The following is a 113,281-nucleotide window of genomic DNA, read 5'->3' as shown; positions in this document are numbered from 1 at the left end:
CAAGAAAGAAACGCACGAGTACGCCGTGATGATCGACACCTTCAAGCCGCTATACCTGACCGAGGAGGCGGTGGGCCTGATGGACAAAAGCTACCCGATGAGCTGGCTTGAGCATGGCCCGGACACCACCCGTGCCGCCGACATGTTTGACTAGTATTTCTTTACTCTCGATCATTTTACTTAATTTTGTACGCTGTGCAGGCATACAGGAAGGGCAGCCCGCAAGGCTGCTCTCCTTTTATAGACTTGCAGTGTATTATTTAATTAACAGAGAGCACTTTAAATTTTACCCTTTATGAAGAAAATGCTGCTGGCGGTACTTGTGCTGCTCACGTTTATAGGAACATCCTGCGACAAGGTAGACGATCTGCTCACCTTTTACATCGATCAGGAAGAGACCATCCGCATCGAGTCAAACTTTCCGATAGGCGCGATAACACCGCTGTCGCCTATACCTGTCAAGACGAACTCGACGGAGACGTTTAAGAACAACAAGACCCGCGCTGAGCTGGTAAAGGACGTGAGCCTGAATAAACTGACGCTTACGATCTCGGATCCGGCCGACGAAAACTTCGACTTTTTGCGCAGCATCGAGATCTACCTGAGCAACGACAAAGGAGAGGAGACGAAGATCGCCTACCTGAACGAGGTGCCCAAGGGCGTCAAAGCCATCGAGCTGAAATCGACCAACGCCAAGCTCGATAAGTACATTAAAGGAGAAACCTATACTGTAAAGACAAGTGCTGCCATTGCCAAACCCATCACACGCGACATAGCCATCAAGGCGGCCATGCGCTTTAAAGTGACCGCAGACCCCATTTAATCATGCAGACTATATCCATGAGAATTTCAGAAGGCAACAAACTGGAGAAGATCATCATTGTAGGCGACCGTGTGCTGATCAAACCGAAAAGCTCGCGGGAGCAGACCAAGAGCGGGCTGTACCTGCCGCCGGGCGTGCAGGAGAAAGAAAAAGTGCAGGAAGGCTACGTGATGAAAGTCGGCCCCGGTTATCCGATGCCCGCCGACTATGGCTTTGAGGACGAGGTGCTTGGCGACGAGGAGCAGGAACAGGTGCGTTACCTGCCGCTTCAGATAAAAGAGGGCGATCTGGCCATCTACCTGCAGCGCGATGCTATCGAGATCAACTACCTCGGCGAGAAGTACTTTATCGTACCGCAGTCGGCTGTGCTCATGCTGGTGCGCGAAGAGGACTTATAAGTCCTGATCCAGCCTTTGTGAAAGCGCCATACCTGACCCCCAGGTATGGCGCTTTTGTTTTGCATCCCTTGGTAGACAAAAATTGCCCGTTAGCCCCCTCATATCAGGCGTTTGCCGGTTTATTTTTAGGCAAAAGCAACCGTTGTAGACTCAGGGGCATCTATTCTATACCTTTGTTTGAATGCTCACCTTGATCGCTCTCTTATTATATGATGGATTGTCTACCTAAATCGGTTTTTGTGCGGATAGTTGTGTCGGTGCTTGTGGTGCTGGCGCAACAGCAGGTATGGGCGCAGGAAAAGAAAACCCCGGCCATAGCTATTCCAAAACAACTGCAGGCGCTTCGCATTACAGAGCCTGTAAAAATTGACGGTGCGCTGGACGAGGCGGTTTGGCAGCAAGCCGAAATAGCGACAGACTTTATACAGAACCGGCCCAACCCCGGCCCGAAAGAAGTGCATCCCACGCAGGTGCGCATCCTTTACGACGATGATGCCATCTATGTAGGGGCCATCATGCACGACGTGTCGCAGGACAGCATCTTCAAGGAGATGGGCAAGCGCGATGACCTGGGCAACACGGACTTTTTCGGCGTTTTCTTCGATACCTACAACGACCAGCTGAACGGTTTCGCTTTCTTCACGACCCCGGCCGGGGTGCAGCTTGACGCCCGCTACTCCTCCAACGGCGAGGACTTCAGCTGGAACGCCGTCTGGGAAAGCAATGCCACCCTACAGGGCAACACCTGGGTGGCCGAGATGCGCATACCTTACTCGGCGCTCCGCTTCAGCAACAACCCCGAGCAGCTGTGGGGGCTCAACTTCATGCGCAACCGGCAGTCGACACGCAAGGGCTACTTCTGGAACCACGTAGACCCGGCCATCAATGGCTTCGTGAACCAGTGGGGCAAGCTGACAGGTATAAAGAACGTGGAGGCGCCGCTGCGTTTGTCGCTGACGCCTTACGTGTCAGGGTATGCCGAGAAGTACCCGCATCAGAACGGCGACGGCACCACCTCCTACAAAGACAACTACAACTTCAGCGGCGGCATGGACATCAAGTACGGCATCAACGACGCCTTCACGCTCGATATGACGCTGATACCTGACTTCAGCCAGGTGCAGTCCGACAACCAGGTGCTCAACCTGTCGCCCTTCGAGGTGCAGTTCAACGAGAACAGGCCCTTCTTTATGGAGGGTACCGAGCTTTTCAACAAAGGGGACTTCCTCTACTCGCGGCGCATCGGCGGCAGGCCGATCAACTACCTGAATGCAAGCGAGGAGGAGAAAGCAGGCTTTACCGTCATCGAGAACCCGCGCGAGACGAAGATGCTGAACGGCACCAAGATATCGGGTCGCACGCAGTCGGGTTTAGGTATAGGCATCTTCAACGCGGTGGTGGGGCGGCAGTACGCCACTGTGGAGGACAGCGAGGGCAACCGGTTCCGGAAAGAGACGCAGCCGCTCACCAACTACAACATCGCCGTGTTCGACCAGTCGCTCAAGAACAACTCCTACGTGACGCTGGTCAACACCAACGTGATGCGACAGGGCAGCACCTACGACGCCAACCTGACCGGCCTGCTCTTCCGGCTGGCCACCAAGGGCAACAAATACGCTCTGGACGGCAAGGCGGCGCTCAGCCAGAAATACTATACTAGTGACACGCGGCTGGGGCACATGTACAGCCTGGGGGCGGGCAAGGTGAGCGGCAACTTCCAGTACAGCTTCACCCACTCCATGAAGTCCGACACGTACGATCCCAACGACATGGGCATCAACTTCATCCGAAACACCGTGGACGAGGACCTGAACCTGCGCTACAACTTCTACCAGCCTTTCTGGAAGCTGCTGAACATGAACACCCAGCTGGGGGCCACATACAGCCGTCGCTACAAGCCCGACGCTTTCCAGAACTTCGTCATCTATGGGCGGGTGAGTGGCACGTTCAAGAGCTTCCTGAGCATGGGCACCTTCTTTAACCTGGAGCCCGTGGTGACCTACGACTTTTTTGAGCCGCGCGTGGAAGGCCGCTACTATGCTTACCCGACCAACTCTAGCATCGGCGGTTGGGTCTCTTCGGATTACCGCAAAAAACTGGCCGTGGATGTAGAGCTTAACTACCGTACCTTCAATGAACACGAGCGCCGCAGCCTCGATGTATTTGTGGCGCCCCGCTACCGCGTCAACGACAAGCTTTCCTTTAGCTACAGCTACAGCCGCAACATCCGCCAGGACGACATGGGCTTTGCCCACCATGTTGCGGAGGGGGAGCGTGTTGGTATGGAAGAGCGGGTGATTTTCGGTTTGCGGGATGTGAACACGGTGACCAACGCGCTAACCGGTTCCTACATTTTCAACAACCGGATGTCGCTGTCCCTGCGGGCGCGCCACTATTGGTCCAAGGCGGAGTATAGCCGCTTTTTCCTGCTCGGCAATAAAGGGGAGTTGCTGACTGATACCTACCCGGATGGCGGCTATTTTGAAGACGGGGAGCAACCGAACCACAACATCAACTTCAACACTTTCAACATCGACATGGTGTACTCATGGTGGTTTGCGCCGGGCAGCGAAATCAGTATCGTCTGGAAGAACGCCATCCTCAACGACCAGAATGAGATCATACCCCGATACTACGACAACTTCACCCGCACCATCACGGGGCCTCAGACCAACAGTCTCTCAGTCAAGGTGCTGTATTTTATCGATTACCAGGTGCTGAAGAAGAAGTTCTCCAAATCGTAAGGTTGCAAACAGCAAAGAGAAGGCTCGGAGCTATTGTAGCTCCGGGCCTTCGTGATTATGAGGAGTAGTATTTCGAAAAACTGCCTTCCAGGAAGTTGACAATGCTGCCCTCGCTCGCGTCCCGCGAGTGTGAGGTATCCAGTGGCGTCCCGCCACTTGTGCCGACTGGCACACATGCAAGCGGCCAGAGTCTGCCAAATAGCGCGCACTCTCGTGACGCGAGCGAGGGCGGTGAGCTTACTTACTGGTATACCTGTGGTCTATTTAATTGGTCTGGACACCGGGCAGTTATACCTGGCATGTTATACCTGGCATTCCTATATCTTAGTTGATCGGTTGAGTCAGGTCGAAGTCAGCGTGGAAGCGGAGCTGGTTATCGCGCTTGAGGATGTAGCTAAATGTTTTGCCATCCGGGCTCAGTACGATGTTCCACTCGTTGGTAGAAGCGGCAGGTATAAGCTCGGCGGTGAAGGCATCAGCCGGGAAGCGCATGGTGCTGGCGTCGTCCGTGTCCAGGGCTATACCGCCGTACATGGTTACTTCGTCCGGGGTGCCGTCCTCGTGGCGGTGGTCATGCTTCAGCTGCAGGCCTTCTTCCATTTGAGTGATGACCCAGGTTCTGGATTTATCCTTGCCCACATGGAAGGGGATTCGGATAACTCCATCAGAGCATTCACGCACATGCATGGTCAGCTCTTTGCCAGCAAACGGGTCCTTGCCATCAGCCGGAAACACCGCCTTGCCCCGGAAGCTCTTACCGCACAGCTTGCTCAACTCATTGAAGAACGCCTGTTGGGTAGCCGTTACCGGCGAGGCCAACTGCTGCTGCTCAGGCACCTCCTCCAGTTCTTCTGTTTGTGGGGGAGTGTTGCTGGCCTGTGGCTGCTGCGCGCAGGAGGCGAACACAAAAGCCAAGCTCATGGCGAGTAGTAATTTCTTCATAGTCTCTGTTTTGTTTGGCTGAAGATAGGCAATACGGGCGGTTTGGCAAAATAAGGGAAACACAGCAGCGACAGGTATAGGAGGTGACTGTTGCTTTATACCTGTTCGCTATACCTGACGGATACAGAAACACTGCGCCACAAAAAAGCCCCGACATTATGGCCGGGGCTCTTCCTGCAGCTTGCAGCTCCTTAGCGCTGCAGCACCAGCTTCTGGGTATAGGCCTGGTTGCCGAACTTCACGCGGAGCAGGTATATGCCGGAGCTCCTGGCCGAAAGATCGATGTCCGCCTCATAGAAACCGTTGAAACCAGTCACTTGGCGGGTATAGATCAGGTTGCCCAGCATGTCCGTCACATTCAGGTGGAGGTCTTCCCGCTGCTCCGTCTCAAACTGCACCTTGAATATGCCGTTGCTCGGGTTGGGCGAAGCGACCAGTTCCTTCTTCAACGTGCGTCCATTTGCCTGATAGGCGAAGGTATAACTCTGCGATCGTGTGGAAACGCAACCTTGCCACTGTGCCTGTACGCCATAGTTGCCGCTTTCGGTTGGGGTGTAGGTTTGCCCGGTTGCGCCAGGTATAGGCTGGTCGTTCAGGTACCACTGGTTGCCATCCGCCACACTGGATTGCAGGCTCAGGCCCTGGCGTGTAATGAGCGGCGTCGGGATCGGAACGCCGTTCTCCACCGGCACCGCCACCCTTGGGCTAACGCAGCCGAGTGCCCGTACTTTCAGGTCATAAAAGTAATAGTAGAAGCTTTGCGGAGTTGCGCCAGACCCGCTAGCCGTGTTGCCGGCAATCGTGAATACATTGTTTACGCCAAAAGGATAGCCTGTAACGCCGGCATTGTTCCGGAAGATGGTAGCGCCATCCTTATGGTCATAACTGATCGCAATGTTGTAAGTGCCGGCCTCCGGTAACTCCAGACCCAGGTAATACACCGCACCCCGGTCGTTCGGGTCGTCTTCCTGCACGCCTGGGGCAGGAGTGGAGCGTGTCGCCTCCACGGTAAGTGTTCGGGACGATACTGGTAGCCCATTGCTGTTGTAGGCCGTGAAAGTGATCTTACCTGAGTTGCCAATATACAGACGAGCGCTTTCCAGCAGCATAGGTGCCTTTGTCTCTACAATTACATCCGGTGTGAATTGGTTATATCCACCTCCTGTCGCAAATTTCTTGGTCGCCGGCCCAACAGTGGTTGAGAAATCGTTGAGAGAGGCATAGATGGAGCCGTTAACACTGCTCGTTGCGATGCTGGTTGTATTGCCTGCTGCTATGGGTGTGCCGCCGCTTGCCGTATTGAACCAGAAAACGGTGCCGTCGCCTGTGCCGGTCAGGGTATAGCTAGCTTGACCGCCGCAGCGGGTAGCCACCACCTGCGGTGCGGTTGTGTTGCCTCCCACACCATACGTTTTGGTCAAGGTGTTATTTTCTGGTACGGCATCATTGGCAGTGCCTGCCGAAGCAATCAGTTCGTAAGTGGCCCCCGCTTCCGTCTGAAAGTCAGCTGTCAGCAGCAACTCGTCGGATTCAAAGGATTTTAAGGTTTTGGTATAAACAGCTGTCAGGGTAGCTACTTTGGCGCCACTCCGGTATACCTCCAGTGTAACAGGTATACCTTTTTGATCGCGTAGTCCGTTGTTACGCAACGTCACCAGGAACTGCTGGGTAATGCCCGCGCAAAGCGAAGCTCCAACCGGCGTTACATGCTGTAGTACGATGTCCGAAGAGGGTCTTGCTACCTGAACGATGTAGTCCTGCGTTTCGCCGCGGGTATAGGAGCCACAGGGGCTTATACGCGCCGGGTCCGATGTTTCGACCAGTACAATACGAAGTCGGGTGATGTGGCCGGGCTGTATAAACGAAGGCGCGGAGATGCTGGCATCGAACAGGCCAACCCCGTTTATGACAGCCGAAGCAGCTGCCTCTTCGCCTTCGTCTTCAAAACTGCCGTTGCCGTTCCAGTCCACGTATACCTTCGCCGCCTTGCTGGCATTGGCGCCACAAGTGCCCAACTCAAACGATACCACTTTGGTCTGGCCCGGTTCAAAGGTCAGCAGCATTTCGTCTTGCAGGCGGTAGGTGGCACAACCCTCAAAAGGTGTCGTGATGCCGTCGAATGTGATTTTGGTGATGCGTGAACCAGCCTCGGAAGTAGGCGCGCTCGCACAGTAGGCGGTGCCGCCCGCACCGCTCACCAACAGGGAATACTCCTGTGGCCCTTTCTGGAGCGTACGTTTATGCGATACGGTAATGGTGTAGGTCTCGCCAGGTGTAGGGTTCGGAATAAGCACCTGCTCTACGTTATCCACCACGTTGTCGCCGCGAGTGGCAGGCTGGTCGGGTGCATTCGGGTTCAGTATCCAGGGCATAATCGTTTTGCCGCGGTTCGTGATGCGCACATCCAGGTCATTGACCAGGCGGGGGCTGCGGTTGTTCAGGGCACTTGCCGTCGCGAGGACGGCTCCTTCCGGATCGGTCCAGGAAATGGTAGCCACCAGCGGCCCCGCACCGGATGCCACCACCTCAAAGGTATAGGTTTTGCCTTGCTCCAGACTGCGCTCCTGCATCAGGTGTGTGCCCTGGGTGTTGCTGATCATGGTCGCGGCGCGACTGGCGTTCAAAAGTCCCCAGCCATGCACATAGTCAGGGCCGGGGGCGTTGCCCGCCTCGTCAGCCGTGTGAATGGCCAGGCCCTTGAGCGTAGCGGCACGCATAAACTGCCCGTTGCGCAAATTGGCATAGTGCTCCTGTAGCAGCAACAGGGAACCCGAAATATTGGGGGCCGCCATGGAGGTGCCGCTCAACACTTTGTAAGAATTGTCGCTGGCGCTGGTCGTAGAGAGTACTTTCTCTCCGCCACCTACCAGGTCAGGCTTGATGCGGCCATCGTCGGTAGGGCCAAAGCTGCTAAAACCTGTAACCTTAACATCAGACGGTTGGTTGTAGCCACCCGGTATGTTGTTCACGGCGCCCACTGTCAGTATGTTTTTGGCGGAGCCGTACGTGGCGATGCCATCATAGCCGTCGTTGCTGCTGATGTTATTGGGGCGCTTTGCCACCAGCGTGAAGTTGCCGTTGGAGTTGCGCTGCATATAAGGCTTCCCCACCTCAGGCCCTGTTTCATTCCGGTTGTTGCCGCCTGATTTTACGATCAGGAAGTAAGGCGCATTGTAGGCAATGCGGTCCCAGCTGACAGAGGTTTCGTCGTAGTAGCCGAACTTGTAGTCTTCCGTCTCGCTCACCTGGGTGGCGCCCCACCATTCCCAGTACGGATCCTCGTCGGTGCCCTTGCGCTCGCTGTTGTAGCGCCAGCCGGCAATGGTGCCGTACGAGTGGTTCGAAACCAGCATATTGGCCTGCGCGGCTTCCGCCATCTCGGCAGCGTTGTTGTTGAAGTCGTAGGCGTGGAGCTTCTTCACCCCATGGGCCATTCCTTTGGCCATCCCGCTCAGTCCGCTGGCGATGAGCGTGCCGGCCACGTGGGTCGCATGGTCATTCAGCTTGGTGGCTTTGTCCTTCTGCTCTACCCGGCCACGCAGCTCCACATGCGATTCGCGTACCAGCCCGCCGTCCCAGATGCCCATTTTGTCGGTTACGCTGGCGCTTGCCCCGCTCAGGTTGAGACCCAGTTTGCCGCCTGCCCAAAGCTGGTCCGTGCCGGTGGTAATGGCCGACGCGTTGTTGTAGGTGATGTAGTAGACCGGCATGCCCAGCGCATCGAGGCGTTGCAGCGAAATATGCGTGCCGTCTTGGTAGGTCTTTTCGATTTCCCAGCCATTTTGTTTGGCAAGCGCGATGGCCTCCGCACGTTTTGCCCGGTAGTTTTTGTCCTCGGCTGCCGCAATGCGGCCCAGTTCCTTCACATTTGCGCGCACGGGCAACGAGGCATTCTGCTGCGCGAAGCTAACAGAAGTCGTCGCGAGTGCCGCAGCCATCAGCCAAAGGCTCAATCCTCTCATAAAGTAGTTTAGGTAGAAGTTTAGAACCACCAATATAACTAAAAGTGCCCGAACCCCAAACTGGTTCAGAATGAATGCGATAATTGGCTAAACATTGACCTGGAACGCAGTCTATACCTGATGTGGATGCAGGTCATTTACGAAAAAAGCGCCCTGCACTTTTAGTACAGGACGCTCTCAATTTCAGGTTACTTGTCTGATTATTTTCGGAGGTAGTTTGCGAAATCCTTGGCAAAATATGAGAGGATGATGTCGGCGCCGGCACGCTTGATGCTCAGCAAACTTTCCAGCATGGCCTTTTCGCCATCAATCCAGCCTTTGAGGCCGGCGGCTTTCACCATCGCGTACTCCCCGCTCACGTTGTAGGCGGCTATCGGCAGGTGCGAGTTGTCACGCAGCAGCTTGATGATGTCCAGGTAGGCCAGGGCGGGTTTTACCATGAGGTAATCGGCTCCTTCTTCAGTATCCAGGGCAGCTTCGATCAGGGCTTCGCGGCTGTTGGCTGGGTTCATCTGGTAGGTTTTTTTGTCGCCCATTTTCGGGGCGGAGTCCAGGGCGTCGCGGAATGGACCGTAGAAGGCACTCGCATACTTGGCGGTATAGCTCATGATGCCCACCTTGTGAAAGCCGTTCTCGTCGAGCACGCGGCGGATGTGCCCTACACGACCGTCCATCATATCCGAAGGGCCCACAATGTCGGCGCCGGCCTGTGCCTGCGTGAGCGCCATTTGGCCCAGTACCTCCAGCGTCTCGTCGTTCACGATCTCACCGTTTATCACAATGCCGTCGTGCCCGTCGGAGCTGTAAGGGTCCATCGCCACGTCGGTCATCAGCACCACGTCCGGGAAGTTTTTCTTGATCTCGCGGATGGCTCTCGGAAACAGACCGTCCGGGTTGGCGCTCTCCCTGGCGTACTTGTCTTTCAGGTTTTCGGGGATGCTCGGGAAAGGGGCGAAGGCTTTGATGCCCAGGTCCACGCAGGAGGCCACCTCGTCAAGCAGGGTGTCCACGGAGTAGCGGTTAATGCCGGGCATGGAGGCTACTTCCACCTTTTGGCTCTGGCCCTCGATGATAAAAAGCGGGAAAATGAAGTCGTTCAGCTCTAAGGCAGTTTCCTGCACCATGCTGCGGATGACTTCGTTATAGCGGTTTCGTCTTGGTCTTTTCGTGATCATAGTATAGCCCTTGCTCTAAAATGCTTCAACATAAGTATGTCGCAAAGGTACGGCTTATGCGGACCAAAGCGAAGTGATACTTCAGAAATTGGCAGGGGGCTATACCTGGATTGATTTGATGCTATACCTGTTTTGCGGAGGTTTCCTTACAGGTTGGCTTCGTTGTCAAAAGCATCGTCGTTAAACCCCTCCAGCAGCCTTTGGGCTTCTTCTTCGTCCTGTCCGGAGATGATCAGCTTCACCGGATTAAATCCGCCTGAGCTCACCTGCCACGGTGCAATGCTGCCCATGTGCTCGTTTTGCATGAACACGTAAATGCTGTGGTTCTCGAGCATGTTTTTGATAACGGCCGCGCGGTGGAAGTCGCCGGAAAAGATTACTACTGGTTTGGTTTGTTCAGATTGGGCCATGTTTTCAAAACTGTTGCTCTCTAAAGCTAGCGAATTTCAGGCAGATTTTTTTACCTGATAGGTATAAAAAAAGGCGAAGCCACTACAGCTTCGCCTTTCCTGTGTTTCAGGTATACCTTAGAAGTTCATGATCACTCTTTCAATGATATCACAGCACTCGTGCAGCTGCTCCTCGGTCATTACCAAAGGCGGAGCGAAACGAATGATGTCGCCGTGGGTTGGCTTTGCCAGCAGGCCGTTCTCCTTCAGCTCCACGCACACATCCCAGGCAGTGCGGCCATCAGCGGCCGGTTTGATCACGATGGCATTAAGCAAGCCCCGCCCTCTTACCAGTGTGACCACTTCCGGGCGCTTAGCTTTGATTTGGTTCATGCGGTCGCGGAAAACCTCTCCCAGCCTGTAGGCATTCTCCACCAGGTTTTCATCTTTGATTACCTCCAAAGCGGCAATGGCTACCGTGGCAGCCAACGGGTTGCCACCGAAGGTAGAACCGTGTTCGCCCGGCTGGATGCAGAGCATGATGTCATCATCGGCCAGCACGCAGGACACGGGCAGCACGCCACCCGACAGGGCCTTGCCCAGGATCAGGATGTCGGCTTTTACGTCGTCGTAGTAAGTAGCCAGCAGCTTGCCGGTGCGGGCTATACCTGTCTGGATCTCGTCGGCCATCAGCAGCACATTGTACTCCTTGCAAAGCGCGTGCGCCTTGGACAGGTAACCGTCATGCGGTACTACCACACCAGCCTCTCCTTGTATAGGCTCCACCAGGAAACCGCACACATTCGGGTTTTCTTTCAGGGCTGTTTCCAGTGCCTCCAGGTCATCATAAGGAATCACTTTGAAGCCCGGCATATACGGCCCGAAGCCTTTGGTGGAGTCCGGGTCGGTAGAGAAAGAGATGATACCTGTGGTGCGTCCGTGGAAGTTGCGCTCTACCACAATGATCTCGGCGTTGTGCGGGGCAATGCCCTTTTTGAGGTAACCCCACTTGCGGGCCAGTTTGATGGCAGTCTCCACGGCCTCGGCGCCCGAGTTCATGTAAAGCGCCTTATCGTAGCCAAACAGCTCGCAGATGTACTTCTCGGCTATACCCAGTTTGTCGTTGTAAAAAGCGCGGGAAGTGAGCGTAAGTTGCTTTGCCTGCTCGATCAGGGCGTTGATGATGTGCGGGTGGCAATGGCCCTGGTTCACGGCACTGTAGGCCGACAGGAAATCGTAATAGCGTTTGCCTTCCACATCCCACAGGTATACGCCCTCGCCTTTGTTCAGCACCACCGGCAGCGGGTGGTAGTTGTGGGCGCCGTATTTTTCTTCGGTTTCGATTGCCTGCTGGCTGGAAGTAATGGATAGCGTGCTCATAGTTTATGTGTTAAAAAGCGGTTGTCTGAAACTTAGGGGCAGAGCTGCGCCACAGGCTGCAACTCCGAACCTATATTTACAGGGATTCTGATGAATTGTTGTAAATATAGTGAAAACAGCCTGAATTATACCTTTACCCGGAAATCAGGACCAAGCGCCCACTGCCTGTCCCTTCAGGCACTGCCTGAACACGGCATAAAAGCCCTCCGGGTCATACTCAGCGTAAATGTTGGTCATGATGCCGAGCTGGTTGTCATCGGTCCGGAAGCCGTATACCTCCTCCTGGCCACTCTGCGCGGAGGGCAAAGGCACGACATGCCGCTCGAGCAACGTAAGCTGGGTAGGAGAGATGGCCTTGCTCAGTTCCGAGCAGTATACCTGCTGGTGCTGTATGCTGAAGGTGTTCACGAAGCCGCGGGCGCGCATGACGGACACAACCTCACTCAAATTGTTAAAACGTGACATAGGCTATATGATTTAGGTGTCGAATGCGCGGCAAGGAACAATATATTGTTTAACGAATATGGTGTGGAAGGGAGAGAGGAGAGGGCAAATATTTGGTGAACGTCCTGAATTTGACGATATTTGCCCTTTAAAAAGAAGTATAGCCGTGAGCGATCTGAAAGAAGGAGAGGATTTTTACTTTGAGCGGGGACTGATGGTGCTGACGGCCAAGTACCTGCTCAAGCGTGGCTATTGCTGCAAAAACGCCTGTCGCAACTGCCCCTATGGCTTCACCAAAAAGAGAAAAGAAGCCGAAGAGAAAGGCCCCGGCAAGGTATAGACGACACAATTAAAAGGCCTTTGTGGCTGTTTTAGAGCATGTTTAGTTAAAATTATCTGACATGCCTTTGACATTGTGTATCTTTTTATAGATATTTGCACCCCTATTGAAATAATTTAGAAGAAAATACAAGATGGCACGAGTTTGCGATTTAACCGGAAAGAGAGTACAAGTAGGAAATAACGTTTCTCACGCTAACAATAAGACAAAGCGTAAGTTCTATCCGAACCTTCAGAAGAAGCGTTTCTACATCCCTGAGGAAGATGCTTGGGTAACCCTTAAAGTTTCTACTTCAGCATTGAGAACAATCAACAAAAACGGTATTTCTGCCGTTCTGAAGAAAGCAGTAGAGCAAGGCTTCATTATGTACTAATGGCAGCCTTCCGGCTGTGTGCACTGTTATGCTGGCTGTCTTTTACGGCAGTAGCGCAACCGCATGCAGGCTCGGGAAAGCCATCTGATACTTTAGATAAAGAGTTTCACCGGCAACGGAGAGAGGTACTGCGGCAACAGCTGCCCCCTCGCTCCGTTGCCGTTCTTTTTGCCAGTCCCGTGCGCAACCGCGCCAATGATGTGGACTACTACTATCATCCTGATCCCGATTTCTATTACCTGACCGGGTATACCGAGCCGAACGCGGTGCTGCTGCTTTTCCAGAGTCCACAAAACGTGGGCGGCAAGCAAGTACAGGAGGTGCTGTTCGTGCAACCCAACGACGAAATGCAGGAACTCTGGAATGGTAGCAGGTTAGGGGTAAAGGGAGCGGAAAAAGAACTAGGCATCACCACGCTCGCGAACACCGACTTTGCCTCCTTCAAGCTTGATACTGCCAGTCTGCAACAGATCCTGATCAAAAGCCTGCCGCACGATGTGCGCGACGATGCTGCTGATGAAGCTGATTTGTACAGTTTGCTTAGCCAGTTCAAAACCAAGGTAAAATACCCGGCCAATTTCAGCGCGACCCGCAGCATGCTCTATGGCATTGTGCGGGAGCACGGACTGGGGCAGGCAGAAGGTGTCTCCGTTTACATTCAGGAGGCTATGCAGCGGGAGCCAGCGTTGAAAAACGATAAAGCACTTCAGGGCTATTTGCAGGCTAAAGACACGCGCGCCCGCACCAAAGCCGTGGCTGCTATACCTAACCAAAAACTCGATGCTTTCACGCTCGACCAAATGTTGGACGGTATGCGGGAAGTAAAAACCGAGGCGGAGATCAACCTGCTTCGCAAAGCGGCAGGTATGTCGGGCATTGGGCAGATCGAGGTGATGAAAGCCATGAAGCCGGGCATGTCCGAAATGGAGGTGCAGGGCATACACGAGTTTGTGTTCAAGAAATACGGCGCGCAGCACGTGGGCTACCCCAGCATCGTGGGGGCCGGCAACAATGGCTGTGTGCTCCACTATATCGCCAGCGCCAAGCCGGCCATACCTGGCCAGGAACTGGTGCTGATGGATGTAGGGGCGGAGTACCTGGGCTATACCGCCGACGTAACGCGTACCATACCGGCCAACGGCAGGTTCACGAAAGAGCAGCGGGCTATCTATGAACTGGTGCTGAAGGCACAGGAGGCGGGTTTCCAGCAATGCAAAGTGGGCAATGCTTTTAACGCGCCGCATCAGGCGGCCGAAGCCGTAATTGCCGAGGGGCTGGTAAAGTTGGGTGTTATCAAGAAAAGAGAAGAAGTGCAGCGCTATTTTCCGCACGGCACTTCGCATTATCTGGGCCTCGATGTGCACGACCGTGGCAGCTTCGGACCCTTTCAGGCCAACACGGTCATCACCGTGGAGCCGGGCATTTACATACCTGAGGGCAGCCCTTGTGATAAAAAGTGGTGGGGCATAGGTGTGCGCATCGAAGACGATATCCTGATCACCGAAAAGGGCTGGGAGAACCTGTCCAAACTGGCGCCCCGCACGGTAGCCGAAATAGAGAAGACCATGGCCCAGCCGAGTGCGCTGGACGACTTTAAGCTGCCCGTTTTAGAAAAATAACAGCTGCTGTTCTTTTTATATATTGCGTTCCTGATCAGGTAAACACTATGGATGCAAACTTTCAAGAATCAGCGCTTTACTGGGTTATTGGTGCCTTGCTCGTTATGCAGCTGTACATCGTGTGGGACATCTACCGAAAAGACTTTCGGAGCGAGTGGAACAGAACGCTCTTTCTGGCAATTGTAATGTTGATTCCTGTGGTAGGAATGCTGCTGTATGTACTTTTCTCCCACAGATTTCTGAAAGAATACGACGCGTAGACAGGTATAAAATGCAGCTGTAGGGGGCTTGAAAAAGCTTCTTTAGAAAAATTGATACTTTGTTTGTAATTAGAGATTTAAGCTTGTATATTTGCAGTCCTAAATAAAAATTTACTGTTGAGATGGCTAAAAAAGCAAAAGGTAATAGAATCCAGGTAATTATGGAGTGCACAGAGCATAAAGCGACTGGCATGCCTGGAACTTCAAGGTACATCACTACCAAAAACAGAAAGAATACGGCTGAGCGCTTAGAGCTTAAGAAGTATAACCCTGTGTTGAAAAAAGTAACTGTACATAAAGAAATTAAATAACCATGGCTAAGAAGGTAGTTGCAACCCTAAAAACCGCTACAGGTAAAGATTGGGCGAAAGTGATCAAAGCCGTTAAGTCTCCAAAAACTGGTGCTTACAGCTTTAAAGAAGAGATGGTGCCTGTTGACAAAGTGCAGGAGTTCATTAAGAAGTAATTAAGCCTACTCTACTTATACATAGATAGAATACATGAAGAAGTCCCTTTACCGGGACTTTTTTAGTATATTACCGTATCACACCGAGATAGTCTTCACCCTACAAAACACGCAGATGGGAATTTTTGACTTTTTCAGCAAAGAGCAGAAGAAAGAATCGCTCGATAAAGGCCTCGAGAAAACCAAAACCAGCTTTTTCGGGCAATTGAGCAAAGCAGTCGTTGGCAAATCCACGGTAGACGTGGAGGTGCTCGACGAACTGGAGGAGATTCTGGTGCATGCGGATGTTGGGGTAGAGACGACGGTGAAGATCATCGACCGCATTGAGAAGCGCGTGGCCCGCGACAAGTACGTGAGCACAGGCGAACTCGATAGAATCCTGCGGGAGGAGATTGCTGCCATGCTCGAAGAGAACCGTGCCGGCGACGGCGCCAACTTCGACCTGCCGGCAGGCATTAAGCCTTACGTGATTATGGTGGTAGGTGTGAACGGTGTGGGGAAGACCACGACCATCGGTAAACTGGCCTCGCAATTCCACAAGGCCGGCAAGAAAGTCGTGCTGGGTGCTGCCGATACCTTCCGTGCCGCTGCCGTGGACCAGCTCATCATCTGGGGTGAGCGCGTGGGCGTACCGGTGATATCGCATGGCATGAACACTGATCCGGCCTCTGTAGCCTATGATGCCGTAAAGAAAGGGGTGGAGATAGGAGCTGATGTCGTGATCATCGACACGGCCGGCCGACTGCACAACAAAGTGGGCCTGATGAACGAGCTCTCGAAGATCAAGCGCGTGATGCAGAAGATCACAGTAGACACCCCGCACGAGGTGTTGCTGGTGCTCGACGGCAGCACAGGCCAGAACGCCCTGCTTCAGGCGCGTGAGTTCACCAAAGCTACCGACGTGACGGCGCTGGCCATCACCAAGCTCGATGGCACAGCCAAAGGCGGTGTGGTGATCGGTATATCGGACGAGTTCAAGATTCCGGTGAAATACATCGGGGTGGGAGAGAAGATCGAAGACCTGCAGTTGTTCGACAAGAACCAGTTCGTGGAGTCGTTCTTCTCCCGCAAATAGATTGTTGCTGTTGCCTGTATGGGAAAATTGCTGCTGATAGGGCTGTCGCTGTTACTGACCGTTTGTAACGGGACCCAAGGTACGTCCGGGCAGGAAAGCGAAGCACAGGAAACGCAGCAGGAACTGAAAGCGCAAGCAGGCCAGCAGATGCAGATCAAACAAGGTATACGGGGGCAGATTCTCTGGGAAGCCGGCAACCAAATGCCATCCCCGGATGCCCCGCCCAGCCAACCACGCGGCGTGGAGCGCACGGTATACATCTACGAGCTGACCAACAGTTCGCAAACCACATCCCAGGACGGTGTTTTCCACACCGCCATCCAAACCAAACTCATCACACAGGTAAAAACAGACGCCAACGGCAACTTTGCGGTTAGTCTGGAGCCCGGCAGGTATAGCCTTTTCACAAAAGAGGAAGACGGCCTGTTCGCCAGCCTTTTCGACGGGGATATGAACATCTTTCCGGTGGAGGTGAAGGAGGGGGAAGTGACAACGGTGGAGTTTGTGGTCAATTACAGGGCTTCTTATTAGCTCTACATGACGGTTATCGGCCGTTTTGCAATATATTTGTAAAAGGATTATCCTTCAGAAAGCAGTCGTTTTGGTCGAAGAGATCAAACGATTTGCAACGCTACTTCTACTACAGCTAAAAACAACCTTACCTACAAAGATTTACTCTTAAATGAAGGGGCACTATGGTTGAAAGCGAAGATAGTATGATGAAGTTGGTGTACGAAGCGGCACCCAACATCCTAAGCGTAAAGTGGTCGGATGAGCTAAGCGTGGAGTCTGCTCAATTTTTCAAATCCATCGTTACACTGTTCGGCATCATACACGAGAAGCAGGTTGCCAACCTGATCGTGGCATCCGGCAGTCCGTCGGGAGGCGTGCTCACCGAAGACATCATCACCCACTTCATCCACAACATTCCCAACACTCCTCTGCGGCGCATCGCCATGCTGGAGTCCCCCGATTACCTCTGGGACTCAAACCTATACCAGGTGATTAAGTTGTTAATAGTCAGCCACCAGCTGCCAATTGCAGTCGAGGTGGTGAAAGACGAAGCAGCTGCCCGGAAATGGTTCACCCAAACGGCGAAAGCTGAAAAAGCGAAGCCGGGTAAGGTATAAGGTATGGCCAGAGATGGCTGAGCGGAGCACTTAAACAGGTATAGCACGGAAAGAACACACCGCCATACCGGAGGCTGTGCTTTTATTAACCAAACATGTTGTACTTTTGCAGTTCATTTGCCCGATCGAACTAATGCGCGGCCGCAATGGTTCTGAATGATCGGGAATTATCGCGCTAATACATAGATAAGTGAAAGTAAGAAGTTTAAAGAAAGACAAGGTAAACGTGATCACGCTGGGTTGTTCTAAGAACCTGGTGGATTCGGAAGTGCTGATGGGGCAGCTGCGTGCCAACGAGTTTGACGTGGCGCACGAGTCTGCAAACGATGATTCGAACATCATCATCGTGAACACCTGCGGCTTTATCGACAATGCCAAGCAGGAGTCTATTGACACCATTCTGCGCTACGCTGAAGCCAAAGAGGCGGGACAGATTGACAAACTATATGTAACCGGCTGTTTATCACAGCGCTACAAAGATTCCCTGGAAGCAGAGATTCCGCAGGTAGACGCCTACTTCGGCACGCTCGAAATGCCACAACTCCTCAAAAAGCTGGAGGCCGACTACAAGCACGAACTTATCGGGGAGCGACTCATCACCACGCCTTCGCACTTCGCTTATTTCAAAATAGCTGAGGGCTGCAACCGCCCCTGCTCTTTCTGTGCTATACCGCTGATGCGTGGCAAGCACGTGGACCGTCCGATAGAGGACCTGGTGAAAGAAGCCAAGCGACTGGCCAGCATGGGCACCAAAGAACTCATCCTGATTGCCCAGGACCTGACTTACTACGGTTTGCAGCACTACGGCGAGCGCAAGCTGGCTGATTTGCTCCGCAACCTGTCGGATGTGGAAGGTATAGACTGGATCCGGATGCAGTACGCCTACCCGTCGCAGTTTCCGATGGAGGTGTTCGACGTGATGAACGAGCGCGAGAACATCTGCAAGTACTTGGATATGCCGCTGCAGCACGTATCGGACAACATGCTCAAATCCATGCGCCGTGGCATCAGCAAGCGCCGCACCATCGAGCTGGTGGACCAGATCCGTCAGCGCGTGCCAGACATTGCGCTGCGCACCACCCTGATTGCCGGCCATCCGGGCGAGACCGACCAGGATTTCCAGGAGCTGTACGATTGGGTAGAAGAAACCCGCTTCGAACGCCTGGGCATTTTTACGTACTCGCACGAGGAAAGCACGCACTCCCATACCTTAGAGGACAATGTGCCGGACGAGGTGAAGCAGGAACGTGCCGACGCCATCATGGAATTGCAGCAAGGTATATCGGTAGAGCTGAACGAGGAGAAAATAGGCAAGACCTACAAAGTGCTGTTTGACCGCAAAGAGAGCGGCTACTTCGTGGGCCGTACCCAGTACGACTCGCCGGAGGTGGACAACGAGGTGCTCGTGCCAGCCGACAACCAGTACGTGCGCTTGGGAGACTTCGCCAACGTGAAGATCACCGACGCATCGGACTTCGACCTGTACGGGGAGGTAGTTCTTTAATGAAGAGTTGAGAGCTAAGGGTTAAAAGTTTAACTCCAGCATAATCCAATAGCAAAGGAAACTTTTTGGGCGCTTCGGCAAACAAGAGGTTTCCTTTTTTGATTCTAATCCGGAATTGCGTATCATAGTGATTCAAACCGAAGTATAGTACAAAACCCGGGCATTCGTATGCGAAAGCCTATCTCTCCCAAATGCGGCACATTAAATTACTTACGACAGATTCGCTCACACTGGAATACAATGCTGTGGAAGATTACATCGCCGCTACCTGGCACGGCACCTTCACCAGCGATGTCATTAAACAAGGCTACGAACGGATCCTGTTTTTTCTGCAGAAAGAGCACTGCCATAAGCTGCTCGACAACCACTTCGACGTGCAGGGCCTATGGGTAGAGCTGACTGATTGGGTCGCTTATGACTGGCATCCGCGGGCAGAGCAGGCGGGCCTGCAATACCACGCTGCCGTTTACTCGCAAGACTACTTCAGCCGGCTCTCCACCGACAGGGCCATAAGTCTTGTGCGCGACGGCATTGCCAAAGGGTTCGAAACGACTGAAAACGCAGAAGGCTGGCTTAACTCGCTGTAAGCTATTTCAACACATACTTGCTAAGTACCTTGTAGGCCTCATTCACATTATCCCCTTTGCGGAATTCCTGTTTGATAGTGGGTGTGGCCTCACCTGTCAGCCAAATCTTCAGCTCGGCGTCAAAGTCCATCATACCGGCACTCTCTTTCGAGAACATCTTGATGCTGGCGTACGGTACACTCTGGTATTCGATCTTGGAGCCCGTCAGACCCTGTTTGTTCACCACGATCAGCCGCTTGTTCGTGAACACGAGCATGTCGCGGATGAGTTTGAACGCCTTTTCAATCTGCTCGTCGTCGAGTAGGATCGGCTGAAACTCTTTGGTGAGTTTTTCGACAGGCACCGCAGAGGCATGGCCCATCAATCCGTTTAGTAATCCCATATGGTTTTGTCTTTGCTAAGTATACGGACTTTGCTTCTTTAGTTTTAATGCTCTCGACTTCGCTCGCGTCCCGCGAGTAGAGTGCTGAGTGGCGTCTCGCCAATTATGGCAGAGGCGCAAAGAATTGTGGAAGCGATAGTTTTAACAATTGCCTGCTACCAGAGTCCGCCGGATGGCTCACACCCGCGGGATGCGAGCGGGGGCATAGTATAGCCTGAGAGCGTAAACGCCGGTTTTGGCCAAGTAGGTATACGCACAAATTTCCGATTCCGTCCGCCTATACCTGTTTTCTGTCGTATCAGCTGTATATCAGGAATAAAAAAACGAACTTTGTGGCGCAACCCAGGCAAAGGCGCCTTGTGATACGCACAAGCGCAACGCCACAAAACAGAGCAGATGGAAGTAACCGATATGAAAATAACGAAGGTCACGTATGCCGCCACAGGCGCCTTCTCCCAGACAATAGCCGATTACCTGTCCCAAAGCGAAAAGCTGCAGGGGTTCTATCACCGCTTCCCAACGCTGGAGGCTTTCGGCGAACAGATCAAGGAGAAGCAATTCACGGAGGCCCAGCGCCATACCTTGTTTCAGGCTTTGCAGGAGCAATATAGCTCGGTGGCGGATATCCACCCCGCTGTGCAGCAAAACCTAGAGCTGTTGCAGCAGCCCAACACCTATACCGTTACCACCGGCCACCAGCTCAATATTTTCACGGGTCCGCTTTACTTTGTGTACAAGATCGTAACGGCCATCAATACCTGTCGTCACCTGAAGGAGCAGTATCCGGATTACAATTTTGTGCCCGTGTACTGGATGGCCACCGAAGACCACGACTTTGCGGAGATCAACCACTTCAACCTGTTCGGCAAGCGCTATACCTGGGAGTCGGAGCAGAAAGGTGCCGTGGGGCGCTTCTCTACATCCGGACTTGACAAAGTGCTGGAAGAACTGCCCGAAGCTTTCCCGGTTTTTGAAGAAGCCTACCGCAACAGCAAAACACTGGCCGACGCGACCCGCGCCATCACACATGCCCTGTTTGGGGAGTATGGCCTGGTGAGCATCGACGGTGACCACCCAGAACTCAAGAAGGCACTTATACCTGTTGTGGAGAAAGAGCTGACGGAGCAACTGTCTAACAAACTGGTAGAGGAAACCAATGCGCAACTGGAACAACTTGGGTATAGGCCGCAGGTGTTTTCACGCGAGATCAACCTGTTTTACCTGCAAGAAGGTATGCGTGAGCGCATCGTGCAGGAAGGCGACCGGTATAAGGTCCTTAACACCGACCTCAGCTTCACGCAGCAGGAAATCCTGCAGGAGGCGCAGCAGCACCCGGAGCGCTTTAGCCCGAACGTGATTTTGCGCCCGCTGTATGAAGAAATGGTGCTGCCGAACCTGGCCTACATTGGCGGTGGTGCCGAAGTAGCCTACTGGTTCCAGCTTTGTCAGGTGTTTAAGGCCCATCAGGTAACTTTCCCGATCATCATGCTGCGCAACTCCGCGCTGTACATCAGCAAGCCGAATGCCACCCGTCTGCACAAACTGGGCCTGCAGCCGCTCGATCTGTTTCAGGATTACCAGGAACTCAAAAAGAAGCTCTCGTCGCAGCTGCACGAAGCGGATATTGACTTAGCTGCGCAGCGGGAGGCCGTGGCACAGGCTTTTAAGCAGGTAGAGGAATTGGCGGCAGGTATAGATCCAACCCTGGTGAAAGCCGTAGCGGCCGAGCAGCAGAAAGCCCATAACACTCTGCAGATGCTTGAGAAGAAACTCTCCAAAGCCCGCGACAGCAAGCACGAGCAGACCTTTAAGCAACTCGAGAACCTGAAGGACAGACTCTTCCCGAACGGCAGCCTGCAGGAGCGCCAGGATAACCTGCTCTCGTACCAGACCAATCACCCGAACTTTATACCTGCGCTGGTAGAGGCCTTTGACCCACTGGAGTTTAAATTCACGATACTGGAGGAGGAATAATGCAAAAGGCTGAGCTGCGAAAGACCATGCTGCAACGTCGCCGGGCCCTGTCCGTCGACGAGGTGGCCGTGCGGAGCGAGCGCATCGCCGATTTGTTTTTCCAGCACTTCCCGCTTCAGGCAGGGCAGACGGTGCACGTGTTTCTGCCCATCATCAAAAACAACGAGGTGAACACCTGGGCCATCATTGAGCGGCTGCGGCTGGAATACCCCGCCGTGCAGGTAGTGGTGCCTGTGACCGATGCCGCCCAAAATGTGCTCACCCATCATCACTTAACAGAAGAGTCGGTGCTGGTGGAGAATGCCTGGGGTATACCGGAGCCGAAAGACGCGCAGATCGTGCATGCCAACAAGGTGGATCTTGTGCTGATTCCTTTGCTGGCTTTTGACAGGCAGGGCCATCGGGTAGGGTATGGCAAGGGTTTCTACGACCGTTTTCTGGCTGACTGCCGGCCTGATGTAGTGAAGGTAGGGCTGTCGTTGGAGCCGCCTGTGGAGCGCATTGCCGACCCCAACGTGTACGACGTGCCACTCGATTATGCCATTACCCCCGAAGGCGTCTGGCCCGAGGCTATACCTTAATCATCTTCTTCCTGCGCTTCTTCTTTGCCCTCTTCTATGGTTTCGGCGGCCTCCTCTGCCGTGTCCTCATCGGGCTGCGGCTCTTTTTGCTCATACTTGTTCGCAGGCGCAAAGCTTAAGGTGGCCATCATCGGGAAGTGATCGGAGTTGATGTCCGGCAGACGTTCCAGTTTCACCAGCTTGAAGTGGTCCGAGTGAAAGACATGATCCAGGGGCCATCGCAGTAACTTATAGTTGGCGTTGAATGTGTTGTAAAAACCACGGCCTATACGCGGGTCCGGCAGGCCGCTCACTTCCTGGAACAAGAGGGTGGTCTTCGACCAGGCCACATCGTTGAAATCCCCAGCCACAATCACGGGGTAGTCTGAGCGCTTCACTTCTTTACCAACCAGCACGATCTCCGCATCACGCTTTTTGGAGTCATCATCTTCTGTGGGAACGGGCGGCTTGGGATGAACGGCGTGCAGTTCCACCCATACGCCGTTTCGCAGTTGCACATAGGTTTTAATGGAAGGAATTTCTTTGTCGAGCAAATGTTGGATGCGTGTCTGGCGCAGGGGCAGCTTGCTGTACAGGTGCATGCCGTAGGTGTTCGACAGGGGGATGGTGACACGCTCCGGGAAGGCGTCGGTGGCAGGGCGCAGGGCTTCCTGCCAAATGCTATCCGTTTCCAGCGTGAGCAGCAGATCGGGGTTGCGTTCCTGTATCAGGTTGATAAGCAACTGATGCTCCACGTTGTTCTGATACACATTGGAAACCATAATGCTGAGCTGTCCGCCCGCGGGGGCATCGGCAGGCGCCTGCTTCACCTCTACAGGGGAGAGGAAGGTATAGGGATAAATATTCACGGCCTCGTACGCAAGAGAGACGACCAGCCCCATCAGTAAGATTCTGTCTAAGCCAAGGCGCCACAGGCGCATGCCCAGGAAAAAGAGCAGCGTCAGGGCGGCCATAACAAATATCTGGGCTCTGGGATAGTCAAAGATGCGGATATACCAGTCCTTAAAAGGCAGTAGCGGCACAAAGGTCGCTATGATGAGTATGGTAGCCACAGTTCTCAGCGCAATGACTGCAGCGTTTTTCATAGTTTTTCGGGGTGCGTTTGGCAGGGCTTGGTTTGGAGAGATGGTTTTTCTATATAGTTGGTTTGCAGTATTACGCAAGCTCCACGCAGATGTTAGGTGATTTAGCCGGACGAGACTGGGCTGTCAACAAAAAGCCCCGCTGCATACCTGCAACGGGGCTTTGAGAAGGGAACGCTAACAGCGTTTATTTCTTTTTGCCATTTAGCGCCTGGCGGAGTTGCGCAACTGGGCCAAATTCAGCCTGCTCAATTGTTTTGCCGCCGAGGTAAATTTTGCGCAGCTGCACTTCAACAGGTGCCATGGTGCGGGTCATATCCGAGCTCACCACCTTCGTGTAAAATTCACGGGCCTCTACCACTGCACCGCGCTCAAACTGATGTCTTGACTCGTTCTTGTTAACGGGCAGGCCAGGGATCACCTGGTAAGTCGTGCACACAACCTCGTACTTTGCCTTGAATGGGGTTACCAAAGGCTTCACTACTTTCTGTAATAATTTCTTCATTTTGCTTCCTGTTGATTTGCTTTCATTGCTCTAAGACAATGCAAAATAAGACTTAATTCCAGAAATAAAACAATTTTTGTAACAGCGCCTGAAAAAAAATAAGCTGAGGGAGACTGTAAGGTGCTGTTTTATACTTTGTTAAGATAAAACTATGCGATAGGGGTCTAAAAATAAGCGTCTTGGGATAAATCAAAGGTATGCAGCATGCCCGCTATACCCTGGTAGCATACTGTTCAGGCTACTATAACACAGCCTGCAACTTGCTGATATACTATTTGTTAGCCTGTTCGAGCGTGTCAGGTCTGACTTCCGTTTTTTGCAGCAGGCGCTCTATATCCGGTGTTATTTTCTCGGGTTTGGTTATCGGGGCGTAGCGTTTTACCGGCTTGCCGTTGGCGTCGATCAGAAATTTAGTGAAGTTCCATTTCACACGGCTGCCCAGCAATCCACCCAGTTCTGACTTCAGGTATTGAAACACCGGATGGGCATTGCTACCGTTTACGTCCACTTTCTCCATCATCGGAAAGCTCACGCCGTAATTGATCAGACAGCCCTGTTCTATTTCTTCCTTACCGCCCGGCTCCTGGTTGCCAAACTGGTTGCAGGGGAAGCCAAGAATTACCAGGCCTTCGTCTTTGTACTGCTTATACAGGTTTTCAAGACCTTCGTACTGAGGCGTGAAACCGCAGTGGCTGGCTGTGTTCACAACCAACACTACTTTCCCCTTAAAGTCTTCCATGTTCACTTCCTTGCCCTGCAAAGAAGTAGCCGATAGGTGATAGAATTCGCTGTTTTTGTGGGATGTGCTCATGTATTCGTTTGTAAGGTATATCCTATACCTCAACCGAAATTCTTTCAAAAGGTTTTACTCCACAGGTCGGAGGCCGCGCGTCATTTCACGCTTGCCCGGAGGGCCTGGCAGGGCTTCTACTTCGTAGCCGGCCGCTTTGAGGCTGCGCTTAAACGAACCCTTTGCACAGTAGGTAACCAGTACACCGCCGGGGCGGGTAGCCTGGAACAGCTTGGCAAACATCTCGTCAGACCACAGTTCGGGCTGCTTTTCGGGAGCGAAGGCATCGAAGTAGATCAGGTCGTAGTAAGCGCGCGGCGGTACGAACTCTTCGAGCGTTTCGTGTATTTTTTGCAGCGTAAAGTAAGGGATCACATCGACTGGCTCGTTCCAGGGGGCCTGGTGCAGGTTCAGAAACGCGTCGTGCAGCTCCGGGTTCAGAATTACTTTGTCGAACTGCAGTTGCTCCACCACCTTCATTTCCAGAGGAAACTTCTCCAGCGTATCGTATTGGATAAAGGCTTTTTGGGCCAGCGCAAAAGGGTAAGTGAGGATGGCGTTGAGGCCGGTGCCAAATCCCACTTCCAGTATCTTGATGTCCTTGCGAAGATTAAGCACATGCTCCAGGCCGTGCTTAATGAAGACATGCTGCGACTCCTGCAAAGCGCCATGCACCGAGTGGTAGTGCTCGTTCAGTTCGGGCACGTACAGGGTGTTGGAGCCGTCTTTGGTCTGCCTGATTTCGAGATGCATGATTATTTAATTAACTTACAAATGTAAGCAATGGTTGGAGAATAATGAGGAATGAATAGTTAAGAATGAATAATGATTAATGAGGAATGAATAATCGGGAATGACTATTGAGGAATGATGAACGTGCTACACCGCCCCGTGGCTTAACTTTCTAACTCTACCCATACGCAGCTTGATTCGGACCTTCTCGTCCGAATTTTGATATACTTAGGACTTCTGCATCCGCTTGTACGAAGTACACGGGGATGTGGACATCCCCAACAGCTTGCTTCGGGACATGGATGTCCCGAAGAGCATCTTGTTACTGTACGGGCAGGTCGCGACCTATCCAATCGTACATCACTAACCATTCAACAATTCAACCATCAACAATTTAACAATTCAAAAATGCCCCGCATCAAAGTAGCAATACCTGCACACGTGTCTTTCGAGGCCGCTATACCTGTCCGCATCACCGACCTCAACTACGGTGCCCACCTGGGCAACGACGCCCTGCTCTCCATTCTGCATGAGGCGCGCTTGCAACTGCTCAAACACTTTGGCTATACCGAGCTGGATCTGGGCGGCGCCAGCCTGATCATGGCCGACGTGGCCATCGAGTACAAGGGCGAAGGTTTCTACGGCGATGTGCTGACGCTGCGGCTGGCTTTCGACGATGTTCACAAGTATGGCTTCGATATTACCTACCACGTACTCAACCAAAATGGCAAGGAAGTAGCCCGCGCCAAAACCGGTATGCTGTGCTTTAATTACCAGGAAAGAAAATTAATGGCCCTGCCCGACGAAGTAAAAGCCCGGATTGAAACTAAAGCCTGAGTATTTTTGTAATTTTGTGGTATGAATTTGATTGCAGATATCCCCGTATTAACTAAAAAAGACATCCGGAAGCTGTCGCTCGACGACTTAAAGGCCTGGCTCGTGGAGCAGGGCGAGAAAGCGTTCCGTGCCAAGCAGGTCTATGAGTGGATCTGGAAGCACTCGGCGCAATCGTTTGAGGAGATGAACAACGTGAGCCTGGCCCTGCGCGAAAAGCTGGACCAGCACTTTGCCATTAATGCGGTAGTGGTGGCCACCAAGCAGATCAGCAACGACGGCACCATCAAATCTGCTTTCAAACTGCACGACAACAACATTGTGGAGGGTGTGCTCATACCGCACGAAGAGCGTAAGACTGCCTGCGTGAGTAGCCAGGTAGGTTGCTCGCTTACCTGCAAATTCTGCGCCACCGGTTACATGGACCGCGTGCGCAACCTCGATGCCGCTGAGATCTACGATCAAGTGGTGCGCATCAACGAGCAGAGTCTGCAGCAATACGGCCAGCCGCTTTCCAACATCGTGTACATGGGCATGGGCGAGCCGATGCTCAACTACGCCAACGTCATGAAGAGCATCGAGCGCATCACGGCGCACGACGGCCTGGGTATGGCCGCACGCCGCATTACGGTGAGCACGGCAGGCATAGCGAAGATGATCAAGAAGATGGCCGATGATGGTGTGAAAGCCAACTTGGCCCTGTCGCTGCACGCCGCCAATGACGAGAAGCGCAACCAGATCATGCCGATCAACGAGACCAACTCACTCGAGGCGCTGACGGATGCTTTGAAGCACTTCCATGAGGTGACGGGCCGCAAAGTGACCTACGAGTACATCGTGTTCCAGAACTTCAACGACACCCTGCAGGATGCCGAAGAGCTGTACCGTTTCTCTAAGGTGATCCCTTGCAAGATCAACCTGATCGAGTACAACCCGATCGAGAACGCTGACTTTAAAAACACCGACGAAGACCGCTGGCAGAACTTCATCTATTACCTCGCCGACCGTGGCGTGCAGGTGAATGTGCGCCGTAGCCGTGGCAAAGACATCGACGCTGCCTGCGGACAACTCGCCGTAAAGGAGAAACAGCCCGCTTAAGGTATACCTAACATAAATACAAAAGGCCCCTGCTATACCTGTAGCAGGGGCCTTTTGCTATACCTGGGTGTGCGATCAACTGGCTTTGTTGAACCTGCCTTCCGGCCTTGGTCTGCCGCTGGAGATGTCGTGTGGGTTGTCAGTGATTTCCTGCTCCCGGAACAGCACCGCATGTGCCTTGGGTCGTATTTCCTGGCCAAACTCAGCGGCATACTGCTGGGTGAACTCCGCCCCGAACAGCACGATGAGCGACGAGTAATAGATCCATACCAGAATCACGATGATGGAGCCGGCTGCCCCGTAAGCCGAACCCGGATCACTGGTACTGATAAACCAGCTGATCAGGAATTTGCCAATGGTGAACAGCAGTGCCGTGATCAAAGCGCCCACCCACACGTCTTTCCATTTGATATAAGCATCGGGCAGGTATTTGAAAATAAGTGAAAACAGGGCCGTGATGATGGCAACCGACAGAATAAAGTCCATGGCCTTGATGAGGAAGTACAGCACGTCAGGCGAGATAAACTGCAGGTAGTTGTCGAAGATGGTCCGGAGATAATCGCTCAGAATGGAGATAACCGCACTCAGCAGAAGCGACACCAGCATCAGCAGGGCGATGCTCAGCACGATGCCAAACGAGAACATGCGCACTTTCAGCATCTTCACAATGCCGTTTGTGGGCTTTGGTTTCACGTTCCACACCCTGTTCAGCGACTCCTGCAGCGTAGCAAAAAACGTAGTGGACGCAAAAATCAGCGTTCCTATACCTACCCAGAACGCGATACCACCTCCCTCGCTCAAAGCCGCATTCTGCACAATGGTCTCAATAGACTCAGCTGCGCTAGGGCCGATCGCCCCTGAAATCTGGCTGGAAAGCTCACCGGAAACGGCCTTTTCTCCAAAAAAGAACCCGGCCGCCTGTATGATGATGACCAGCAACGGAGGTATTGAGAAAATAGCGTTGAAGGCCAGTGCCGCCGCGAGCATCAGGGAGCCGTTGTCCAGAAACCCGTTGAAGGTATTCTTTGTGATGGGGAATATAATGCCGGTTATAGATTTCGTCATATCGCTTGTCTGTATCAGAATAGCTTTTTGATACGGCAGCGATAAATGTTAGGTTGGAAATGCTGGAGCTTATCGATGGTGGCCGTGAGGGTGCCGCGCGCATTCACGACAGCCTGTATACCTGCCGGGCTCAGGCAGATGTTCTCAAGCGCCAGCTCACTAATGGCCCCACGCAACAGCTGTGGATTTCACCTACACAGTATGCCTGTAATGGGTTGAAGCCCACCCGCCTGCGGCACCATGGCGGCATCCTGCGCGGGTATAAATCCGTACACGGGAGCGAACGTAAAGTATAGCCCGATGTCGCTACGAAACCCCCTCCAACCGCTGTTCCTTTTCCTGTGTCTGCTGTTGTCCGGCTGCGCCCAAAACCCCGGCGATAAAGCCAAAAATATAGCCCAGGGGGTGCTGGAAAACATGGGCGGGGAGAAAGGTTGGAAGGACACCCGCTACCTTGCCTGGACCTTCAACAACCAGTACCAGGTGTGGGACAAACACCAGAACCGCTTCCGTTGGGAGCAGGACAGCCTCGTCGCCATCATCAACACCGACACCAAGGAGGGCAACGTATACGTAGACGGCCAGGAGCTGCAGGACCCGGAGGAGAAACAGAAGCTGCTGGAGCGTGCCTACGCCCTCTGGATAAACAACTCATATTGGCTCGTGATGCCCTTTAAGCTACTGGACGAGGGCGTAACGCTCCAGTATGCGGGCGAAGAGCAAACACTGGAGGGTGCTCCGGCCGATGTGCTGGAGATGACCTTTGCCCAGGTGGGCCTCACGCCGCAGAACAAGTATAAACTATGGGTGGATAAGGAGCAGGGACTGATAACGCAGTGGGCCTTCTTCCGAAGCGCAGAGGATGCCGAGCCCTCCTTTACCCGGCGCTGGAGTGATTACAAAGACTACGGGAGTATAAAACTAGCCTCCGACCGCAGTAACGCCCAGGGTGAATTCAAGCTGACCGACATAGCCGCCCCGGCCGAGGTGTCGGATAGCGTGTTCAACAGCCCCACGCCAATCGAGAAACTTTAGCGCTTAGAACGCGAAACACAGGATCATTCTATACCGGTCCGGTATAGAAGAAACGGGGAGGGCTGCCATTTTTTGGCAGCCCTCCCCGTTTCTAAAAAGTCTGTGTCCGGAACTACAGCTTATCGATGGTGGCCGTCAGGGTGCCGCGCGCATTCACGACAGCCTGTATACCTGCCGGGCTCAGGTAAACGTTTTCAAGCGCCAATTCGCTCACGGCCCCGCGTAGCAACACGGACTCGTGCAGGCGGCCTTGCTGGTTCAGGGTATGCTGCAGCATGTTGCGCACCTCGGTCAGCTGGCTCTGCACGGGTATGTTCACCTGATTCTGAATCATGTCTTTAAACTTGTTTTTAGCGAGCCAGTTGGCGGTGCTCAACAGCATATCTTTGGTGTCGAGGTCATAGTCCACGTCGCGCAGTTTAATGGAGGCGGTTTGCGCATCGTAGTAGGGCGTGCCGCGCAGGTAGATTTTACCTACTAGCTTCTTGGTGAAGAGGCCCGCTTTGGTCTTGCCGTCCACGTCCAGCATCAGAATCAGCTGCTCACCGCTTGGCGTGATGGCCGCGTCTTTCACGGTGAGCTGGCTTTTGCCGTCGTCGAAGGTATAGGTTTGGTTGGCCACCTGCTGCTGCAGCAGGCTGCTGGCCTGGGTATAGGGCACGGTGGCGGTCAAGCCGATCTGGATGTCGTCGCTCAGGCGGCTGTCGATGATCAGGCGGGGCAGGGTCTGGTTTACCTGTGCCTTTGGCTTGCCGTCGGTGCTCACCTGTATAAAAGAGCTGATGCCCAGGCGGGTGTGCAAACTGCCGTTGTGGGCGTAGAGCGGGGCCATGCGCACTTCCTGCGGACTTACCGTAAGCCAGGCGTTGAGGTTGTTGTCCAGCTTAACTGGTTTCTGCAGCTGCACCCAGGTATCAGCCACGTACTGGCGCAGATTCAGGCGGTTTTGTATTTCCTTGTCCAGCTGGCGGGCGATCGTGTTCATCTGCTGCTTCATGGCAGGCTCTATAAAGCGGGCCAGCCCGATCTTTAACGGACCCAGGGTGATATAAGGCTTGGTGTTGCCCCACTCAAAACTGCTGCTCGTAATGGTATTCACTTTATAATCGTCGGTCAGGCCGAAGCGGCTTTCCGTTTGCACGACCATGTCAAAAGAGGTGGCTTCGGTTTTGCTGAACGAAGGGCAGGATTTGCAAGGCCCCCACTGCCAGCGCCCTTTGGCGTATACCTGCAACGGTATGCTGAAGTAGAGCTTGTCCTTTTCGGCCCGGATGGTCATGCGCCCCTTTTTGAGCACGGTCACCATCAGGTCGTCATCGGCCAGGTTATCGTCTTTGTAAAGCGTGCCTTGTACTTCCTGGTTCAGCTTGTCTTCGATAGCAGACAACGGTATGGAAACAGGTATGCTGATAGAGGAGAGCTTCGGTTGGTACACGGGGGCATGCGCCACGGTGGCCGGCGGGGCGGTGGTGTCCAGGCAGGCAGTACTGGAGCAGGCCTGAAAAACAAGCAGGCTGCTGAGTACAATCAAAATAAAAACGAACTGTAGGGTAGTGAGTCTGAACACGCGGTATAGCCTTCTAAATAATGGCACAATTTACGGCTTTTGCGCTTTCGCTATACCTGTGCCAGGTATAGTAAATCAGGATTCCTGGCCAGCAGGTTGCAGGAGCCGGGTCAGCATAGCGCGAATACCTTCTTCGGTGTCAACAATACCGCACTCCTGAATTGTTCCTTTCAGGTAGGAAGCAAAAAATGGCGTACCCGTTAGTTTGACTTCCTGACTGGATACGGGGTTCTCGCTGGCACTCATGCGCGCGAAGGTGATGTTGTTGTATTGAGGTTCCGTGGAGAACTTCCGAAAAGATGGGGAGAGCTTTTTGCAAACCGGGCAGGCCGGGTCGGTGAACTTGACGATCACCCTTTCTTTTTCAAATATCAGCTGGCGCAGCTTGTTGTCATTTATATCAGTTACAGTCATGATCTCGTGTTTTGTAGTCGCGTACCTGCTGCGGTTCTGCGACGGGACTTCTGTAACTTGTAGACGTTTTGTGCAAAATATAGGTTAACTGCTGAATAAGAAAACAGCCGCCAACAAGATGCTGGCGGCTGATTATACAAGTGTAGCTAATCTTTAACCTTTATTTAAAATACAAATCCAAGGCGGATTCCTCCGGTGGAAAATGGGGAGAAGCGAATAGAATGATAGCCCTCCCTTTCATCATTGAAATCGGAGTGGCGTTTATGTATCACTTTTACATCGCTGTGTTTTTGATATTGGATGCCGGCTCCTACTTCGAAGCCCACATAGAAACGCGGTGCGAAGTAGTAATCAACCCCGGCAAGTCCATTCAGGCCGATATTAAAGTTAGAGCGGCCCTCATATCCATTTGAGTTTGTGCTTCCTTCTATTATGTAATCTGCGCTTTCAGCCCGAGAAGAGCGAAAGCCGATCGGTAACTCAGCTCCTATGTAAGGCGATAGCCTGTTCGTTCCCGCAAAGTGCTTTTCTATACCTGGCGCTATGCTGATGCTAAAAGTCGAGCCACTACTCTCTTCACCTTGTTTGCTAAAGTCATAATTTAGGCTGGTACCTAATCGCAGGGCCTTGTTTTCGGCCGTAAACTTGCGGACACGTAACTGACCACCGTTTAGAAATATACCATGTTCCAGGTTGACAGCCACTTCAGTGGTAATGTCGCCAACATTAGGTTTGTAAGTTTTGTTCTCAGACTGAGCGTCCTCTACAATCTGCGCCTGCGCGGTGAAAGCTGCGGCCAGGCAGCAGGAAAGGGCGAGTAGTTTTAGTTTCATAAGTATAATTTGGTTGAGTATATATAGTGAAAATCAAATACTGTGCCATGATGGATTATCTGAGGTATAAGCATGCGAAAGAAATGTCCTTTGGAGATGTGAATTACCTTAAGTGATTAGTTATTACCATGTTGTGTGGAAATAAAAAAGCGGGTGATGCTTTCGCACCACCCGCTTCCGGTTTTATACTTTGTAGAGTTAAGGCCTCAGGAGACGATCAGCTCATGTGTTCTACCCTATAAGTCGGCAGTCTTATTATCAAAAGAATTTAGATGCCTATACCTAGGCCAGCGTCTGCTCTTCCTTCATCTTTTTCAGGTTCAGGAGCATGTCTTCTGTCATGGCATCCAGGTCGTATGCCGGCTTCCAGCCCCAGTGCTGCTGTGCGGTGCTGTCGTCGATGCTCTGCGGCCACGAGTCGGCGATCTGCTGACGGTAGTCAGGCTTGTAAGTGATCTTGAAGTCAGGTATAAACTTTTGGATGGATTCAGTGATTTCCTTCGGCGAGAAGCTCATCGCGCTCAGGTTATAGGAGTCACGAATCTTCACTTGCTCAGCCGGGGCGTGCATCAGGTCCAGTGTCGCTTTCAGGGCATCCGGCATGTACATCATCGGCAGGTACGTGTTCTCGCTCAGGAAGCACTCGTATGTTTCGCCTTCCAAAGCCTTGTGGTAAATGTCCACGGCGTAATCAGTGGTGCCGCCGCCTGGCAATGCCTTGTAACCGATCAGGCCCGGGTAGCGGAGGCTGCGCACATCGAGGCCATACTTCTGGAAGTAGTACTCGCACCAGCGCTCGCCGGCCTGCTTGCTGATGCCATACACTGTGTTCGGGTCCATGATAGTATGCTGGGGCGTGTGCTGGCGCGGGGTGTTCGGGCCGAAAACGGCAATGGAGCTAGGCCAGTATACCTTCTGCACCTTATGCTCCAGCGACAGGTCCAGCACATTGAAGAGGCCTTCCATGTTCAGTTTCCAGGCGAACTTGGGGTTGCGCTCACCTGTGGCCGACAGCACGGCGGCCAGGTGATAGATCTGCTTGAATTTATATTTGGAGGCCAGCTCGGCCAGTATGTTTGTGTCCAGCACATCCACTTTCTCAAATGGGCCTGAGTCACGGAGGTCAGCCTGCTTGGGAGCCGCAATATCGGCTGCCACTACATTAGACCCGCCATACATGTTGCGGAGCTCCAGGGTGAGTTCGGAGCCAAGTTGTCCGCAGGCGCCAATCACCAATACCGTGTCACTTGTGTTTGCCATAGTCTTAAAATTATTTGCACAAAGTAACCGATTTCAGGGCAATCCTGAAAGTATAAGCGCAAGAATCCCAGCGGTTCTGAAATAGAAAACGCCTGCCAAAGGCAAGCGCTTCAAGCTCACTAATTTAATCTTAACCTGATATTTTCACCACAGTCCAAAGGTATAGCGGCGAACCGGGTACTGAAATAGCAAAGGACAGATTTAACGATTAAGTAACGCAATGGTAAATTAGAAATAATACCATCCTGTTTCAGGAGTGCGATTTTCTTATATTTGTTGAGCAAAAGGCCGATTCAGGTAGCACAGCGGGCCAATTGAACGAATATAAACATGATTCAGACCTGTTTCCGTACCTTTGCAGGTATAGCACACGGTCAGCGCACTATGACGTTTGAAGAGTACCTCATAAAGAAGCGGATAAACAGGGGAGCCTTTGCGGCAGAAGACCCGGCCCGGTACCAGGCCTGGGAAAGCATGTATGCGCAAATGCACCCCAACAGCTTTTATGTGGCCGTGAAAATGGTGCTCAACAACGTGCGGCTCCGCTACCACCTGCGCGAAGAGGACGTACCAAGGCCAGCCACTACAGCCGCTCCACGGCCAGCTGCCCAGCGTGCGACCCCTGCCAGTAGCACTGAAACAGTAACTCCAACGGTTTTAACAGAGGCTCCGGTCGCTATACCTGTTACCCCGGATGTTCCACAGGAAACAACTGAGGAAAAGCCGGTTACACCTGCTGCAGCGTCTAAACCAAAACCTGTGGTGCGCCGACCAGCTGCCCTGAAGCCACCCGTGGAAGGAGAGGAAACCACAGCAGTTAAACCAGCCGAAGAAGCCGCCAAGCCTGCCGCACCACGCGCCAGACCGGTGATCAAGCGCCCGGCCGCCCTTGCAAAACCAGAAGATCAGACAGCCAGCCAAGAGCAGGATACTAAAGCTATACCTGAGCAGAGCGTTTCTTCGGAAGCATCAGCTGAAACGACTAAGCCAGCCCGTCCGCGGCCTGTGATCAGGCGACCTGCCGCATTGCACACTCCACCGCAAGGTGAGGAGCAACCTGCGACGGAACAGCCAGCCGAAGGTATAACACCAGCAAGCGAAGCAGTTGCAGAAGCCCCCAAGCCAGCTAGGCCAAGACCGGTGATCAAAAGGCCAACCGCTTTGCAGAAGCCTGTGGAAGAGGAGCAATCCATTCCAAGTACTGAAGATAAGTCAGCTGGAGCAGAAACAGCGCCAACAGGTATAGACAACTCAACGCAATCAGCTACCGAAGACGCACCAAAACCGCCCAGGCCACGGCCTGTCATGAAGCGCCCGGCTGCTTTGTCCAAACCAGCTGCAGCGGAAGCGAAGCCGGAAGAGGTGAGATCTGCTGAGGAGGAACTTGCTATACCTGATTCGACTGCAGACGTATCACCAGAAGGGAAACTGCCAGCAAATGTCTCCCCTGCGGAAACGTCACTAACAGCACAGACTACTGAAACGGAGCAGGCAGGAGAGAAGCCAATTGAAAATACACCGGAAGCCGGATCAGATGCGACGTCACCAGCCAGGCCGCCAAGACCGCGCCCGATTATCAAGCGCCCGACACCGCCAGCAGCACCAGCGCCAGAGGCAGAGCCGAAGGCGGAAGAGCAGCAGACGAGTATACCAGCAGTAGACAGTCTCGGGGAAGCAACGACTGGAGAACCACCTATACCTGAGCACCAGGTGGAAAAGCCGAAACCACCACGGCCGCGACCCATCATCCGTCGACCGCCGCCTAAAACAGAAGAATAACCGGAGGCAGGTGCTATACCTGTCCGAACAAAATAAAACAAGTAACAGCCTAACGAAGATAACCCATGTACGAAACCTTAAAACCAGATTTGGAAAAACAGCTTGCCGAGATCAAGGAAGCTGGTTTGTATAAGCAGGAGCGTATCATTACCACGCCGCAGGGCGCTGACATTGATACGACGCAGATGGAGCACGTGCTCAACTTCTGCGCCAACAACTACCTGGGCCTGTCGGCTCACCCGAAAGTGATCGAAGCGGCCAAAAACGCCATCGACACGCACGGCTACGGCATGAGCTCGGTGCGCTTTATCTGCGGCACGCAGGATATCCACAAAGAACTGGAGCGCAAGCTGTCTGAGTTTCTGGGCACGGAAGACACGATTCTGTACGCGGCGGCCTTCGATGCGAACGGTGGCGTGTTCGAACCGCTTTTCGATGCGGAGTCGGCTATCATCTCAGATGCTCTGAACCACGCTTCCATCATCGACGGCATCCGTCTGTGCAAAGCGCAGCGCTTCCGCTACGAGCACAACAACATGGAAGACCTGGAAGCCAAGCTGCAGGAAGCCATGGATGCCGGCACCAAGCACCGCATCATCGTAACCGACGGCGCCTTCTCCATGGACGGCACCGTAGCGCAGCTCGACAAGATCGCAGAGCTGGCTGACAAGTATCAGGCCCTAATCTTGGTGGACGATTCGCACGCGACCGGATTTATGGGCAAGACGGGCCGTGGGGTGCATGAGTACCACAACGTGATGGACAAAATAGACATCATCACAGGCACGCTGGGCAAAGCCCTGGGCGGCGCCATGGGTGGTTTCACGTCCGGTAAAAAAGAGATCATCGACATGCTGCGCCAGCGCTCGCGCCCCTACCTGTTCTCCAACTCACTGGCTCCGTCTATTGTGGGCGCCTCCATTGCCGTGCTCGACATGCTAAGCTCTACCACCGAGCTGCGCGACAAGCTGGAGTGGAACACGCAGTACTTCCGTGAGCAAATCACAGCGGCTGGTTTCGACATCAAGCCGGGCGACCACCCGATTGTGCCGGTGATGTTGTATGATGCGCCGCTGGCGCAGGAGTTCGCGGCCCGCATGCTCGACAAAGGCATCTACGTGATTGGTTTCTACTACCCGGTGGTACCAAAAGGACAGGCCCGCATCCGGGTGCAGCTGTCTGCCGTGCACGACCGCGTACACATCGACAAGTGCATTGCCGCCTTCACGGAGGTTGGCCGCGAGCTTGGTGTGATCAAGTAAGATTGCAACAATATCAAGGTATAGAAACAGCCGCTTCCTTTGGGGGAGTGGCTGTTTTTTTTATATCTTGTCAGAAATGGTATTTACCTATACCTGCTATACCTATGAACAATGTCAAAATAAAGGCTGGACAGTTGTTGCTCGGCACCGTGCTGGCCTGGTTGGTGATCTCGTTTCTGGCCTATGCCACAGCCGACATGCGGGGTGAGGTAAATCTGACGGGTACGTTGCTGCAAATTACCTTTTACTTCTCCATTCTGCTTTCTGCGGAGGCTTACCTTAGTATGATGCTTAACCCGCAGTGGGTGCGCGTGAACCTGGGTATGATACTCCTGCTTTGCGCCCCGGCCTTGGCCTACCTGGCGTGGTTTGTCAGTCAGCTTTTGTTTGGGTAAAACTTTTCAATCTCAAGCCTACTCTATGCTCTTCTGCTTTATCCAAAACGATCCCTTTTTCAGCTCCATCGTGCTGCTGGTGGTGGCCCACTACATCCTGGTCGTGCTTTCGCTGCTACACCTGATCTTCAAAACAGACTATACCCTGACGGAGCGCTTGCTCTGGATGGTAGTGCTATGGGTCGTGCCGGTATTTGGGTTGCTGGCGTATTGGGTGTTTTGGAGCAGGAGAAATAAGGTATAAACGCAAAAAAGCCTCCGCTTAGCGGAGGCCCTTTCCATAGTTAGTTCTAAGTATTGTCTTAAATGCGCTGAGGCTATTCTTCTTTAGATGCGTCTTTGCCTTGTTCGTCAAGGGTGATCGTGCCAGACTGACCTTCTTTGTTGGTCAGGTTGATCTCGTAAACAACTTTCGCGTCGGCAGCACCTTCAGCTGGCTTCACTTTGTAGATGTCGCCTACAGTCCACTCTTTGTAAGTTTCATGATCCAACACTGCCTTTACAGGGGCTGGAAGCTGATCTTTGGTAACTTTCTCTTTATTGTCGTTCTGAGTTTGCGTCTGGGCTTGCTCAGCAGCCTGTGTAGCTTGTGCGTTGGCATCGATTGATGTAAATCCAAGAAGGGCGATGGCGGCTGCTAAAAAAGTTGCTTTTTTCATGTTATGCTTGTTTAGTTCTGATTAACATTTGATTTCGCATTACCCCATTGGCATAACCGTGCCATAACTTGGTTTTTCATTTAAGTTATTGACGGATAGTATTTTATGAAATTACCAAGCTTTGCTCAAACTGTGGAAGCGGATAGATAGGTGGGGAACAACTTCCACACAGTGTGGTCTGAGCCCTCAGTGAGGTGTTAATAAAAGGCAGCTATAGCCCACAAGAGGTAGGGGTTATCGTAAATAAAAAAGCCAGTCCCGAGAGGCTGGCTTTTTTTATTAGCTTATGGTTTATACTTCACACTGCGGTTACCGACTTCTCGGTAGGAGCCGGAGCAGCGGCTGGTTTTTGGTCTGTATCGAAGAGGAACTGGTTGAGCTTGACGCGCAGGTCGGCAGAGGAGAGGTTGCGGTATACCTCGGCGTTGCGCACCAGCGCGATCTGGCCCGTCTCTTCCGATACCACCAGCACCACACTGTCGGTTACTTCGCTGAGGCCGATGGCGGCGCGGTGGCGCAGACCCATCGAAGCAGGTATGTCGTTGTTCTCTGTTACGGGCAGAATGCAGCGGGCTGCTTTAATGCGATTGCCCGAAATGATCACGGCACCGTCGTGCAGCGGACTCGTCTTGTTGAAGATCGACATCAGCAATCGCTTCGAGATCACGGCATCGATCAGGTCACCGGACTCGGCATAGTATTTCAGTTCCGAACTCTTGGCAAACACGATCAGCGCACCCGTATTCTTGGCAGCCAGCGACTTGGAGGCTTCAATAAAGGGGGTGAGGCTGAGTTTTTCCACCTGGTCGCGGCGCCACGGGAAGCCTCGGAACAGGCGGTCGTTGTTGAAGGCGGTGGTTTTGCCGATGAGCAGAAGGAAACGCCGGATTTCGGGCTGGAACACGATGATGGCAGCGAGAACACCCACTCCCATAAACTGGCCAAGGATGATGCTGAGCAGCTCCATGCCAGCCGCCCTTACCACCAGGTATAGCAGGTATACGGAGAGCAGCCCCAGGAAAATCTTGAGGGCCACGCTACCGGTCAGGAGCTTGTAGAGCTGGTAGAGCAATACTGTTACGAGCAGGATGTCAAGCACATCCAGCAACTCAATCTCCAGGAAGCCTACTGTAAATAAAGGGATCAATGCGCTACTTTCGTGTATAGTTGGATAGTCTGTTTAGTTTCTTTTACGTCGTGCACCCGCAAAATGTCGGCGCCTTTTGTTAACGCGATGGTGTTGAGTACTATTGTGCCGGCCAGCGCCTCTGATTGGTTGATGCCGAGGTACTTGTAGGTCATGGACTTGCGGGATACTCCCACTAGTAACGGCAGCTCCAGTATGCGAAGTTCCTCAAGGCGGCGCATTAGCTCAAAGTTCTGATCCACGGTCTTGGCAAAACCGAAGCCTGGGTCCAGGATGATGTCGTTCACACCCAGGTTCTTCAGCTGCGCTACCTTCGCCTGTAGCTCGTCTATCACTTCCAGCACCAGGTCTTTGTAGTCCGTCAGGCTGTTCATGGTTTGCGGTGTGCCGCGCATGTGCATGAGGATGTACGGTACCTGCAGTCGCGCCACGGTTTCGAACATGGCCTCGTCGAGGTTGCCGCCCGCAATGTCGTTGATGATGGAAGCGCCCGCCTGTATACTTGCCTCGGCCACTTTGGCCCGGAAGGTGTCCACGGAAATAATGGCCTCCGGAAAGCGCTGCATGATGGCCTCCACGGCAGGTATAACCCGGTCCAACTCTTCGGCTACGGATACCTCCGCGGCTCCCGGTCGGGAAGAGTAACCCCCCAGGTCGAGAATGTCAGCACCGTCGCGCAGCATGCTTTCGGCGCGGTGCAACACGTCATCGAGGGAGTTAAGGCGGCTGCCTGCATAAAAGGAGTCGGGCGTGACGTTGAGGATGCCCATCACGAGTGGCGTGTCCAGCGAAAGGATTTTTCCGCGGCAGTTAAGTGTGCTTTTCCTTCGAAAAAACTTATCTTTCGATTCCAATGTTGGCGTATCTGTCAATCGTTTAAAATTAAAGCTAAAAAGTTGATTAGTCAAACACTCCAGGAATATAATCAGGTAGTAAACCGCTGCAAAGACACCTTCGTCAAGAAGACCAAAGATTACGGCACTGCCTGGCGCGTGCTGCGCCTGCCGTCCATCACCGACCAGATCTTTATCAAGGCACAGCGCATCCGCTCTATTCAGGAGAAAGGCAGGCAAATGGTAGAGGACGACATCCGCGACGAGTTTGTGGGCATCATCAACTACTGCGTGATCGCCCTGATGCAGCTCGGCCTGCAGGAGAGCGACGAACTGACGCTTTCGGCAGAGGAGGTGGAGCGCATGTATACCCAGCACATCGAGGAGAACATCAAGCTGCTCAACGCCAAGAACCACGACTACGGCGAGGCCTGGCGCGACATGCGCGTGAGCTCCATCACTGACATTATTCTGATGAAGCTCTACCGCACCAAGCAGATCGAAGACAACGAAGGCCAGACCCTGATCTCGGAAGGCGTGGAAGCCAACTACCGCGACATGATCAACTACGCTGTGTTCGCGCTGATCAAGCAGGGCTTTGCGGAGACAGCCAAGTAAGGTATAAGCCAGATACAAATGTGTCATCTCGACCTTTGGGAGAGATCTGATAGAGCATAAGCCAGGAAGGCTTCAGATTTCTCACTAGCGTTCGAAATGACAATACGCTGAAAAAAAGAAATTAGGGAGTGTGGGTGATTCAGTTTATCTGATTTCCTAAACTCCCAACTCTTAAAATCTCAAACTCAAAATGCGATACATCACCAAATTTTTCTGGCTCTTTGTGGGCGTGCTGTTCATCTTCTCGGGCCTGATCAAGATCAACGACCCGGTGGGGACAGCCATCAAACTGGAGGAGTATTTTGAAGTGTTCTCCCACGACATTTCGCCAGTGTTTTTGTCGCTGGTGCCGGCGGCTCTGTTTCTGTCCATTTTCCTGAGTGCGGCGGAGATTGTGCTGGGCGTGGCGCTCCTTATCCGCTGGAAGCTTAAAGAAGTGCTGTGGCTGCTGCTGGCTATGATCGTGTTCTTTACCTTCCTCACCTTTTACTCGGCCTATTTCAACAAAGTGACGGACTGCGGCTGTTTCGGCGATGCCATCAAGCTCACGCCCTGGGAGTCGTTTACAAAAGATATCGTGCTGCTGGTGATGATCGTCTGGCTGCTTATTAACCGTAAATACCTGCAGCCACTGGTGCAGCCTAAAGTGGGCGCGATTGTGACAGCCCTCACTGCCTTGATCTCGGTGGGCATCGGTTGGTATGCCTACGAGCACCTGCCTTATGTCGATTTCCGTGCCTATAAAATAGGCAACAACATCCCGTCCCTGATGAAGCCTTCGGCACCGTTGCGCTACAAGTACGTGATGGTGAAAGACGGCCAGGAGGAGGAGTTTGAGGACTACCCGATGGACGAAGCCTATACCTTCAAGGAGATGGTGGCGGTGAATCCGGAGGACGGACCGAAGATCACCGACTTTAACGTGTGGAACGATGAGGGCGACTTCACGCAGGAAATACTGAGCGGCAACAAACTGCTGGTGATCGTGCACAGCGTAGAGAAAGCTAACCGCAGCCACATCGATCAGATAAGCAAACTGGTGCAGGAAGCCGAACAGCAAGGTATAACGCCGGTGATCATCACCTCGTCGGGCCGCCAGGAGTTTGAGGCTTTCCGCCACGAGGTAGGTTTGGCCGCTCCCTACTACTTCGGCGACGGCACGGTGCTCAAGACCATGATGCGCTCTAACCCCGGCACCATGTTGCTGCATGACGGTACTGTAAAAGGCATGTGGCACCACAACGACACGCCCGGAGTTTCGGAGTTGGTGAGTTTGCTGTAAGAGAAACGCTATACCTTGGCTTTGAAAGCACAGCACATTTTCCTGATCGGCATGATGGGGGCCGGCAAGACCACCCTGGGCAGGCAGCTGGCCGGGCGGCTCGACTATACCTTCGTAGACCTCGACGAGTACATCGAGCAACGGGAAGGCAGCAGCATTGCGCAGCTCTTTGAGACAGGAGGGCAGGAGCTGTTCCGGCAAAAGGAACGGCAGGCACTGGAGGCGGTGGTGCGTGAATTCGAACTGGTTGTTGTCGCCACGGGCGGCGGCACCCCCTGCTTCTTCGACAACATGGATTTTATCAACCAGCACGGCACAAGCATTTTTCTGGATGTGCCGGCTGAGGAACTTGCCCAGCGGTTACTTTTAACAGATTTAAGCCAGCGGCCCCTGCTGGCTCAGAAAAATGAAGCCGGGCTAAAGGATTTCATAGTCAAAACATTAGCTGAACGCATCGCCTACTATCAGCGGGCCAGGTATACGCTATCGGGAAAAAGGTATAACATTGAACGGTTAGAATCGTTAGTTAAACCATAACAAAAACTCCGCGTTACCGCTCGTGCATTGCAGCGGTAAATACATACGGTATACCTAATATTTAACTAATATTGCAGTTAAAATCCGTTTTTAGCAAAACCTGACTATGAAACCCAATCACAAAGGACAAGCGCAGATATTCCAGAACCCTGTGCTGGAAAGACTGACCCGTACGCACATTGCACTGCCTATTTCCATCTTTATCATCATTGCCATCGGGCTGATCTACTATGGGATCACCTACAGTTTCATCAATGTGCTGGAAGCGATCAGCTTCTTTCTGCTGGGCTGGCTTATCTTCTCGCTGATCGAGTACTGCGCGCACCGTTTTGTGTTCCACATGGACACGGACACGCCGATGAAGGAACGCATCCAGTATACCTTCCACGGAAACCACCATGAGTACCCGAAAGACAAGGAGCGCCTGGCCATGCCACCGATCGTGAGTTTGTTCATCGCTTCGTTCTTCTTCTTTGTGTTCAAGCTGGTCTTCGGGCAGTTTGTGTTTGGCGTAGTGGCCGGTATGCTGTTTGGTTACGCGCTATACCTGTTTGTGCACTACGCGGTGCACGCCTATGCGCCGCCCAAGAATTTCCTGAAGCAACTCTGGATCCACCACAGCATCCATCATTACAAAGACCCTAATGTGGCTTATGGCGTATCGTCGCCGCTCTGGGACTACATCCTGGGCACCATGCCGAAGCGCGCAAACGCAAAGTAGTTTGCCATATGAAAATCAAAAAGGGAGCCTACTGGCTCCCTTTTCTTTTGTTAGGTATTAAGCTTATCGTCTGAATCTGCTAAACAGCCAGCCCACCAGGGCTACGATCAGGACGATGATGATGAGGGCGGTCCACATACCTGCCTCGAAGATGTCTCCTATCACTTCGCAGCTGCTCAGCGTAACCGCCATCAGCACGAATAGTACGGATAAGTATGCTCTTATATTTTTCATGTTCTTAGTTAGTTTAAGTTATAGCCCAGCGCTACCCGCTCTTTCAAAGCGTGTTGCCTTGCTTAATATGACGAAATTGTCATATATATATCAGATACTTACTTTTTTGAGAAAAGGTTGGCTTTAACGCCGTGGCAAGCTGCAGTGGAATGGCTGACTGAAAGGGTATAAAACAAAAAAGCCACTCAATTGAGTGGCTTTTCGCTCTCCCTCCTGGGCTCGAACCAGGGACCCTCTGATTAACAGTCAGATGCTCTAACCGACTGAGCTAAGGAAGAGTGTTTCGGTTATTTCGCAGGCAGTGCTGCCGTTGAATTATGATGCAATATTAAGGCTCTTTTTGAGATTATGCAAGTCCTGTCCAAAAAAAATCTTCTTCAGGAGCGTAAATTTCTGGGAATCAATCTGAAAATTTAATTGAAAATAGAGAGCAGGGAGCCATTTAGCGCAGTTCGGTACTGACGAAGGCCGTACACTGCAGGACCCGTCATTACGCCACCCTGAAAATTGAACTGCGAGCCGCAGCAGGTGTCCACAATAAACAGATTAGACTGGTCTGCCTCGACCTGGCCGCAGGGTGCGCTGGCAGTGGGGTCGTAGGGGCAGGCGCGCTCGAAAGCCAGGTATAGGTTGGCGTTCTGCCGAATCACAATGATGCCTTTGTAACCGGAGTTCAGGTATACGTAGCCACCATCCTGGCGCAGGCGCGTGTACAATTGGCTGTTTACGTTGATCTGCTCACTCACGGGCACGTTGGGTATACCGGGGCCCTGGTTGTCGCTGCCGCAGGAGGCCAGCAGCACCAGTACCAGCAGGCAGAGGAGCTTACTGATAGTCGAAGAAGCCTTTGCCAGACTTGCGGCCGTGGTGGCCGGCATCCACTTTCTGCTGCTGTATGCGGCTCGGTCTGAATTTCGGGTCATAATGGAAAGCCTCAAACATGGAGGAGGTAACAGAGTAATTGGTGTCTACGCCGATGAGGTCCATCAGTTCGAAGGGCCCCATCTTAAAGCCGCTGGCCTGCATGAGGCGGTCAATGCCTTTGGCGTCAGCCACGCCTTCTTCCAGCAGCTTCAATCCCTCTACATAGAAATGGCGCGCCACCCGGTTCACGATAAAGCCCGGTGCATCTTTGGCCATCACTGGTTTCTTGTCTAGCTTTAGCGCCAGCTGCCGGATGGTTTCGGCTACTTCCGGCGAGGTGGCTGCTCCGGAGATCACCTCTACCAGCTTCATGATATGGGCCGGGTTGAAGAAGTGCATGCCCACCACCCGCTCCGGGTGCGGTATACCTGCCGCAATCCGGGTGATCGGTATAGAAGAGGTATTGGAAGCGAAAATAGTATCCGGTGTATTGACCGCGTCCAGGTCCTTGAAAATGCTTTGCTTTACTTCCAGGCGCTCCACCACGGCTTCTATGATAACGTCGCAGCTCAGCTGCAGCGTATCGCCGGTATAGGTAAGATTTGCCAGCGCCGCCTGTTTCTCAGCCTCGGTCAGCTTGCCACGCTCTATACCCTTGTCGAGGTTACTGATGGTAGTGGCTTCGGCTTTTTTGAGCACCTGCGCATTGATGTCGAACAGGATGGTGGTATACCCGGCCTGCGCACAGATCTGCGCTATACCTTGCCCCATTGTGCCTGCACCTACGATACCGATCGTTTTAATAGCCTCGAAGTTCATAGTTAGTGATTGAGTGGTTGAGTGAATGAGTGATTTTGTGAATAAGTGGTTGATTGAGTTGAAGAGTAAGTGAATGTGTGATCTTCTATTTTTGATTAGATAAAGTACGCTTAATTTACTGGCACATGCTGAAATCAACCATCACTCATTCACTCAACCACTCAATCGCTAAATCAAAATTTAAATCACCCCCCTGAACTGCCGCAGGAAGCGTACGTCGTTCTCGGTGAAGAGGCGCAGGTCGCGGATCTGGTAGCGGAGCATGGTGATGCGCTCGATGCCCATACCGAAAGCGAAGCCTGAGTACACGGTGGAGTCGATGTTGCAGTTGTCCAGTACGTTGGGGTCGACCATACCGGCGCCGCCAATCTCTACCCAACCCGACTGCTTGCAGATGTTGCAGCCCTCGCCTTTGCAGATGAGGCACGAAATGTCGATCTCGGCGCTCGGCTCCGTGAAAGGGAAGAACGACGGACGGAAACGCACTTTGGTGTCCTGCCCGAACATCTCCTTGGCAAAGTAATAGACTGTCTCTTTCAGGTCTTTGAAGCTCACACCTTTGTTCACGTAGAGGCCTTCCACTTGCTGGAACACCATGTGCGCACGGGCTGAGATGGCCTCGTTGCGGTACACGCGGCCCGGCATAATGCTGCGCAGCGGCGGCTGGTTGTTTTCCATCAGGCGCACCTGCACGTTGGAGGTATGGGTACGGAGCAATTTATCACGGTCTTCGCTGAGGAAGAAGGTGTCCTGCATTTCGCGGGCCGGGTGGTTCTCCGGGAAGTTCAGGGCCGTGAAGTTGTGCCAGTCGTCCTCGATCTCGGGTCCGTCGGCCACGTTGAAACCAATGCGCTCGAAAATGCGCACGATCTCGGCGCGCACCAGCGAAAGCGGATGGCGGGTACCGAGTGTGTTAGGTATAGGAGGTAGCGTAAAGTCAAATGCGTTTTCAGCCTCAGAGCCTGCCGAAGCATTGGTCAGCTGCTCCTGTGCCTCGTCGAAGCGGGCCTGCGCGCGGTTTTTGAGCTGGTTCAGCTCCTGGCCCACCTGGCGGCGCTGTTCCGGCGCCACTGATTTCAGGTCATCGAAAAGGGTGGCGATGGCGCCTTTGCGACCCATGTAGGCAATGCGGAATTGCTCCAACTCGGCAGCGCCCCCAAGCTGCGCGGCCTCTATCTCTTGTGCTACTCTCTGTATATTCTCAACCATAGTATGCAAAGATAATAATTTGCGAAATGCGAACGCCAAAATAAGGCGGTTTGCTATACCTTGCCAATCGGTAAACAAATGCTATCTTGGTTTACCGACGCCAACCGGCCGTTCACCGACTTCTGTCCAAGGGTAGCCTAATAGCCATTGAGTTGATTTTCGGCATCTTATACCTTTGGAACAGATCTTAAAACTAACACGAAATAAAACCATGAAAAATCAAGATTACAATACGAAGGGCGGTTCCGGTAAGATGGCCGGTATTTTCCTGCTGATGGTGGGCGTGCTGCTGCTCACTGCCAAAATGGGCATTTTCTTTCTGCCCGGCTGGGTGTTCTCCTGGCCAATGTTCCTGATCGCGCTGGGCGTTTACCTGGGCTTCAAGCACTCCTTCCAGAAACTAGGCTGGCTGGTGCTGATCATCATTGGCGGCGTCTTCCTGGTCGACAGGCACTTCTTCCTCGATATCAACCTGAAACTTTACTTCTGGCCCATCCTAATCATTGGGTTAGGATTGTGGCTGATCCTCAAGCCTAAGAAGCGCAATCCCTGGGAAAATCAGGTTGGCGCCGGCACAAACCCTAGACCGGAGGACACGCCCGGTTATTACACCGACCCGGTGAACGGTGCTTACCCGGGCGCCTATACCGATTACACGGGTGAAGAAGCTTATACCTCAGGGGCCTATACCGGAACAACTGACCAGGCAGCGTACGGACCCGAAGATCACATTGACAGCGCGGCCATACTCGGAGGCATAAAAAAAAACATCGTCTCTAAGAACTTCAAGGGAGGCGAAGTGGTGAGTGTGTTCGGGGGTACGGAGCTGAACCTGATGCAGGCTGACATACAGCACCCGATCGTGCTGGAGGCCACCCAGATCTTCGGCGGCACCACCCTGATCGTCCCACCGCACTGGCACGTGAAATCCGACGAGATGGTAGCCATACTGGGAGGTATAGACGACAAGCGCCCGGCCATGCCGCAGGGCTACGACCCCAATAAGGTGCTGATCCTGAAAGGCACCACGCTCTTTGGCGGTCTAAGCATCAAAAGCTACTAATGGAAGGGGTGGCGTCACAGGTGCGTTTGGTGCTCCTATACCTGGGCTGGGCTTTGCTCTGGTCCTTGGTGCAGGTACTGGTGCTCTGGTCGGCGGGCTTTGGGTGGCGCATCATCGTAACGGATGCCCTGCTTACCAATCTGTTGCTGGCCATTGGGGGCTTTGCGATGGGGACGGGCCTGCGTTTCTACCAGCCCGGCCTACGACAGGCCGGTTACTTGCTGGGCTGGAGCCTTGGGCTGGCAGGTATAAGCGCCACTGTCTTTTACTGGAGCACCCATACCTTGTTCGAAGGGAACGCGCTATACCTGCACTTCGTGGACGGCACCCTGGCTGTTCGGGTGGCTTTTAACTGGTTGATGCTCCTGCTGATGCTCCTCCTGACCTGGCTCTGGTTCTATACCCGCGAGCTGCAGGAGGCCGAGAAGCGCAAAGCCGCCACCGAGAAACTGGCCCGTGAAGCCGAACTCTACAACCTGCGGCAGCAACTGCAGCCGCACTTTCTGTTCAACAGCCTGAATTCGATCAGTGCCCTGGCGGTGAGCCGGCCGGAACAGGCGCGCACCATGGTGCAGCAGCTTTCGGATTTTCTGCGCGGCACCCTGCGCAAGGACAACAACCAACAAGTGCCTTTGGCCGAGGAGCTGAAGCAACTGCAGCTATACCTGGATATTGAGAAAGTGCGCTTCGGGCACCGGCTGCAGGTGGAGGTGGAGGCTACGGAGGAAAGCCAGAACATGAAGCTGCCCGCTTTGCTTTTGCAACCCGTCGTGGAAAATGCCATCAAATTCGGGCTCTACGACACCATAGGCGAAACGGCCATCAAGGTGAAGGCCACTGCTGCCGACGGCTACCTGACCATCACGACCCAAAACCCCTACGACCCCGCCACGAGCCAGCCCCGCAAAGGCACCGGCTTCGGCCTCGATTCGATACAGCGCAGGCTATACCTGCTTTATGCCCGGCAGGATTTATTGCGCACCTCACAGCAAGACCATCAGTTCACCACCACCATCAAGATCCCCCAGCACTATGAAAAAATGCCTGATAATAGATGACGAGCCGCTGGCCCGCAGCATTGTGGCCGAGTACCTGCAGGCCTATCCCGAACTGGAAGTGGTGCAGGAGTGTTGCGATGGCTTCGAGGGCGTGAAAGCCATCATGCAGCACCAGCCCGACCTCATCTTCCTCGACATCCAGATGCCCAAGATCAACGGCTTCGAGATGCTGGAACTGGTGGAGCAGGCGCCCGGCGTTATCTTCACCACCGCCTTCGATGAATACGCCATCAAAGCCTTTGAGACCAACGCCGTGGACTATTTGCTCAAGCCCTTCAGCAAAGAGCGCTTCGATGCGGCCTTGCGCAAGTGGCTGCAGAGCCAGGCGGTAGCACAGGCTATACCTGCAACCGAGGCACTGGAGGAAGCTGCCGGCAAACAACCCGAAGAGCAGCACCGCATTGTGGTGCGGGCCGGCAACAACATCCGGATCATACCTGTGGGAGAGGTGCTATACCTGGAGGCCTACGACGATTATGTAAAGGTCCATACCCGCGAGGGCGTGTTCCTGAAAAAGAAGACCATGGGCTTTTACGAAAAGGCCTTGAACCCATCGCAGTTTGTGCGCGTGCACCGCTCTTATATCATGGCCCTGTCGCAGCTCACCCGCATTGAGCCCTTTGAAAAGGATAGCCATGTGGCCTTGCTACGCAACGGCGAGCGCATCCCCTTGAGCAAAAGTGGCTATACCCGGTTGCGCGCTGTATTGGGGATATAGGTATACCCTATCACGTCTACACTTGTATTTATCTGATTTCTGATATGCTTTTAGCTGTTCAGAGTCAGAATTCCATTGTCTGAATCAGCTTTTGCACCGTTCGTCTAAATTGTTTTTCCCCTTCATAAAAACCGCACAATTTTGCCTTGCCAAAGGCAGATTCCCTCTCACCCTGCGAGAAAAAACATTTGCCAAATAATTCTGTTAATCCCATGCGGAAACTTTGGTGATAAAAAACGTTTCCGTAGTTTTGCCCGAAATTATGAAAACAGAGACCTCCGTACAACCCTCGGTAAAAGATAAGATTGCAGCAGAGGCATTTAAGCTTTTCTGTCGGCGTGGCATCAAGGGCACTTCAGTCGATGATCTCGCGCAGCACCTTTCTATGTCGAAGAAGACCATCTACAAGTGGTTCAGCAACAAAGACGAGATTGTGCTTTGGGCCATCAACTCATACCTGACCTCGGTGGACAAGGACTGTGAGCGATGCAGACAAGAGGCGCCCAATGCCATCGAGGAGCTTTTCTGTGTTATGAAGACCACCCGCCAGGTTTTTGCCAGCATTCACCCCGGCATTTTTTACGACCTGCAGAAGTACCATGCCAATGCCTGGCAAAAATGGCAGGAGTACAAGAACCACGACTTCCTGAACCAGATAAAGGGGAATCTGGAGCGCGGAATTTCGGAAGGCCTGTTCCGCCGGGACCTGGACGTAGAGGTGATCGCCCGCCTCCGCCTTGCCCAAATCGAAGTACCTTTTGACGATGCCCTGTTCCCGCGCTTCCAGTTTGAGTTGCTGCATGTGCAGACGGCCAGCCTCGAGCACTTTATGCTCGGCATCGCCACGCTCAAAGGACATAAGATGATCAACGACTACATGCAAATCACTGAAGAAGATTAACCGAACATACCTCTCTGACTATGAAAAAACACAGCAGCCTCTTCCTGATATTGTTAGTCTTCCTAAGTCCGCCCGGGGTGCTGGCGCAAGGGTCGCCACAGGCCTTTAGCCTGCAACAAAGCATAGACTATGCCTTGCAGCACCGCGTGAATCTGAAGATAAACCGCAATGAGGAAGAGATCGGCAAGGCGAAGGTCGGCGAGATCCGGGCCATGGGTTTGCCGCAGATTAACGCCGGGGCAGAGGTCGGCAATAACTTTATCCAGCAAAAAACACTGTTTGATCCAAGCAGTTTTGGCACTGCCTCTCAGTTAGACCCTTTTGTGATCACGCCGGAGCAACTCGCCTCCGGGCAGCCCATCGTGCTCAGCCCCACTTATTCCCAACCGGAGCCGCAGCCGTCTGGCGGGCTCCAGGCCATTTCCTTTGTGCAGCCCTACAACGGCGGGCTCACCATCACGGGCAGTCAGTTGCTGTTCGACGGCTCCTACCTGATCGGGCTCAAAGCCGCGAAGACCTATACCGAGCTTTCGAGGAAGGCGACGACGCAAAGCGAAATAGACGTGGCCGAGCAGGTATCCAAGGCTTATTACAGCGTGCTGGTGAACCGGGAGCGCATGGAGCTCCTGCTGCAGAACCTGGTGCGCCTGGACACGCTGCTGAAGCAGACACAGGTGATGTTTGACAATGGCGTGGCCGAAAAGCTGGATGTAGACCGCCTGCGCGTGTCTTTCAACAACCTGAATGTGGAGAAACAGAAGACAGAGCGCCTGCTCATCCTGAGCGAAAACCTGCTGAAGTTTCAGATGGGGATGAGCCAGAACGAGCAGCTGGTGCTGACCGACAAGCTGAGCGAGGTGGAAGTGGAAACGGGGAAAGGCAACCGCAGCAACTTCGACTACAGCAACCGCATCGAATACTCACTGCTGGAGACGCAGCGCGACCTGGCCCTGCTGGACCTGCGCAACAAACGCTCCGGCTACCTGCCCAAGCTATACCTGAACGGGCGTTACGGCTACATCGGGGTGGGCAGAACCTTCTCCGACATCATGAACATACGGGCCGGGCGAGACAATACCACGGACAGAAATTACTTTGACTTCGGGTATGTAGGCCTTCAGCTGCAGGTGCCGATTTTTGACGGCCTGCTCAAGCACTACCAGATACAGCAGTCCAAGCTGACGCTCGAAAACGCCAAACTTGGTTTTGAGAGCCTGGAGCAAGGTATAGACCTGGAACTGGAGCAGGCCTCCACCGACCTGACCAACTCGCTCGACGTGCTGACCTCGCAGCGCGAGAACCTGGAACTGGCCGAAGAGATCGCCCGCGTGTCCAAGATCAAGTTTCAGGAGGGCGTGGGCTCTAACCTGGAAGTAGTGACCGCCGAGACCGACCTGCGCCAGGCACAGACCAATTACTACGCCGCCATGTACGACGCGCTCATCGCGAAAGTGAACCTCGACAAAGCCACCGGCACCCTTCTGACAAAATAAACCACCCCAAAAAGATATACGCTCGACTTACTATGAAAAAGATATTCGGAGTTTCATCACTGGCCCTGTTCCTGAGCCTGGCCGCCTGCAACCAGGGCAACGACAAAGAGGCGCAACTGGCCGGGCTGAAGCAGCAGCAAACCGAGTTGCAGGAGCAGATTGCGCAGCTGGAGGCAGAACTGAAGGCAGAGGGCAAAGGAGGGCCGGTTGAGAAGAAAACGGTGCCGGTAACCGTGGCACAGGTACAGCAGGATACCTTCCGCCACTACCTGGAAGTGCAGGGCCGTGTGGATTTCGACCAGAACGTGCTGGTGAGTGCCAAGGTGCCGGGTGTGCTGACAAGCATGCGGGTGAAGCGTGGCGATAAAGTAACCAAGGGCCAAACCATGGCAACCATAGACGCGCAGGTGCTCGAGCAGAACCTCGCCGAGGTGCGCACCCGGCTGGAACTGGCCAACGCGGCCTACGAGCGTCAGAAAAACCTCTGGGACCAGCAGATCGGCACTGAAATGCAGTTTCTGACAGCCAAAAACAACAAAGAGGCCCTGGAGCGCAGCCTGGCCACCCTGCAGCAGCAGCGCGACCAATTCAACGTGAAAGCCCCCGTGAGCGGTGTGGTGGACAACGTGATCCCGAATGCCGGAGAGGCTGTGGCGCCAGGTATGGGCATTATCCGGGTAGTCAATACCACAGGCTCCAAGATCGTGGCAGAGGTGTCGGAAGCTTACCTGACCAAAATCAAGAAAGGTGACGAGGCGCTGGTGCGCTTCCCGGACCTGAACCAGGAAATAACAGCCACCGTGGATGTGGTGAGCAGCTTTATCAACCCCAGCAGCCGCACTTTTACCATCGAGCTGCGACCAAAGAATGTGGACGTGGAGTTGCGCCCGAACCTGGTGGCGGTGGTGCGCATACAGGATTACCGCAAAGAAGACGCCATTACCATACCTGTCAACTTGGTGCAGCGCGACGAAAAATCGCAGTACGTGTACGTGGCCCAGAAGCAGGGCGCGCGCTACGTGGCTACCCGCAAAGAAGTGGAGACGGGTGTGAACTACCAGGGGCGGGTGGAGGTGCTGAAAGGACTGACAGCGCAGGACTATATCATCACAGCAGGGTACCAGAGCCTGAACGAGGGGCAGCCGGTTGTTTTCAACCAGGAGAGTATCGCGCAGCATTAATCTTTTAAGCCGGAGACCATGAAATATTTCAAGCCGACCAATTGGGCCATTGATAATAGAACGAGCATCTACATCATTACCCTGATCATCGCGGTATGGGGTATCTTCTCGTACATCACGCTTCAGAAAGAGAACTTCCCCGACATCGTGATTCCGACGGTGTTTGTGGGCACGGTATACCCGGGCACCTCGCCGTCCGATATCGAGAACCTGGTGACCCGCCCCATCGAAAAGCAGCTGAAATCCATTTCAGGGGTAAAGGAAGTAACTTCCAATTCTGTTCAGAACTTCTCCATGATCACGGTGGAGTTTAATACCGATGTGGATGTGGTAGAGGCAAAGCAGTTGGTGAAGGACGCTGTGGACAAGGCCCGCACCGACCTGCCCACCGACCTCGACCAGGACCCGGACGTGCAGGAGGTGAACTTCTCCGAGTTTCCGATCATGTACCTCAACGTGTCAGGCAACTATAGCCTCGACCAACTGAAAAAGTACGCAGAAGACCTGCAGGACCGCATCGAGGGGCAACCGGAGATCACCCGTGTGGACATGGTGGGCGCGCTCGACAAGGAAGTGCAGGTAAATGTGGACCTCTACAAAATGCAGGTGGCGCAGGTAACCTTTGCCGACATCAACCGGGCCATTGCTTCTGAGAACGTTACGGTATCGGGGGGTAACATTTCGGTAGGCGAGATGAAGCGCTCGGTGCGGGTGGTCGGCCAGTACACCGACCCCAACAGGATCGGCGACATTGTGGTGAAGTCGCTGACGGGCGCCAACATACAGCTGAAAGAGATTGCCGAGGTGAAAGAGGGTTTTGAAGAGCAGGAGAGCTTTGCCCGTCTAGACAATTCACCCGTTATCACGCTCAACGTGATCAAGCGAAGCGGTGAGAACCTGATCGAGGCTTCTGACAACATCCACGCCCTGGTGGAGGAGATGCAGGCGAGCGTACTGCCCGCCGACCTCAAAGTCACCATCACCGGCGACCAGTCCACCATGACGCGCCATACCTTGAACGACCTGATCAACACGATCATCATCGGCTTCGTGCTGGTGACCCTGGTCCTGATGTTCTTCATGGGCACGACCAACGCTATTTTTGTGGGGCTGTCGGTGCCGATCTCCATGTTCATCGCCTTTATGCTGATGCCGGTGCTGGGCTTCTCGCTCAACATGATCGTGCTGTTCTCGTTCCTGCTGGCCCTGGGTATTGTGGTGGACGATGCCATTGTGGTGATTGAGAACACGCATCGCATCCTGCACCAGTCCAACCTGGGGGTGGTGCAAGCAGCGAAGCTGGCGGCTGGTGAGGTGTTCGTGCCGGTGCTGGCCGGTACGCTTACCACTGTGGCACCGTTTCTGCCGCTGGCCTTCTGGCCCGGTGTTGTAGGCAAGTTCATGTTCTTTCTGCCCATCACGCTCATTGTCACGCTGATGGCCTCTTTGCTGGTGGCCTTTATCATCAACCCGGTATTTGCGGTTTCTTTCATGAAGAAAGAGCACGGGCAGGAGACTGACAGCGCCCCACGTGCCCGCCGTAACTTCTGGTTGCTGATAGGCGGTACCACGCTGGTGGCTGTGGTAGGCTACCTGGCCGGCTGGTATGGTACGGCCAACCTGCTCATGCTGGTGGTGGTGCTGGTGCTCCTCAACCGCTTTGTGTTCCGCCGCCTGATCAACGGTTTCCAGAACACGACGCTGCCGCGTTTCATGGGGGGCTACGAGCGCCTCCTGCGCTGGACATTGGTTGGCTTTAGGCCTGTGTTTGTGTTTGCGGGAATAATTTTGTTGCTGATTTTTTCGGTGGTTATCACCGTCCTGTTTCCGCCTAAAGTTGAATTCTTCCCTAGTTCCGACCCGAACTTCGTCTATACCTACATCAGCATGCCGGTGGGCACCGATCAGCTTGTGACTGACTCGGTTACGCGTGAGGTAGAGAAGCGCATTTATGGCGTTATCGGTAAGGAAAACACGGATGTGGAATCGGTTATTTCCAATGTGGCCATCGGTGCCGGCGACCAGAACGACCGCAGCGTGACCGCACAATCTCACCTGGGGAAGGTTACCGTAGCCTTTGTTGAGTATCAATACCGGACCGGAGGGCGCAGCTCGCAGGCGTACATGAACGAAATACGCGAGGCGGTGCGCGGTATACCGGGCGCCAACATCACGGTAGACAAGGAGCAGAACGGTCCGCCGGTGGGCAAGCCGGTTAGCATCGAGATAGCCGGCGAGGACTTTGAGGGGCTGGTGGCTTTGTCGAAGCAGGTGCAAACCTACATCGAGCAGCAGCAGATCGGAGGTATAGAGGAACTTCGCAGTGACCTGGAGGACAGCAAGCCGGAGATCATCATCAACATCGACCGGGAGCGCGCCAACCGCGAGGGCATCAGCACCGGGCAGATAGGGATGGAACTGCGCACGGCCATCTTCGGCGAGGAGGCCTCCAAGTTCAAACTGGACGAAGAGGAGTACCCCATACAGGTGCGCTACGCAGAGCCCTACCGCAAGAACATTGACGCGCTGCTGGACATGCGCATCACCTACCGCGACATGAACAGCGGGCTGGTACGCCAGATTCCGCTCTCGTCGCTGGCCAGCATCGAGTACGGTACTTCCTACGGAGGTATCAAGCGCAAGGACCTGAAACGGGTGGTGACGCTGGAGTCGAATGTGCTGGATGGGTATAACGCCAACGAGGTGGTGCAGAGTATCGGAAGCGCGCTGCAGAATTTCCAGACGCCCGATGGCTTTGAGATCAGTATGGGCGGGGAGCAGGAAGATCAGCAGGAGTCAGCCAACTTCCTGATGATGGCGCTCTTGGCCGCCTTCCTGATCATCTTCTTGGTGCTGGTGACGCAGTTTAACTCTGTCTCGAAGCCGTTCATCATTCTGTCGGAGGTGCTCTTCAGCATCATCGGCGTGCTGCTGGGCTTCTCCATCTTTGGCATGGATGTATCGGTCGTAATGACAGGTGTGGGCATTGTGGCACTGGCCGGTATCGTGGTGAAAAACGGTATCCTGATTGTGGAATTTACGGACTTGCTGATAGAAGAGGGCCGCGACCTGAAAGAAGCGATTGTGGAAGCAGGCAAGACGCGTCTGAACCCGGTGTTGTTAACGGCGACGGCGACTATACTAGGCCTGATACCCTTGGCGTTAGGTATAAACCTGAACTTCTTTACCCTGTTCACAGAGTTCAAAGCGAACTTGTTTATGGGGGGCGACAGTGCTGCTTTCTGGGGTCCGTTGGCCTGGACGATCATTTTTGGCCTGGGATTTGCCACCATCATCACACTGCTTATTGTGCCGGTCATGTACCTGCTCAACGAGCGGCTGAAAGCGAAAATAAAAGGAAATAAAAAGCCCGCAGGCGGCGTGAAAATCATGCCTCAGGATGAAACCGGGGTGCCTGTAAATGGAAAAGTAGTTAGAGAATACACCGTATAATATATGATTGCAACAACAGACAAGACTATTGAGCGCGAGGTAATCCGTATCATTAGCAAAACCAAGGAAATCAGGCCAGCCCGTTTGCAGGCAAATGCCCGTCTGGAAAAGGATTTTGGCTTTGATGTGGTGGATGTAGTGGATATCATCCTGGAGTTGGAGAAAAATTTCCAGATCACTATTCCGGACGAAGTCCCGATCAACACGGTGGGCGACTTTGTGGACTTTGTGTCATCTCATGCGATGCAGAAAGCCAGCTGATCGAATTTGTAAGGTTCTAAACAGAAGCGGCCGGGATGCAAATCCCGGCCGCTTTTTATTTGGTGAAACAACAGCACGAAACGGAACGAGGGCTCCTGTGCGACTGCTGTTATGCGTATGTTTTCAAAAAGTAAGGTATAGTAAGCGTTCTGTCAATATACAATTGGTTTAGTAAATGGAAATACGGTAAGCCTTCAGCTTTTGGTCGAGTACCTTTGAGTTAGGGCAAACCTTGTCGAGCAGCGACCAGAAGCCAGAACCGTGATTCTTCTCGATAGTGTGCGCCAGCTCGTGCAGGATTACGTAGTCGCAGAGCGAGTCGGGCAGGCGCATCAGGTGCAGGTTCAGGTTGATGTTATTGGTGTGTGAGCAGCTCCCCCAGCGCGACTTGGCGTTTTTGATGAACACGTTCTGATAGTCGAAGCCAAACTTGTCGGCGAAGAACTTCACGCGCTCCGGCAGATACGCCTTGGCCTCCTTGCGGTAAGCCTCCTCAATCGACTTGCGGATGAACTTCTGCACATCGTTGTCGCGTACGTCTTTGTAGGCCGGGTAAAACACGTTGATGTAACCGTTCTCTATCACACAGCGCATGGTATACTGGGCATGCGTGAGCAGGCGCAGGGTATGGTTGCGGGTCTTGAAGTCGGTGTTGCCATCGTACATGGTCACGCGGGCCTCCTGCTGCTTCATGCGGGCCTGGTGCTCCTTTATCCAATCGCTTTTGGTATAAATAAGCTGTTCGGCTTTCTCAAAGCTGATATGTGGCGGCACCGCCACGCGTATGCCTTTAATAGGGCGCACACTGATGCTAAGGCGCTTGGCCTTGTCGCTTCGTTCGATCAGAACCTTCCCGATTCCGTCGATGTGAAGATTAACGGATGTTAGTCGTAGAAATGATGAAGACACCTTGGCTAAAAGTTAAAAATACACAATCATCAGTCCAAATATAGAAAATAAATTCCTTAGGAAACTAATAGCCAGATGGCTTTTTTCTAAAATTTTTCAGATTTCAGTATTTGAATAGTACTATATTGTGCAGTCGGAATGTATTTTTTTAAGCTATGTTACGCAGCTACCAGGCTCGCACAAACCCCCTCGCGGGGCGGTAAAAGGGTATAAAAAAAGCTGCCTCTAAAGGCAGCTTTTTTTATAATTATGCTGTAGATCGGGTCTAGCGGATGTTGCCGCCGTCCGGAATATCGTCGTGCGGGTCTTTCGGTACGCGGCTGCTGTCGGTTGTAGAGGCGCGCACGATGGGTTCGTGGTGACCCTGGTTTTCGGAGTCATGCCCCTGCGAGGCATGCGCCGTGCCTTCGTTCCGAACTTCAGTCGTGCCGGCAGGCTGGTCGCTGTACTTAGGTGTGCCAAAGGAGCTGTCGGCATGGTGCGGCTCCATGTAGTGCACCGCCTTCTGTTGCGCCTGGCGTTCAGTGTCCCAGTCCTTGAAGCGGTCCAGTTCAGACTTGATGCTGGCCATGAACCAGGCCAGCAGGGCGGCATCGTCCAGCAGGCCGATCACCGGTATAAAGTCCGGAATCAGGTCCAGCGGCATCAGGAAGTACAGGATTACGGCTATACCTCCAACCACTGTCGTGTTCGGTATACCTTTGTACTCCCCGTTCACGGCTGACCTGATCATGTGCGAAAGCACCTGGAAGCTCTCCCACACTTCGGAGGCGATCGTGCCGAGGCTTTTCTTGGCGGTGGCTTTCTTAAACGCGTCGTTCAGGAGCTTCACCACCTGCGATGGATGCTCCAGATACTTCTCGGCCTTTTTGAGTATGTTTTTAAAGAGCGGGCTTTGGGAGATGGTGCTTCCGTCCGGGCGCTGTTGTTGCTGGTTTTGCGTATTCTGCTCTGTCATAAAGGTGTCTGTGATTTTGTATGGCCCTTGTCGAGGGGTTATGCGAATCGGGCGCAAGTTGCTCAACTCCTAACAAGCTTCCTATACCTTGCCGCAAGTAATTTTGTTGTATCCTGTAAACGAAAAAAGGGATGCTTTATGCTGCAGCCCTTTCTCAAAATCCGTCAGGAAGGTATGGGTTTAGTCCACACGGCCCGCTGCGTAGTAATAGTTGCGGTAGAAGGGCTCCTTCAGCGAGCTGACCATCACCCCGCCGCTGGTGGCAGAGTGCACAAACTTGTTGTCTTTGAGGTAGATGCCCACATGGAAGATTGGCTGTCTAGGTCCGCGGCGGAAGAACACCAGGTCGCCGGTGCGCACGCTGTCTTTGCGGATGCGGGTCACGTCGTCGAACATGGAGCGGGAACTTCGGCTCAGGTCGATGCCGTATACGTCGCTGTAGATGCGGGTCACGAAGCCGGAGCAGTCGGTGCCTCTTTTAGAGCTGCTGCCGTAGCTGTAGGGCGTGCCCAGCCAGCTGGAAACAGTTTTGAGCAAATCTTTGTCCTCGCTGTAGTCGAGCTTAAGGCCCAGTTTGCGGGAGTAGCGCTTGTAAAATGAGGAATCAATGGGCTCGCTCAGGTCCAGCGGCACCGAGAGCTCCAGGGCTCTGGCGATGTCCTCCCCGGTCTGCACCGGGTATAGCAGGAGGGCGGTGGCTTCCTGCTCGGCTGGCGTCGACTCGGGCTTCTTTACATCGTAGAAGAAAGAAAGAGCGATGGAGATAAGAGCCAGTACGCTCAGTATGATCGTTTTTGTCATAGGGTTTAGCATGTTTCGCACTGCCGTGGCAGCGAACTTTGTCACCTTATGGTTGTAGCATGGTATAGGTCTTGCGTTGCGCGCTATACCTTACAACCTGTCCGACAGATAGAATAACTTACGAACGAAGTGACAAAAATAGCTACAATTTTCTAAACTGACAATATAGCAAATGGCTGATGCTCACGCGAAACAGGTATAGGATACACCCTGCAGAACAGCACTTTCACCCGATAGAGCGACGTGTGGCACAACCAATAAAGACCATCATCCAGGTATAACATTACAAAAATGAAGTACAAAATTGTTGAAAACTCCCTCTTCGCGCGCATTGCCCGCCTGGTGCTCAAAAGCAGCAATGTGGCCATGGTGTTGGGCAAAACCATACACCTGAGCGGCGTGAAACGTGATGGCTTTTTGAAGGACAGCGGCTGGGTGGCGCACGAGCTTTGCCATGTCCGGCAGTTTCAGGAACATGGCTACCTGCGCTTCCTGTGGCTATACCTGCGCGAGTCGATGCGGGTGGGGTACTGGAACAACAAGTACGAGGTCGAAGCCCGCATTGCCGGCCTGAAAGGAGCGCGCGATGTTCTGATCGCTGAAAAAGCAGACAGCTCGATCAATCCGACCGAGCTGCCTATACCTGCTGATGTGAAAAAAGAAAGCTGAAATAGGGATCAGGTATCACGTAGCACGACTTTTGGGGTTGCCAAAAGACTTTCTGTAGACAGGTGTCGCAGCTTCGACAAAAATCCCTTATTAAATAGTCCTTTTCAGATACTCTCTGAAGGTATCCTGATACGCGTGTCGTGATACGTGATACGAATCCAGCCTACGCTTCGCGCCACTTAATGGTGCAGCCGATTGCCTTGGTGTTGGGCTGGCTCACGGCTTTACCGGCTACCAGTTCGTTGAGGGCGGCTTCGGCGTATTTCTTCTGTACCTTCCCCGGCTCACGCGAGTTATCGTCTATGGTGCCGATATAAGCTACTTTGAACGTGCCGTCCTTTTGCTTTTGCACCACATAGAGGTGCGGCGTGCGCGTGGCACCGTAGGCCTTGGTGATTTCCTGTGTTTCGTCGTGCACATACGGGAACGGGAATTTCTTCTCTTTGGCGCGCACCTGCATGTGTTTGTAAGAGTCCTTTGGCGATTCCTTCACATCGTTGGGGTTGATGGCGATAACAGGATAGCCTTTCGGCGCATACTTGTTGTGCAGGTCGATGATACGGTCTTCGTACGCGACGGAGTAGGGGCAGGTGTTGCAGGTAAAGGTCACAATAAAGCCCTTGGCATCTTTGTAGTTGGCCATCGAGATCATCTTGCCATCCACATTCTTCAACTTAAAGTCGCGGGCCGTGTCGCCAACCTGGTAGCCGGCGTTGTTGGAGGCAGGTATAGCTGCCATCAGCACGCCCACCAACAGCAGGCAGGCCATGTAAAGGAACGGTAGTCGGTTATTCTTCATAGTGATGGATTATGGTTTATACTTGGTGATCAGTTCCTGCAGTTCCTTTTCAGAGATTTCGCGCTCGATGAACTCGTATTGCCCGCGCTTGTTGTTAAAAAACATGGTGGCAGGTATAGCACCCGACCACTTGGGCTCGATGCGGTCAATCCACGTGTTGCCGTCGGGCTCGTCGAGCAGGTATAGCCGCGACTGCAGCTTGCGCTTCTGCACAAAAGGCAGCACCCGCTTCTCCTTGTCTTGCACGGCATCCATGCTCACCAGAATCACCCGCACGGGCTGGTCTTTGTATTGGGCGTGAGCGGCCTCAAAATAAGGCATTTCCTTGATGCAGGGCTTGCACCACGTGGCCCAGAAGTTCACCACATACAGCGTGTCGTGCGGTGCCTGGCGCAGTTCCTGCAACTGGTCGAATTTGATGGTGGTGACGGTCTGCGCCTGCGTTGCCACGCTGGTCAGCAAGGCAATGGTTAACAGTAAGATAAGTTGCTTCAGGTATACGGTCATGGCTCTATAACGAAACGGGGAACAGCCCTATTGCTGCGAATGCTTTCTAACAATTTGCCCTCCAAACCGTTTTGAATAAGCAATACGCATGTTAAACTATAAAAACCAACTTAGAATGGCTAATAATCTGAAAGGAAAAAAGATAGCGATAGTAGTAACTGATGGATTTGAGCAGGTGGAACTGACCGAGCCGAAAAAAGCCCTGGAAGAGGCCGGCGCTGAAACTCACCTCATTGCCTTGAAAGAAGGCGAAGTGAAAGGCTGGAACTACACGGATTGGGGCGACAAATTCAAAGTCGACAAAACCATCGACCAAGTGAACGCCGACGATTACAATGCCCTGCTGCTGCCCGGCGGCGTGATGAGCCCCGACAAGCTGCGCGCCAACGAGAAGGTGGTGCGTTTTGTGAGCAGCTTCATGGAAAGCGGCAAGCCCGTCGCCGCCATCTGCCACGGCCCCTGGACGCTGATCGAGACGGGTAAGCTACAGGGCAAGAAAATGACCAGCTACCATACCTTGAAGACCGACCTGAAAAACGCCGGTGCCGAGTGGGTGAACCAGGAAGTGGTAGTGGACAATGGTCTGATCACGAGTCGCAAACCCGACGATATACCTGCCTTCAGCAAAAGGATTGTGGAGGAATTTGCCGAAGGCCGCCACGAGCCGCGTTAGGCAAGTACTTAAGAAAACAAAAACCGCCGCGCCGTACCTCAACAGGTATAGCGCGGCGGTTTTTTATGGGTTATACCTTAGCCCTGTATGAGGGGAAGCAGCTGTTCGGCATGGCCCTCCAGCAGCACTACCAACGTAACATCCAGCGCCAGCAGAAACAGCGCCTGCAGCGTGATGGCTTGGCCATAGCCCAGGTATTGCTCCGCCTTTGGCGAACTCAGGGATTTTTCCTTCATGTAGGCCGCCAGCATCAGAAAAGCCAGGTCCAGGCCAATGCTCAGGTATAGGAGCTTCAGGTTCCAGGAGTGGAAGGCCACCGTTTCAGGCAAAGTGCGCCCGCCCGCGTCCGCTGACAGGATGTAATACAGCGCACCGCCCGCTATGATCATGTTTACGATGTTCCAGTAGATGTTCATCTGGAAAAAGTAACGCTTGTTGCGCGACGACTTGGTGAGTTTGATGCTACTGATCAGGATATTTATCAATGCCCAGACCCCCAGTGCCAGCATCCCGAACTTCAGCGTCTCTGCCTGTTTTAAGTTAATTGCCGCTGCGGCGCTGCCCTGGGCACTGGCCGTGAGGCAAAGTAGCAAAAGAGGCAACAGGCAAAGGTATTTTCTCATCATATGCGCACAAATGGTTTGTGTAGGAACGTACTGCGGGTGAGTTTAGCATAAGCGGGCCGGAATAAATGCAGGAACAGTACAATTGCTGTAACGCAACTATACCCCTAAGTGTTTGCTGGCTAGCTTATTGGCGGTAGGCCACTATGTCCAGTCCAATATTGACGGCCGGGTAAATTGTCCTGTTCCCCAGCGACTTATCGGACCCGTAGGTGAGCTTCCAGTGCGTGCGGTCGATGTTGAAGTTGGCCTGGGCGCGCAGCACCGAGTCTTCCAGTTGAATGCGGGCAGGGAAGCTGATGCTCTTGGTGATATCCTTTATGGTGAGGTTGCCTGTCACTTTGTAGTTGGGGTTTTGGATGCGCATCCGTTTTGTTTTGCCGTCGGGGGCGGGCGTTTCCTGTCGCTCCGTACTGTCAAAGGGGGCGATGGTGGTGATCACAAAGGAGGCGTGGGGGTGCTCCTCCACGGCGAAAAATTCGGCGGAGCGCAGGTGGTTTGTCAGCTTCACGTTCCCTGCTCCGTCAATCGACCTGTCATCCGATCGCGCATTCGCCATGTCGAAGACCGCCTTTCCACCACGTGGCTCGCCGTTGTGCAACGTGACCGAGCCCTCCCTGATGGGTATAAGGCCATTGTGGCGGCCTGTCACTTTCGCGCCTATCCATATCACCGTACTCATGGCTGTGTCGATCTGAAACACCTGGTCAGGATTGACCGGAGCCAGAAAGTGCACGGCTGCGCCTATCTCTGCTTCGTCCGTTTTAACAGTGGTGTCGCAGGCCGTTCCGGCAATAGCCAGCAGGGCCCAAAGCAGGGTATAGAGCGGTTGCAGTCTGTGCGTGTTCATAAGTATAGGCGCTGTGCCTGGCAACACAGGGGTGATTTTTTCGCATGATCCCAGTATTATAAAATACGGCATGTAAAGCCAAAGGTCTGAAACAGAACGCTCTATACCTGCGCTTAAAACAAAACAGGGACCTGCTGCCAGGTCCCTGAATCGGGGATGTCGGAGGAGGCGAACTCCTTAAAAGCCGACGCCCAGGTATACCTGGAAAACACCGTGCTTTAGATCCTGGCTGATCTTCTTCCCCTCGTTATTTTCTTTGCGAAGGTCCTCCAGCCCCAGATTATACCTGGCACCCAGCCTGAAAATGCTCAGACGCGCCTCGGCTCCGGCCGCCAGGCCGTAGGCGAAGGTGTTCAACGGCTCTATGCTCACTTCCGTATCATCTTCCTTGGCTGACATCAGCACGCCTACCTGCGGGCCGAGGTGCACACTCACAGTCTCAGTGATGTTAAACACGGCCAGAATCGGCACTTCCAGGTAGTCGAAGCGGAAAGTGGAGTCGTTGCGCTCAATGCCTTTGCGGGAGTAAAGCGCTTCTGGTTGTATAGAGAACGTATTGCCCAGCGAAAACTGGGTATACACACCGGCATGGAATGTGGTGAGGCCTTTGAAATTGCCTAGCACATCTGCGTCGCTGCCGCGGAGGGTGGCAAAGTTCACCCCGCCTTTAATGCCGAAGCCCGCATTCCTGCCGATATCGCTAAACAGGTTATGATTCTGCTGCCCTGTCGAGGGGCCGTACTCCGTCTGCGCAAAGGCGCTGGCTGAGATCAGAAAAGCAATGAAGAGTAGTATGGGGTGTTTCATGGTGTTGGCTGGTTGGTTTTTTTGAATTCGACGGAAGGCCTGGTGAAGGCGAGTCTTCATATACGAATTACTATATATCGTTTTTGAAAAGTAAAAGTTGCATTCGCCAGGTATACAGGCTCACAGGTATAGCTTTGGGCTTGCTGAAGTTTAAGCGGGATTACGCCTTTATTGGACTGCTCCAAGTATAGGCGCTACAGAAAGAGCTACTCCATACGGGGTGTTGAGATTAAAATTTACCTGAAATTAACATGGAGTTAACATGAAATAGTGGATAATTCACGCTAATCAACATAGTTATCCACATTTTTCCACATTCTGAATGGGCATTTGTGGGCAATTATATAGGGTTTCATGAATTTATGCACCGGTGTGCATAGGGTGCTTTACATAATGTTGTGCGCACATAATTGCACTGAAAATCAGGTATAAGCAAGGTGCAAGCCGTTGATATAGAAGTTCGGATGCAGCCTGTAGAAGGCAGGTATAGGAACTTGCTCAAAAGGAAAATGGGGTGGTGGATAAACCAGACACGGGGTATAAATGTTAATTTTACGCTATGTTGAAAATTGCCTGGTCCGAGATATTCGCCCATTCCCTGCCCGAAGGCCATCGCTTTCCGATGGCCAAGTACGACTTGTTGCCCGAGCAGTTGCTATACGAAGGCACTATCACCCAAGACAACCTGTTTGCCCCCGAGCCGCTCCAGGAACAGTACATCCTCGACACCCACGACGCCGCATACTGGCAGCGCCTGCGCAACCTGGAGCTGAGTCCGTCGGAGATCCGCAAAACAGGCTTTCCGCTATCAGAGCAATTGGTGCAGCGGGAGGTGGTGATCATGAACGGCACGCTGCAGGCATCCCTGTTCGCGCTGGAGTTCGGCATCGGGATGAACGTAGCCGGCGGTACGCACCATGCTTTCACGGACAGGGGAGAGGGCTTCTGCCTGCTCAACGACATTGCCATTGCGGCTAACCACCTGCTCAGGTATAGGGGCATCAAAAAAGTGCTGGTAGTGGACCTGGACGTGCACCAGGGCAACGGCACGGCGCAGATTTTCCGGAACGAGCCCCGGGTATTCACCTTTAGCATGCATGGCGGGCATAACTACCCTTTCCACAAAGAGCGGTCGGATCTGGACGTGCCGCTGGCGGAGGGCACAGATGATAAAACGTACCTGAAATTATTAGGAGAGCACCTACCGCGGCTGCTGGATGAGCAGGAGCCCGATTTTGTGTTTTTTCAGTCGGGGGTGGATGTGCTGGCCACGGACAAACTGGGGAAGCTGGGCATGAGCATAGCCGGCTGCAAGGAGCGCGACCGCTTGGTGCTGGAGGCCTGCGCACGCCACCGTATACCTGTCACGGTGAGTATGGGCGGGGGCTACTCCAAACAGATCGCACACATTGTTGAGGCGCATGCCAACACCTTCCGGCTGGCGCAGCAGCTCTTTTTCTAAGCCTACGGTCTGGACTTTAGCTTGTCGTCTTCGCTCTTGCCTTTCGCGCCAGGAAGCAGCAGCTTGAGCAGGATGTAAACGATCGGGGCCAAGACAAGTACCAGAATCGCAAACAGGGCAATCTTGAGCACCTTTATAAAAATAGAGACAACGAGTGCTGAGATAATGATGGAGACGATAAAGAGGATCCAGAAATTAAGCTTGCTTTTGTTCATGTTTAAAGGGTTAAGTGAGCGATTCAGCCATACCTGTCGCGGGCGTGCCGCAGCACCAGGTATACAGCCGGTAGCAGGGTAGCCATCAGGGCCAGTGCCAGCCATACGTTCGTCACCAACTCGCGGGACCAGGCGAAATAAAACGCCGCGGCAGCCAGCAGTACCGAGAGCAGGTAAGGCACGTTGATCCGTCGCATCATAAGGGAGTAGGTTGGTATACCCAGTTAAGGTACTAATTGTTAGGCTTTTTTCAAAAGCAGCTGCCACCGGAATGCCCACATCCAGCGCAGGCTATACCTGTCTATACCTGCCTGTTGTACCAATCGGCCCAGTTCTTCCCGCCGGAAAGCCCGCCATACCGAAAGGGGCGCATCATGCCTGACCAGGTGCGAACCTGAAAAGACCTTTGTGAGCCACTTGATGGAGTGATACGCCAGCCAGTGCCGGTGCAGGTCGTTGACGATAACGGCTATACCTGCCTGCCGGTGCAGTTGCCGGAACATACTCACAAGTTGCTCGTCGGTGAAGTGATGACAGAAGAGGCTGCAAACGATGATGTCATACCGCTGCCGCTGAAAACTTTCCGAAAACACATCGTGTTGCTCCAGCACTATTTCAGGGAAACCGCCGCAGCGCTGCCGGGCGTAGCGCACCATAAAGTCGTTGGCGTCTATACCTGTGAGCTGCATAGGAATGTTTTTGCGGCGGGCCCACTTGGCAATGTGGCGCAGTGTGTCGCCTCCTCCGCAGCCGATGTCGGCCAGGCGCAAAGGGCGTCCTGTATACCCATCCAACAGCTGCTCCAGGGCGTCGAGCACTACTTTATACCCACCGAGCCAGGTGTTGATCACTTCCAGTTCCTCAAGGTTGTGCCGCAGCTCCTCACCCGACAGGCTGAGGTCGTCCATCAGTTCGGCTTGGTTAGACCGTTGCTTCAGCATAGTGCACCTTCAGTAACATCGATTCCAATGTCAGGCCGGGGCCAAAGGCAAAGCTCAGCACCGGCTCGTCTTTTTCCTGCGTGGTCAGGCTCGCCATCAGCTCCTTTAGCACAAACAGCACCGTCGCCGACGACATGTTGCCGAACTCGTGCAGCACCCGGTAGGCAAAGCGGTTGTCGTTGCGTGTCATGCCCAGTTCCTCCTCAATTACCTCCAGGATGCGGCGCCCGCCGGGGTGTATGGCAAACAGCTTGATTTCCGACACGGTGGTACGGAGCCCCTGCAACAAGCGCTCGGTGAGTTGCTTGATACCGTTTTTGATCAGGTCGGGCACGTAGGAGGAGAGGGTCATCTCAAAGCCGGTATTGCCAATGTGCCAGGCCATTTCGCGCTTGCCAGCCGGCGCCAGGTCGCAGTGGAAGGACTGCAGCTCGAGGCTCACTTCCGGGCAGGGTTGCCCCTGCATGAGCACCGCCGCCGCGCCATCGCCAAACAGCGCATTCGACACCAGATGGTCCTGCTCCGGGTTCTTCTGGAAATGGATGGTGCAGATTTCGGTGCACACCAGCATTACTTTGGCGCCCGGGTCGGCTTTGCAGATGGCGTCGGCCAGTTTGATGGCGTTGAAAGCCGCGTAGCAGCCCATGAAGTTTACAGCCGTGCGCTGCACACAGGAGTTCAGTTCGAGTCGCTCTACCAGTTCAATATCGAGACCAGGCGCATACATGCCGGTGCAGCTCACGGTGATCAGGTGGGTCAGGCTCTGCAGGGAGGTATTGCTCACCTGGTCCAGGCAATTGCGCACCGCCTGCTCCGACAGGTCAAGGGCATGCGTGCGGTATACCTTCATGCGCTGCTGCACGGTGGGGAAAGGCTCCAGGTCGGGGGTGTTGGGGAAGAAGGTATAGTCGCCGTTCTGGCGGACAAAGTCTTCGAGCACGCTGTAGCGCTGCCCTATACCTGACACACGGTAAAGTGCCTTGAGTTTGCGGCTTCCCTGTTCATCGAGCTGGTGGGCCGCGGCCATAAAGTCGGCCACCTGCATCTGCGGCATTTTGTTGGGGGGATTAGCCGTGCCGATACCGCATATATAGCTTTTCATAAGCTGGTGTCCGTTCTAAGAATTTGTTTCAGAGCAATAGGGGTGCTATACCTGCGTCGTGCCTGTCAGTCATAAGCATAGCAGCAACAGGCAAGCGATCATTATGTTTGTGCTTTTCCCTTCAGAAAATGCAGCCACAGGTTTGGATAAGTACGAAAGCGGCCGTTTTAAGATGTACAGGATTAGAAAGGCCGCCCGTGGGTTTGGCGCATGATCAGGCGCACAGCTGCCGGCAGGTAACGCAGTGTGCCCACTGCCACCTCCGAGAGCAAAGGATTGCCAAACAGTCGCTGCACCGCACGGCCCAGCTGCAGGCGGCGCTGAAACTGCTTTTCCCAGGCCAGGGTATAGCCTCTTTCCAGGGCCTGGCGGTTGCGGCCGTTTTCGAAGTAATGTACCACCTGCTCTGCCGCCAGCTTGCCCGCGTGGATGGCCATGGCCATGCCGTTGCCGCAGAGCGGGGTAATCATGCCGGCCGCGTCGCCGCACATCAGCATATGGTTTTCCACGCAGGTTTTAGTGGCGAAGGAGATTTCATTGATGACCTCCGGTTGCTCATACAGAAACTCGGCCTCAGCAAAGATGCGGTGCAGGTGCGGGTTCTGCTGCAAAACAGCCTGCTCCATGGCAGGTATAGACCCATGCCGGCGCAGGTTCTCGCGCGTGGTGAGGTAGCAGAAGCAGTAGCGCCCGTCCTCAACGGCCGATATGCCGGCATAGCCATCCTGAAAATTGTGAAGTGCGATGAGGTCAGCAGGCATGTCGAGGCGCAGGTGGTACTTGACGCCAATGTAAGGGGAACGTTTTGCAAAGAATGAGCGACTGAGTTGCCGGTCGAGGGTGCTGCGCTTGCCATACGCGCCCAACGCCACCTCAGCAGCAAGCGTGTCGCCGTCTGATAATTTAAGGGTGAACAGGTTGTCTGCAAACTGCACATCCTGCACCGCCGTCTGTAGCCGTACCTGCACTCCTTTCGCCAGGGCCACCTGGTACAGAAAGTGATCGAAGGTATAGCGGCTCACACCGAACCCGCCCAGGTCGAGCGGCGAATCCAGCACAACGCCCTTGGGCGAAGTGAGCCTGAAGCGGGAGATCGGGGCAGGTCGAAGTGCCGCCGGGTCGGCTCCGATAGCGCGCAGATAAGGCAGCACTTCGTTCGAGACATACTCGCCGCATACCTTATGCAAAGGGTAGGATTTTTTTTCGATCAGCGTCACAGAAAGTCCTTGGTTGGCCAGCGCGATAGCACTGGTCAGTCCGGCAAGCCCCCCTCCGATAACGGCTATCTGCATAATTGACAGGCAATATGTTTTAAGTCCAAAAAAACTTTCTGTTATTTGGTGAAAGCATCTGATTTGGTGCGTAAAATGCAAGAACAAATTATTGCTCCGAACGTTAACAATATGGAACAACTTTTGTATATACTCAGAAGGACAAAATCTTAATTTTCAATATGAAGCAAATTATACTTACTTTCTTTTTCTCTATGGCAGTTTTACTGGCAGATGCCCAGGTACGTGACCCCGTTCCCGTGCAAACTGACACACAGAATAAGAGCCTGGAGCAACAGGAAAAAGAGGTTGCTATTTATCCTAACCCCAACAACGGAGTTTTTACGATTTCGTTTGCCCAGCTTAACACCCAGCAGGTGGAGTTGCGCATTTTGAATGTGATTGGAAACGAAGTGTATCAGGAAGTGATCAGCCGCCCCGACATTCATACGACCAAGACCGTAGACCTGACCCGGCTTGCCAAGGGGCTGTACTATGTTAAGATTGAGGCTGATGGCTACAGTTCCGTCAGACGGGTTGTAGTTAAATAAGGAAACCTATATAAAACAAGAAAGGCCGCTCTTCACACAGAGCGGCCTTTCTTGTTTTATGCCTAAGCGGATTATTCCGGCAGGATGGCTTTGGATACGAAACCGGTATAAGCGGCGGTGTCGCGGTGCACGCGGGCTTTCACAAACATAACATCGGAGGTGTCGAGCACCTGAATGACCTGCGTGGTGTCGAAGTGGAGCAGGCTGGCCGCCTGAAAGCTGGCTGTTCTGTATACCTCCCCGCCCATCAGGGGCCTGGTCGCATACAGCACATCTACAGGGAGCTCCCCGGTCTCGCTGGCTACGGTAGCTTCCGAACCGTCCACCTCCATGCTCCTCTGTTCGCTATTGCAGGCAGTAAGGCTGGCAAAGATAGCCAGCATGCATACAGTTAAAGTTGTTTTCATGGTGTAAAAGAGTGGCTTCAGCTCCAAGATAACGAATAAAATATAAAATCTAAAATATAGTGACTTTGCGAAGTAACTCTGACTCTTACTATTAAGACGAGCAAGTGGGGTTTAGTTCCCTGATCACGCCGAAAAACAACTCTTAAAATGGTGGCCCTGAGCAGAATCGAACTGCTATCTAAAGTTTAGGAAACTCCTATTCTATCCATTGAACTACAGGGCCTTATGTATTTTATGCCTGGCTGGTTTTTTCAGCCCACTTTTACCTCTGTCTGTAAAAATGTTGTACACTGTGTGTTACACGCCTTCCACGGTTACAGCCTGGCATCACTTAAGGTCAGTTGCTGATTGTGCAAAGATAACTTTTATGGTTACATCATAAAAGGCGTATTGCGTTTAAATAAAGTATGATATACACATGTGAGAAACCACCTGCCGTTAACAGTAGTCTTCACTGAGGAGATTTACTTAAATTAGCGCCGTTCTTTATACTCTTTTCATTGCAGAAGGTATAAAGGCAGATAATTCATTTCTCTCACTACCCGACATCCCAATGGAAATTGTCATTCTAATACTCCTGACCCTGCTGAACGGCTTCTTCGCCCTGTCAGAGCTATCCATTATCTCCGTTAACAGAAACAGGATTATGAACAAAGCAAAGCAGGGAAGCAAAAATGCGGAAACCGTTTTGCAGCTGCTTGAATCGCCGGAGAATTTTCTGTCAGCCATACAGGTCGGTATCACGCTTATCGGCATCGTGTCCGGTGCGTACGGTGGGGCCGCCCTGTCCGATGATGTCAGGCAGTGGCTGGGAGGTATAGATTTTCTGGCACCCTACGCCGATACGCTTTCCATCGTGCTGGTGATAGGACTTATCACTTACTTCACCATCGTGATCGGGGAGCTGATACCCAAAACCGTTGCGCTTGGCAATGCCGACAACATCGCCCTTTTTGTAGCGCCCATCATCAAGGTGTTCACCATTGTTACCCAGCCACTGGTTAAGCTGCTCTCAGGGTCCACTAACCTGGTCATTAAAGTGCTCGGCATTAAGGAGCCTTCGGAAGAGAAGATGTCGGAAGAGGAACTCCGGCAGATCATCAAGACGGCGGGCAAGCAGGGCATTCTGGCGAAGGAGGAAATCCAGCTGCACCAGAACATTTTCACTTACTCGGAGCAGCGCGCCAAGAACCTGCGCACGCACCGCATGGATGTGGAGTACATCGACATCAATCAGCCCATCGAAGCCATCAGGGATATGATTCAGCACAGCGCGCACTCTAAATTTCCGGTGGGCGATGGCAGCTTCGATAAGATCATCGGGATACTGACGGCAAAGCGCTTCTATGAGTATCTGGCGGAGAATAATGGGGAGCCGCTGCAAAGTGTCCTGCAGCCGCCCATTTACATCCCCGAAACAATGATGGTAAGCGTGGTGCTGAACATTTTCAAAAAGCAGAAGCAATACTTGGGCATTGTAGTGGACGAATACGGCTCGAGCGAGGGGATCATCACGCTGCACGACATACTTGAAGCCATTGTGGGAGACATTCCGGACGTGGACGAGCACGATGAACCAGATGTTGTGAAAAGAGATGATGGGTCACTTCTGGTGAACGGCTCTATGGAAATCTATGACCTAAACCGGGAACTGAGGCGGGAAGTAATACCCAAAGATGCCGACAACTACGTAACGCTGGCCGGGTTCATTTCCTATGAGCTGGACAAGCTCCCTGTCACGGGCGACAAGTTTCAGATCAGCGGCTATGAATTTGAGATAGTGGACATGGACGGCTTCAGGGTGGACAAGGTTATCTTAAAACCCATTGAAAGCGCAGAAACATCTTAGCCAAAATCGGCAAACTACCCTAATCTTTAAAAAAAGAGAGCCTGGCAACTGTTGCCGGGCTCTCTTTCTGTTTTACACTATTCGGTCTGGTATCGTGCTTCGCTAACCTGCACAGGCTTTAGCTTATACCTACCATTTACCTGTTGGTCTGCTCCTGCGGGGCTTGCTCCTGTGCGGCTGGTTCTTGTGGGGTTTGTTCCTGCGTGGTCGGTTCCAGCATAGGTTCGTCGTACAGGGCAATGGAGATGCCGAAGGCGATCACGGTCAATATGAGCCCTACCATAAAAATAGAGTAGGAAACGCGCAGGATCTTATACTTGCGGCTCAGCACCTCACCCAGGTAATAGATGTCGGTGATCATGTTCGTGTAAAGCGATTGTTTGTCGCGCATGATCTCGTGCATACCGTTCTGAAAATCCTCCAGCGGTATATTGGTGAAGTTTCCGAAGAAGAGCAGGTTTACCTTTTTGCTGTTGATCTGTTTCCGGTTAAAAGTGAAACTTGTCACCTCCGGCTGCGCCGAAATAATGGCGAAGATCACCGAGCCAAGCGTGGTGAGCAGCAACGTGCCCACTGGTATGAGCAGCGAACGGTGCTGGGCAAACTCAGCCCCTGTGATGGAGGTCTTGGTGCTCAGGTAAGTAATGATCACGGACATGATGATGGCGTTGAGGCTGATCATCATGTTGGCCTTGTTATCGGCGATGGCGCTCAGGTTGAGGTGCGTGCGGTAGGTGTTGCGGAACATGGTTTCGATGCCGCGCTTGGGCTGGGCCAGTGTCTCGCGCTGCTCCTTTTCCTCCTTCTTCAGCTTCTTCGACTCCTTCTGCAACTGGTTGCGCTGCTCCTGTATGTTCAGGCCGAGCTGCTCGGCATATTTGTGCTGGGCCTTGGCGGTGTAGAAGGTGGTGGAGAGCAGGAACTCCATCTGAAACTGCGCCCACTCCTGATCCGTGAAAAACTTGTCTTTGAAGATCTCCCACTCCACACGCAGCAGCTCGGCTGTGGCAAAAAAGGTTTCTTTGCCGATGTTGGCCATGTCTGCATCCACGATCACCTCCTGCAGCAGGGACTGGGGTTTAATGCCGTGCCTGGTGGCCATGATGCAATCGGTTACACGGGCAATGCGCTCGGGCGGGTAGTTCTTCTCCTCTAGCCAGGAAGTGGCGTAGCCTACGCTTTCTTCCTCATGTCCGTCATAGGCTTTGATATAACCCGTGTCATGAAACCAGGCGGCCAGCTCCAAGTCCTGCAGTTCCTCCGGGCTCAAACCGTACAGTTCGCCCAGTTGCCGGGTTTCGTTGGCAGTCTCGAAGGTGTGTTTGTAATTGTGGTAGACAAGCTTCTTGGACAGCTGCTCCTTAAAAAGCCTGAAAACGTACTCACTGGCTTGCTTGACGATATCTTGTTCTTCCATAACGGTGTCTGCCGCCATTGTCAGGGAGCTCTGCAAGTAGTGCACAGTTGTGAGCGGCGGTTGTAGGTATGCTATTATTCTTTTGCCGTTACGGTGAATACCGCTTTTTGTTGAAAGGGCCGGCCACAACGCACACTATGCCCTATATAGTAAAGCAAAAACTTAATGCAGCTGCCCTACGTTACTTATCTCAGCCCTGCCGTAGCCCCAATGCTAATTCAGGCGCTGCTACCAACCATGCACTACCAAACCCAACCATCGCTTTTACGGCAGCAACCTTATCGCCAGACGATGTGCTGTGGCCGGCACACTTGCTTTTGCTAGACAGGACACCCCGTACACACCGAATTTTATGAAAAACCGTCTTCACCTTATACCCCTTATCCTGCGCCCCCTGGCTGTAGGCCTTTTCTTAGTGCTCTTGCAAGCCTGTGCTACCCAAAAACCTTACTACAGCCGCGATGTGCTCAACTGGCAGCAAACCGAGCCCAAAGCTGGCAACAAGCTAAACTACACCGTTTTCCTCATCGGCGATGTGGGCGCGCCTGACCTGAAGCAGCAGGAGCCTTCGCTTAAGCTCATGAAAAAGCAGATGAGCGAAGCCGGCGCACAAAGCACGACCATCTTTCTGGGTGACAACGTGTACCACAACGGTCTGCCCGAGCCCGGGCGCTACGACCGGGAAGTGTCGGAGCAGCGCCTCAACGCCCAGCTCGATGTGCTGCGGGGCTACCAGGGCGAAAAATACATGATTCCGGGCAACCACGACTGGAACCACAGCGGCCGCGGCGGGCTCGAGTTTGTGGTGCGCCAGCAGAACTATGTGAACGAGTACCTCACCGAAGAGGGCATTGTGGTAGGCGGTGACTTCTATGTGCCGGGCGATGGCTGCCCGGGTCCTTATGAAGTGAAGATCAGCGATGACCTTGTGCTGATTGCTCTGGACTCTGAATGGTGGCTGCACCCCTGGGAGCGCCCTTACGGAGCGGGCAGCAACTGCTGGGCATCCACAGAGGCCGACTTCCTGGTGAAGCTGGAAGACATTATAGAAAAGCACCAGGGCTCCAACATCGTGGTGGTAGCGCACCATCCTTTGTTCACGCGCGGTAACCATGGCGGATTCTTCACGCTGAAAGACCACGTTTTCCCGCTCACCATGCTACGCGACTGGATCTACCTGCCGTTGCCCGTCATCGGGTCCATTTACCCGTTTGCCCGCAAGTACGGTGGCATCCTGCAGGACATTCCGCACCCGCGCTACAACGCTTACATCGAGGGGCTACTCAACATCTTTGATAAGTATGATAACATCGTGTACGCTGCCGGGCACGAACACTCGCTGCAGCATTTCAAGCATAACAAGCTGGCCCACATTGTCAGCGGATCAGGCTGTAAGATACAGCACGTGAAGGGTGGCGGTAATGCCATGTATACCCACCAGGTGAAGGGCTTTGCCAAGTTGATGTATTATGAGAACGGGGAAGCCTGGGTGGAATACTGGAAGCCGGAAGGCGACGGTTCAGAGGGCACCATGACCTTCCGGACGCCGCTCTACGCCAAAGAGCCGCGCCGCAAGCGGTCCACGATTGTGGACGAAACCAACTATGCCGACAGCACCATAGTAGTGGCTGCCAACGATAGCTATACTGCCAGGGGGCTGCGCCGCACCATGCTGGGCGACCACTACCGCCGCGAGTGGGCCACGCCGGTGGAGGTGCCACTGCTGGACATGCGCAACGAGCTGGGCGGGCTCACGCCCTACCAGAAAGGGGGTGGCAAGCAAACGGCTTCGCTGAAAGTACGTAACCCCGACGCCCGTGAGTACACCCTGCGCACCGTCGACAAAGATCCGACCATGGCACTGCCGGAGTACCTGCGCCAGACCGCTGCCAAAGCCTTGCTGCAGGACCAGATCTCGGCCCAGCACCCCTACGGCGCGCTGGCTATACCTAGGCTGGCAGATGGCGCCGGCGTATTCCATACTAACCCGAAACTCGTGTTCATCCCGCAGACGCCTTACCTGCGCCAGTACATGGATGAGTTCAGCAACACACTGGCTTTTCTGGAAGAGGATGCCGACGAGAACCACGAGGATGTAAAGAGCCTAGGCTTTGCCGAGAACCTGGTGGGCACCGACAAGGTGCTGAAGGAACTGCGGCAGGACAACGACAACCAAGTGAACCAGCAAGAGTTTGTGCGCGCCCGCCTGTTCGATATGCTGGTGGGCGACTGGGACCGCCATGAGGGGCAGTGGCGCTGGAAAGAGGAGAAGACCGACAGCGGCAAGGTATACATTCCGGTGCCCGAGGACCGCGACCAGGTGTTCTTCAAAGCCGACGGAATTATACCCTGGCTGGCCACCCGGAAGTGGGGCGTGCGCAACGTCCAGAACTTCGGCCACGACTTCGACGACATTGTGGGGCTCAACCTGAGCGCGCTGACCATCGACCGCACCTTCACCTCGGCCATCACCCGGCAGGACTGGATCCGCATTGCCAAAGAGATACAGGCCGGCGTAACGGATCAGGTGATCGAGGAGGCCATCAACCAGTGGCCGGAAGAGGTGCGGGCTATCTCGGGCGAGGATATCAAAGCCAAACTGCGCTCACGCCGCGACAAGCTGCCGCAAGCGGCCGAAGCCTACTACGAGCACCTCGCCAAGATGGTGGATGTGGCCGGCAGCGATAAGCACGAGCACTTTGTGGTAAACCGATTGAATGATGAAGAAACTCATCTGACGGTATACAAGATCAACAAAGAAGGTGAGCTGCGCGACACACTTTACAAGCGCACCTTCTATACCCCTGAAACCAACGAGCTGCGCCTGTACGGGCAACGCGGCAAAGACATATTTGAAGTGAAGGGAGATGTGAACGATGGGATCGTGGTGCGTATTATCGGGGGCAACGACGAGGATGTGATCACCGACAACTCGCGTGTGGCCGGCATTAAACGGCACACGATCGTGTATGATACAGAAGAAGGCAATGTGTTCAGCTTCGGGCCTGAGACAAAAGTCCGTACCAGCATCAGTCCGGATGTGAATTTCTATGACCGGGACAATTACAAGCTGCCATACCTGGGGCCTCGGCTGTCGCTGGAGTACAACGTGGACGATGGCTTGTTTATAGGAGCAGGTATACTGGCCCGCACGCACAAGTTCCGCAAGTCGCCTTATGCTTCGGAGCACCTGCTGGAGGGCAATTACGCCTTTTACACAAACTCATTTAATGTGCGCTATACCGGCGATGTGCGGCAGGTGTTCGGCAACTGGAACATCGGTGTGAATGCAGCCATACAGGGACCGCAGTACCAGCGCAACTTCTACGGCTACGGCAACGACACCCGCCAGCAGGACAGCGAGGACGACTCCTTTTACCGCGTTCGGTTTAAGCGCGTGAACGTGGGCGCAACGCTCAACAACAACCTGGCCCCTTTCTTCAAAGTAGGTATAGGTCCTACTTACGATCGCTTCCGGGTGGTGAACTCCGAGCACGACACCTACCTAGTGAACGAGGCGCTAAGCGGTCGGATGGAGCCGGGCACCTACGACGTGGAGCAGGGCCGTTTCGAATCGCAGCACTATGTGGGCGTGATGGCATTTGCCGATATGGATGTGCTGGGAGAGGGCAACCAGAAGAACCCGCGCATCGGCATGCGCCTGCACAACCGCATGAGCTACAACAAGCAGACTGATGGGGAAAAATTAAGCTACACCAACATAAGCTCTGAGTTTGCCTTCTACCTGACCCCGAATTTTCCGTTTCAGCTCACCTGGGCGGGTCGTCTGGGGGCAGCGCATAACTTCGGCGACTTCCGCTTCTACCAGGCCAACACCCTGGGCGGCATGGACAATATGCGCGGCTACCGTCGCACCCGCTTTGCCGGCCGCAGCGCAATCTATGCCAACGCCGAAGCCCGCCTGTCGCTCCTGGACTTTAACCTATACCTGACGCCGGGCAGGCTCGGGGTGCTGGGCTTGTATGATGTGGGCCGCGTGTACCAGGACGGCGAACGCGATGCTGCCTTTTTCCGAAGCCTGCATACAGGTATAGGCGGTGGTGTGTGGGCCGACATCATGCAGAAGAACGTCATCGTGCTGACTTACGCCAAAGGCGATGTGGAACGGCTGTGGACATTAAGCTTCGGCTTTTTATTCTAAAAAAATCTTATGACGTATAGCAAAAAGTGCCTCAGTTATGGCACTTTTTGCATTTACCGCCATGTAATTAGCCACGAACTATGAAATTAACCCTACCTAAACTACTCCTTTTACCTTTGCTCCTGATAGGAGAACACGCACTGGCCCAGGAAACCGAACAGGACCTGTCCGATGTGCAAAAACAAACCAAAGAATACGCCAGCCCCGGCGTAAGGGGCATGGGCAAAAGCCGGGGCATTGTGATCGGCTATGAGCGCCTCCCGCAGTTCGACATCGAATCGGAGTCGGACAACCCGGAGATAGGCAACGGACGGGCGCGGGTACGGCGGCACAACAAGTTCTTTGTACGGGCACTGGCGCCTGTCATGAACAAGCCCAATACCAAGCTGATTCTGGGGATAGACCACAAGTTTGAGGAATTCAACTTTGAGAGCGTATCGCCTGCCTCTTACAGCCTGTACCGCAACCTGGAAGACAAAAACCTGAAGAGTCTGGGCCTGCAACTGGCTTTCCTGCATTCGTTTGACGAGGTGCGTTTTATATTGGTGCGCGCAAAGGGTGAGCTCAACGGTGACTATACCCGCGACAATGTCAACGTATCGGATTACCTGAAAACCACGGTAGACGTGGGCTATGGCTGGAAGCGCAGCCCTGACTTTGCCTGGGGCGTCGGTTTCCAGCTGGGCTATACCTTCGGGCGGCAGCGCCTCTACCCGGGCATCATCTACAACCGCACCTTCAACGACCGCTGGGGTGTGGAGTCCATCTTCCCGGCTAACCTGCGGGTGCGCTACAACGTGTCTGAAAAAACGCTCCTCTATACCGGCTACCGCATCGAAGGAGCCAGCTACAACCTCTACGCCAGCGAACCGCCGCTCTCGCAGTTCAACGACATCGAGCTGCGGCGCACCGACATCAAAGGCCTGTTGCGACTGGAGCAGGAGATATACGATTTTCTGTGGTTTGCCGTGGAAGGCGGGTTCCGGCAGTATTACCGCCACCGTGCTTTCGATGATGTAGGCTCACGCGACGAGCTGATCAAAAACACGCTGAAAGGAGCGGGCTACATAGGGATAGAGCTTTACGCGGTGCCACCCCGCAAGCTGCTCGAGCGTGCCCAGAACCGCTAAGAGACGAAGACATAGAAACAACAACGCCCGACTTGCAGGTATAGCGAGTCGGGCTTTGCTTTTATATCAGGTACAGTTACTTCGATTTCCGGGTCGGTTCCATTCCTTCGGGTATGAGCTTGCGCAAATACTCGTACGTGGCGTACTGCGACCGGATGTGGGTGGGGCTTACCTGCTCCACATAGCTGTTGTCGATGTCGCGGGCTTTGGTGTCGTCGGCGAGCTGCAGGTCAATGATTGTGCGCAACTGCTCCACCAGGTCTTTCTGCAGGATCGGGAAAGCCACTTCTACGCGTCGGCTCAGGTTGCGCGTCATCCAGTCGGCGGAGGCCACGAAGTACTCTTCCTTGCCGTCGTTGTGGAAGATGTATACCCGCGCATGCTCCAGGTAGCGATCCACGATGCTGCGTACCCGGATGTTTTCGCTGAGCCCCTCTACGCCCGGCACCAGGCAGCAGATGCCACGCACCAGCAGCTCGATCTTCACACCGGCCTGGCTGGCGGCGTACAGCTTCTTGATCATGCGCTCGTCCTGCAGGGCGTTCATCTTGAGGATCATGGACGCAGGCTTGCCTTTGCTGGCATTTTTTATTTCCCGGTTGATCAGGTCCACAAAACGGTCGCGCATGTTGATCGGGGCCATCAGCAACTTCTTGAATTTCTTGTCGAGCTGGCGATCGATGAAGAAGTTAAATACCTGCTCCACGTCCTGCGTGATGGTTTGGTTGGAGGTGAACAGGGCATGGTCGGCGTAAATTTTGGAAGTGTCTTCGTTGTAGTTGCCCGTGCTCAGGTAGGCGTAATTTACCAACTGGCCTTCTTCGTTGCGGGTGATCAGGCCCAGCTTGGTGTGCACTTTGAGGTCAGGAAGGCCCAGGATGACGTTGGCGCCGGCTTTCTGCAGTTTGCCAGCCCAAAAGATGTTCGATTCCTCGTCAAAACGGGCTTTGAGCTCCACCACCACGGTTACCAGTTTACCGCTCTTAGCCGCCTTCACCAGCGATTTGGCAATGGCCGAGTCCTCGGCTACGCGGTAGAGGGTGGCGCTCATGGCAGTCACCTTAGGGTCGTTGGCGGCCTCCTCAAAAAGGCGCAGCACGTAATCGAAGGACTGATAAGGGTAGTGCACCAGGTAGTCCTGCTTTTTCATGGCCTCAATCAGGCTCCCTTCCTTCTCTAAAAGCGGGTGCACCAAAGTAGGCTGCGGCGAGTACTTCAGGTCCGGCAGGTCAAAGTCGGGGAAGCCGAAGAAGTCGCGGAAGTTGTGGTACTTGCTGCCCTCCACCAGTTCATCTTCCGATATGCCGGTATGCGCCATGATGGCCTCCAGCATGGGTCTGGGCGTAACGGGGTCATAGAGTAGGCGGGCCGGATAGCCGGTTTCGCGTTTCTTCAGACTTTTCTGGATCTTCGCCATGAGACTTCCTGATACCTCCTCTTCTATATCCAGCTCAGCGTCGCGCGACACTTTCACGGCATGCGCCTCGAAGCGGCTATAATTCGGGTATAGGGCAGGCAGGCAGCAGCGGATCACATCGTCGAGGAACATCACGTAGCGCTGCTCATCCACCGTAGGCAGTTTTACAAAGCGCCCGCCGTGCTTCTTGGTGGGTATCTCGAGCATGGAGAAGCGCTCCGGCTTCAGGTCTTTCTCTTTTGGGTCGAAGAGTTGCACGCCCAGGTATACGGTCTGGTCTTTCAGGAAAAAGTGCGTCTCGGTGTCGTCCAGCAAAAGCGGCAGGATGTGGGGCTGTATGTGCTCGGCAAAGTATGTCTGCACCCACTTCTGCTGCCCTTTGTTCAGATCGTTTTCGGTAAGCAGGTGGATGTTCTGCTGGCGAAGATCAGCCAGGATGCCTCCCCTGAAAACTTCGCCGAACTCTTCCTGCTGGCGTTTCACCTCCTGCATCACCTGCTCAAAAGTATCGGCCGGGTCTTCGGACAGCTTGTCGCGGGTCTTCTTTTTGAGTTTGATGAGGCGCTTGAGTGTGGCCACGCGCACTTTGAAGTACTCGTCGAGGTTCGACGAGAAGATGGCCATGAACTTGATGCGTTCCAGTAGCGGCACAGTGCGGTCTTTCGCCTCCTGCAGAACGCGGTAGTTAAAGGCAAGCCAGCTAAGCTCACGGTTGATCAGCGGCGTGATGGTTGGTTTTTTATCTTCGGTATTAGTTTCCATGGTTTGGTTTGTTGCCCGGTGCGGGGCAATGGTGTAAAGGTATAGGCAGGGCGACCAGGTGTAGGGTTGTAGTGGCCACGCCGCTGTGCTGTGTTATTTGCTATTATTGGGCACTTCGTAAAACAAAAGCCCGGCATTGCTGCGGTTGATGTCGTACCAGCTTTCGCAGTCGAACCGAAGCGCGATTACCCCGGCTGTAGGCATGCTGGAGAGATGCTTGGGCGACAGCATGTTGGCAAACTCCGAGATGGCATCATTGTGGCCCACCATCATCATGCTGTCCACGTTAGCGGGTGCCTCGCGGACTATCTCCAGCAGTTCTGCCGCGCTGGCGCCATAAATACGGTCATCTATTGCAATGTCATCGGCATCGTAGTCGAGTTCGCGGGCCACCAGCGTGGCTGTAGTGATTGCCCGCACCGCAGGGCTTGACAGGATGAGCTGGATTTTGGCATTGTTGGCCACCAGTTCCTGCCCCATGAGCGGGGCATCCGTACGGCCGCGTTTGTTAAGAGGTCGGTCATGGTCGCTCAGCTCCTCGAACTTCCAGCTGGACTTGGCATGACGCATGATATATAAGGTTTTCATAAGGTGATTCTCTTTCAGAAAGGCATAACAGCACACCTGGTACATAGTGCGTCTGCTATACATGGTGTTTACTGAAAGCAGGAGAAAATAGTTGTGACGGGGGAGGGGAGTGGGTTAGTTGGATGCACCAGCGCTAATGGGGCGAGCATCCGCGCTCGTGACGGCTATGATGGGGCCTCTGGCCCATGTATAGGTATAACTGGCGGTATGGCTATACCTATACCTGCCGTAGCTACTGACTAGCTACACCTTAAACTAATTGGTTTCATAGCTTCGCCTGTGCGGCGGGCACTTACTTTTTGTCTTGACACAAAAAGTAGGCAAAAAAGTCAAGATTCCCCAAACTCGCTGAACGCTCGAACAGTGGAGCGCCGAAAAGTGCACCTGGCTTGAGGGATCTGTTGCATAGCTTCCGGGGCAAGTTAGTCTTGCTATACCTGCCCGTGGTCTATACCTACCAGTGGTCTTTTGCTACAACGCTTATACATGTTGAGTGGCAATAGCAGAAAGTCCCCCTTTGAAGGGGGCAGGGGGATGTTAATCGTGCTCGAGAATCCTGAAAATCTTTAAATTTGGGGTAGGGGCCTTATATAAAGATTCAGACAACCACTCCTGCGTAGCAGCCAAGATGCCCGCAGGTCTGATAGACACTGCGAGGGCTGGCCGTTGCTGCTATCACAAAAAAGGAACAGCCTTTACCAGACTGTTCCCTTTTCCAATGTTTCCAGGTATAACCTACACGTTGTTCGGATACCGCTCGTAGTGGATTTCCGCTACACGGCGCTGCAGTTCGGCACGCAGCTCGTCGATGTTGATGCGGTTGGTTGCTGAAATAAACAGGGCTGGGGCGTGTACCTTGGCCATGTAAGTGGCTTTAAGGTCTTCGATGGAAGGGCGCACTTGGTGGCCCTCTTCATCATTTCCGCCTTCTTCTTTTAGTTCCTGTTCCCGTTGCTCCAGGTATTGGTCTATCTTGTTGAACACCAGTAACACAGGTTTGTCAGCGGAGTTGATGTCGAGCAGGGTGTTGTTTACCACCGCTATCTGGTCCTCAAACGAAGGGTGCGACACGTCTACCACGTGCACCAGCAGGTCGGCTTCACGGATCTCGTCGAGCGTGGACTTAAAGGCCTCGATCAACTTGGTAGGCAGCTTGCGGATGAACCCTACCGTGTCGGAGAGCAGAAACGGAATGTTGTCAAACACTACCTTGCGCACCGTGGCGTCTACAGTCGCGAATAGTTTGTTTTCGGCAAACACGTCGGACTTGGAGAGCAGGTTCATGAGCGTGGACTTGCCCACGTTGGTATACCCGACCAGTGCCACACGCACCATGCCGGCACGCGACTTGCGCTGCTCAAAGTTCTGCTTTTCGAACTTCTCCAGTCGGTCGCGCAGCAATGAGATTTTGTCGCGCACGATACGACGGTCGGTCTCGATCTCGGTTTCACCCGGACCCTTCATACCGATACCACCCTTCTGCTTGGAAAGGTGCGTCCAGAGGTTGGTCAGGCGGGGCAGCAGGTATTGGTATTGCGCCAATTCTACCTGCGTGTGTGCCTGTGCCGTCTTGGCCCGGAGTGCGAAGATGTCGAGGATCAGTAAGCTTCTATCCACGATCTTCACCTGCAGTTCGCGCTCAATGTTGCGCACCTGCGAAGGGCTCAGGTCATCGTCGAAGATCACCATGTCAACTTTATGCTCCGTCACGTAAGCCTTGATCTCGTCCAGTTTGCCGCTGCCCACAAAGGTGCGGGTGTCGGGCTTGTCGAGTTTCTGTATGAAGCGTTTCAAGGTGACGGCGCCGGCTGTTTCGGTCAGGAAAGCCAGTTCGTCGAGGTATTCGTTGGTTTGTTCGTCGGTTTGCTTGTAGGCAGGCACCGCTACCAGCACGGCAGTTTCCTGCGGCTTGGCGGTTTCGAAGTATTTTTGTTTACCCATTGTCAGATGTTAAGCGTAGCGGTTTGTCAGCCTTTTTTCGGCGTGCATCCTTGTACGTAATTAGTCACGGCCCTGGTTAGCTGGTGGCAGGGATAGCGTTGCAAGAGCAGGCAGGACGGGTGCAAGTTAGCTGAAAAATTTCAGAAGAAAGGGGAAAAAGCCTAACTTGCAGCCCTTCTAAAAAAGCCACAGTACTTCCACTAAACCAGCCATGGAGCATAAGACCTATCACATTGAAGGCCTGATCGAATTTATACCGCGGGTGTTCCGCGACGAGCGCGGCTGGTTCATGGAAACCTACAATGCCAGCATGTTTGCCCCCTTCGGTATCAACCCGGTTTTTGTGCAGGACAACGAGTCGGTATCGAAGCAAGGTGTGCTGCGCGGCCTGCATTTCCAGAAGCCGCCTTATGCGCAGGGCAAGCTGGTGCGGGTTGCTTCGGGCCGTGCGCTGGATGTGGCGCTCGACCTCCGCAAAAACTCCCCAACCTACGGACAGCACGCCAGCTGCATACTCGATGCCGAGCAGCACAACATGCTTTACATTCCGGAAGGCTTTGCGCACGGATTTATAGCACTGGAGGACAACACGAGTTTTCTCTACAAATGCACCAATCTCTACCATCACCCCTCAGAGGGCGGTATCCTCTGGAACGACCCGGCCCTGGGTATAGACTGGGGTATAGCCGAGCCCCTGGTATCGCCGAAGGACGAAGTGCTGCCGCTGCTAAAGGATTTTGATTCGCCGTTTTGAGTGCCTGGACAAAGGAATTTTAGACAGAGGACAAAAGAATTTAAATAGAGATCAATCGTCTGAAACTTAGATTAACGACGCCCCAAACCTCAAAATGACCAAGGCCCGCGACTGCAGTCAGTCGCGGGCCTTGGTCATTTTGAGGTATACAGATCATTCAAATATTGGAGCGAAGCACATCAGCGCATTCCACATCATCTTCACATCTCTAAATTTTCAAATCTGCTACAACACCTCCACCAGCGTCTCTAGTCCCATACCCCGTGAGCCCTTCACCAGCACATAGCTTTCTGAAACCGGATTGGCCTCCAGCCAACTTTGCAGCTCAGCCTTGGTAGCGAAGTAATGGAAGCGGTTGTCCGTTTCAGCAGCGTGTTTCATCTCCGGCCCGCAAAGCAGTACGGTGTCGAAGTTTTGCTCCGCGATGATCTCACCGATGGCTTTGTGTTCCGCGGCGCTTTCAGAGCCCATTTCCAGCATATCACCCACGATGACCACCTTGCGCGGGGCGTTCATGCCACCAAAATTGCGGATGGCCGCCGCCATGGAAGTTGGGTTGGCGTTGTAGGCGTCGAGGATGAGGGTGTTGGAGCCTTTCTGCATCACCTGCGAGCGGTTGTTTACCGGGCTGTAGTTGGCGATGGCGGCGTTGGCTTTCTCCAGCGGTACACCGAAGTACTTGCCAATGCAGGCCGCAGCGGCCATGTTCTCGTAGTTGTAGCTACCGACCAGTTGAGTGTTCACTACGTGGCCTTCTTCGTCTTTGTAGACCACGTAAGGCGAGGCCTCCAGCAACTCGCTGTGGTAGAAATCGCCTTGGGCCGGGTAGGTCATTTTGCTTTCGATGCGACGGCTCATGCGTAGCAGGTGCTCGTTGCCGGTGTTCACGAACACGGTACCGCCATGCTCCAGCAAGTGCACATACAGTTCGCTCTTGCCGCGGGCCACGCCCTCCAAGCTGCCAAAGCCCTCGAGGTGCGCCTTGCCGATGTTGGTGATCATGCCGTGCGTAGGCATCGCGATGCTGCTAAGCAAAGCAATCTCCCCGATGTGGTTGGCGCCCATCTCGATGATCGCCATTTCGTGCTCCGGCTTGAGGCGCAGCAACGTGAGCGGCACCCCGATGTGGTTGTTGAGGTTGCCTTGGGTATAGAGCGTGTTGAACTGCTGGCTCAGCACCGCATAGATCAACTCTTTGGTCGTGGTTTTGCCATTGCTGCCCGTAATGCCGATCACAGGTATACTGAGCTGCCTGCGGTGATGGCGGGCCAGGTCCTGCAGCGCCTGCAGCGTGTCTTCTACCACCAACACATTATCAGCAGCCAGGGCAGGATCGTCCACTACGGCGTATTTGGCACCCTTGTCCAGGGCGCCCTGCGCAAACTTGGCTCCCTTGAAGTTTGGTCCGTTCAGGGCAAAGAACAGGCTCTGGTCCTGCGGGGCGCGGGAGTCGGTGCTGACGTGGCGGCACTCCAGGTATTTTTGGTAAAGAAAGTCGATGCTGTTCGGCATGAAATGCGTATTTTTAGTCTGAAAATTGGCGCAGCTGCCCGTGGTAAGGTATAGCAGGCTGCCGCCATGGCAATATACATCCAAAACGGCAAAAGCAACAGCCCGATTGCCTAACAAACTGTCTATGCGCTACCTGTTGACCTTCCTCCTTTTTCTGTTACTTATTGATGTGTCTGCGCAGGAGCCTTTGCAGTTCCAGCAACGGACGGATGTGCCTGTAACGGTTGGCGGAACTGAACTGCGCAACCCCTGGGGCGGCGGACTCAACACCCCGCAGTTCTCCACCATCGACCTGAACAAAGACGGCCGCGGCGACCTTTTCATCTTCGACCGCATGCTGCGCAAGGTCTATACCTACCTGGCCGTGCAGGAAGGAGGCCAGTGGCGTTACCAGTACGCGCCTGAGTACGAGGTCCTTTTTCCGGCCGAACTGGAGAACTGGGTGCTGCTGCGCGACTACAACTGCGATGGCCTGAAAGATATCTTCACCAGCACGCCGCTTGGTATACGGGTATACCAGCAGGAGGCGAGCAGCAACAAATACCCCACCTTTGCACTGACAGAAGACGCCCTCTTTTACCGGAGTCGCAACGGCATGAACAGCATCAATATGCAGATGAACATAGGCGACATACCTGCCATTGTGGACATGGACGGCGACGGCGATTTGGATATCCTGCTCTCTGAGTTTTCGGGTGGCTATACCTTGGAGTATTATCAGAATATGCAGGCAGAGGAAGGCAAGCCCTGTGGTACGCTGGAATTTGCGCTCGGCTCCGACTGGTGGGGGCAAATCACAGAGTGCCATGGCTGCAACAATTTTGGCTTCGGCATCCAGTGCCGGATGGCGGGTCCCCTGCACTCGGGCCACGACGGCTCCGCGCTGCTGGCCATCGACTTAAACGGCGACGGCGACAAAGACCTGCTGATGGGTAGTGTGGAGTGCGAAAGCCTGGTGAAGATGGATAACGTGGGCACCAAAACGCAGGCCCGGATGGAAAGCTTCGAGACGGCTTTCCCGGCAGGTAGCCGGGCTGCCAGTTTCAAGCGTTTCCCGGCGGCTTATTACGAGGACGTGACGTTTGATGGTATACCTGATCTGCTCGTGGCACCAAACAGTAACGAGAACGCAGGTGACCTGGAGCTGCAGCGCTCGTCATGGCTCTACCAGAACAAAGGCACTGCCAGCCAGCCCAACTTCAACTTTACGCAGGATAACTTTCTACAGGTGCAGATGATCGATCTGGGTGAAAATGCCTACCCAGCCTTTGCCGACATTGACGGCGACGGCCTGCTCGATCTGCTGGTCGGCAACGGACGGGCAAACCGCAACGGCCGCTTTGTGGCAACACTGAGCCTATACCGCAACACCGGCACCCTGGCCGAGCCTGCTTTCACGTTCGTTACTGACGATTACCTGGCCCTGTCTAGCCAGAACATGCTTTCGCTGAAACCGTCTTTCTTTGACATTAATCAGGATGGCGTCTTGGATCTTGTCCTGACTTACAAGGCGCAGTCCGGCACCGACCATGGCGCGGCAGGCACCACGCACATGGGCTACTATGTAAATAATGCGAAAGCCGGCCAGCCTGCTGCCTTCAACACGGCGCGGTTGTTTCACCTCCATACCCTGGCCAATGGCGATACGCCCCACCTGTTTCGGGTAGATGGGCAGCGCGTGGACATGCTGGTTGGCAAAGCCGGTGGCACGCTGGACTACTACCGCTCTTCCGGAAATGAATTCGTGTTGGAGAAGCAAAGCATCGGCGGTATTAAGTTTGACTTCTTCCGCCGCAACCTGGCGCCAGTGGTAGTGGACATAGAGGGTAACGCCAAGCTCGACCTGCTCACCACAGACGACAGCGGCGCCCTGCGCATTTACCCTGATTTTCTGGACAAGCTGGATGGCGACTTCACCGAAACAACTGAGGTACTGGAAAACGAACTGACAGGAAAGGCGCAAACCACTCGTTTTGGGCGCGGACTTGGCTTGGCGGTGGCTGAGCTGGGAGGACCCTATAAGATCTACCTGGCCATCGGCACGCAGGGAGGCGGCCTATACATGTTGCAGCAAACAGGCGGCAACTACGGCAACCCGAATGACAAAACAGGCGCACTGGAGCTCAAGGTATACCCGAACCCCGTGGCAGGTAAGCATGAGCCTGTGCTGGTACAGGCCGGTGAGGCCGTGTCGCTGGTGCTACACGATATGATCGGGCGCAAGGTATACGATGGAGTCGAAAGCTTCAACCGCCGCCATGCCTTGCGTGTGGACCATCTGAAGGCGGGCGTATACCTGCTGCGCGCCACTTCCCGCGACGGCCGCCACGAAACCCGCAGACTGGTCGTACACTGATGCAAGCCTTTCTGTTCGTAGACCTCTCGGAGGAAACCGCTTTCGACAAGCCCATCCTCAAAATGGTGCGGGAGCACGTTCCGGCTATACCTGTCTTTGACGTGGATGCAAACTCTGATGCCACCTTGCAGCAGTACGCCGTGCGCCTGCTGCAGGAAAATCCGGAGACGGTGGTGTGTGTGAAGAGTGGTGCAGGAGACCTGAGCCGATTGATGCCGCTGCTCGATGAATTGCTTTTGCCGCACGCGCAGCGGCGCATGCTGCTTATTGGTCAGCAGTCGCGTTTGCTGCGCATGTTGCAGGCCCGGCCAGGTATAGCCTATACCTTACTGGCTGACGAAGAGGCGCTGCGCCAGTTCCTGACAGGATCAATTTAGCGTAAAATCATCGGCATCGAGGTGCGCCGGGAAAGCCTCCCGAAAATCTGTCAATTCCTGTTTACTCAAAGTGATGGTGTGTATACCTTCCGCCTCGGTTGTCTCGAGCAGCTTATGTCCCTTGGGGTGGATGATGGCCGAGTCGCCGGAATAGGGGTGCCCGTTGCCGTCGGTTCCGACCCGGTTCACGCCCACTACATAGCTCAGGTTTTCGATGGCGCGGGCCTGCAGGAGCGTGCTCCAGGCATTCGCCCGGGGCTTCGGCCAGTTGGCGACGTATAGCAGCAGATCATATTGGCTATTCGTGTTGCGGCTCCAAACCGGGAAACGCAAATCGTAGCACACCAGCGGGCAGATGTTCCAGCCCTTCAATTCTATCAGCAGCTTTTCTTTGCCCGGGGTATAGCTATGGTGCTCCTTGGCCATCCGGAACAAGTGACGCTTGTCGTAATGCTCGTACGAGCCGTCGGGGCGCACCCAGTAGAGTCTGTTGTAATAGTTGTCCCCTTCTTTCACCATCACGCTACCGGTCAGCACGGCGCTATACCTGGCCGCTTCCTCCTGCATCCACTGCAGGGTGGGACCTTCCGCATCTTCTGCCAATCCGGCCGCGTCCATGCTAAAACCGGTCGTGAACATCTCAGGCAGCACGATCAGGTCAGTAGCAGGTGCTACTGTTGCAAGCTTTTCTGAGAACATGTTTCGATTAGCGGGGGCGTCCTGCCAGTGCAGCGCGGTTTGGATGATGGTGATGCGGAGGTCTTGCATAAGGTGATAGGTATAAGGAATAACGTTTTACGGTTGTACTGACATTTTATCCCAAGCTAACCCTTTTGTCATTCTGAAAGAATCTTGGGTAAAAGTTAGATAAGCTCTTGCTTCGAATCTTCTACTGTTGCTTCGCTTAACTTGTATTGTTCTATAGCTTGGCCTGTCCGGCCGGGACCTACTTTTTGTCTTGACACAAAAAGTAGGCAAAAAAGTCAAGACCCTCCAAACTCGCTGAACGCTCGAACAGTGGAGTGTCGTTTTGTGCACATGGCTAAAGTGATTTGTTTCATAGCTCAAGGGGCAAGTTACTATTGCTATACCTGCCAGTGGTAGCGTTGTAAGAGGCTTGTACCTATGTCTGCCTACCTCCATTAGCTGAATGCTCTTGATCGAGGCCCGTTCGTCCCAACAGCAGAGAGTGGCTTCGTACACTTTGGTGAAGTTGGTTTTTACAGAAATAGATTTAAAACCATCAACCATCGACTATCAACAATTTACCCAATCAAAGCTTCACCAACCGATCCGCCGCTTGCCTCAGCGTCTCCTCACTTTTGGCAAAGCAGAAGCGCAGGTAGCGGTGGTCGGTTTTGTTGTGGTAGAAGGCCGAAACTGGGACAGAGGCCACGCCGATTTCTTGGGTCAGGCGCTTGGCAAAGTCCAGGTCATGCTCTTGAGAGATGGCATCGTACTTCAGCAACTGGAAATAGGTGCCTGCCGAAGGTATGAGCTCGAACCGTGACGGCTTCACCAGCTCACAGAACAGGTCGCGCTTGGCCTGGTAAAAGTCGGGGAGGGAGCGGTAGTGCTCCTCGTTGTCCATGTAGTCGGCAATGGCCAGCTGCAGAGGCGTGACAGTGCTGAAGGTGATGAACTGGTGCATTTTGCGCAGCTCTGCCGTGAGCGCAGGTGGCGCTACCACATAGCCAATCTTCCAGCCGGTGGTGTGGTAGGTTTTCCCGAAAGACGAGATCACAAAGGCCCGCTGCCGCAGCGACTCCACCTGCAGGGCGCTCACGTGCTCCTTTCCGTCAAAGACCATGTGCTCGTATACCTCGTCGCTCAATATCAGGATATCAGTGCCGTCTGTCAGGTTGGCCAACTTCTCCAGGTCTTTGCGCGGAATCACGGCGCCGGTTGGGTTGTGTGGCGTGTTGATGATGATCAGGCGGGTGCGGCTTGAGATGTTCTTTTTCAACAAGTCCCAGTCGATGCTGAAATCAGGTATAGCCAGGGGCACGTAAATGGGGATGCCGCCTGCCAGGCGGATGGCAGGTGCGTAGCTGTCGTAGCAGGGCTCCAGCACCACTACTTCGTCGCCGGGCTTTACCACCGCCGTGATGGCGGCAAACAGCGCCTCCGTGGCGCCGGACGTGACCGTTACTTCCTGGTCCGGGTCCGGACGGTAGCCGTATACCTTCTCCGTCTTCTCGCTGATCTTGTGGCGCAAAGCCGGCATGCCGGGCATGGGGGCGTACTGGTTGTAGCCTTCCTGCATATACCTGGTCACCAGCGCGATCAGCTCCTCGGGGCAGTTAAAATCCGGAAAGCCCTGCGACAGGTTAATGGCACCGTGCTCGTTGGCCAGCGCCGACATCACAGCGAAAATACTGGTGCCGACATCAGGTAGTTTGCTGCTTGGGTAGTTGATCATAAGGAGGGTTTTGTACCGATGAACGAAGATAGAAGTTAAAGGGAATATTCCAAGTAAAAATTAGCCGAGGGCCTGCGCCACGAGCTGCTGCAGCACAGGTATAGCCTCCTGCTCAAACCAGGGGTTGCGTCGCAGCCAGAACTGGTTGCGCGGCGAAGGATGGGGCAGGGGCATGTACGCAGGCAGATAATCGACCCAATTAGTTACGGTTTCGGTTAAGGAAGGTCTGGCTCTCTCACCCAGAAAGTAGTCCTGCGCATATTTGCCTACCAGCAAAGTGAGCTGAATGTTGGGGAGCAGCGGCAAAAGTTGCTGGTGCCAGTGGCGGGCGCACTCGGGGCGGGGCGGCAGGTCGCCGCTTTTGCCCTTGCCGGGGTAGCAGAAGCCCATCGGGATGATGGCCACCTGTTGCTCGTCATAAAACACCTCGGGGGCTATACCCATCCACTGCCGGAGGCGCTTGCCGCTCTGGTCGTCCCAGGGGATGCCGCTGGCGTGCACCCGGGTGCCGGGCGCCTGCCCCACGATCAGCAGACGTGCAGTGGGAGCCGCCCGCAGCACAGGCCGGGGGCCATGCGGCAGGTGTTCGGCACAGAGGCGGCAGGCGCGTACCTGCTCAAGTAAAATGTCTAGGGAAGCGGTCATAACTGGATGCAAAGGTAGAGCGAACTGCTAACAAAATGCGCTTTATCCTGTATAATCAGGTTGTATGCAGCATTTTATACGTTTTGTACTTCTTCTGTTTTTGTGCTGTCAGCTTATACCTTCGGGGTGGGCGCAGTCGCCTCCTGCTTATAAAAACGCCTTTACCGTAAAATTCTTCGGCTTGTCGATGCACCTGCGCCAAACGTCTTACCCGGAGCTGTTCAAAAACAGGCTCGACCGGAAAGGTATAGCTGTGCTCAATTTTGGAGGTATAGTAGGCTACGAACGCTTTGTGGTGCGCGACGTCATAAGTGTGCGGGTAGAGCAGGGGCTGTACTCCGACTGCGCCTCATCGCTGGCAGGCTTCACGCACCTGGGTTGGCGCGGGCAGATTTTCAGGACAGGGCGGCACTCACTCAACGGTGGGTTCGGCCCCACCCTGGTCTACCGCCGCGATTGGAACAGACTGCAAGGCTACGAAGACGATGGCTACTTTAATCGCAGCGGTGACTGGCAGTACAAGTTTTACTGGTACGGCGGTGAGTTCGAGTATAATTATCACCTAAAAGGGCAATATGACTTGTCGCTTAACCTGGTCCCCGGCATACCAGAACTGGTGTCGTTCGGTGCCGGGTTCAGGAAGCGTTTCTAAATGGCGCAGCACCTTTACCAGCCGCGCTCATCCCAGTCTTCTTCGCGTCGGCTCTGCTGCCGGTGGCGCTGCTCGCGTAGGGGGGGAAGCTGCTCCTGCTGCTGCCACCTGTCACGGGCATGTTGATTTTCAGCCTCATTGTGCTGGCCGCCATCACGCCAGTTACGGTGCTCATCTCTTCTGTAAGGCGTGTGGTGGTCATCTGAAAAACCGTGCAGGTGCCGGTTTATGTTCTCATGTTGCCGGTGCTCGCTTTGCCGCTGTCGGTATTCGTGCCGCTCCTGCTCGTGCCGCATGCGCATTTCTTCTTCGTGGTGCCTTCTCTCCCGATCGTGCATAAAAGGCGTGGGTTCTTCCCAACGGCTACGAAAGTTCTGCTGCTCCCTTTCGTGGCTTGAGTGCGGACGGCCTGGGCGTCCGTGCCGCTCATGATGTCTTCTTTCTTCCTCGTGATGCATATCTTTTTACTTTTAAATTTCTAAGATGTCTTAAAATGAAGTGCTGGTGCCGCAGGTGGCTTCGCTCAAAAGGGCTACCGTCAGGTATGGCGCAGCACCGAGTTTTATGTACGGGCACAGGAGCCTGATGTTTATCAGGGTATAGATCCAGCACGAAAAAAGGCAGCCCGCCGATGCCGGTGAGCTGCCTCTATTACTAATCTACTACCAAAGTAACCTAATCTGTCTGCTATACGCATTAGCGGCGGTTGCGTTGGTTTCTGCCAGCATCTTTGTAATAATTATCGCTACCGGAGTCGGTTTCATCGGCCCAGCGCGGTCCGCCTTCGTAGCCGCGGTCAAAGTTGCGGTCGCGGAACGACTCCCCGCTGTAGCGCTGGCGGGTACTCAACTGCTCGGCACGGCGCTCGGGGTCGTATCTGTTGTGTGGCTCGTAGTCGGGGTTGTCAGACTGCATGATGTCGTCCCAGGTGTCGCGCACGCGCTTAAAGAAGCCACGCTTGTCCTGGTGCTCCGGCTCCACGTCCGGAGAGTAGCGGCCTTCGCTGTACCAGTTGTGCGAGCCGCTGCCGTAACGGTAGTCGTCTTCCTTGTAACGGCTGCGGCTGCCCGGCCCCTCGCGCCACAGGCTGTCCTGCGAGGTTGGGGGCTCGTTGTAATTGCCCGGCTGCGCCCCGCCGCCCCTCTGCTGTTGGTAAGGTTGCTGGCTGCTGCTTCCCGGGCCTCTGTAGCCATGGTTCAGGTATTGGCTCTCGTTGCGGTAAGGGCTTTCGCTGCGGTTGCCATAGTGGCCCGTCTGGTATGTGCCCCGGTCGCTCTGGTAAGGGGCTGGTCTGTTGCCTGTGTAATGATGTCCGCTTTCCGCATGCCGGTTACGGTCCTGCGCGCCGCGTGGGCTGGGTCCGGTGTGGAAGTAGTTGCCCTCATCCCATTTCTTTTGACGTTCACCCTGTCCTCTGTAGCTGTAGCGCTGCGGGTGCTCCTGTTCTCTGTCTTTGTTGTATAGCTCACGGCCGATGCGCTGGTTGTAATCGCCCGGTTTGTCGTGGTGCTCTGCGTCGTTTCTCATAGTTTTATTTGTTTAATAATAGATGCCTTTATCTTGTGCCATTTAACGGTGGCGTTATTTTTTACGGTTTACGGGGGCTATTGTTGGCACGGGCCCTGGTATAAAAAAAGAGGCGCCCCTTGTGAGGGCGCCTCTTGAACTATAAAATTGGAACCTATTAAAAATAGGTCTCCATGATCTCGCGCACATCGGCCTCGGCCAGGGGCTTGGAGTAGTGCCTGCGTACCTCCGGGTATTTCTTAAGTCGCTCCAGGTCATAAAAGCTGGCCGACGAGGTGAGCATGAGCATCACAGTGCGTAGCTTTTTGTCCTCTTCAAAGCGCTGGTACTCATCCAGAAACTCAAAGCCATCCATCACTGACATTTTGATGTCAACAAAAATAAGGTCTGGCTTCGGATAGTTCTCCTCGCCGTTGAAGGCTTTGTTCAGGTAGTCGAGGGCTTCTTCACCATTGGTCACCACCCTGATGTCGGTTGCCGCCTCCATACGGGAGAGCAGGCGCTGGTTCAGGTAATTGGTTGTATCGTCGTCGTCTATCAGCAGGATAGTCTTTACAGATTTCATAATTGGTATTTTGAGTTCTTTTACAAATTATGGCCTTTTTTGTTTTAAACAAAGTTAAAAAATTAAGGTCCGGATTCTCCTCTGGCCAGTGCCTCGGCTCTCAGCCTGGCTTTTACCAGGCTCGTTACCTCTATTGCCGATATCATAATGCCCTCCACCCTGGAGGTGCTGTCGAACAATGGCTGGTACTTAAAGTTCAAATAAGCGTCGCGCGGGTTGCCGTTGAAGTCGTGGTCAATCTGTGTGCGGAACTCGTTGATGTACACGGTACGCCCTTTGGTGTATACCTCGTGCAGCAGCTCAAAGAAACCCATCGGTTCAAGCTCCGGCCAGATCTCACGGGCGGTGCGGCCAATGTAGCTGCGGTTGCCATAGAGCTTGTATACGCCGGGCGTTACATATTGGCACACATGCTTCGGGCCATGCAGCAGGCACAGGTGCACAGGTGCAAGGCGCAGCATGCTCTCCAGCTTGTCATCGTCACGCTCATCTGCCGTATTCTTCTGATCATCTATATCCGTGTAGGTGCCGATCCAGAGCGTGATGTTTCCGTTAGCGTCGCGCATGGGCAGACCGCGCTCCAGAAACCAGCGGTACCTGCCATCCAGGTGGTGGCGTATGCGGTACTCTATCTCAAAGGTGTTGCCTGAGGCCACTGCATCATGCCAGTTGGTGAGCACCATGGCCGAGTCATCCGGGTGAACGGTGCCTATCCAGCCGTCCGTCTGACCGCGGCGCATACCGGTATAGCTATACCAGTTGTCGTTGAAGAAGAGTACCTTGCCTTTTGGCGAGGCTGTCCAGGCCATGTGCGGGAGTACTTCCAGCAGGTGGTGGAAGCGGGCGTCACTTTCCCGGAGCGCCTCCTGCGTATCATGGTTCTGGGTGATGTCGATAATGGAGCCGATGGTGCGGATGGGTTCACCTTCGGGAGTGTACGTTGTGTAGCCCTGGTCCAGGATATAGGCATAACTGCCATCTGCTTTCCTGAAACGGTACTCGCCCGTCCAGGTGCTTTCTTTGTTGGCCAACGCCTGTTGAATGCTGCGTTGCACCTCCTCAAAATCATCCGGGTGCACCCGCGAGTCCCAGGATTCGCCACCTCTGCTCATTTCCTCAGGCTTGTAGCCAAATACTTCCTGAAGGCCCTCTCCCCACGTCATGCGATCGGTTGCAATGTCATATTCCCAGGCTACTGCCTTGGTTGCGTTGCTGATCAGGTGCAGTTGTTCCTGATGCTGCTGATGCAGGCGCTCGACCAGGATCTTGTCGGTTACGTCGATCACCTCGTGAATGAGGTACTGCACTTCCTTTGCGTCGTTCAGCACAGGTACAGTGGTCGCACTCCAGTAGCGCTCCTCGTAACCAGCGCCTAACTGGATGTCGTAGCGGAGCCTGGGATTGTGAAAAGGCTCTTTGTGTACCAGGGCATGCTGCAGGCATTCCATCACAGCTACCCGGGATTCAGGTTGGTTGGGGTTGTTCGGAAACAGATCAAACAGGGAGTGCCCTAAGATCTGCTCGCGTGTCAGGTGTAGCCCTTTCAGCAATATATCGGTGATTTCAACGATGACAAGATCCGGGGTCAGGACAGCATATAGCCTTGGCAGGGCCCTGAAGATGGGCTCCAGCATAGGCAGTGATGTCGTTGATGGGTGGCGCACAGTGATGGAATTTGATTTAAGTTCGGTTTTCGCAGCGTAGAAGTTTCCAAAATAGCAAAATTTAATCTGATAATTGCCCTGAAACGTATAGTCCTGAGAAAAATATTCAGCTGCACATACCATGGTTGTTTTATGGTATGTGCAGCTGATCTGCTTTCATCTGGTGCTAAGGGCTGGCTCTGTGTGCGTTTACCCCTTCACGGTGGCTTTCACATCGAGACTGTCGAACACCTCACGGGCATCAGCAATGCTCTGGATGTCTTCCACGATCACGATCAGTTTGTCCTTGGCCTCCTTGAGCCGCGAGCGCCGTGAATGCTGCTGCACATACTTCAGGATGTTGCCGAACGTCTCGGACTGGAAATAGGCATCGTTGTTCTCGCTTGGCAGGTAGCCTTTCATCACCTCTTTTTTAATGGTGAGCTTTTCGAAACCCAGTTGCTGTGCCTGCCAGCGCAGCTTCACAATCTCGACCAGTTTCTGCACCTCCTGAGGCAACGGACCGAAGCGGTCTACGATGCTGTCGCGTAGCTTCTCCAGGCCCTGCAGGTCTTTGGTGCTGTCGAGTTTGCTGTAGAGGCTGAGGCGCTCGGAGATGTTGCCCACATACCAGTCAGGTATAAGCACTTCCATGTCCGTCTCGATGTTACAGTCGCGCACCGGCTCCACGAACTCGGCCAGGTTGTCTTTCAGGAACAGGTCGCGGAACTCGGTTTCTTTCAACTCCTTGATGGCATCGTCGAGCACCTGGTGGTACATTTCGAAACCCAGGTCGTTGATAAAGCCGCTCTGCTCGCCGCCCAGCAGGTTACCGGCTCCGCGTATATCCAGGTCGCGCATGGCGATCTTGAAGCCTTCTCCCAGGTCGGAGAACTCTTCGAGCACGCTCAGGCGCTTGCGGGCATCGGTCGGCAGACCGGCCACGGGTGGCGTGAGCAAATAGCAATAGGCTTTCTTGTTGGATCGACCCACGCGGCCCCGCATCTGGTGCAGGTCCGAAAGGCCGAACATATGCGCCCGGTTGATGATGATGGTGTTGGCGTTGGGTATATCCAGTCCAGACTCAATGATGTTGGTTGACACGAGCACATCGTACTCACCGTCCACGAACTTCATCATGCGTTTTTCCAGCGTTTCGCCGTCCATCTGGCCGTGGGCGTAGGTGATGCGGGCATCGGGCACCAGTTTCAGAATCATGTTGGCCATCTCTTCGATGTCCTTCACGCGGTTGTGCACAAAAAACACCTGGCCGCCACGCTTCAGCTCCGCCGCCACAGCATCCCGGATCAGAATTTCATCATACACATGCAGTTCGGTTTTCACGGGCTGACGGTTAGGTGGCGGCGTGGCAATCACGCTCAGGTCGCGGGCGCCCATGAGTGAAAAGTGCAGCGTGCGCGGTATAGGCGTGGCGGTGAGCGTGAGCGTGTCCACGTTCACACGCATCTCCTTGAGCTTCTCTTTGGTCTTCACACCAAACTTCTGTTCCTCATCGATCACGAGCAAGCCCAGGTCTTTGAACTTGACGTCCTTACTGGCGATGCGGTGCGTCCCGATCAAAATGTCCACCTTGCCCTCGGCTACCCGTTGCAGTGTGTTCTTGATATCCTTGGCCGTTTTGAAGCGGTTGATGTAGTCCACGGTGATCGGGAACTGCTCGAGCCGGTCGCGGAAGGTTTTGAAGTGCTGCATGGCTAGCACCGTAGTCGGTACCAGCACGGCTACCTGCTTGCCGTCGCAGGCGGCTTTGAAGGCAGCACGAATGGCCACTTCGGTCTTGCCGAAGCCCACGTCGCCGCACACAAGGCGGTCCATCGGGTGCGGCTGCTCCATGTCGGCTTTCACGTCCTCGGTTGACTTGGCCTGGTCTGGGGTGTCTTCGTAGATGAACGACGACTCCAGCTCGGCCTGCAAAAAGCCGTCGCGGGTATAGGCATAGCCGGGTGCGGCCTTGCGCTTGGCATATAGTTGTATGAGCTCGGCGGCAATGTCCTTTACCTTGCTCTTGACTTTCTTCTTCTTGTTCTCCCATTCCGGTGAGCCCAGCTTGCTCATGGTCGGCGGTCCGCCTTCCTTGCCGCTATACTTGCTGATCTTGTGCAGCGAGTGAATGGAGACATAGAGCAGATCGTCGTCGCGGTATACCAGTCGGATGGCTTCCTGCAGACGGCCCCCCACTTCCACCTTCTCCAGACCGGCAAAGCGACCCACGCCATAGTCCATGTGCGTGATGTAGTCGCCGGGCTGCAGGGTGCGCAGCTCTTTCAAGGTCATCGCCTTGGTTTTGGAGCGGCCCTCTTTGGCTTTGTGCTGGTAGAAACGGTCGAAGAGCTGGTGATCGGTATAGCAGGTGATCTTAAGCTGCTCGTCAATAAATCCTTCGCGCAGCGAAATGCCCAGGTGCTGGAAACGCATGTCGTGGTCCAGTTCGTCGAAGATGGTGGTGAGGCGGTTGATCTGGCGTGGCGAGTCGGTGGCGATGATATTTACAAAGCCCTTGCTCTGCTGCTCGTGCAGGTCCTTTACCAGTCGGTTGAAGTCTTTGTTGAACGAAGGCTGCGGCTTTGACTGGAACTGCAGCACCTCGGTGTCTTTGAAGTTGAAGCGCTTGCCAAACTCCACAATGCTGAACTTCTCAAGCAGCTTCTTGAACTGCTTTTGCGTCTGGAACAGTTGCTCCGGGTCCGACACGATCTGGGTGCCGCCGCTACCGGCCATCAGCTTGTCAAAGGCCTGCGATGCCTTGTCGAAGTACTCGTCGATCACATCCAGTGTCTGCCGCACATCCTTGAACCAGATGGCCGTGTTTTTCGGAACGAAGTCAAGAAAAGCCTCGCGGGTTTCCTGCAGCAGTTTGGTCTGCACGTTCGGGATGATCGAGATGCTTTTCTTCGTCTCCACCGACAGCTGCGTATCCGGGTCGAAGGAGCGTATGCTCTCGATCTCGTCGCCGAAAAGCTCGATGCGGTATGGCAGGTCGTTTGCGTACGAGAACACGTCCACGATGCCCCCGCGCACGGCATACTGACCGGCCTCGTACACAAATTCCGTCCGCTCGAAGCCATACTCGGCCAGCATCTCGCTCAGGAAATTGACGTCCAGCTTTTCGCCTACTTTAGCACCCAGCGTGTTTTCGACCAGCGACTTTTTGTTGATCACCTTTTCGGTAAGCGCCTCCGGATACGTCACGATCAGCTCCCCTTTGTCGGATTTGGTGTTGAGGCGGTTGAGTACCTCGGCCCGCATCAGGATGTTGGCGTTTTCGGTATCGTCAAAGCTGTAGGGCCGCTTGTAAGAAGTCGGGAACAGCATGACTTCCTTCTCGTCACCGAGCAGGTTTTTGAGGTCGGTATAGAAATAGGCTGCCTCCTCTTTGTCGTGCAACACGAAGAGTTGGTGCTGTGGGTGCAAGGTATAGACGGCCGAGGCCATCACGGCATCGAGACTGCCCGCCATACCTTTGAGTTGCAGACGGTAGGGTTTATCGGCTTTGAGTCGCTCGGCAATGGTCTGCACCACCCCGTCGAGACGGTACAGCTCTAAAAAATCAGTTACTTTCATTCAGTTCAAAAAGTCACAAAACAGCAAAGGCAGAACACAGGACTTTGCGATAGTCGTGTTCTGCTGGTTGTAGTTTACAAAGATACTACAAACTAATGTTTTATCAGAACTGGGAGAAGGGGGAGAAGGTTGCGGGAGAGGTAGGAGAAAAAGTGTCCCTTGTAATAAATAAGCTGGTATTATTTAAATATATTTATACTTTAATCCTTTTATGCACATTTTATTTTCCTATGGGTGAATCAATCAATGCGTTCATATCATTCCTAACTGATAAAACTCACAAGCTATCAGCGAAAGCTATCGTAGTAATCGGTGTAGTCTTATCAGTTTTGTTTATTGATAATGTGTTTGGGTTTACATTCTACTATCAAAATGAGAAGAAATTGAGTCAGATTGAACAGATAAATAGAATATTATCCAATGAAGGTGATAACGAAGCAAAATATAGACATTACTTACTGAAACTAAAAGAGGATATAGTACAACGAAAATCCCTTCAAGATAAAACATTTGACTTCTTGACAAGCTTGGATTTTAGTACTATCAATAATCAAAGTGAAATTGCTCAAGAAAGTGTCAAAGTAAGCACTTTCTGGCATTTTATATCTTCTTCATGGGTTTTTGTTTTTTGATGTTAATAATTCCATCCACTGCATTCTCAGATAAAAAACATTCTATATGGTATAACATAGTGGTTTTAATCTTACTTGAACTGTTCCTCTTTTTAGTTGGGTTAGGATTATCCAAAATAACCAGTTACATACCTATATTTTTTGCTGATAAGGTATGGATAAACTATTTTATGAATATCTCCCTCGTAACAATCGTTTTTATTGTACCTCCGCTAATCTATGCTTGGAAGGAACGGAATTCATCCATATCGCAAGTTTAGCGTCAATGTAACGGTGACCCTAAGTGTTAACTCAGATTGCTGATGTGATCAAACATCAACCAAATTATCAGCATAGCTAATTTAATTCCGAAAACGATATCTTATACACCAATGGAAACACCGCTACTGCGCTACAGACTGACTGATCCTGTTGGCTTCACGACGAAGGTATACGCCATTGTTATTATAGCTGGTGGCGTTTGGGTTTTCATGACCTATCCTGTGGTTGGTGTCCTGATGATCCTGTTCGGGATTTTTCCTTTGGTCCAGTATAAGTGCCTCGAAATTGATCTGTACCAGGGTACTTATTGTATGGGGGTGAATATACTAGGCCGTACTATTGGCACCAGAGAACCATACCCCGGCACAAAGTGCATTTTTCTTAAGAAGAACAGATCCTTTTCTTCCGACTCACGCCGCTCCTGGCGCCCCACCGCTTCTACTTCGTTCGATAGCTTCCTGTGGTTGGAGGACGGCACCAAGATCCTACTGTCGTGTGACGCTAACAAAGAAGACGCCATGGTCAGGATTCAACCTCTTGCCCAGGAGCTGCAGACGGAAATCAAGGACCTGACAGCACCTCTTTCACACATTTAGCATCCGCTCTTTCTGATTTTAAATCCAAAAGAGCTGACACGGACGGATGAACAGTTTAACGCCTCAACGTTTTTCCTTTCCCCTTTGGAAGCTTAGAGCTAAAGGGCAATTGATCAAATAAACTTTTCCTTGTTAAGTTGTGGTTTTATCCTATTTTAAATACGTATAGCTATACTTATAGCGTTATGTATGATGGGGAGCGCCATACCCTGCGGGTAGTAAGGAAGAGCTAATAGTCGGATGCCATGAATGTGATCAAACGGAATAATATCAATGTCTCTGGAAAGGGGGAGAGGCCGCTTGTGTTCGGTCATGGCTTTGGCTGCGATCAAAATATGTGGCGGTTTGTGACACCGGCTTTTCAGCAGCATTATAAAATCGTGCTGTTCGACCATGTGGGCGCCGGCAACTCCGATCTTGCTGCATACGATACGGTGAAGTATAACACCCTGCAGGGCTATGCAACCGACATCCTGGAAATAATCGATACCCTGGATTTGCAGGATGTGATCTTTGTAGGGCACTCGGTGAGTGCCATGATGGGGGTGCTCAGCGCGATCAAAACACTAGCTTTGTTCAGTAAACTCATCCTGATCGGTCCTTCGCCGTGCTACATCAATGACAAAAACTACTTCGGTGGGTTTGACCGGGCCGACATGCTGTCGATGCTGGCCTACATGGAACGCGATTACACGCTTTGGGCCGACACGTTCGCTCTCCTGATCATGGGAAACCCGGATATGCCTTCGCTGGGGGAGGAATTAATAGAGAGTTTCTGCAATACCGACCCCGATATTGCCAGGCACTTTGCCCACGTCACCTTTCTGTCAGACAATCGCCCGGATCTCCCTAAACTGCAGACCGAGGCCCTGATCATGCAGTGTTCCGATGATATTATAGCGCCGGAAGAAGTGGGCGACTACGTGCACAATGCAATCAAAAACTCTACGCTGGTGCACCTGAAAGCGACCGGCCACTGCCCTAATCTGAGTTCGCCGTTAGAGGTGATCGACATCATGGAAGGTTATCTGCAGGTATAGCGCTCACCAAAACAAAGATTAAAAGCGGGGATTTCATAGAAGTATAGGCGGAATTATATATATTTAGACTGCGATTAATGCAACAGTAGCTCTATCTTTATTCCATGCTTCATTCCTTCGCCCTCCAGCTAAAACAAACTGCCTCCGACATCTGGCAATTCTTAAAGAATCCGAAAGACCAGCCCGCTGCTGTTGATAGCCGCTCTGTAAAGCTGCGCATTCTGTTGTATGTGCTCCTGCTCAATATGATGCTAACATTTGCTTTCATTGGCGTGATGCAGCTTATAAAACTGATGGGCTGGTATGTAAACAGCAACCACTCTGTGCTGGAAATGATGCGGTCTTTACCAATTTGGGCTTTCCTGCTATTGGGTGTGCTGGCAGTCCCGCTGCTTGAAGAACTGGTATTCCGCTATGGCTTGCGATTTAAGAGCGGCTATATGGCCCTGCTTGCTGTGCTGGCATCTATTGCGCTAAGCTGTGTGGCCTACTCGCAGTTGCCTTTGGCAGGGGCTATAGGTGTATGGATTATACTAGCAATGGCATTAGTGCTATATGCGCTGAATGCCGACAAAATAGCTGGCTTTTTGAGGAAAGTTTGGCGCAGGGTATACGGAGTATTCTTTTACTTCATGGCCTTTGCTTTTGGTCTTATCCATATCACCAATTTTACTGACTTCGACTACGCATCGGCAGCTGTGCTGCTTATTCCGGTCTTGGTTGCGCCACAAGTTATAGGCGGTATGCTGATGGGGTATATGCGGGTGAAGTATGGCTTTCGCTGGGGCTACTATATGCATGCTGGGCACAATGCCCTGTTATTTGGGCTGGCTTTTGCAACGATGGGTACGCTGGAGGAAAAGCTGCAAATCCAAAACGAGAACTATACCCTGCAGGTGGAGGAGCACATGCTTCATGACAAGACCGCCCTTGCCGCTCAATTTATTGGCCCTGACTCAATCGGGTTTGAGAACCAGAAATTACACGATGTCATCCTGGCGCTGCTGGGCAAAGAGGAGTCTCTCGTAGAACTTGACAAAAAGAAGCATCAGTATACGGCCATAGATCTGCGTTTTAAAGCCCACACCCCATCCAAAGATGTAAAGCAAAACAAACAACTAGTGCTGGAGCAACTGCAGGAGGTCTACAAGTTCGATGTGGTCTATCGCTCGCAGCAAATGGATGCCTGGGATGTGGCGATTGCCGATACCAGCCTGCTGGCTACCCATGCCGTAGCTGACCTCAAGAAGTCTACCGTCAGGTATAGCGAAGAGGTTATCACGTTCGAGAACGTAACCCTGGGTGAGCTGGTAGCTGCAATCGAAACAAATTTTAAGGTGGGGCTTATTGCCAAAAGAGAGCTGCTGGAGTCGGGCAAGTATAATTTTAAACTGCCCAAAGGCGATTTCGGAAAAGCAAAGGAAGACCTGAAAACGAAGTACGGTATCCTGCTGCAGTCGCGGATAGAGCTGGCTGATCTGGCGGTGGTGTCTTTTAAGTAGGCTTGCTTGAGTTGCTGGAATACATGCGCACAGGTATAGCAACCTGCCCCGAGCGCTTTCGGTCACACTGTGAGGTATGGGTGGCCAAGCCTTATTTCAAAATCACCTTGATCTGCACCGGATCGTGCAGCACGCGCAGGTTCTGCTTCAGTTGCTCCAGTTCGTAAGTTAAGCCTTCTTTCGCCTGCTTAAATTTCTGGTTCATTTGCTTGGGGCTGCCGCAGAAGCGGTCGTAAAAGCTGGCGTTGGGGCCAACGATAAAACTGTTGAGCTCGGCCTGCAGCTCGCTCATTTGTTCATCCAAAAGCCTCACGTAATACTGCAGTTGCTCGTCGGGTAGCTTATCGAGTGCCTGGCCTTGCTCTTGCAGGAACTCCATCTGCAGGCGCAGCAGCTCAAAGAAGTCGTCGTGGTGGTAGGCCTGGGTCACGCGCTTCATAGCCTCTTCTTTCCAGGCGCGTTTGGTTTCGTCCAGCTCTTTGTCGGGGTGCAGTTGCTTGGCCAGGTCGGTGTAAACGCGTCGGCTGGCCTTGCTGATGTTGCTGAGTTCGGCTTTCGCTTTTGCCTCTTTTTCCTGCTGGGCTTTGGTCTTGCGGCCTTTCTGGCGGTTTTGCCTGGCGCGTTCCCGCTCTTCCTCTTCACGGTCCAACTGGCCCTGCAGGCGCTCAAACTCATCGAGCTCGTCCCAGTTGTTAGGTATAGCGGCCGCTTCCTCGTCGGCTATACCTTTCTCCGGAAAATCCTCATCTTCCGATCTGTAGAGAGCAACCTCGGCATAGGGCACCTCGGCATACCGATCGTGCAGGGCGATCAGGTCTTCGCGCTCGTAATTCTGGATCAGGTCCAGGGCGATGCTGGCAATCAATTGGGCCAGCTTCTCTTTCTCCCGGAAGCTGAACAAGGTCAGGGCAAAAGCATCGTCCAGCAGGTGGGCCAGGGCCACGCGCTGCGCTACCTGCTGCATGATGATGGGGCGCAGTTCCTTTTCGATGCGCTTCTGGGCCAGGTCCATGCTGTCGCGCCGGGTGGCCAACTCCTGCTTCAGCTGCTCTATCTGCGCCACTTTTTTGTTGAATTCCTGCTGGAGCTGGCTCAGCCTGCGCTGGTCCGGAGAAGTGATCTGTGGCGTGAGCGAAGGAACAGGTTTGTCAGACTTAAAAGCAGGCATAAGCAGGTAGCAGGTATAAGGGCAAGGTATAGTGCCCGCAATTTACGGATAAGCCGGCGCTATACCTTACTGCTGCGCGTCGAAAGGTATAAAACGGTTGTTCTGTAGCAGGTATAGCGTGGTGCGGTTGCCGTCGAGCACGGAGACGCCGTCGGTCTTGAGGTTGGTGAACTGCTGCTGACGCGGGTTGCGCACCAGCGAGTCCTGCGGGGCAAGTTTAAGCTGCAGGTTGCTATACCTGCGGTCGTTCAGCTGCTGCGATGGGTAAGCGGCCACCTTCATTTCGCGGACCTGCGGGGTGCCGTAATCCAGGAAAGCGAGGATGTGGATGGAGTCGTTTTGAAGTACCTGCACGGCATAGTCGGGGTTGCGATTGCCGTTGAGGTTGCCGCGCAGGTATACCGGGTTGTCAACCTGCCGGGTGCGGTTGGACATGGTTTGGTCGGTGAGGACGGCCACTTCCGCCTGCGGCTGGCGCTGTTGCAAGAGGGTGGTCAGCGTGTCAGGCAGCGGGTGCAGAATGGCGCCTTCGTCGGTGGCGCGGGCCACGCTGTCAATGGAGGCTTTGGTGTCCGTGTCGACCTGGCTTTCGATCAGGTCGTCGTCCGCGGCGCGGTTGTAGTTGCCGTCGGCGGAGTCAGAGCCGCAGGAGGCCAGCGCCAGCAGACCGGCGATGGCTGGTAGGTATCGTTTCATAGGTATAGTCTTCGTTTCCAATTTGTTGCTTTGCATACCTGAGCTGCAGGTATAAAGTTGCCATGCATTGCACGGACGTAGGTATAGGTAGAGGCGGGGTTGTTAAGTTTTGCCGGGAACCATCCCCTCAAGGGCGGGCCGTTTCATTCTAAAAGACTACCCTTAAAATTTATTGTCATTCTGTAAAGAAACTTGGTTGAAATAGAGGGCCCCTTCCCCCGGGAGGTTAAGCTTACACTACTTGCTACCAAGATCCTTAGAGGATGACAAAAAAATATAACGTAACGGCCCCGCCCTTGAGGGGAGAATTCATTAGAACTTAACGACCCCAGGTATAAGCGAAGAGAATTTCCAAGGAAGACAAGTTAGTGCTTTAAGCACTCGTAGTGAGTCGGTTGCAGGAAAGGACTGTAACTATAGCAGCAGGCTCAAGTTGTTGCAATGTCCTCAAAGTTCCACCAAGACTTTCACAGGTATAGCGCTATGCGATCTACCGGATCAGCTCCACCTTGCGCTCGCCGATCTGCTGACGCCACATGGCGTAGTACAGGCCTTTTTGCTCCACAAGCTCAGCATGATTGCCCTGCTCCACGATCTTGCCTTTTTCCAGCACATAAATGGTGTCGGCGTGCATGATGGTGCTGAGGCGGTGGGCGATCAGAATGGTGATCTGCTCGCGCAGGGCCGATATCTCTTTCACGGTAGCCGTAATTTCCTCTTCGGTGAGGGAATCGAGGGCCGAGGTAGCTTCGTCGAAAATGAGCAGGCGTGGGTTGCGGATGAGGGCGCGGGCAATGGACAGGCGCTGCTTCTCGCCCCCCGACATCTTCAGGCCGCCCTCGCCAATTTGGGTATGGATGCCTTGCTCGGAGCGGGAGAGGAGGAGGGTGGCAGAGGCTTTTTCCATGGCCCGGATCACCTCCTCGTCCGTCGCGTCGGGCTTCACATACTGCAGGTTTTCCTTGATGGTGCCCGAAAACAGGTTCGTCTCCTGCGTCACAAAGCCCAGTTGCCGGCGCGCCTCGTTCAGCCAGATTTCCTTTACAGGCGTGCCGTTGTAGTAGATCTCGCCGCTGGCCGGCAGGTATAGCCCTACCAGCAACTTTACCAGTGTGGATTTCCCGGAGCCCGAGGGCCCTACGAAAGCTATGGTGTCGCCGGTGTTGGCCTCAAAGGAAATGCCGTCCACCGAATTCTGCGGCGCTCCTTTGTGCCGGAATACCACGTCCTCGAAACGGAGTTGCTGCAGCGGGCCCACGTTGATGGCCGACTCGGGCCGGGTCTCGACGGGTTTGTTCATCAGTTCGGCGAAGTTGTGGAGTGAGGCCTCTGCTTCGCGGTAGGTCAGGATGATGGTGCCCATGTCCTGCAGCGGACCGAAGATGCTGACCGAAATAAACTGCATCGAGATCAGTTCGCCGGTGGTGAGCACATCCCGGAAAATCAGCCAGAGCAGCGTGAACAGAATGGATTGCCTGAGCAGATTAAGGGCAGTGCCCTGCAGAAATGAAAGGGTACGCACCCGCTTTACCTTGGCCATTTCCAGCGTGAAGATACGCTCGGTATGCTCCCGCAATCGGCGTATTTCGGGGTAGGTGAGGCCCAGGCTCTTGACCAGCTCAATGTTGCGCAGCGACTCTGTGATCACGCCCGACATTTTGTTGGTGGCCCGGTTGATGGACCGTTGCATGGTCTTGATCTTGGCACTCAGTATACTGGTAAGCCCGCCGAGCACCACCATCCCGATAATAAAGATCGGCACCAGCGCCCAGTGCTTGGTAATGGCATACCAGACCAAAAAACCCACACCCACCAAGGAAGAGAAAAGGATGTTGATGAAGGAGTTGATGAAGCGCTCCGTGTCGCGGCGCACGCGCTGCAGAATAGAAAGTGTTTCGCCGCTGTTCTGGTCGGCGTATTCCTGGTAAGAAAGTTTGAGTGTCTGCTTGAGGCCGTCGTTGAAGATCTGCACCCCGAACTTCTGCACCACCAGGTTGGTGAAATACTCCTGAAAAGCCTTTGCCAGGCGCGAGAGAAGCGCCACTACAACGGCCAGCAACATCAGCCACAAGGCACCTTTCACCCGTTCCTCGCTCGTCATGGTAAAAGGCGGCGTGGCATACTTATCGATGATCTTGCCGAAAATGATCGGGTCGACCAAAGCTAGCACCTGACTGGCGCCGGCCAGCAGAAGCGAAAGTATGACCAGCCCCCGGTGAGGCTGCAGGTAGTTCCAGAGTAGGCGCATGAAAGATGATGTGGGTTTGCGTTCTCCTCCTACGGGTGTACTCAGCGCAGGTATACAGCTCGCTTATCCTCTGCCGGGGGCAGCCTGTCATCCGATGGCAGGTAGAGGCAGCAAGGTATAGGTCAAAAAAAATGCCCGAAGCGAGGCTCCGGGCATTTAAATTCAATATTTACAAAGCAGGTTGTTAGTCCCAGTAGGCTGGTTCAGTTACCTCTTTTCCGTCTTTTGACAGCACAATCTTTTTATCCTTTCCTTTCTGGTCGAGTTCCAGCTGATAATAGGTGTTGCCGTCTTTCTCCACCTGCTCCACGTCGTCCACGCGCATGCCTTTGTAATTCTGGCTGATGGCAGTTTGTATGTTCTGCGGCAGGTCCTTCTCCATCAGATCATGCCGGGTCATCAGTATTTTGCCCGATGGGTCGATCATCACGGCGTGGTCGATGCGGTTCACGTCAAAATCAGCCTCGTAGTTTTCGCCATGCTTTTCCCAATCCAGGTCAGTGGCGTTGGCATACTTCTGCGACAAGGCGCTCTTCACAGCTTCCGGAACATCTTTCTCTGCTACGTCCTGCGCCTGCACTGCCACAACCGAGCCTATTACGAAGGCAAATCCAACTAGTATCTTTTTCATAAATCTAAGTTTTAAGTTTTAAAAATTGGTATGTTACAAGTATACGGTGCAATTCTGAAGCAAATCTGAATTTGGGAAATTATTGATAGTAAAACAGTTGTGTTCTGGGATTAGCCCCTGCTTCCGGAGTTGGCTTGCGTAGGAGTGCCATCGGGGTTAATGAACTGTACCTGCTGCCGTGGGTATACCGGTATGATTTTATTTATATATCCGGGCTTGTTCAACTCCATGGTGAGGCGCAGCGTGAGCTCACTCTTCCACTTGCGCCGTTCGCGTGCCCCCACCAGGTAGCGGATGGTGACATTGGTCCACGACTCTTCCATGGAAACGAATACCTGTGGCTTGTCCGGGACCGTGTTGTCCAGGCCTGCCCCCTGCAGCAACTGAGAGTAAGAGGCCGTCGGCGCTTTCATGTAATCGCCCAGGAGCTCCAGCGCCACGTTTTCGATCACCTGTATGGCAAGCGGCATATCCGACTCGTTGGCCACGCCCACATCCAACTCGTCCCACACATAGGGGAAATCGGCCGTCAGGTTGATCACAGTGCCCGTCAAAACTTCGTTGTTGGGGAAAGTGACCAGCCGGCCCGTAGGCTGCTCGGCCCGCACAAAGCCCGGCTGGTAAGGCGCCCCGATCTCCCAAACCGTGGTGGTCAGAAAGTCGATGCGGTAAACGTCGCCGAACACATCACCGACTTGGATGCGGTCTCCCACTCGGTAATAGCCCTGGTAGGAATTCATGAGCCAGCCGGTAAAACTTTCGATGGGTGTCTGCAGTGACCACGACAGGGCCAGACCGATCAGTCCGAAAGAGCCGACCAGCGCCCGTATGTCGCCTGCCACCACACTGAGTGCCACCCCGATGGCCAGTAACCACACGGCAATGGAAGTGAGGGAGATGATGGCGCTGGCGCTTTGCCACTTACCGATAGAGCGGAGCAGAATGGCCCGCAGTATGCGGACGGTCAGCCACGCCAGAATAAGGGTGATGAAGGCAATGATGATTTTAGGCAGGTTGAAAATAAAGCCTTCCCAGAGGCCCTGCAGCGCCCCGATCGCCTCATCGGTCGCCTCTTTGGTGGAGCCCTTCTTCTCCACCACCACCTCCTCTTTAACCGTGTCGCCAGGCACCAGGTCCTGCACCGCCACCTCTTCCACTACAGCAACTGTTTCGGGGTAGTTGTCTTGCGTCAGGCCGGCCTCGCTGGGGGCAAACATGATCAGGATTAAACCTGTAATAGCCACGGCCAAAAGGGAGGCCTGCCGGAAATTGCGCAGCCGGTTCTGGGCTCCTTTCACGGCTGAGCCGCGGACACGTTTCCTTCTTCGAAATTTGGTGCGAAGGTTACTGCGCGTGGCCGTAGTGGTATAGCGTTGCGGCTGTCCAGTACTTTGTGTCCCATTACCGGGTATAGAGGCGCGTAAATTTCGCTTAGATATTCTTCTGTTTCGATCGTAAGAAGGCATAGGTTCGGCGGCTTTCTCTTTTTGGAGCTTTTCCCTTCTATACGCAAGAAAACCCGGGGTGCTGCAAAGGGCGCGTCACAGGCGCTGAAATCCTCCGGGCCGCCCACACAATCCGAAGCGGCCAGCGGTCGTTAGCTAATTGGCTGATAATCTTGTAGTAGAATACCTGTCAATTGCTTATCTTTCCTTCAAAACCAAAATAAACACTATGAAAAACCTGAAATTCACAAATGCGCTTGCCATGCTGCTGATCGGCATCCTGGTTTCATCCACGGCCTGGGCGCAGGACGCCAAGCCAAAAGCAAGTCCGCCAGCTACTGCCACGGGCAAGGTAGGAAACGCTACCATCACCATCAACTACAGCAGCCCATCTGTGAAGGGCCGCACCATTTGGGGTGAGCTGGTGCCGTATGGCGAGGTATGGCGTGCGGGCGCAAACGAGGCCACTACCGTCACCACCGACCGTGCCGTGCTGGTGGAAGGCCAGCAGTTGCCGGCGGGCACCTATAGCTTCTATGCTATACCTGGCGAGGAGGAGTGGACCCTGATCTTCAACAAGACTGCCAAGCAGTGGGGCACGCAGTACGACGAGAAACAGGACGCGCTGCGTGTAAAAGCCAAGCCTCGTAAGGCTGCCTCTATGAGCGAGCGACTGGCGTATGATGTCACCAAAGATGGCATGGTACTGCGCTGGGAGAACCTGGAAGTGCCGGTGAAGATACAGGCAGCCAAGTAAATCTGCTATAAAGCAAGAAGCCCTGCTGTGGATCCAGGTATAGCCTGGAAAACAGCAGGGCTTTTTTGTGTCTGTTTGGCAGCAACAACACAGGGCTATACCTGTGCGATGTGCCGTGGCAGCTCCTGGAGCCGGAACCGCTGCAGGAAACTTTGCGCGTCGGCTATACCTGCGTCGTGCCAGCCAAGTAGAGTAGCCAGTTTTTGCCAGAGTTGCTGCGGGGTGAGGCCGGCCTTGCGCATTTCGGTAAGCGAAAGGGCGTCGTGCGACTTGGAGAGTTTATTGCCCTCGCTCACAATGAGCGGGTGGTGCACAAACGCTGCATTGGTGAAAGCCGTGGCCCCGGTATGCTGCGCCAGGTATAGCTGCGCCGCCGTGGAGAGCATCAGGTCCTCACCCCGCACGATCAGGTTCACACCCATGGCCAGGTCATCCACGATCGAGGCGATCTGGTAGGCAGGTATAGCGTCTTTGCGACGCACCACAAAGTCGGGCATTTCGAGAGCCAGCGGCACCGTGCAGTGGCCCAGGAGTTGGTCCTGGAAAGAGACAATAGTTGCATCAGGTATACGAACGCGCCAGGCGGCATGGGGCGTGTCGAGCGGCAGCTGCTCGTCGCGGCAGGTGAGCGGGTAGAGTCCCTGCGGCGACAGGGCGGCTATCTGGCTGCGGGAGCAGGGACAGGCATACACCATGCCCTGCTGCACCAGTTTATCGAGTTGGGCCTGGTAAGCCGGCAGCCTCAAAAGCTGCGAGTAGTTCTCCTGAAAATCCTTGGCATTACGCGGTCCCTCGTCGTAGTCGAGGCCCATGAAGTCGAGTGTGTCGAAGATGTCCTGCAGGTACTCGGGCCGGAAGCGGGCATTGTCGAGGTCGTCGATGCGCAGCGCGACGATGCCCTGCTGACGGCGGGCCAGCGCCCAGGTAATGGCAAACGAGAGCGCATTGCCCAGGTGCAGGTAACCGCTGGGGGTCGGGGCAATGCGGGTTTTTATTGGCTGATTCGTTTCCACAGGTATAGCGCTGGGTTTGATGAGGTCAAAGGTATAGCTGCTATTTCTTAAGTCAAATTAGAAACTGTTAAAATGCTTGAGGATAAGGTGGATGAATTACGGAATTTCGCTATGTTTGATAATATGCGGGAAAGTGTATGTTTACCCTTGTGAAGAAGTTGTAAAGCATTAAAAATGAACAGACTTCTTTTAATATTAGCCACGTTACTATTTGTCAGTTGTCAAACAGACACCGAACTGTTTGATGATGTAAATGAAATGGCTGAATTTGATAGAGTTTACAAGCCGACCTTGATTCAATCAGGAAAAGAAAGTGGGCTCCTTGAACCTATGATGGAATACAACCTTTTCACAATCGACTCCTTAGCTTTTCGAAACTTGGAAAATTCAATCGTAACAAGTGACAGATTTAAAGAAGGCAGCTACTACTTAAATATTGAATTAGACGGCTACATATATCAAAATAAACTAGATATATTGAATATGTCTAAATCCTTAATTACTAAAAACAAACACGACAAAACCTATTACTTATATCTACTGTCGGACAGGAAAACTTTTGCTGTATGCAAAGTCAACCACTAAATGTTAAAAGAATAACGCTTTACAACAACACCTAAACGTCAGCCTCGGCCGACGGCCTCGCCCGTCGTTTAGCAGAGCCGTTAGGGGAAATTTGAAAGAATGGAAAATAAAACTGAAATACCGCTAAACAAATCTAAGATTGCTATCCATCTGGCTGTTGTATTGGTATTTTGGGTATTTGGGCTTGTATCTACATTTGAACCTTCCACATTCGTTACTGATAGATTTCCACACGAGACCCCTATCAGACTTATAGGAATAGTTAATCTCCTTTTCTGCAGCATCGGAGTTACTGTGTTTACGAAACAAATTTTTAGTAAAAAGTCTGGACTAACTATTGATAAGGATGGGGTTATAGACAACTTGAGCAAAGTCGGGTTAATTGAATGGAAAGACATAAAAGGATTTAAAACTTCTGGTGTCTCCTCAACAAGACTCTTAATTGTTTTTACCAGCAAACCAAAGAAATATTTGGACCGTGCTGGGAGTAAAACCTCCAAGCGAACGATGAAATCCAATTGGAGAATTCATGGCTCTCCTCTCGTTATAGTTTCGGGTTCGTTGAAAATAAAATCCGACGAATTAGAGCGGTTAATCAAAACTGAATTTGAAAAGAATAAAGCACCCCACAACAAGGTATAATTTCAATAGCGGGAAGGCTATGGCTGGCAATTTCTGTTTTGTTTATCTCCTTTTGTAACGGCCAGGTTGTCAATTTTAAAATGCTATTGAAAATTATATTTGGCTGTTAGATAGTAATTTAACACAGGATCAATGAAAAGAATAATTGTTAGAGTATGTGCCTGGCTTACAATGATTATTTTTTCCCTTACATCTCTAATTGGCTTTATAATGCTTTTCATTGGAGAGGCTAGCTGGGCAGCTATCATTACCTTCTTTGTGTGTTTCCTGATTACTGTTACAGGATGGTATGCAAGAAAATATGGCCTGTCAGGATTCAAAACTGATCGCTTCTCCGTGCTTTCAGCAATAGTTTCACTGGTTGTGGGGGGCGTATTCATAGTGCTGATGCCCATTTTTTTCTCGCACCTCTCTGGTTTTGAGGACTCTTATGTAGCTATAAGAAACCTGTTAATCCTGTTTTCACCAGTTGTAATATCGGCCATTGCAATTTTAATGTCAAAAACAGAATATTCAGCTGAGGCACAGGGTAATCGAAAATAAAGAACAATGGCGTCAACGGTCTTAGCTGAATCCATAAATGTCCCCAAACATTCAACCCTTATGAAGCTACACAAAACAGCAAGACTTATCTGGACTTTCTACAGAAGCTTTGTCGTAGCTTCGGTGGTGATCACGATTTGCTGTATCAAGCTACTATGGGATTACGATTTCATGATCTTCGGTATGCTGTTCTGGTTTAAAGTAGCCACCCTTGGCCTTATATTCTACTTTGTTAACAGCTATAAGAGCAACCATTACTATTATTACCAGAATTTGGGAGTGTCCAGGGCCGTGCTCTGGGCAACTACCCTGGGTTTCGAGCTTTTCCTATTTGTATTTCTCGCTGTGTTAGCCTACAAAATCAGATGAGCCACAAACTGGAAGCCGACAGCATTCAATTGGCGTTTGATGGCAGAAGAGTCCTTT

113 protein-coding genes and 2 tRNA genes (1 of these 115 cut by a window edge) are annotated in these 113,281 nt (G+C 53.3%); 56 read left to right on the top strand and 59 right to left on the bottom strand.

Annotated features, from left to right (window positions below; all coding sequences use genetic code 11):
• From Q4E40_RS10480 to Q4E40_RS10465, 4 genes are all read left to right on the top strand, one after another.
• Positions 1-154: the end of a homogentisate 1,2-dioxygenase gene (locus Q4E40_RS10480; protein ID WP_303412021.1), read on the top strand. It extends 1,046 nt beyond the left edge of the window; only the last 154 of its 1,200 coding nucleotides appear in the window; the start codon falls outside the window, past its left edge; the stop codon is at positions 152-154.
• Between the two features lie 141 nt (positions 155-295).
• The gene (locus Q4E40_RS10475; protein ID WP_303412019.1) at positions 296-823 is read left to right on the top strand and encodes a hypothetical protein; all 528 of its coding nucleotides are present in this window, start codon (positions 296-298) and stop codon (positions 821-823) included.
• A 17-nt stretch (positions 824-840) separates the two neighbouring features.
• Positions 841-1,221, top strand: coding sequence for a co-chaperone GroES (locus tag Q4E40_RS10470; RefSeq protein ID WP_188500598.1), 381 nt, complete (start codon positions 841-843; stop codon positions 1,219-1,221).
• 209 nt (positions 1,222-1,430) lie between these two features.
• Positions 1,431-3,965, top strand: coding sequence for a DUF5916 domain-containing protein (locus tag Q4E40_RS10465; RefSeq protein WP_303412017.1), 2,535 nt, complete (start codon positions 1,431-1,433; stop codon positions 3,963-3,965).
• Positions 3,966-4,289: 324 nt separating this feature from the next.
• On the opposite strand, the gene Q4E40_RS10460 is transcribed toward Q4E40_RS10465, so the two are convergent.
• The 6 genes from Q4E40_RS10460 to Q4E40_RS10435 form a co-directional block, all read right to left on the bottom strand.
• Positions 4,290-4,907: a hypothetical protein gene (locus tag Q4E40_RS10460; protein ID WP_303412016.1), complete on the bottom strand. Its 618-nt coding sequence runs from the start codon at positions 4,905-4,907 to the stop codon at positions 4,290-4,292.
• A gap of 191 nt (positions 4,908-5,098) precedes the next feature.
• Complete coding sequence (locus tag Q4E40_RS10455; protein WP_303412015.1) at positions 5,099-8,869, bottom strand: S8 family serine peptidase; 3,771 nt, start codon at positions 8,867-8,869, stop codon at positions 5,099-5,101.
• A gap of 200 nt (positions 8,870-9,069) precedes the next feature.
• Positions 9,070-10,044: a porphobilinogen synthase gene (hemB, locus tag Q4E40_RS10450; protein ID WP_303412014.1), complete on the bottom strand. Its 975-nt coding sequence runs from the start codon at positions 10,042-10,044 to the stop codon at positions 9,070-9,072.
• A 146-nt stretch (positions 10,045-10,190) separates the two neighbouring features.
• Positions 10,191-10,454, bottom strand: a complete 264-nt coding sequence (locus Q4E40_RS10445; RefSeq protein WP_303412013.1) for a putative signal transducing protein — start codon at positions 10,452-10,454, stop codon at positions 10,191-10,193.
• Between the two features lie 117 nt (positions 10,455-10,571).
• Positions 10,572-11,813: an ornithine--oxo-acid transaminase gene (gene rocD, locus Q4E40_RS10440; protein ID WP_303412011.1), complete on the bottom strand. Its 1,242-nt coding sequence runs from the start codon at positions 11,811-11,813 to the stop codon at positions 10,572-10,574.
• Between the two features lie 144 nt (positions 11,814-11,957).
• The gene (locus Q4E40_RS10435; protein ID WP_303412010.1) at positions 11,958-12,278 is read right to left on the bottom strand and encodes a hypothetical protein; all 321 of its coding nucleotides are present in this window, start codon (positions 12,276-12,278) and stop codon (positions 11,958-11,960) included.
• A gap of 145 nt (positions 12,279-12,423) precedes the next feature.
• Here Q4E40_RS10435 and Q4E40_RS10430 point away from each other — a divergent pair, with 145 nt between their 5' ends.
• From Q4E40_RS10430 to Q4E40_RS10380, 11 genes are all read left to right on the top strand, one after another.
• On the top strand, positions 12,424-12,597 hold the full coding sequence (locus Q4E40_RS10430; protein ID WP_368411168.1) for a C1orf53 family protein: 174 nt from the start codon (positions 12,424-12,426) through the stop codon (positions 12,595-12,597).
• A gap of 133 nt (positions 12,598-12,730) precedes the next feature.
• Positions 12,731-12,970 carry a 50S ribosomal protein L28 gene (gene rpmB / locus Q4E40_RS10425; RefSeq protein ID WP_007652245.1) on the top strand — a complete coding sequence of 80 codons (240 nt, stop codon included), beginning with the start codon at positions 12,731-12,733 and terminating at the stop codon, positions 12,968-12,970.
• Positions 12,970-14,589: an aminopeptidase P family protein gene (locus Q4E40_RS10420; protein ID WP_303412008.1), complete on the top strand. Its 1,620-nt coding sequence runs from the start codon at positions 12,970-12,972 to the stop codon at positions 14,587-14,589. The genes rpmB and Q4E40_RS10420 overlap by 1 nt, the downstream gene beginning before the upstream one ends.
• A 47-nt stretch (positions 14,590-14,636) precedes the next feature.
• Positions 14,637-14,849 carry a PLDc N-terminal domain-containing protein gene (locus Q4E40_RS10415; protein WP_303412007.1) on the top strand — a complete coding sequence of 71 codons (213 nt, stop codon included), beginning with the start codon at positions 14,637-14,639 and terminating at the stop codon, positions 14,847-14,849.
• Positions 14,850-14,971: 122 nt separating this feature from the next.
• The gene (gene rpmG, locus Q4E40_RS10410; RefSeq protein WP_007652246.1) at positions 14,972-15,160 is read left to right on the top strand and encodes a 50S ribosomal protein L33; all 189 of its coding nucleotides are present in this window, start codon (positions 14,972-14,974) and stop codon (positions 15,158-15,160) included.
• A 2-nt stretch (positions 15,161-15,162) separates the two neighbouring features.
• The gene (locus tag Q4E40_RS10405; RefSeq protein ID WP_253401133.1) at positions 15,163-15,315 is read left to right on the top strand and encodes a DUF4295 domain-containing protein; all 153 of its coding nucleotides are present in this window, start codon (positions 15,163-15,165) and stop codon (positions 15,313-15,315) included.
• Positions 15,316-15,430: 115 nt separating this feature from the next.
• A complete protein-coding gene (ftsY, locus tag Q4E40_RS10400; protein ID WP_303412002.1) occupies positions 15,431-16,390 on the top strand; it encodes a signal recognition particle-docking protein FtsY in 960 nt (319 codons plus the stop codon).
• An 18-nt stretch (positions 16,391-16,408) separates the two neighbouring features.
• Positions 16,409-16,921 (top strand): carboxypeptidase regulatory-like domain-containing protein, encoded by a 513-nt coding sequence (locus Q4E40_RS10395; RefSeq protein ID WP_303412001.1) that lies wholly within the window; start codon positions 16,409-16,411, stop codon positions 16,919-16,921.
• Between the two features lie 164 nt (positions 16,922-17,085).
• Positions 17,086-17,520 (top strand): hypothetical protein, encoded by a 435-nt coding sequence (locus Q4E40_RS10390; RefSeq protein ID WP_303412000.1) that lies wholly within the window; start codon positions 17,086-17,088, stop codon positions 17,518-17,520.
• Positions 17,521-17,710: 190 nt separating this feature from the next.
• Entirely contained in the window at positions 17,711-19,024 is a 1,314-nt protein-coding gene (gene rimO, locus Q4E40_RS10385; protein ID WP_303411999.1) for a 30S ribosomal protein S12 methylthiotransferase RimO, read from the top strand.
• A 191-nt stretch (positions 19,025-19,215) separates the two neighbouring features.
• On the top strand, positions 19,216-19,611 hold the full coding sequence (locus tag Q4E40_RS10380; protein WP_303411997.1) for a hypothetical protein: 396 nt from the start codon (positions 19,216-19,218) through the stop codon (positions 19,609-19,611).
• 1 nt (position 19,612) lies between these two features.
• Here the strand turns inward: Q4E40_RS10380 and Q4E40_RS10375 are convergent, their stop codons facing one another.
• Positions 19,613-19,993, bottom strand: a complete 381-nt coding sequence (locus tag Q4E40_RS10375; protein WP_303411996.1) for a PH domain-containing protein — start codon at positions 19,991-19,993, stop codon at positions 19,613-19,615.
• A 411-nt stretch (positions 19,994-20,404) separates the two neighbouring features.
• Here Q4E40_RS10375 and bshC point away from each other — a divergent pair, with 411 nt between their 5' ends.
• Together bshC and Q4E40_RS10365 are read left to right on the top strand one after the other, a co-directional pair.
• Positions 20,405-21,967, top strand: coding sequence for a bacillithiol biosynthesis cysteine-adding enzyme BshC (gene bshC / locus Q4E40_RS10370; RefSeq protein WP_303411994.1), 1,563 nt, complete (start codon positions 20,405-20,407; stop codon positions 21,965-21,967).
• Positions 21,967-22,548: a 5-formyltetrahydrofolate cyclo-ligase gene (locus Q4E40_RS10365; RefSeq protein ID WP_303411993.1), complete on the top strand. Its 582-nt coding sequence runs from the start codon at positions 21,967-21,969 to the stop codon at positions 22,546-22,548. Before bshC ends, Q4E40_RS10365 begins: the two co-directional genes overlap by 1 nt.
• Here the strand turns inward: Q4E40_RS10365 and Q4E40_RS10360 are convergent.
• From Q4E40_RS10360 to mnmC2, 4 genes are all read right to left on the bottom strand, one after another.
• A complete protein-coding gene (locus Q4E40_RS10360; protein WP_303411991.1) occupies positions 22,545-23,633 on the bottom strand; it encodes an endonuclease/exonuclease/phosphatase family protein in 1,089 nt (362 codons plus the stop codon). The two genes, Q4E40_RS10365 and Q4E40_RS10360, sit on opposite strands and share 4 nt — an antisense overlap.
• Positions 23,634-23,817: 184 nt before the next feature.
• Positions 23,818-24,135, bottom strand: coding sequence for a hypothetical protein (locus Q4E40_RS10355; protein ID WP_303411990.1), 318 nt, complete (start codon positions 24,133-24,135; stop codon positions 23,818-23,820).
• A gap of 271 nt (positions 24,136-24,406) precedes the next feature.
• Positions 24,407-24,946 (bottom strand): glutathione peroxidase, encoded by a 540-nt coding sequence (locus Q4E40_RS10350; RefSeq protein ID WP_303411988.1) that lies wholly within the window; start codon positions 24,944-24,946, stop codon positions 24,407-24,409.
• Positions 24,947-25,000: 54 nt separating this feature from the next.
• Entirely contained in the window at positions 25,001-25,678 is a 678-nt protein-coding gene (gene mnmC2 / locus Q4E40_RS10345; protein ID WP_303411986.1) for a tRNA (5-methylaminomethyl-2-thiouridine)(34)-methyltransferase MnmC2, read from the bottom strand.
• A gap of 387 nt (positions 25,679-26,065) precedes the next feature.
• On the opposite strand from mnmC2, the gene Q4E40_RS10340 reads away from it, so the two are divergent.
• Positions 26,066-26,494, top strand: coding sequence for a thioesterase family protein (locus Q4E40_RS10340; RefSeq protein WP_303411984.1), 429 nt, complete (start codon positions 26,066-26,068; stop codon positions 26,492-26,494).
• A gap of 21 nt (positions 26,495-26,515) precedes the next feature.
• Positions 26,516-27,589 carry a dual-specificity RNA methyltransferase RlmN gene (gene rlmN / locus Q4E40_RS10335; RefSeq protein WP_303411982.1) on the top strand — a complete coding sequence of 358 codons (1,074 nt, stop codon included), beginning with the start codon at positions 26,516-26,518 and terminating at the stop codon, positions 27,587-27,589.
• Positions 27,590-27,664: 75 nt separating this feature from the next.
• Here rlmN and Q4E40_RS10330 read toward each other — a convergent pair whose 3' ends face one another.
• Positions 27,665-28,654: a YihY/virulence factor BrkB family protein gene (locus Q4E40_RS10330; protein WP_303411980.1), complete on the bottom strand. Its 990-nt coding sequence runs from the start codon at positions 28,652-28,654 to the stop codon at positions 27,665-27,667.
• A 14-nt stretch (positions 28,655-28,668) separates the two neighbouring features.
• Positions 28,669-28,830, bottom strand: a complete 162-nt coding sequence (locus Q4E40_RS10325; RefSeq protein WP_303411978.1) for a hypothetical protein — start codon at positions 28,828-28,830, stop codon at positions 28,669-28,671.
• Between the two features lie 64 nt (positions 28,831-28,894).
• On the opposite strand from Q4E40_RS10325, the gene Q4E40_RS10320 reads away from it, so the two are divergent.
• Positions 28,895-29,689, top strand: coding sequence for a hypothetical protein (locus tag Q4E40_RS10320; protein WP_303411976.1), 795 nt, complete (start codon positions 28,895-28,897; stop codon positions 29,687-29,689).
• Positions 29,690-29,801: 112 nt separating this feature from the next.
• On the opposite strand, the gene Q4E40_RS10315 is transcribed toward Q4E40_RS10320, so the two are convergent.
• The 4 genes from Q4E40_RS10315 to Q4E40_RS10300 all read right to left on the bottom strand — a co-directional run bounded on the left by Q4E40_RS10315 (position 29,802) and on the right by Q4E40_RS10300 (position 33,763).
• On the bottom strand, positions 29,802-31,283 hold the full coding sequence (locus Q4E40_RS10315) for a DUF4403 family protein (protein ID WP_303411975.1): 1,482 nt from the start codon (positions 31,281-31,283) through the stop codon (positions 29,802-29,804).
• Positions 31,284-31,331: 48 nt separating this feature from the next.
• Positions 31,332-31,670: a thioredoxin family protein gene (locus Q4E40_RS10310; protein WP_303411974.1), complete on the bottom strand. Its 339-nt coding sequence runs from the start codon at positions 31,668-31,670 to the stop codon at positions 31,332-31,334.
• Positions 31,671-31,834: 164 nt separating this feature from the next.
• The gene (locus Q4E40_RS10305) at positions 31,835-32,503 is read right to left on the bottom strand and encodes a hypothetical protein (protein ID WP_303411972.1); all 669 of its coding nucleotides are present in this window, start codon (positions 32,501-32,503) and stop codon (positions 31,835-31,837) included.
• A gap of 282 nt (positions 32,504-32,785) precedes the next feature.
• Entirely contained in the window at positions 32,786-33,763 is a 978-nt protein-coding gene (locus Q4E40_RS10300; RefSeq protein ID WP_303411971.1) for an NAD-dependent epimerase/dehydratase family protein, read from the bottom strand.
• A 330-nt stretch (positions 33,764-34,093) separates the two neighbouring features.
• Here Q4E40_RS10300 and Q4E40_RS10295 point away from each other — a divergent pair, with 330 nt between their 5' ends.
• From Q4E40_RS10295 to Q4E40_RS10280, 4 genes are all read left to right on the top strand, one after another.
• Entirely contained in the window at positions 34,094-35,542 is a 1,449-nt protein-coding gene (locus tag Q4E40_RS10295) for a hypothetical protein (RefSeq protein WP_303411969.1), read from the top strand.
• A 65-nt stretch (positions 35,543-35,607) separates the two neighbouring features.
• Positions 35,608-36,804, top strand: a complete 1,197-nt coding sequence (gene kbl / locus Q4E40_RS10290; RefSeq protein WP_303411967.1) for a glycine C-acetyltransferase — start codon at positions 35,608-35,610, stop codon at positions 36,802-36,804.
• A 104-nt stretch (positions 36,805-36,908) separates the two neighbouring features.
• Entirely contained in the window at positions 36,909-37,199 is a 291-nt protein-coding gene (locus tag Q4E40_RS10285; protein WP_303411966.1) for a hypothetical protein, read from the top strand.
• A 25-nt stretch (positions 37,200-37,224) separates the two neighbouring features.
• Positions 37,225-37,443 (top strand): PLDc N-terminal domain-containing protein, encoded by a 219-nt coding sequence (locus Q4E40_RS10280; RefSeq protein WP_303411964.1) that lies wholly within the window; start codon positions 37,225-37,227, stop codon positions 37,441-37,443.
• Between the two features lie 73 nt (positions 37,444-37,516).
• On the opposite strand, the gene Q4E40_RS10275 is transcribed toward Q4E40_RS10280, so the two are convergent.
• The 3 genes from Q4E40_RS10275 to folP form a co-directional block, all read right to left on the bottom strand.
• Positions 37,517-37,858: a hypothetical protein gene (locus Q4E40_RS10275; protein WP_303411962.1), complete on the bottom strand. Its 342-nt coding sequence runs from the start codon at positions 37,856-37,858 to the stop codon at positions 37,517-37,519.
• A gap of 298 nt (positions 37,859-38,156) precedes the next feature.
• Positions 38,157-39,005 carry a diadenylate cyclase CdaA gene (gene cdaA / locus Q4E40_RS10270; protein ID WP_303411960.1) on the bottom strand — a complete coding sequence of 283 codons (849 nt, stop codon included), beginning with the start codon at positions 39,003-39,005 and terminating at the stop codon, positions 38,157-38,159.
• The gene (folP, locus tag Q4E40_RS10265; RefSeq protein WP_303412619.1) at positions 39,002-39,859 is read right to left on the bottom strand and encodes a dihydropteroate synthase; all 858 of its coding nucleotides are present in this window, start codon (positions 39,857-39,859) and stop codon (positions 39,002-39,004) included. Before folP ends, cdaA begins: the two co-directional genes overlap by 4 nt.
• A 42-nt stretch (positions 39,860-39,901) precedes the next feature.
• On the opposite strand from folP, the gene Q4E40_RS10260 reads away from it, so the two are divergent.
• The 4 genes from Q4E40_RS10260 (at position 39,902) to Q4E40_RS10245 (ending at position 42,996) form a co-directional block, all read left to right on the top strand.
• A complete protein-coding gene (locus Q4E40_RS10260) occupies positions 39,902-40,456 on the top strand; it encodes a DUF1599 domain-containing protein (protein WP_303411959.1) in 555 nt (184 codons plus the stop codon).
• A gap of 190 nt (positions 40,457-40,646) precedes the next feature.
• The gene (locus tag Q4E40_RS10255) at positions 40,647-41,738 is read left to right on the top strand and encodes a BT_3928 family protein (protein WP_303411957.1); all 1,092 of its coding nucleotides are present in this window, start codon (positions 40,647-40,649) and stop codon (positions 41,736-41,738) included.
• 15 nt (positions 41,739-41,753) lie between these two features.
• The gene (locus Q4E40_RS10250) at positions 41,754-42,275 is read left to right on the top strand and encodes a shikimate kinase (protein WP_303411956.1); all 522 of its coding nucleotides are present in this window, start codon (positions 41,754-41,756) and stop codon (positions 42,273-42,275) included.
• Positions 42,276-42,381: 106 nt separating this feature from the next.
• Positions 42,382-42,996, top strand: coding sequence for a sterol desaturase family protein (locus tag Q4E40_RS10245; RefSeq protein WP_303411955.1), 615 nt, complete (start codon positions 42,382-42,384; stop codon positions 42,994-42,996).
• A 63-nt stretch (positions 42,997-43,059) separates the two neighbouring features.
• Here Q4E40_RS10245 and Q4E40_RS10240 read toward each other — a convergent pair whose 3' ends face one another.
• The 5 genes from Q4E40_RS10240 to pheS all read right to left on the bottom strand — a co-directional run bounded on the left by Q4E40_RS10240 (position 43,060) and on the right by pheS (position 46,122).
• Entirely contained in the window at positions 43,060-43,230 is a 171-nt protein-coding gene (locus Q4E40_RS10240; RefSeq protein WP_303411953.1) for a hypothetical protein, read from the bottom strand.
• A 204-nt stretch (positions 43,231-43,434) separates the two neighbouring features.
• Positions 43,435-43,508: transfer RNA gene (locus tag Q4E40_RS10235), tRNA-Asn, on the bottom strand.
• 135 nt (positions 43,509-43,643) lie between these two features.
• Positions 43,644-44,108 carry a Rieske (2Fe-2S) protein gene (locus tag Q4E40_RS10230; protein ID WP_303411952.1) on the bottom strand — a complete coding sequence of 155 codons (465 nt, stop codon included), beginning with the start codon at positions 44,106-44,108 and terminating at the stop codon, positions 43,644-43,646.
• Positions 44,056-44,913, bottom strand: coding sequence for a 3-hydroxyacyl-CoA dehydrogenase family protein (locus Q4E40_RS10225; RefSeq protein WP_303411951.1), 858 nt, complete (start codon positions 44,911-44,913; stop codon positions 44,056-44,058). Before Q4E40_RS10225 ends, Q4E40_RS10230 begins: the two co-directional genes overlap by 53 nt.
• 180 nt (positions 44,914-45,093) lie before the next feature.
• The gene (gene pheS, locus Q4E40_RS10220) at positions 45,094-46,122 is read right to left on the bottom strand and encodes a phenylalanine--tRNA ligase subunit alpha (RefSeq protein WP_303411950.1); all 1,029 of its coding nucleotides are present in this window, start codon (positions 46,120-46,122) and stop codon (positions 45,094-45,096) included.
• Positions 46,123-46,333: 211 nt separating this feature from the next.
• Here pheS and Q4E40_RS10215 point away from each other — a divergent pair, with 211 nt between their 5' ends.
• The 8 genes from Q4E40_RS10215 to Q4E40_RS10180 all read left to right on the top strand — a co-directional run bounded on the left by Q4E40_RS10215 (position 46,334) and on the right by Q4E40_RS10180 (position 56,250).
• The gene (locus Q4E40_RS10215; RefSeq protein ID WP_303411949.1) at positions 46,334-47,185 is read left to right on the top strand and encodes a LiaF transmembrane domain-containing protein; all 852 of its coding nucleotides are present in this window, start codon (positions 46,334-46,336) and stop codon (positions 47,183-47,185) included.
• Positions 47,185-48,243 carry a sensor histidine kinase gene (locus tag Q4E40_RS10210; protein WP_303411948.1) on the top strand — a complete coding sequence of 353 codons (1,059 nt, stop codon included), beginning with the start codon at positions 47,185-47,187 and terminating at the stop codon, positions 48,241-48,243. Before Q4E40_RS10215 ends, Q4E40_RS10210 begins: the two co-directional genes overlap by 1 nt.
• Positions 48,218-48,961, top strand: a complete 744-nt coding sequence (locus Q4E40_RS10205; protein WP_303411947.1) for a LytR/AlgR family response regulator transcription factor — start codon at positions 48,218-48,220, stop codon at positions 48,959-48,961. The genes Q4E40_RS10210 and Q4E40_RS10205 overlap by 26 nt, the downstream gene beginning before the upstream one ends.
• Before the next feature lie 262 nt (positions 48,962-49,223).
• On the top strand, positions 49,224-49,862 hold the full coding sequence (locus tag Q4E40_RS10200) for a TetR/AcrR family transcriptional regulator (protein WP_303411946.1): 639 nt from the start codon (positions 49,224-49,226) through the stop codon (positions 49,860-49,862).
• A gap of 20 nt (positions 49,863-49,882) precedes the next feature.
• Positions 49,883-51,355, top strand: a complete 1,473-nt coding sequence (locus Q4E40_RS10195) for a TolC family protein (RefSeq protein ID WP_303411945.1) — start codon at positions 49,883-49,885, stop codon at positions 51,353-51,355.
• Between the two features lie 32 nt (positions 51,356-51,387).
• Entirely contained in the window at positions 51,388-52,536 is a 1,149-nt protein-coding gene (locus Q4E40_RS10190) for an efflux RND transporter periplasmic adaptor subunit (protein ID WP_303411943.1), read from the top strand.
• An 18-nt stretch (positions 52,537-52,554) separates the two neighbouring features.
• A complete protein-coding gene (locus Q4E40_RS10185) occupies positions 52,555-55,989 on the top strand; it encodes an efflux RND transporter permease subunit (RefSeq protein WP_303411942.1) in 3,435 nt (1,144 codons plus the stop codon).
• A 3-nt stretch (positions 55,990-55,992) separates the two neighbouring features.
• Positions 55,993-56,250, top strand: coding sequence for an acyl carrier protein (locus Q4E40_RS10180; RefSeq protein ID WP_303411941.1), 258 nt, complete (start codon positions 55,993-55,995; stop codon positions 56,248-56,250).
• A gap of 168 nt (positions 56,251-56,418) precedes the next feature.
• Here the strand turns inward: Q4E40_RS10180 and Q4E40_RS10175 are convergent, their stop codons facing one another.
• The 3 genes from Q4E40_RS10175 to Q4E40_RS10165 all read right to left on the bottom strand — a co-directional run bounded on the left by Q4E40_RS10175 (position 56,419) and on the right by Q4E40_RS10165 (position 58,918).
• On the bottom strand, positions 56,419-57,159 hold the full coding sequence (locus tag Q4E40_RS10175) for a M48 family metallopeptidase (RefSeq protein ID WP_303411940.1): 741 nt from the start codon (positions 57,157-57,159) through the stop codon (positions 56,419-56,421).
• A 265-nt stretch (positions 57,160-57,424) separates the two neighbouring features.
• The gene (locus tag Q4E40_RS10170) at positions 57,425-58,117 is read right to left on the bottom strand and encodes a YkvA family protein (RefSeq protein WP_303411938.1); all 693 of its coding nucleotides are present in this window, start codon (positions 58,115-58,117) and stop codon (positions 57,425-57,427) included.
• Between the two features lie 180 nt (positions 58,118-58,297).
• Positions 58,298-58,918, bottom strand: coding sequence for a C40 family peptidase (locus tag Q4E40_RS10165; protein ID WP_303411937.1), 621 nt, complete (start codon positions 58,916-58,918; stop codon positions 58,298-58,300).
• A gap of 291 nt (positions 58,919-59,209) precedes the next feature.
• Between Q4E40_RS10165 and Q4E40_RS10160 the strand changes: the two genes are divergently transcribed.
• Positions 59,210-59,587 (top strand): hypothetical protein, encoded by a 378-nt coding sequence (locus Q4E40_RS10160; protein WP_303411935.1) that lies wholly within the window; start codon positions 59,210-59,212, stop codon positions 59,585-59,587.
• Positions 59,588-59,750: 163 nt separating this feature from the next.
• Here Q4E40_RS10160 and Q4E40_RS10155 read toward each other — a convergent pair whose 3' ends face one another.
• A complete protein-coding gene (locus Q4E40_RS10155; RefSeq protein WP_303411934.1) occupies positions 59,751-60,386 on the bottom strand; it encodes a thioredoxin family protein in 636 nt (211 codons plus the stop codon).
• 9 nt (positions 60,387-60,395) lie between these two features.
• Positions 60,396-60,893 carry a TlpA family protein disulfide reductase gene (locus tag Q4E40_RS10150; protein WP_303411932.1) on the bottom strand — a complete coding sequence of 166 codons (498 nt, stop codon included), beginning with the start codon at positions 60,891-60,893 and terminating at the stop codon, positions 60,396-60,398.
• Between the two features lie 115 nt (positions 60,894-61,008).
• Here Q4E40_RS10150 and Q4E40_RS10145 point away from each other — a divergent pair, with 115 nt between their 5' ends.
• Positions 61,009-61,566, top strand: a complete 558-nt coding sequence (locus Q4E40_RS10145; RefSeq protein ID WP_303411931.1) for a type 1 glutamine amidotransferase domain-containing protein — start codon at positions 61,009-61,011, stop codon at positions 61,564-61,566.
• Positions 61,567-61,643: 77 nt separating this feature from the next.
• Here the strand turns inward: Q4E40_RS10145 and Q4E40_RS10140 are convergent, their stop codons facing one another.
• From Q4E40_RS10140 to Q4E40_RS10130, 3 genes are all read right to left on the bottom strand, one after another.
• Complete coding sequence (locus Q4E40_RS10140; RefSeq protein WP_303411930.1) at positions 61,644-62,192, bottom strand: DUF6992 family protein; 549 nt, start codon at positions 62,190-62,192, stop codon at positions 61,644-61,646.
• Between the two features lie 124 nt (positions 62,193-62,316).
• Positions 62,317-63,039, bottom strand: a complete 723-nt coding sequence (locus Q4E40_RS10135) for a YceI family protein (RefSeq protein ID WP_303411928.1) — start codon at positions 63,037-63,039, stop codon at positions 62,317-62,319.
• A 177-nt stretch (positions 63,040-63,216) separates the two neighbouring features.
• Positions 63,217-63,846: a porin family protein gene (locus Q4E40_RS10130; protein WP_303411927.1), complete on the bottom strand. Its 630-nt coding sequence runs from the start codon at positions 63,844-63,846 to the stop codon at positions 63,217-63,219.
• Positions 63,847-64,405: 559 nt separating this feature from the next.
• Here Q4E40_RS10130 and Q4E40_RS10125 point away from each other — a divergent pair.
• On the top strand, positions 64,406-65,308 hold the full coding sequence (locus Q4E40_RS10125; protein WP_303411926.1) for a histone deacetylase family protein: 903 nt from the start codon (positions 64,406-64,408) through the stop codon (positions 65,306-65,308).
• Between the two features lie 2 nt (positions 65,309-65,310).
• Here Q4E40_RS10125 and Q4E40_RS10120 read toward each other — a convergent pair whose 3' ends face one another.
• From Q4E40_RS10120 to Q4E40_RS10100, 5 genes are all read right to left on the bottom strand, one after another.
• On the bottom strand, positions 65,311-65,523 hold the full coding sequence (locus tag Q4E40_RS10120; protein WP_303411924.1) for a hypothetical protein: 213 nt from the start codon (positions 65,521-65,523) through the stop codon (positions 65,311-65,313).
• 23 nt (positions 65,524-65,546) lie between these two features.
• Positions 65,547-65,723: a hypothetical protein gene (locus Q4E40_RS10115; protein ID WP_303411922.1), complete on the bottom strand. Its 177-nt coding sequence runs from the start codon at positions 65,721-65,723 to the stop codon at positions 65,547-65,549.
• Positions 65,724-65,762: 39 nt separating this feature from the next.
• Complete coding sequence (locus Q4E40_RS10110) at positions 65,763-66,464, bottom strand: methyltransferase domain-containing protein (protein WP_303411921.1); 702 nt, start codon at positions 66,462-66,464, stop codon at positions 65,763-65,765.
• A complete protein-coding gene (locus tag Q4E40_RS10105; protein ID WP_303411920.1) occupies positions 66,445-67,566 on the bottom strand; it encodes a type III polyketide synthase in 1,122 nt (373 codons plus the stop codon). Before Q4E40_RS10105 ends, Q4E40_RS10110 begins: the two co-directional genes overlap by 20 nt.
• Positions 67,567-67,748: 182 nt before the next feature.
• On the bottom strand, positions 67,749-68,858 hold the full coding sequence (locus Q4E40_RS10100) for an NAD(P)/FAD-dependent oxidoreductase (RefSeq protein WP_303411919.1): 1,110 nt from the start codon (positions 68,856-68,858) through the stop codon (positions 67,749-67,751).
• Positions 68,859-69,052: 194 nt separating this feature from the next.
• On the opposite strand from Q4E40_RS10100, the gene Q4E40_RS10095 reads away from it, so the two are divergent.
• Positions 69,053-69,388 carry a T9SS type A sorting domain-containing protein gene (locus Q4E40_RS10095; RefSeq protein WP_303411917.1) on the top strand — a complete coding sequence of 112 codons (336 nt, stop codon included), beginning with the start codon at positions 69,053-69,055 and terminating at the stop codon, positions 69,386-69,388.
• 71 nt (positions 69,389-69,459) lie between these two features.
• Here the strand turns inward: Q4E40_RS10095 and Q4E40_RS10090 are convergent, their stop codons facing one another.
• Both Q4E40_RS10090 and Q4E40_RS10085 read right to left on the bottom strand, forming a co-directional pair.
• Positions 69,460-69,795 (bottom strand): hypothetical protein, encoded by a 336-nt coding sequence (locus Q4E40_RS10090; RefSeq protein WP_303411915.1) that lies wholly within the window; start codon positions 69,793-69,795, stop codon positions 69,460-69,462.
• A 148-nt stretch (positions 69,796-69,943) separates the two neighbouring features.
• A tRNA-Arg gene (locus Q4E40_RS10085) sits at positions 69,944-70,018 on the bottom strand.
• Positions 70,019-70,348: 330 nt separating this feature from the next.
• Between Q4E40_RS10085 and Q4E40_RS10080 the strand changes: the two genes are divergently transcribed.
• On the top strand, positions 70,349-71,644 hold the full coding sequence (locus Q4E40_RS10080) for a hemolysin family protein (protein ID WP_303411914.1): 1,296 nt from the start codon (positions 70,349-70,351) through the stop codon (positions 71,642-71,644).
• 136 nt (positions 71,645-71,780) lie between these two features.
• On the opposite strand, the gene Q4E40_RS10075 is transcribed toward Q4E40_RS10080, so the two are convergent.
• Positions 71,781-73,061: a Pycsar system effector family protein gene (locus tag Q4E40_RS10075; protein ID WP_303411913.1), complete on the bottom strand. Its 1,281-nt coding sequence runs from the start codon at positions 73,059-73,061 to the stop codon at positions 71,781-71,783.
• Between the two features lie 352 nt (positions 73,062-73,413).
• Here Q4E40_RS10075 and Q4E40_RS10070 point away from each other — a divergent pair, with 352 nt between their 5' ends.
• Together Q4E40_RS10070 and Q4E40_RS10065 are read left to right on the top strand one after the other, a co-directional pair.
• Positions 73,414-77,223 carry a metallophosphoesterase gene (locus Q4E40_RS10070; protein WP_303411911.1) on the top strand — a complete coding sequence of 1,270 codons (3,810 nt, stop codon included), beginning with the start codon at positions 73,414-73,416 and terminating at the stop codon, positions 77,221-77,223.
• Between the two features lie 80 nt (positions 77,224-77,303).
• Positions 77,304-78,353 carry a DUF6268 family outer membrane beta-barrel protein gene (locus Q4E40_RS10065; RefSeq protein WP_303411909.1) on the top strand — a complete coding sequence of 350 codons (1,050 nt, stop codon included), beginning with the start codon at positions 77,304-77,306 and terminating at the stop codon, positions 78,351-78,353.
• 76 nt (positions 78,354-78,429) lie between these two features.
• Here Q4E40_RS10065 and ppk1 read toward each other — a convergent pair whose 3' ends face one another.
• From ppk1 to hflX, 3 genes are all read right to left on the bottom strand, one after another.
• Complete coding sequence (gene ppk1, locus Q4E40_RS10060; RefSeq protein ID WP_303411908.1) at positions 78,430-80,532, bottom strand: polyphosphate kinase 1; 2,103 nt, start codon at positions 80,530-80,532, stop codon at positions 78,430-78,432.
• A gap of 93 nt (positions 80,533-80,625) precedes the next feature.
• Positions 80,626-81,120 carry a SixA phosphatase family protein gene (locus tag Q4E40_RS10055; RefSeq protein WP_303411907.1) on the bottom strand — a complete coding sequence of 165 codons (495 nt, stop codon included), beginning with the start codon at positions 81,118-81,120 and terminating at the stop codon, positions 80,626-80,628.
• Between the two features lie 735 nt (positions 81,121-81,855).
• On the bottom strand, positions 81,856-83,061 hold the full coding sequence (gene hflX, locus Q4E40_RS10050) for a GTPase HflX (RefSeq protein ID WP_303411906.1): 1,206 nt from the start codon (positions 83,059-83,061) through the stop codon (positions 81,856-81,858).
• 211 nt (positions 83,062-83,272) lie between these two features.
• Here hflX and rfbC point away from each other — a divergent pair, with 211 nt between their 5' ends.
• Positions 83,273-83,815 (top strand): dTDP-4-dehydrorhamnose 3,5-epimerase, encoded by a 543-nt coding sequence (rfbC, locus tag Q4E40_RS10045; RefSeq protein ID WP_303411905.1) that lies wholly within the window; start codon positions 83,273-83,275, stop codon positions 83,813-83,815.
• 225 nt (positions 83,816-84,040) lie between these two features.
• On the opposite strand, the gene Q4E40_RS10040 is transcribed toward rfbC, so the two are convergent.
• Positions 84,041-85,327 (bottom strand): UDP-N-acetylmuramoyl-tripeptide--D-alanyl-D-alanine ligase, encoded by a 1,287-nt coding sequence (locus Q4E40_RS10040; protein WP_303411904.1) that lies wholly within the window; start codon positions 85,325-85,327, stop codon positions 84,041-84,043.
• Positions 85,328-85,451: 124 nt separating this feature from the next.
• Between Q4E40_RS10040 and Q4E40_RS10035 the strand changes: the two genes are divergently transcribed.
• Positions 85,452-87,683, top strand: coding sequence for a T9SS type A sorting domain-containing protein (locus Q4E40_RS10035; RefSeq protein WP_303411902.1), 2,232 nt, complete (start codon positions 85,452-85,454; stop codon positions 87,681-87,683).
• Entirely contained in the window at positions 87,683-88,060 is a 378-nt protein-coding gene (locus Q4E40_RS10030) for a hypothetical protein (protein ID WP_303411900.1), read from the top strand. Before Q4E40_RS10035 ends, Q4E40_RS10030 begins: the two co-directional genes overlap by 1 nt.
• Here the strand turns inward: Q4E40_RS10030 and Q4E40_RS10025 are convergent.
• The 3 genes from Q4E40_RS10025 to Q4E40_RS10015 form a co-directional block, all read right to left on the bottom strand.
• Positions 88,052-88,828, bottom strand: coding sequence for an amidohydrolase (locus Q4E40_RS10025; RefSeq protein WP_303411899.1), 777 nt, complete (start codon positions 88,826-88,828; stop codon positions 88,052-88,054). The genes Q4E40_RS10030 and Q4E40_RS10025 overlap by 9 nt on opposite strands.
• A gap of 505 nt (positions 88,829-89,333) precedes the next feature.
• Positions 89,334-90,482, bottom strand: a complete 1,149-nt coding sequence (locus Q4E40_RS10020; protein ID WP_303411896.1) for a pyridoxal phosphate-dependent aminotransferase — start codon at positions 90,480-90,482, stop codon at positions 89,334-89,336.
• Between the two features lie 60 nt (positions 90,483-90,542).
• Positions 90,543-91,127 (bottom strand): uracil-DNA glycosylase family protein, encoded by a 585-nt coding sequence (locus Q4E40_RS10015; RefSeq protein ID WP_303411894.1) that lies wholly within the window; start codon positions 91,125-91,127, stop codon positions 90,543-90,545.
• 64 nt (positions 91,128-91,191) lie between these two features.
• On the opposite strand from Q4E40_RS10015, the gene Q4E40_RS10010 reads away from it, so the two are divergent.
• Positions 91,192-91,779 carry a hypothetical protein gene (locus tag Q4E40_RS10010; protein WP_303411893.1) on the top strand — a complete coding sequence of 196 codons (588 nt, stop codon included), beginning with the start codon at positions 91,192-91,194 and terminating at the stop codon, positions 91,777-91,779.
• A 14-nt stretch (positions 91,780-91,793) separates the two neighbouring features.
• Here Q4E40_RS10010 and Q4E40_RS10005 read toward each other — a convergent pair whose 3' ends face one another.
• The 5 genes from Q4E40_RS10005 to mfd form a co-directional block, all read right to left on the bottom strand.
• The gene (locus tag Q4E40_RS10005) at positions 91,794-92,237 is read right to left on the bottom strand and encodes an acyltransferase (protein WP_303411891.1); all 444 of its coding nucleotides are present in this window, start codon (positions 92,235-92,237) and stop codon (positions 91,794-91,796) included.
• 238 nt (positions 92,238-92,475) lie between these two features.
• Positions 92,476-93,306 (bottom strand): hypothetical protein, encoded by an 831-nt coding sequence (locus Q4E40_RS10000; RefSeq protein ID WP_303411890.1) that lies wholly within the window; start codon positions 93,304-93,306, stop codon positions 92,476-92,478.
• A 157-nt stretch (positions 93,307-93,463) separates the two neighbouring features.
• Positions 93,464-93,871, bottom strand: a complete 408-nt coding sequence (locus Q4E40_RS09995; RefSeq protein ID WP_303411889.1) for a response regulator — start codon at positions 93,869-93,871, stop codon at positions 93,464-93,466.
• A 62-nt stretch (positions 93,872-93,933) separates the two neighbouring features.
• Positions 93,934-95,535, bottom strand: a complete 1,602-nt coding sequence (locus Q4E40_RS09990) for a PAS domain-containing protein (protein ID WP_303411887.1) — start codon at positions 95,533-95,535, stop codon at positions 93,934-93,936.
• Between the two features lie 189 nt (positions 95,536-95,724).
• Complete coding sequence (gene mfd / locus Q4E40_RS09985; protein ID WP_303411885.1) at positions 95,725-99,096, bottom strand: transcription-repair coupling factor; 3,372 nt, start codon at positions 99,094-99,096, stop codon at positions 95,725-95,727.
• Between the two features lie 95 nt (positions 99,097-99,191).
• Here mfd and Q4E40_RS09980 point away from each other — a divergent pair, with 95 nt between their 5' ends.
• From Q4E40_RS09980 to Q4E40_RS09965, 4 genes are all read left to right on the top strand, one after another.
• Positions 99,192-99,728, top strand: coding sequence for a hypothetical protein (locus Q4E40_RS09980; protein WP_303411884.1), 537 nt, complete (start codon positions 99,192-99,194; stop codon positions 99,726-99,728).
• A 371-nt stretch (positions 99,729-100,099) separates the two neighbouring features.
• Complete coding sequence (locus tag Q4E40_RS09975; RefSeq protein WP_303411882.1) at positions 100,100-100,585, top strand: hypothetical protein; 486 nt, start codon at positions 100,100-100,102, stop codon at positions 100,583-100,585.
• A 245-nt stretch (positions 100,586-100,830) separates the two neighbouring features.
• Positions 100,831-101,625, top strand: a complete 795-nt coding sequence (locus Q4E40_RS09970; RefSeq protein WP_303411881.1) for an alpha/beta fold hydrolase — start codon at positions 100,831-100,833, stop codon at positions 101,623-101,625.
• A 104-nt stretch (positions 101,626-101,729) separates the two neighbouring features.
• Positions 101,730-103,127 (top strand): CPBP family glutamic-type intramembrane protease, encoded by a 1,398-nt coding sequence (locus tag Q4E40_RS09965; RefSeq protein ID WP_303411880.1) that lies wholly within the window; start codon positions 101,730-101,732, stop codon positions 103,125-103,127.
• Between the two features lie 91 nt (positions 103,128-103,218).
• On the opposite strand, the gene Q4E40_RS09960 is transcribed toward Q4E40_RS09965, so the two are convergent.
• From Q4E40_RS09960 to Q4E40_RS09940, 5 genes are all read right to left on the bottom strand, one after another.
• The gene (locus Q4E40_RS09960; protein ID WP_303411879.1) at positions 103,219-104,295 is read right to left on the bottom strand and encodes a J domain-containing protein; all 1,077 of its coding nucleotides are present in this window, start codon (positions 104,293-104,295) and stop codon (positions 103,219-103,221) included.
• Between the two features lie 66 nt (positions 104,296-104,361).
• Positions 104,362-104,991 carry a hypothetical protein gene (locus tag Q4E40_RS09955; RefSeq protein WP_303411877.1) on the bottom strand — a complete coding sequence of 210 codons (630 nt, stop codon included), beginning with the start codon at positions 104,989-104,991 and terminating at the stop codon, positions 104,362-104,364.
• 490 nt (positions 104,992-105,481) lie between these two features.
• Positions 105,482-107,239, bottom strand: coding sequence for an ABC transporter ATP-binding protein (locus tag Q4E40_RS09950; protein WP_303411875.1), 1,758 nt, complete (start codon positions 107,237-107,239; stop codon positions 105,482-105,484).
• A gap of 184 nt (positions 107,240-107,423) precedes the next feature.
• Positions 107,424-107,870: a PepSY-like domain-containing protein gene (locus tag Q4E40_RS09945; protein ID WP_303411873.1), complete on the bottom strand. Its 447-nt coding sequence runs from the start codon at positions 107,868-107,870 to the stop codon at positions 107,424-107,426.
• A gap of 110 nt (positions 107,871-107,980) precedes the next feature.
• Positions 107,981-109,168: a mechanosensitive ion channel family protein gene (locus tag Q4E40_RS09940; protein WP_303411871.1), complete on the bottom strand. Its 1,188-nt coding sequence runs from the start codon at positions 109,166-109,168 to the stop codon at positions 107,981-107,983.
• Positions 109,169-109,544: 376 nt separating this feature from the next.
• Here Q4E40_RS09940 and Q4E40_RS09935 point away from each other — a divergent pair, with 376 nt between their 5' ends.
• On the top strand, positions 109,545-110,072 hold the full coding sequence (locus tag Q4E40_RS09935) for a DUF2911 domain-containing protein (RefSeq protein ID WP_303411870.1): 528 nt from the start codon (positions 109,545-109,547) through the stop codon (positions 110,070-110,072).
• Between the two features lie 95 nt (positions 110,073-110,167).
• On the opposite strand, the gene Q4E40_RS09930 is transcribed toward Q4E40_RS09935, so the two are convergent.
• Positions 110,168-111,085 (bottom strand): glutamate--tRNA ligase family protein, encoded by a 918-nt coding sequence (locus Q4E40_RS09930; RefSeq protein ID WP_303411869.1) that lies wholly within the window; start codon positions 111,083-111,085, stop codon positions 110,168-110,170.
• A gap of 174 nt (positions 111,086-111,259) precedes the next feature.
• Here Q4E40_RS09930 and Q4E40_RS09925 point away from each other — a divergent pair, with 174 nt between their 5' ends.
• The 4 genes from Q4E40_RS09925 (at position 111,260) to Q4E40_RS09910 (ending at position 113,224) form a co-directional block, all read left to right on the top strand.
• Positions 111,260-111,670, top strand: a complete 411-nt coding sequence (locus tag Q4E40_RS09925; RefSeq protein ID WP_303411868.1) for a hypothetical protein — start codon at positions 111,260-111,262, stop codon at positions 111,668-111,670.
• Positions 111,671-111,769: 99 nt separating this feature from the next.
• Positions 111,770-112,312 (top strand): STM3941 family protein, encoded by a 543-nt coding sequence (locus tag Q4E40_RS09920; RefSeq protein WP_303411866.1) that lies wholly within the window; start codon positions 111,770-111,772, stop codon positions 112,310-112,312.
• A 132-nt stretch (positions 112,313-112,444) separates the two neighbouring features.
• Positions 112,445-112,855: a hypothetical protein gene (locus Q4E40_RS09915; protein WP_303411864.1), complete on the top strand. Its 411-nt coding sequence runs from the start codon at positions 112,445-112,447 to the stop codon at positions 112,853-112,855.
• A 60-nt stretch (positions 112,856-112,915) separates the two neighbouring features.
• Positions 112,916-113,224 (top strand): hypothetical protein, encoded by a 309-nt coding sequence (locus tag Q4E40_RS09910; protein ID WP_303411863.1) that lies wholly within the window; start codon positions 112,916-112,918, stop codon positions 113,222-113,224.
• The last annotated feature ends 57 nt before the right edge of the window (positions 113,225-113,281 follow it).

It is taken from the genome of Pontibacter coccineus (genome assembly GCF_030546575.1).
In the GTDB taxonomy this organism is placed as follows: domain Bacteria; phylum Bacteroidota; class Bacteroidia; order Cytophagales; family Hymenobacteraceae; genus Pontibacter; species Pontibacter coccineus.
This window is presented reverse-complemented; position numbering and strand designations above follow the sequence as displayed.

Bases quoted from the DNA above. Each gene is read 5' to 3' on its own strand.
- bshC (WP_303411994.1), top strand. From the start codon at position 20,405: ATGAAAATAACGAAGGTCACGTATGCCGCCACAGGCGCCTTCTCCCAG.
- Q4E40_RS09960 (WP_303411879.1), bottom strand. From the start codon at position 104,295: ATGCCTGCTTTTAAGTCTGACAAACCTGTTCCTTCGCTCACGCCACAG.
- Q4E40_RS10130 (WP_303411927.1), bottom strand. From the start codon at position 63,846: ATGAAACACCCCATACTACTCTTCATTGCTTTTCTGATCTCAGCCAGC.
- Q4E40_RS10405 (WP_253401133.1), top strand. From the start codon at position 15,163: ATGGCTAAGAAGGTAGTTGCAACCCTAAAAACCGCTACAGGTAAAGAT.
- Q4E40_RS10295 (WP_303411969.1), top strand. From the start codon at position 34,094: ATGATTCAGACCTGTTTCCGTACCTTTGCAGGTATAGCACACGGTCAG.
- Q4E40_RS10230 (WP_303411952.1), bottom strand. From the start codon at position 44,108: ATGCCGGCCACCACGGCCGCAAGTCTGGCAAAGGCTTCTTCGACTATC.
- kbl (WP_303411967.1), top strand. From the start codon at position 35,608: ATGTACGAAACCTTAAAACCAGATTTGGAAAAACAGCTTGCCGAGATC.
- hemB (WP_303412014.1), bottom strand. From the start codon at position 10,044: ATGATCACGAAAAGACCAAGACGAAACCGCTATAACGAAGTCATCCGC.
- Q4E40_RS10005 (WP_303411891.1), bottom strand. From the start codon at position 92,237: ATGCATCACGAGGAAGAAAGAAGACATCATGAGCGGCACGGACGCCCA.
- rpmB (WP_007652245.1), top strand. From the start codon at position 12,731: ATGGCACGAGTTTGCGATTTAACCGGAAAGAGAGTACAAGTAGGAAAT.
- Q4E40_RS10210 (WP_303411948.1), top strand. From the start codon at position 47,185: ATGGAAGGGGTGGCGTCACAGGTGCGTTTGGTGCTCCTATACCTGGGC.
- Q4E40_RS10225 (WP_303411951.1), bottom strand. From the start codon at position 44,913: ATGAACTTCGAGGCTATTAAAACGATCGGTATCGTAGGTGCAGGCACA.
- Q4E40_RS10150 (WP_303411932.1), bottom strand. From the start codon at position 60,893: ATGACCGTATACCTGAAGCAACTTATCTTACTGTTAACCATTGCCTTG.
- Q4E40_RS10125 (WP_303411926.1), top strand. From the start codon at position 64,406: ATGTTGAAAATTGCCTGGTCCGAGATATTCGCCCATTCCCTGCCCGAA.
- Q4E40_RS10095 (WP_303411917.1), top strand. From the start codon at position 69,053: ATGGCAGTTTTACTGGCAGATGCCCAGGTACGTGACCCCGTTCCCGTG.
- Q4E40_RS10110 (WP_303411921.1), bottom strand. From the start codon at position 66,464: ATGCTGAAGCAACGGTCTAACCAAGCCGAACTGATGGACGACCTCAGC.
- Q4E40_RS10280 (WP_303411964.1), top strand. From the start codon at position 37,225: ATGCTCTTCTGCTTTATCCAAAACGATCCCTTTTTCAGCTCCATCGTG.
- Q4E40_RS10245 (WP_303411955.1), top strand. From the start codon at position 42,382: ATGAAACCCAATCACAAAGGACAAGCGCAGATATTCCAGAACCCTGTG.
- Q4E40_RS10200 (WP_303411946.1), top strand. From the start codon at position 49,224: ATGAAAACAGAGACCTCCGTACAACCCTCGGTAAAAGATAAGATTGCA.
- ftsY (WP_303412002.1), top strand. From the start codon at position 15,431: ATGGGAATTTTTGACTTTTTCAGCAAAGAGCAGAAGAAAGAATCGCTC.
- Q4E40_RS09975 (WP_303411882.1), top strand. From the start codon at position 100,100: ATGGAAACACCGCTACTGCGCTACAGACTGACTGATCCTGTTGGCTTC.
- rocD (WP_303412011.1), bottom strand. From the start codon at position 11,813: ATGAGCACGCTATCCATTACTTCCAGCCAGCAGGCAATCGAAACCGAA.
- Q4E40_RS10020 (WP_303411896.1), bottom strand. From the start codon at position 90,482: ATGATCAACTACCCAAGCAGCAAACTACCTGATGTCGGCACCAGTATT.
- Q4E40_RS09970 (WP_303411881.1), top strand. From the start codon at position 100,831: ATGAATGTGATCAAACGGAATAATATCAATGTCTCTGGAAAGGGGGAG.
- pheS (WP_303411950.1), bottom strand. From the start codon at position 46,122: ATGGTTGAGAATATACAGAGAGTAGCACAAGAGATAGAGGCCGCGCAG.
- Q4E40_RS10275 (WP_303411962.1), bottom strand. From the start codon at position 37,858: ATGAAAAAAGCAACTTTTTTAGCAGCCGCCATCGCCCTTCTTGGATTT.
- Q4E40_RS10215 (WP_303411949.1), top strand. From the start codon at position 46,334: ATGAAAAATCAAGATTACAATACGAAGGGCGGTTCCGGTAAGATGGCC.
- Q4E40_RS10390 (WP_303412000.1), top strand. From the start codon at position 17,086: ATGGTTGAAAGCGAAGATAGTATGATGAAGTTGGTGTACGAAGCGGCA.
- Q4E40_RS10255 (WP_303411957.1), top strand. From the start codon at position 40,647: ATGCGATACATCACCAAATTTTTCTGGCTCTTTGTGGGCGTGCTGTTC.
- Q4E40_RS10420 (WP_303412008.1), top strand. From the start codon at position 12,970: ATGGCAGCCTTCCGGCTGTGTGCACTGTTATGCTGGCTGTCTTTTACG.
- rfbC (WP_303411905.1), top strand. From the start codon at position 83,273: ATGGAGCATAAGACCTATCACATTGAAGGCCTGATCGAATTTATACCG.
- rlmN (WP_303411982.1), top strand. From the start codon at position 26,516: ATGAATTTGATTGCAGATATCCCCGTATTAACTAAAAAAGACATCCGG.
- Q4E40_RS10375 (WP_303411996.1), bottom strand. From the start codon at position 19,993: ATGGGATTACTAAACGGATTGATGGGCCATGCCTCTGCGGTGCCTGTC.
- Q4E40_RS10115 (WP_303411922.1), bottom strand. From the start codon at position 65,723: ATGATGCGACGGATCAACGTGCCTTACCTGCTCTCGGTACTGCTGGCT.
- Q4E40_RS10340 (WP_303411984.1), top strand. From the start codon at position 26,066: ATGCCCCGCATCAAAGTAGCAATACCTGCACACGTGTCTTTCGAGGCC.
- Q4E40_RS10090 (WP_303411915.1), bottom strand. From the start codon at position 69,795: ATGAAAACAACTTTAACTGTATGCATGCTGGCTATCTTTGCCAGCCTT.
- Q4E40_RS10080 (WP_303411914.1), top strand. From the start codon at position 70,349: ATGGAAATTGTCATTCTAATACTCCTGACCCTGCTGAACGGCTTCTTC.
- Q4E40_RS10055 (WP_303411907.1), bottom strand. From the start codon at position 81,120: ATGAAAACCTTATATATCATGCGTCATGCCAAGTCCAGCTGGAAGTTC.
- Q4E40_RS10445 (WP_303412013.1), bottom strand. From the start codon at position 10,454: ATGGCCCAATCTGAACAAACCAAACCAGTAGTAATCTTTTCCGGCGAC.
- Q4E40_RS10320 (WP_303411976.1), top strand. From the start codon at position 28,895: ATGGCGGCATCCTGCGCGGGTATAAATCCGTACACGGGAGCGAACGTA.
- Q4E40_RS10075 (WP_303411913.1), bottom strand. From the start codon at position 73,061: ATGGAAGAACAAGATATCGTCAAGCAAGCCAGTGAGTACGTTTTCAGG.
- Q4E40_RS10355 (WP_303411990.1), bottom strand. From the start codon at position 24,135: ATGAAGAAATTATTACAGAAAGTAGTGAAGCCTTTGGTAACCCCATTC.
- hflX (WP_303411906.1), bottom strand. From the start codon at position 83,061: ATGGGTAAACAAAAATACTTCGAAACCGCCAAGCCGCAGGAAACTGCC.
- Q4E40_RS09950 (WP_303411875.1), bottom strand. From the start codon at position 107,239: ATGCGCCTACTCTGGAACTACCTGCAGCCTCACCGGGGGCTGGTCATA.
- Q4E40_RS09955 (WP_303411877.1), bottom strand. From the start codon at position 104,991: ATGAAACGATACCTACCAGCCATCGCCGGTCTGCTGGCGCTGGCCTCC.
- Q4E40_RS09935 (WP_303411870.1), top strand. From the start codon at position 109,545: ATGAAAAACCTGAAATTCACAAATGCGCTTGCCATGCTGCTGATCGGC.
- Q4E40_RS10310 (WP_303411974.1), bottom strand. From the start codon at position 31,670: ATGACTGTAACTGATATAAATGACAACAAGCTGCGCCAGCTGATATTT.
- rpmG (WP_007652246.1), top strand. From the start codon at position 14,972: ATGGCTAAAAAAGCAAAAGGTAATAGAATCCAGGTAATTATGGAGTGC.
- Q4E40_RS10170 (WP_303411938.1), bottom strand. From the start codon at position 58,117: ATGACAGAGCAGAATACGCAAAACCAGCAACAACAGCGCCCGGACGGA.
- Q4E40_RS10040 (WP_303411904.1), bottom strand. From the start codon at position 85,327: ATGCCGAACAGCATCGACTTTCTTTACCAAAAATACCTGGAGTGCCGC.
- Q4E40_RS10120 (WP_303411924.1), bottom strand. From the start codon at position 65,523: ATGAACAAAAGCAAGCTTAATTTCTGGATCCTCTTTATCGTCTCCATC.
- Q4E40_RS10185 (WP_303411942.1), top strand. From the start codon at position 52,555: ATGAAATATTTCAAGCCGACCAATTGGGCCATTGATAATAGAACGAGC.
- Q4E40_RS10165 (WP_303411937.1), bottom strand. From the start codon at position 58,918: ATGACAAAAACGATCATACTGAGCGTACTGGCTCTTATCTCCATCGCT.
- Q4E40_RS09920 (WP_303411866.1), top strand. From the start codon at position 111,770: ATGGAAAATAAAACTGAAATACCGCTAAACAAATCTAAGATTGCTATC.
- Q4E40_RS10010 (WP_303411893.1), top strand. From the start codon at position 91,192: ATGCAGCATTTTATACGTTTTGTACTTCTTCTGTTTTTGTGCTGTCAG.
- Q4E40_RS09915 (WP_303411864.1), top strand. From the start codon at position 112,445: ATGAAAAGAATAATTGTTAGAGTATGTGCCTGGCTTACAATGATTATT.
- Q4E40_RS10180 (WP_303411941.1), top strand. From the start codon at position 55,993: ATGATTGCAACAACAGACAAGACTATTGAGCGCGAGGTAATCCGTATC.
- Q4E40_RS10030 (WP_303411900.1), top strand. From the start codon at position 87,683: ATGCAAGCCTTTCTGTTCGTAGACCTCTCGGAGGAAACCGCTTTCGAC.
- Q4E40_RS09995 (WP_303411889.1), bottom strand. From the start codon at position 93,871: ATGAAATCTGTAAAGACTATCCTGCTGATAGACGACGACGATACAACC.
- Q4E40_RS10415 (WP_303412007.1), top strand. From the start codon at position 14,637: ATGGATGCAAACTTTCAAGAATCAGCGCTTTACTGGGTTATTGGTGCC.
- Q4E40_RS10455 (WP_303412015.1), bottom strand. From the start codon at position 8,869: ATGAGAGGATTGAGCCTTTGGCTGATGGCTGCGGCACTCGCGACGACT.
- Q4E40_RS10435 (WP_303412010.1), bottom strand. From the start codon at position 12,278: ATGTCACGTTTTAACAATTTGAGTGAGGTTGTGTCCGTCATGCGCGCC.
- Q4E40_RS10285 (WP_303411966.1), top strand. From the start codon at position 36,909: ATGAACAATGTCAAAATAAAGGCTGGACAGTTGTTGCTCGGCACCGTG.
- Q4E40_RS09980 (WP_303411884.1), top strand. From the start codon at position 99,192: ATGTTTTATCAGAACTGGGAGAAGGGGGAGAAGGTTGCGGGAGAGGTA.
- Q4E40_RS10025 (WP_303411899.1), bottom strand. From the start codon at position 88,828: ATGCAAGACCTCCGCATCACCATCATCCAAACCGCGCTGCACTGGCAG.
- mfd (WP_303411885.1), bottom strand. From the start codon at position 99,096: ATGAAAGTAACTGATTTTTTAGAGCTGTACCGTCTCGACGGGGTGGTG.
- Q4E40_RS10000 (WP_303411890.1), bottom strand. From the start codon at position 93,306: ATGAGAAACGACGCAGAGCACCACGACAAACCGGGCGATTACAACCAG.
- Q4E40_RS10305 (WP_303411972.1), bottom strand. From the start codon at position 32,503: ATGAAACTAAAACTACTCGCCCTTTCCTGCTGCCTGGCCGCAGCTTTC.
- Q4E40_RS10330 (WP_303411980.1), bottom strand. From the start codon at position 28,654: ATGACGAAATCTATAACCGGCATTATATTCCCCATCACAAAGAATACC.
- Q4E40_RS09945 (WP_303411873.1), bottom strand. From the start codon at position 107,870: ATGAAAAAGATACTAGTTGGATTTGCCTTCGTAATAGGCTCGGTTGTG.
- Q4E40_RS10140 (WP_303411930.1), bottom strand. From the start codon at position 62,192: ATGATGAGAAAATACCTTTGCCTGTTGCCTCTTTTGCTACTTTGCCTC.
- Q4E40_RS10240 (WP_303411953.1), bottom strand. From the start codon at position 43,230: ATGAAAAATATAAGAGCATACTTATCCGTACTATTCGTGCTGATGGCG.
- Q4E40_RS10475 (WP_303412019.1), top strand. From the start codon at position 296: ATGAAGAAAATGCTGCTGGCGGTACTTGTGCTGCTCACGTTTATAGGA.
- Q4E40_RS10460 (WP_303412016.1), bottom strand. From the start codon at position 4,907: ATGAAGAAATTACTACTCGCCATGAGCTTGGCTTTTGTGTTCGCCTCC.
- Q4E40_RS10135 (WP_303411928.1), bottom strand. From the start codon at position 63,039: ATGAACACGCACAGACTGCAACCGCTCTATACCCTGCTTTGGGCCCTG.
- Q4E40_RS10100 (WP_303411919.1), bottom strand. From the start codon at position 68,858: ATGCAGATAGCCGTTATCGGAGGGGGGCTTGCCGGACTGACCAGTGCT.
- Q4E40_RS10145 (WP_303411931.1), top strand. From the start codon at position 61,009: ATGGCTAATAATCTGAAAGGAAAAAAGATAGCGATAGTAGTAACTGAT.
- Q4E40_RS09925 (WP_303411868.1), top strand. From the start codon at position 111,260: ATGAACAGACTTCTTTTAATATTAGCCACGTTACTATTTGTCAGTTGT.
- Q4E40_RS10365 (WP_303411993.1), top strand. From the start codon at position 21,967: ATGCAAAAGGCTGAGCTGCGAAAGACCATGCTGCAACGTCGCCGGGCC.
- Q4E40_RS10380 (WP_303411997.1), top strand. From the start codon at position 19,216: ATGCGGCACATTAAATTACTTACGACAGATTCGCTCACACTGGAATAC.
- ppk1 (WP_303411908.1), bottom strand. From the start codon at position 80,532: ATGGAAACTAATACCGAAGATAAAAAACCAACCATCACGCCGCTGATC.
- Q4E40_RS10105 (WP_303411920.1), bottom strand. From the start codon at position 67,566: ATGAAAAGCTATATATGCGGTATCGGCACGGCTAATCCCCCCAACAAA.
- Q4E40_RS10360 (WP_303411991.1), bottom strand. From the start codon at position 23,633: ATGAAAAACGCTGCAGTCATTGCGCTGAGAACTGTGGCTACCATACTC.
- Q4E40_RS10070 (WP_303411911.1), top strand. From the start codon at position 73,414: ATGAAAAACCGTCTTCACCTTATACCCCTTATCCTGCGCCCCCTGGCT.
- Q4E40_RS09910 (WP_303411863.1), top strand. From the start codon at position 112,916: ATGAAGCTACACAAAACAGCAAGACTTATCTGGACTTTCTACAGAAGC.
- Q4E40_RS10195 (WP_303411945.1), top strand. From the start codon at position 49,883: ATGAAAAAACACAGCAGCCTCTTCCTGATATTGTTAGTCTTCCTAAGT.
- Q4E40_RS10395 (WP_303412001.1), top strand. From the start codon at position 16,409: ATGGGAAAATTGCTGCTGATAGGGCTGTCGCTGTTACTGACCGTTTGT.
- Q4E40_RS09965 (WP_303411880.1), top strand. From the start codon at position 101,730: ATGCTTCATTCCTTCGCCCTCCAGCTAAAACAAACTGCCTCCGACATC.
- Q4E40_RS10015 (WP_303411894.1), bottom strand. From the start codon at position 91,127: ATGACCGCTTCCCTAGACATTTTACTTGAGCAGGTACGCGCCTGCCGC.
- Q4E40_RS10465 (WP_303412017.1), top strand. From the start codon at position 1,431: ATGATGGATTGTCTACCTAAATCGGTTTTTGTGCGGATAGTTGTGTCG.
- Q4E40_RS10155 (WP_303411934.1), bottom strand. From the start codon at position 60,386: ATGAAGAATAACCGACTACCGTTCCTTTACATGGCCTGCCTGCTGTTG.
- Q4E40_RS10300 (WP_303411971.1), bottom strand. From the start codon at position 33,763: ATGGCAAACACAAGTGACACGGTATTGGTGATTGGCGCCTGCGGACAA.
- Q4E40_RS10350 (WP_303411988.1), bottom strand. From the start codon at position 24,946: ATGAGCACATCCCACAAAAACAGCGAATTCTATCACCTATCGGCTACT.
- mnmC2 (WP_303411986.1), bottom strand. From the start codon at position 25,678: ATGCATCTCGAAATCAGGCAGACCAAAGACGGCTCCAACACCCTGTAC.
- Q4E40_RS10190 (WP_303411943.1), top strand. From the start codon at position 51,388: ATGAAAAAGATATTCGGAGTTTCATCACTGGCCCTGTTCCTGAGCCTG.
- Q4E40_RS10160 (WP_303411935.1), top strand. From the start codon at position 59,210: ATGAAGTACAAAATTGTTGAAAACTCCCTCTTCGCGCGCATTGCCCGC.
- Q4E40_RS10065 (WP_303411909.1), top strand. From the start codon at position 77,304: ATGAAATTAACCCTACCTAAACTACTCCTTTTACCTTTGCTCCTGATA.
- Q4E40_RS10205 (WP_303411947.1), top strand. From the start codon at position 48,218: ATGAAAAAATGCCTGATAATAGATGACGAGCCGCTGGCCCGCAGCATT.
- Q4E40_RS10035 (WP_303411902.1), top strand. From the start codon at position 85,452: ATGCGCTACCTGTTGACCTTCCTCCTTTTTCTGTTACTTATTGATGTG.
- Q4E40_RS10470 (WP_188500598.1), top strand. From the start codon at position 841: ATGAGAATTTCAGAAGGCAACAAACTGGAGAAGATCATCATTGTAGGC.